We start from the raw sequence: 114,037 nt of genomic DNA, 5'->3' as shown, positions 1-114,037 counted from the left end.
ACGCTACCAAAGCTGGAAAGGCATGCGCGAGCGCACGGTGGAGCCTTTGGGCATGGTCATGAAAGCCGGTTCCTGGTATCTGGTCGCTCAAGTCGATGAACTTCCGCGTACCTACAGAATCTCGCGCATACAGGAAATTGTTGTACTGGATGAGCGCTTCCAGAGGCCAGGCCCATTTGACCTGGCAGCCTACTGGCGCAAATCGACAGAAAGGCTGGAGCGCGACATGCACAGGAATATGGCGACGCTGCGCCTCTCTCCTATGGGCGTGAAGTGGCGGGAGCATTTTTTGTCGCCGTATGCGTTTTCAGAAATGCAGTTATCCACTGAAACTGATGCAGAAGGCTGGTGCACAGCGACCATGCCAGTCGGGTCGCTGTTAATGGCTTGTGCCGATATCTTGCGCTTTGGAAACGAAGCAGAAGTGCTGGAGCCACCAGAGCTGCGCCAAAAAGTCATGGAAGCTATCACCGGCATGAAAACTATTTATAAGACCTAGGGTCTTTTGCATCAAAGCAAAAAAGTGCAGGACTGGCAAATGTGCGCAATTTACCAGTTATCTGGCTGTGTGCTTTTAAAGCTTCAGCGGCGATACTTATCTTCTTGCGGCAAATGCCTGCAAATCTGCAAGGGAGCCAGCGAAAACATCGGTATCAACCTGGCCATTGACGCCAGTCACGGTACCTGATTGTGAGTTTTGCCAGAAGGTCCAGCTGGCCCAGCCATTGGGCAGCCTGGGCTGGGATACGCCGTATTCTGCGATCCACAAGGGATATCTGGAGAATTGATTGTTCATGTATTCATCCCAGAACGACGTGTCCGTGTAGATCATGGGTGTACGCCCTAGTGCTTGTTCTACCGTATCGAGCCAGGTTTGCACGCCTGCTATCAATGCGGCGCTGCTGGCTCCACCTAATGTTTCCAGATCGATGACCGGGGGCAGGTCATAGTCTGACAGGGTACCTACCGTATGAATGAAATCGTTCGCCTGAGCGACTGGGTCGTCACTCCCTTGATAAAAATGATAAGCGCCACGCAGTATGCCTGCTGCCTGCATGCCGAACCAGTTATTTGCAAACTGCGGGTCTTGATAGCTAGTGCCTTCTGTTGCCTTGGCAAAGGCAAAGCCTGTTCCTGCGGCTGCTACTTCATACCAGTTGACTGTACCCTGATAGTGAGAAACGTCGATGCCGTGGACGATGGAATTGCTGGCCATATGATGCTCCGCAAAAAAAAGAGTAAGGGTTGTAGATGAAATAGCAAGTCACTACGATAACAGGATGTTGGCTGATTGTGTAAAAAACAAGGTCTTTGATATTTGAATAGTTGAGATATCCCACATCGTCAGATGCCACACTTGAACATACGATGAGTCTGTGGAACTATATGGCTGGCAAATAATTGCCGCCTATCATCAACTTGCTTAAGTGAAATAGCTCTACATGAATATACACCTCACCCTGATGCCAGTTCTTGCCCTGGTTGCTGGCATTTGCATCCTCATCAAGCCCAAACTCGTGAGCTTTATTGTGGCACTCTATCTCATTGCCGTTGGTGTCATCGGCATCCTTGGCCTGGGGCGTTTTGGTTTACATCTGTAGGTCCCCAAGAAGGGATGGACCTGCTCAAACATGGTTAATACTGTTGTTTGGGCGTCATATGCCATCATGCATGAGCTCAAAGACCATCGTAGCCATCCCGGCCTGATAGTCAGGTGCTACACTTTACATAGTCTGCAGCGCTGCGCACTAGGTCTGGCATGTTGAATGGGCGGGCACATCGTATGCTGTGGTAAAACAGGTGGGGGGTGAGCGTGAAGCAAAGATGTTTGCTGGCGTTGCTACTCGGCATATTGCTGCCGGTTTCTGCTCATGCCGAGACTTATCGCTGTGTGTCACTGGATTACCCTCCCTTGATTTATAAAGACTCTGATCATCAGGTGAAAGGCTTTGCCGTGGAGCTGGTCAGTGCCGTTTTCAAGAATCTTGGCCACAACTTGCAAGTGGAAATTTATCCATGGGCACGCTCCCTGGAAATGGTCAGGTCGGGGACTCGCGACTGCGTCTTCACCATCTTTCATTCGCATGAACGCGAGCAATTCCTGGACTTCAGCGGTGAATCCATCATTCCGCAGATGGTCTACTTTTATACAAAAAAAGATACTGGCGTCGTATTCAAAGGCGATTTTTCTAGCCTGGAAGGCATGCGTATAGGTACGGTGCGCAAGATCAGCTATGGCGCCAGATTTGAAGAAGCGCGGCCCAGGCTGCAAATCGATGAAGCCTATGAACTGGAGCAAAGCATGAAAAAATTACTGATAGGGAGAATAGACGTATTCCCCAGTAATTATTACTCCGCAGCCTATCTGCTGAAACTGCCCAGAAATAAGGAAATGGCTGAAAAAATCGTGCAAATACCCGTCGCCATTGATGTTGTGCCCAGCTACCTGGGATTTTCCAAAGTCAAGAAACTAGATGCATTACGGGGTGGTTTTGACCGGGAATTCAGGAACTTTGTTTCCTCTGGTCAGTACAGAGATTTGCTGGTCAAGTATGAACTGGAGAGCTCGCCAGAGCTGGTGCGGTTTTTACAGCAGAAACATTGAAGCGCTATCTGATGTGAAAGGTCCTGCAGGCATTCCCTGCCTTGCTCGTTTTGGTTTTCATTGGCAAATGACCTAGCGATACGCTTGTCGAAGCTTGATAGCCTGACTGCCGGGTACAAAAATAGGGAGACGCAGATGACAAACACATCAATTTATCCTATCGAAGGTGGGTGTGATTGCGGCCAACTACGCTACCGCATGCTAGTCGAACCACTGATTGTGCATTGCTGCCATTGTCGTTGGTGTCAGCGCGAAACCGGCACCGCCTTTGCACTGAATGCAATGATAGAAGCTGATTTTCTACAAAACCTGAGGGCAGAACCAGAAATGGTGATGGTGCCTTCAGAAAGTGGCAAGGGTCAGTTATTTGCCCGCTGCCCGGCATGCAGAGTTGCTATCTGGAGCAATTATGCAGGTGCTGGTCCCTTATTGTGCTTTGTACGGGTGGGTACGCTTGATCAGCCAGATTATTTACCGCCAGATATACACATCTATACAGAGTCAAAACAAGCCTGGGTCAATCTTGATGGAGGCGCACCAGCAATGCTGCAATATTATGACAGGGAGAAATATTGGTCAGCTAACAGCCTGGCAAGGCGTCAGACACTGTTGCCGCAAATCGAGGCTTATCAGGCCGGAAAAACTTAGGGGCTGGCCAGTCTGTTTGATGCGGGGACAGCAGATTTACGGGAGATTGAACATCTTGCAGAGCAGCCTGGTGTGCGTATTGTCGCAAGTGCCAGGCTGCATGATTATTTCTTTGTCTTGATCAGATGTGATTTCAGATCATGCACCAGGAGCAACGATAGAGTGGTTTGTTGAACAGGGCGCAAGAATTTTGGTCGCCATTCTGGCATTCTTCATACCAGGCAATGCAAGCATCGCATGGGATCAGGGCAGATGCACTGCCTGCGAAACCGAAAGAAATACCAACACCGACAAAAAATGTAAACAATGCTTTTTTCATTTTGCTCATTACTGACTCCTAAGGTTGTTTGAAAGTCAAATGTCGTGGTATTGAGAGTAATCTCAATTTGTTGATATTATTTAAACGATGTCATCAAGTCAATATGTATTTATTGAATATACTTATTTAATATTTATATTGACAATGTTTGCTAGCCCGGAATATTGTTCACTACTATTTTCGATGACATCTGGACTGTATTTCAGCCAGTATTTCAGCTCATACATTTGTCTGCTTGTTATTGAAATTCCTCATTAAAACTTGTTCGTGACACTCATGCTGCAAAGTAGTTGACCTATCGATGAAAGATGGAAAAATGCTAAAACAGAGAATGAAATCAATCGCCTCTTATGTTTTGATACTTGCTGCCGGTTTGGCAGTGGGCTTGGCTGCGGCGAATGTTCCACGCTGGCTGACGCCTGCTTATATCGAGGGCGACTACAGCAGGTATTTCCCTGACGCTAAAACGAAAGTTGTACTGTATGCAACGGCGACTTGCCCCTACTGCGCCAAGACTCAGGAATACCTGAAAGCAAAAAATATTGCTTACGTGAAAATGGACATTAACGAATCTGAAAAAGCCAGGCAAGAATTCAAGCAACTGAAGGGTGAAATGGTGCCCATGATTTTGGTCGGTAACCGTCAGATTCGTGGTTTCAACCCTGAGGTGCTGGATTCAGCTTTGGAAAAGATACATTGATGCTTTGAAGGGGATGAGCGCGGCGAGGTGGGCCTTGCCGCCCACCGCCTCGCTACATATACAAAAAGCCGTCAGCATTCATTCGCTAACTGGCTGTATCCTGAGCTCAGCTAACGCGCACCCAGTCCATGATCCAGTTGTTTTCCCAGGTTTTTCCTCCATCGCGGGAAGCAGCCTGTTGCCAGCGGCAAGTCGTGGCCGAGATATTGTCCCAGATGCCGCGTACCTTGATGGACTTGCCGTCTTCTTCTTCATCTGACTCAAATACGCCGACGCCATTCTCAAAGCCACCAATGACACCGGGCGGTGTAAGCACACCTGCGCGACCATTGACCCAAAAGTCTGACCATTGCTTGTTTTCCACATCCAGCATGCGCAAACCCATGCCGTTGAAGTTGCGTGCCGGTATGCGCAGTTCTTCTACACTGACGACGCCGCCAAGTATGCTCCAGCATGTGGCTTCGCCTTCAAATACATCCCATTCTTTGGTGACACGGTTTTTCAAACGCCTGTGACTGATTTTCCATGAGCCACTGAGAAAATCAAATTCACCAGGCTTGCCATTGTGCAGTTTCTTGTTCATGGTTTTTTTGCTTTCGGTTGCTGCTGCCTCATTGGCAGCTAATTGGCTGACGGCTATACCTGCTGCGGTTTGCAGCAAGATTCTTCTTTGTAGATCGTGGCTTGTTGCGCTCATGGCGTATCTCCTTGATTGAGCTTGTTCTGAAAAGCGTAGCCATGATAGGCTGCAATTCCTGACAAAGAATGTCAGGAATTATTCGGGAGTTGTTATTTATGCGTGCCAGCCGTTTGCTGTCCATCATGATCTTGTTGCAATTGCGCGGTAAGATCGCTGCCGAGGCACTGGCTGCTGAATTTGAAGTCTCGGTGCGCACTATCTACCGTGATATTGATGAGCTGAGTGCTGCCGGTATCCCGGTGCAAAGTGACCGTGGGCCGCATGGTGGCTTTCAATTGATGGCAGGTTATCGCAGCCAGTTTACCGGCCTGGAAAATGATGAAGCCGAAGCACTGTTCATGATAGGGCTGCCGGGGCCAGCGATTGCATTGGGGTTGGGCAATGCCGCAACAAGAGCCAGCCGCAAACTCATGGCCTCGTTGCCGCCCAGCTTGCGCGAAGGCTCGCGCCGTATCGCAGACTGTTTTCATCTGGATACCAATGACTGGTACCGCAATGAACAAAGCACCGTAGAGTTACCACGCATTGCCCGCGCCGTACTGGCGCAGCAGAGAATAAAGAGCAGGTATGAAAGCTGGTCAGGATTGCGGCAATGGCAAATGGAACCCCTGGGCCTGGTGCTCAAGGCAGGTGCCTGGTATCTTGTGGCAAATAGCCAGAGCCGCGCCAGCAGCCCTAAAAAAATCCGCATCTTCAAAGTTGTGCATATCACTGACATGCAAGTGCAGGATGAAAATTTTGACAGGCCTGATGACTTTGACTTGCCAGATTTCTGGAATGAAGCGACAGCAAGGTTTGAAGCGGAACTGAGATCAAACAATGCACATCTGCGTGTGTCAGCTACAGGCCTGGACAGGATAGCCAAGCTGGGGGCCTTTGCTGCGCAAGCGGTAGAGAATCAGCGTGATACTTCAATTACTCCAGAATCAGATGCGCTCTGGCAAACCATTAATTTGCCCATAGAAACCATAGAGCATGCGGCGCAAATGCTGTTGGGGATAGGACCGGAGCTGGAAGTTATCGAGCCGCTGGCATTGCGCCAGCGTTTGCGGGAATTAGCCTGTCAGTGCTATCAATTAAATGGTGATGCGGCTTGCAAGGAGTAACCGACAGAAGCAGGCTGTGGATATCAATGCCTGCTAGCTTGTATTAAATGAAATGGCAAACGTAATCCAGCGTCTCGATAGTTTCAATATCAAAAGTTGAATTGGCTGGTACATTGAATTGCTGGCCAGCTTCGTAGGTATTCCATTCAGTTTCGCCTTTAAGGCGGATGCGGCATTTGCCTGCATTCAGCTCCATGATCTCGGCAGCAGCAGTATTGAATACCAGGCTGGAGGGGAAGATCACGCCTATGGTTTTTTTGCTGCCATCGGCAAACAAAACCGTGTGGGATACGCATTTGCCATCGAAGTAGAGATTGGCTTTTTTAACGACGCTGACTTGATCAAATTGGGTAGACATGTAGGATAACTCCGAAAAAAAGACCCGCGCAAATGAATGGGCGGGTCGGGAATAGTTTTAGATATTCAGGTTTTGTTGAGGCTTTACTGACCGCGTTTTGCGCGGGCATTGGCAGCAATACGCATGCGCAATGCATTCAGTTTGATGAAGCCGCCAGCGTCTGCCTGGTTGTAGGCGCCGCCATCTTCATCAAAGGTAGCGATGTTCATGTCGAACAGCGAATCGGTTTTGGAATCGCGTGATACCGTGATGACATTGCCCTTGTACAGCTTCAGGCGTACCCAGCCATTGACTGTGTGCTGGGTATGGTCAATCAGGGTTTGCAGCGCGACGCGCTCTGGTGCCCACCAGTAGCCGTTATAAATCAGGCTGGCGTAACGTGGCATCAGGTCATCTTTCAGATGGGCGACTTCACGGTCCAGGGTGATGGATTCTATCGCACGGTGAGCGCGCAGCATGATGGTGCCGCCTGGCGTTTCATAGCAGCCGCGGGATTTCATGCCGACGTAACGGTTTTCCACCAGGTCCAGGCGGCCTATGCCGTGTTTGCCACCAAGGCGGTTCAGTTCTGTCAGCACGGTTGCTGGCGACATGCGCACACCGTTCAGGGCAACGATGTCACCGCGTTCAAATTCTACATCCAGGTATTCTGGCTGGTCTGGTGCAGCTTCAGGGCTAACAGTCCAGCGCCACATGGATTCTTCGGCTTCGGCACTTGGGTTTTCCAGATGGCGGCCTTCAAAACTGATGTGCAGCAGGTTGGCATCCATGGAGTAGGGCGCACCACCGTTTTTATGTTTCTGGTCGATTTCTATGCCTGCATCTTCAGCATATTTCATCAGTTTTTCGCGGGACAGCAAATCCCATTCACGCCATGGAGCAATGATCTTGATGCCTGGCATCAGTGCATAGGCACCCAGCTCGAAACGCACCTGATCATTACCCTTACCAGTCGCACCGTGGGAAATGGTGTCTGCACCAGTTTCCTTGGCGATTTCGATGAGGCGTTTGGCGATCAGTGGGCGGGCGATGGATGTACCCAGCAGGTATTCGCCTTCATACACCGTATTGGCACGGAACATAGGGAAGACGAAGTCGCGTACGAATTCTTCACGCACATCATCGATAAAAATATTTTCAGGCTTGATGCCAAACTTGATGGCTTTGGCACGTGCTGGTTCCAGCTCTTCGCCCTGGCCCAGATCGGCAGTGAAAGTGACGATTTCGCACTGATAATTATCTTGCAGCCATTTCAAAATGACAGAGGTATCCAGACCGCCAGAATAGGCGAGGACGACTTTTTTAGTATCGCTCATGATGTGCTTTCAAAATTAAACTAACTTTATGCTGAAGACCTAAAAGCTCACCACAGAGACACCGAGACACAGAGAAAAGCATGAGAAAAGCATCGTGCATTGATCTGTTTTTGGTGACTATGATTACCTTTAATTTGATCTTGCTACTTAATTACAAAATGATTAACGGGACATTGAGTCAAGGAGGTATCTTGTTGAATTAGCTTAAATCTCATGTCACAAGATTTTCTCTTGTTTTTCTCTGTGTCTCTGTGCCTCAGTGTTGAGAGGTCTTTTCCAAAAATTACCGTGGTCGAAACAATATCAGCGAATCTCGCCAACCACCAAATATTCCAGCAAGGCCTTTTGCACATGCAGGCGGTTTTCGGCTTCGTCCCAGACTACTGATTGCGGGCCATCGATCACACCGGCAGACACTTCCTCGCCGCGATGCGCGGGCAGGCAGTGCATGAACAGAGCATCGGGATGGGCGCGGGCCATTTTTGCTTCATCAACTATCCAGCCATCAAAGGCTTTCAGGCGGGCCTGGTTTTCATCTTCATAACCCATGCTGGTCCAGACATCGGTATTGACGAGGTCAACACCGGCGCAAGCGTCGGATGGGCTGTCAAATACTGTGTATTGCGACGGGTCTGCTGTCACCTGTGCCATATCCATGTCATAGCCTTTGGGCGTAGAGATATGCAGATGGAAATTGAATACCTGCGCTGCCTGCAGCCAGGAGTACAGCATATTATTGGCGTCACCTATCCATGCCACTTTTTTGCCAGTGATGGAACCACGGTGCTCGATATAGGTAAACACATCGGCCAGTACCTGGCAGGGGTGATGTTGATTCGTCAAGCCATTGATGACAGGCACGCGCGAATTCGCAGCAAAGCGTTCTATCATTTCCTGCTCAAAAGTGCGGATCATAATGATATCGCACATGCGCGACATGACCTGGCCAGCATCTTCAACCGGCTCGCCGCGGCCCAGCTGGCTGTCGCGGGTATTGAGGTAAATTGCAGCGCCGCCCAGTTGATGCATGCCCGCTTCAAATGACAGGCGGGTACGGGTGGAATTTTTCTCGAACACCATCACCAGGGTTCTATCCAGCAAAGGGTGGTAAGTTTGATAAGCCTTGAAACGCTGCTTGATGATGCGGGCACGCTGCATCACGTATTCAAACTCGGACAAGGTGAAATCTGAGAACTGCAGGAAATGTTTGATAGCCATAAATAAAACGGGCAGCATTTACATGCCGCCGCTTGTCATAACTGCTTAATTATAAGGGATTAATCAGGGCTGCCCATATTAAATTCCGGAAACGGGCAAGTTTGATCCATATTACTTGGAGCTTGCCTGAAAAATAAGCTGCTCAGCCGCTTAATCTTCAGCTTGCTCAAGCTTAGCACTAATTGCATGTTCCTGTGCCATTCTCCACGCGCGAGTAGTCAAATTACATGAAAACAAGCCTGGAATTTCCCTGCTTAAATTTATTGCTTTAGAAAATGTATTTGTGAACTTTCGTCAACTAGCTAGAATTTCAATCCGGTTTGTTTACACTAGATTTTATTGCTGTATTTGCATAAATATCTGTCCCTGGTTCTGAGCTTGGGATCACTACAAGTTAATTGTAAGCAAATGCAATGGAATGTAAATAAATGCAATATCCAGTTTCCAGAGTTCGTCCATAGGCTTGTCAAAAGACTGGCGTAAAAACGGCGAATATTTTTTAAATGAATATTTAAAAGAAAACATATTATGAGCGCACTATTAGCCGGACTGACCGTCCTGATTATTGGCGATAGCCATATGTCAACTCCAGATTACCTGATCACCACCCTGCATGACGATTTGATGAGCAAGGGTGCCGTGGTCTATTCCTTCGGTGCCTGCGGCGTTGCCGCTGGTGACTGGATGGTAAAAAGCCAGTCGCCTTGCGGTGGTGCGGCACGTATCAAGGATGGCCCGGTAGAAGTCAAAACAGGCCAGGATGCGATGACACGTCCATTCAATGAGCTGGTAAAAACCTACAAACCAAATCTGGTTGTCGTTGTCAATGGCGACACCATGGCCTCATATGCTGCACCTGAATTGCCTAAGACATGGATCTGGCAACAAGTGTCACGCCTGACCAAAGGTGTCAAGAACAATGCAGTTGGCTGCGTCTGGGTAGGCCCGGCATGGGGTACTGAAGGCGGCAAGTTCAATAAGACTTTTGCCCGCGCTAAAGAAATGTCGGGTTATTTGTCCGAGATCGTGGCTCCCTGTACTTACATAGACTCGCTGACCTTGTCCAAACCGGGTGAGTGGGCATCTTCTGATGGCCAACATTTTGACCTGGCGGGTTACAAAGCCTGGGGTGCGGCAATTGGCAATGCGATTTCTTCGCCTGCAGTTTTGCAAACCATCAAAAAATAAATACGGACTCTGATCACCCATGAAAAAGCTTATCTTCGCTTGCCTGGCCTCCACCTTGACACTGGCTGCACGCGCCGACAATCCCCTGTATGAAACCGGGCCGGCCCAGGATTCATCCTTTGTCAGGTTTCTCAATGCAAGTGAAGATAAAGCCAATGTCGTCAACGGCGCAGCCAAAGTGGCTTTGACAGCCCAGGGTGATGGCAGGATTTCGCGTTTTTATCCAGTCAAAGCCGGTGCCAAACTGGCTGCCAATGTGCAGGTAGGCAATGCAAAGGCGGCAGTGGAAGTGGTTGCCAAACCAGGTGAGTTCGTGACGATTGCCATCGTCAGCAATGGCACAGGAATAGAGACTGTGGTCGTCAAGGATACACCTACCGATTTCAATGCCAGCAAGGCTTCTGTTGCCTTGCTGAACCTGGATAAGTCTTGCAATGCTGCCGCTTTGAATGTGGCAGAAAAAAACACGGCCATACTGGAAGCTGTTAAGCCAGCCAGCCTGCAGCGTCGCCTGGTCAACCCCATCGGCCTGAAAACCCAGGCAGTTTGTGATGCCAAGGATGCAGGCAAAGTAGTAGACCTGGGCCAGTTGCAGCCAGGTGAACGTTATAGCGTGGTGATCATGCCTGGCAAAAAAGCACGCCAGACCTTCTTTGTACGCGACAGTACGTCCTGATCTGAATACGGGTTCTGGCTATGGTATTTGCGTCCCTGGAGTTTCTCACACTCTTTCTCCCCTTATTCTTTGCGCTTTATCTCGTCACGCCCCAGCGCTTTAGAAATCACACCCTGCTGGTGGGTAGCTGGCTGTTTTATGCCTGGTGGACGCCAAAATTCCTGTTGCTGATTATCGCCCTGACGGTGCTCGCATGGGGTGCAGCAATACTGATAGACAAGAGCCAGAGCGAGCAACGCAAAACCCGTTTGATGGTGATTGCCATCGTCCTCAATCTGTCTTCGCTGATCTGGTACAAATACACCAATATGCTGGTGTATTCACTCAATACCATTTTGACCGGCCGCGACATGCCCACCATACCGTGGGAAAACCTGATGCTGCCTATAGGCTTGTCATTCACCGTCTTGCATGCGATTTCCTATATCGTTGATGTGCGTCGCAAAACGGTGGATGCGCAGTACAGCATTATTTCTTTCAGTGCCTATATGGCGATGTTCCCGCATCTGATTGCTGGCCCGATAGTACGCTACAAGGTCATCGATACAGAATTGCGTGAGCGGGTTTTTTCCATCGATAAGTTTGCCGCTGGTGTTCGCCGCTTCATGGTCGGCTTTTCGATGAAGGTCTTGATTGCCGACACCCTGTCACCCATCGTGACCCTGGCATTCGGTCTGCACAACCCAACTTTGATCGATGCCTGGACAGGCTGTGCAGCCTATACCCTGCAACTGTATTTTGACTTTGCCGGTTACAGCGCCATGGCCATAGGTCTGGGCATGATGCTGGGTTTTGACTTCCAGGAAAATTTCAATAATCCCTATCTGGCGGTATCGATACAGGATTTCTGGCGGCGCTGGCATATGACACTGTCGTCGTGGCTGCGCGATTATCTCTACATCAGCCTGGGCGGTAACCGTGGTGGCCCGACCCGTACCTACATCAATCTTTTGCTAACCATGGCCATAGGCGGTCTCTGGCATGGTGGCGAAAACTGGAACTACCTGATCTGGGGCATTATCCAGGGCACGGCCCTGTGCTGCGACCGTGCATTTACGCAGCGTGGTTTGTCCATGCCCAATTATTTGTCGCGCACCCTGACCTTATTGGTGGTCATGCTGGCATGGACAGTATTCCGTGCCGAGAGCTTTGCAACCGCCACCGATATCTGGGCAGGCCAGTTTGGCATGCACGGCGTTGCCATGGGTGATGCCATTGCCCAGGCACTGCGCCCCAGCATCATCCTGACCTTTGTGCTGGGCCTGATTTGCGTCGTCTATCCCGCCACCAAAATTGGCAAGCAGGGCGGCCTGGGTTTCGCAGGCTGGAGCATGACCTGGCCAGTGCTGACTTTTGCTTATGCTGTCGTGGTTCTGGCCGGGCAAAAAGCGATTCCCTTTTTGTACTTCCAGTTTTAGGAGATCGTCATGAGCGAGTGTTTTACCTTTGATCCCAAAAAAGCTGGCTGGACACGCTTTATTCCTGTCGCTGCTTTTGGCGTCATCATGCTCGGTGGTTTTGCGGTTACCCAGACATCCTTGCGTGATGTGCCTGAAGAAAAATGGGAAGGCATAGGCAACCCCAGGCGCTTACTTGAAGGCGAAGCGACCAGGCAATTTTCTGCACAATTGAATGACCACTTTTTGTTAAGTAAATCATTCGCAAAAATTGAACGCGGCGTGACCTGGACAATCGCTGGTGATACCGGCGCATCAGTTCGCCAGGGTTGCCCGGACTGGTTGTTTTTGTCGGATGAATTGACGCCCTATGCGCAGGCCACAGAAAACGCTGCTGCCCGCGCAAAAATCATTAGCCAGACCGCCAGTGACTTGCAAAAAAGCGGTATCAGGCTGGTAGTCGCTGTTGTGCCTGACAAGACCCGCATAGAAGAAAGCCATCTGTGTGGCCTGCATCGCCCAGCAGCTTTTGCCAACCGCGTCAACGACTGGGTTGCCACGCTGGCCAATAATAAGGTGGAAGTGCTTAACTTTACGCCTACCCTGGCTGCCATGACAGGCGAACGTTATTACCGCAGTGACTCGCACTGGAATGAACGTGGTGCTGACCTTGCAGCAAAGACTCTGGCAGAGCGTTTGCAAACCTTGAAGCTGGTTGATAAGCCAGCAACACAGCCTGATCCCAAAGCCATACAAAGCAATACGACAGAACGTTCTGGTGACTTGATGCGGGTATCCAATCTGGAGGGCTTGCCTGCCTGGATGCGGCCTGCAACAGAAGTGACCCAGGTCAGCAAGGTTGCCCCGGTAGCGGTTGCCAGCGATGATTTGTTTGGTGACGCAGGTTTGCCAACCGTGGCTCTGGTTGGTACATCTTTCAGCCGCGCTGCAAATTTTGTTCCCTTCCTGAGCCAGCACCTTGGTGCACCTGTTGCCAACCTGGCCAAGGATGGCGGTGATTTTGACGGCGCTGCTTATGCCTATCTGAACAGTAAAGAATTCAAGACTCAGCCACCAAAAGTCGTGGTCTGGGAAGTGCCGGAGCGCATGCTGCAAAAAACGCTGACAGCTTCTGAGAAAAAATGGCTTGCGTCATTTGCTTCCAAAACTTGATGGCATAATAGATTGTCGAAATACGAATGGATAGTGCGCTTGCTGAACTTCGAGGGCCTTTAGGCTCTTACCCAGACAGGGACGAGTTTCAGATAGGCCGAATGCTGGTCTGGGTCTACTATCTTGAAAGCGACGACAGCGTATCGCGCATATTGCGCTTATCAAACGCCAATGCCATCCTTCCTGCACTTTTGGCAGAAAAAGCAAAAGTCGAGGTCATGGAAAGCAAGGTTGCTGGCAGTAATTTTTATTTACAGACTATAGGTATATCCATCAAACCCGATGGTAGTGCGGTATATGCATGCAGGCACGATGACGACGAAGATATCATTGGCATCTTCCGTACAGGTGATGGTAGGCTGACGCTTCTTTGATGTCTTATTGAAGTTGAAAGCATGAAACCCGAGATACAAACCAATAAAATCGTCGTTCTGTCAGGATCAGGTATCAGTGCCGAAAGCGGCATCCCAACTTTCCGGGATGCCAATGGCCTGTGGCATAACTACTCCTGGGAAGCCGTGGCTAGTCCCATTGGTTGGCGCGCACATCCCGAAGTCGTACTGGAATTTTATAATGAACGCAGACAGCAAGCTGCCCAAGCGCAGCCTAATGCAGCTCATCTTGCTCTCGCTGCGCTGGAATCTGCTTACGAAGTTGTCGTCATTACTCAAAACATTGATGATCTGCACGAGAGGGCTGGTTCTTCAAACGTCATCCACGTGCATGGGCAATTGAACCATGCGCGCGGCACGTCTGATGCACGCAGGCGTTATCGCATTGATGCTGCGCCCATACTGATGGGACAGTTGTGTGAAGATGGCACGCAACTCCGTCCAGACATAGTCTGGTTTGGAGAGGATGTAGAGTATATGGAAGAGTCACGGCAACATATTGCAACGGCGGCCAGGGTGCTGGTTGTAGGGACTTCATTGACTGTTTTTCCTGCCGCCTCACTGGTCAGGGCGGCGCGCGGCAGGGCAGAGAAAATACTGATTGCGCTGGATATGGACAAGCTGCCTTTCGGTTTCAAGTTCATGCGCGGCAAGGCAGGTGGCATCGTTCCTCATCTGTGTGATCGTTGGCTGGAAGAGGCTGCTGGAAGTAAGTCCGTTTAATTGCGCGCAGGGCTTGGGCCATATTAACGAACACAGAAAAAAATGGAGGCAAAAAGCCTCCGTTTTTTCTCTTGCTGGTTTTAATGCTTACCAGAGTGCAGCTTTGCAGTTCAGCTTGCTTTGGTCTACATTCGATATTTTCAGGAAATAAGATTGTGGGTCAAGCGCTCTGGCTTTGCAGGCCAGAGTTTGTTGCTTCTTCTGGTCTTTTTCCATTGCTGCCTGCATGCTGTACACCCACCCATAAAATGGAAAAACCATTTCATAGCTGCGCAGGAATTGTAGGGCTTCGGTTCTATATGCCTCATTTCCCGTCTTTTTGAACATCAGATAAGCTGCTGTCGCATATTGATAAGATGGGGGAATGCCCCTTTCTCTCATCTCAGATTTTCCTGATTCAGACAGTGCAAAGCGAGCTGCTTTCAGATATTGCAGTGATTCACGTGACTTGCCTTCCAGTGCAAATATCATGGATTTTGCGAGCACATGATCAAAGCTCTCATGCAGGTCGGCATTTCTTACGGTTTCCAGATTTGCATCTTTGCCGTCACTTGCTTGCCATGCAACCCAGGTAAAAAATGGCGAAACGAACTGAGCCTGTTTATTGGGATCATGCGGCGACAGATTGGCAATGGCAAATTCATAGGCTTCTTTTGTACCACTTTGTTCGAACGCACTTTTAATCAATTGTGCCGACACTGCAAACCTCTTATTTTTAAACTTGTTTGGCGCGGACGGCTCCAGCAAAAGTTTGATATCATCATTGCCAGGAACTCTGTCCGTGACTGCATGCATGTGCAAGTAGAGGTCATTGACATCCTGTAGATCAATCTGTACAGAGTCATATTTTTTTGACCTGAGCCAGTCGTTGACCTCGCTTAACTTCTTTCCTTCCATTCTTTGCGCTACATAGGCGGCAACCCATAACTGGAAAGTTTCCGCGGTTGCAGCACGCGGCTGGATAACCTGCCATCCCATATCAGGCTGATTTTCCATGAACAGGAAACTGGCCAGGTCACGCCTGGTAAAGTCAGAGTTATAACGGGCCAATGCCTGTATTGAGGATTGCATGGCTTCGCCAAGGCGGTGATCTATCAGCTTCAGCCTGGTTTGCGCATAAAACTCTGAAGCGCTACCAGTGCCCATGGCCAGGCTGCGTTGATAGAATTGTTTGGCAGCATCCAGCTCCCCTGAGAAAAAGAAATGATGGGCTGGTGCTGCCCAGTCGTGAGATTCTTTCAGGCGGCCATTGATTGCAGCGCTTTTTTGATAAGCGTTGATGATCTTGAACGCATCCTGCAAAGTCTTTCCTTCTTTTAAATGACGGAATGCTAATTCGACCCTGGAGTCCATATCACCAGGATATTCCTTGATCTTGCCAAGTAATTGCTCTTCAGACTGTGCCTTGAATAATGGAGAGCGAAGAGGAAACAAACTTTGTTTGATGACATCTGCTTTTGGTGCGGCCTGAATAGCTGCCATCATCATCGCTTGTTGCGGCGTTGGCACGCTGGGAGTGAGGAAACGGTCCGCCTTCAGGATTTTAATCAGTTGCGTTTCTTTGGCCCGGGCTTCCTGGATTTGTTTGTCATTGTCAATATTTTGACTACCACCTCCTATGTAATGGTCTGACAAAGAATTTGTGGCAAGCCAGTTATCATAGCGTTGCAGATTAACGATCACTTGCAGGTGGGGCTTAAGCATGGCTTGCCGGTGAGCCAGAAAATCTTCGGCACTGCCGTTAATTTTCATGGATTGCTGGGCTGCGTACTTGATCTGTTGAAGGTAAGGGTGGCTGGCAATATCTTCAGGAAATTGCGCAATTAGCATCAAGCCTTGCTCAGGTAAGCCGAGGAAGTTGACATATCTTGTTGCACTTTTGTAGTAAAACATCAGTTGCCAGTCTTGGTATAGCGCGATTTCTGCATTGCCAGGTGCCGTTGCCTGCCTGTTTTGAGTTTTAGACGGAGGGCATGATTCCGGCTTGGGCAAACCAGGGAAATAGGCCGCAATATCGCAAAACTGCACAGGCTTGGATGAGTTTTCATTGTTAATGCGCTCATTAATCAATAATTGCGTCAATGAAGGCAATTTTTCTAAGCCACGCACATTATTTGATTGACCGTTTCTTGGTTGACCGTTTGCCGTGAATAATAGTTTGGCGACTTGCGAGACAACCGGGTCCGTTGATGACAACTGCGAAGGTGTGATTTCATTGTTGCCAGTCAGGCTGAGTCCTAACTGTTGCAAGGCTAAAGTTCGTATGGCTTGCGCTGCAGGAGGGCTGGATGCCCCCATATCTGCCTTGGCATAAGCTCGGGCCAACCATGCGCGTTTTATCGGCGACATTGAGCGGCTGTATTCAAGAATTGGCGTTTTGATATTATCGTAGGCAGGTAATAGTGTGCCAACTGCCAGGGCATGGCAGGCTTGTTGCAAACGGTCTTTACCTGATGCTGGCAAAGAGAAATCCCAATTGCTATCTGCACAAATGTTGCTGTCGCTGCTGGCAGCAGTTGGCTCTCCGGCTTCATTTACACCTGCTTCTTTTAGCAAGGCAGGTAAAGACTTTTTAATGAAGTCCAGCGCTTGTTGCGGGTCTGTGGGTAATTCCAGGGTTTTATGTGCTTTGTTACTCTCATTCTGACTACGTATGACGAGCGTAACAAAACTTTGCCCCTTATCTTGTCCAAGATAAAGCATGATCAATTTCTGTTGCTGGTATTGCTTGAGCAATGCTTGCAGGGTCGCTTCATCAAAACTGCGCACGAAGGGACCATTGATATCTGCCAGATCGGTTTGCTGAATCGCGGCAATGCCACCAAGATTTAATATTTCATCGAGTTGAGCGCCTACTGCTGCACGGAATGAAGGTGCAAATCCCAGAGCCTGAGTTTGTACAGGCAGCACAATGTACTTTGTTGCCTGAGTGATGGCGTTTGCCGGAACCTTGATGGTGCGAAATTTTTCATCAGGATTCATGCCTATGGTGGACAACGCGGCGGTAAGTTTATCCGCCTTTGGCCAGGATTCCGCTTGCTTAATCGCCGGCACAGGAGTTGATGCTTCGGTGGGGGCAGGCTTACTGCATGACATGGATGATATGCAGAATAAGCTCAGAAGTGCTAAATTTTTAATTTGTGCGTAATTGTGCATTTGGATGTTTTCAGCAAAATAATGGCACGGAATATCCATGAAACATTACATTTTGTCAATCTAATTGGCTTGGATGTCTTTTTGGCAATGCTTTAATATAACCATTTTCTGACAAGTTCTGAGCCATATCGTTGGGCCAGCAGATCAAGACCAGCGTCTTCATCCTCATGTATTTCTGCCAGGCAGCGTATCATCAGCGCATCCAGATATTCTTCCACTGAAGTGAAGAAAGGGTTGAGCATGCTGCCATCATCATGATCAAAATAAAAGACATTGCCGCTTTCACGATCAAAGCAAAACATATTGCCGTTGCCCAGATAATCACCAAAGACTATCATGTCTTCAAACAGCTCCATGACTTGCTCATCTTCGTGTTCCAGCAAATCAACGACGCCTGGATAGGCTTCCAGCAAGGGCTGTATGGGGGTGTCGCCAGCAGGGCTGATGCTGCATAACTTTTCTGCCAGAGATAGCGCGCCAAATTCGCGGTGGTAAGCCTTCAATCCTGCTGGCAGCGTACAAGACAAACGCGCTTCCAGATCAAGCAGATCAGCTTCACTCACCGGAGCAAAGCGGGCCTGGCTGACATGCCCCTCCCATAGTGCCGCATAGGCGATGATGACGGCACGATACCAGTCTGATCGCGTATAAGTCGCGGATAATACTGGCCAATTCAAGCCTGGGCAGCCAGATGGCGGCCAGTCATCGGTGTTTACTTCGTCTTGCATAGTATTTTTATTCGCTATGGTCAGATGTGATGCAGGCATTTTGAAATGCCCTCATCGTGTTTCAATACCCTACGGTCTGCTTGGATTCATGCACCAGTTGTTCAAACATATCATGCCGCATGGTTGAGATTTCGCCATCCTTGACTGCTGCCAGAATTGCACAACCAGGTTCGGTGTGGTGGTGGCAATTATAGAATTTACATTTGCCCAGATGCGGCAAGAACTCTGGAAAGGCGCGTTCCAGCATACCTTCACTAAGGTGATGCAAACCAAATTCCTGGAAGCCTGGTGAGTCGATTACATAAGAGTTTGCATCCATGTGATATAGGCGGGTAAACGTCGTTGTGTGTTTGCCGGTATCCAGTGCAGCTGAAATTTCGCGGGTGGCGATTTCTGCGTCGGGGATCAGCAAATTGATCAGCGAAGACTTGCCCATGCCAGACTGGCCGATAAGGATAGTGCTTTGGCCCTGCATCAGATTATGCATAAGCTGGCGCGTGCCTTCTGGATCAGTCCTGACCGAGACTTCATGAACAGGATAGCCCAGCTTGGCATACAGGCCAACGCGTTCTCTTGCCTTGGGTAGAGAGGCAGTGACGTCCACTTTATTCAAAATCAGATGCGGTTTGATACCTGATGATTCCGCCGCCACCAGGGCCCGTGATACCAGGTCATCAGTGAAGCTGGGTTCAGTCGCAACCACGATCAGCAGTTGCGTCAGGTTGGCTGCCAGCATCTTGGATTTATACTGGTCAGAGCGATACAGCAAAGTCTTGCGTGTGGTGATGGCTTCGATGACACCCTGGTTTTTGGATGTCAACGCGTATTCAACAATGTCACCTACCGAAACATCGCTCTTTTTACCGCGGGTAACGCAATGCAGTTTGTGCTGCTCGCCATCAATCTCGGCCTGCACCAGGTAATGGCGGCCATGGGCGGCAATGACTAAAGCCTGTGAACGCGCCATCAGGAAAAACTCTGTTGAAAAATAGCGTCTATCTTGGCGGCACAGATAAAGTCATTCTCTGAGATGCCACCTTTGCCATCATTGACGGTATGCGTATCAAATCTGATGACGCAGCGGTTGTAAGTCACAACCAGCTCAGGATGGTGATCTTCTGCATGTATCACGTAAGCAATCGCATTAATGAAAGCCAGGGTTTCATAGTAATTCTTGAACTGGAAAGTCCTGACAATGCGCGGGCCATCCTGGGTCCATTCAGGCGTGGCAGCAAAGTAGGCGGGCAGGCTGGCGTCATCCAGGCCGGTTTCTGTGTGCTGGGATTTTTTCGCCAGCAAGTCTGTAAATTTGATCATGGTATCTCCGTTATTGTGCAGCCAGCAGGTGGTTGATACGCACCGATGCTGAAGGGTGTGAGTCATAAAACGCCGAATGCAGGGGATCAGGCGTCAGGGTAGATGAATTGTCGTCATACATTTTGACCAGGGCAGTGATGAGGTCATTGGCATTGGTATGTTTGGCGGCAAAAGCATCGGCTTCGAATTCATGTTTGCGTGAAGTGATACCACCCAAAGGTGAAAAAATAAAAGTAAACACGGGTAATGAGAGCATCAACAGGATAATCGCCATTGCATCATTGTTCGTCATCAGCAGAGGATCGACACCCAAGCCTGTGTAAAACCAAATCTGGCTTTTCAGGTAGGCAAGCAATGCCATGACAGGAATAAGCAGGATGGTTGCAACCAGCAAGGATTTAAAAATGTGTTTGAGTTTGAAATGACCAAATTCGTGCGCAAGCACTGCCTCTATTTCATTGGGTTGCAGTCGCTCCAGTAAGGTGTCATAAAAAACGACGCGTTTGGTTTTGCCAAACCCCGAGAAATAAGCATTGCCATGGCTGGAACGTATGGATCCGTCCATGACAAAAATACCTCTCAAAGGGAAATCCACACGCTTGCTCAGGTTTTCAATTTTTTCTTTAACGTCAGCATTTTCCAGGGGCCAAAATTTGTTGAACAGAGGTGCGATGACAGTCGGTGAAATTAACATCACAAATATGAAAAAAAACACTGTAACTACCCAGGCATATAGCCACCAAAATTCCCCGGCTTTTTCCATTAGGGTCAACACTGCCCAGAAGAGCGGTAGCACCAATGCCACGAACAGTCCGGTATTCTTGACCAGATCAATAACAAATAAGCGACGCGTCATTTTATTGAAGCCGAAGTCCTTCTCCAGCACGAAATGCCTGTAGTACTCAAAAGGTAAATCGAGGATAGAGGTGATGACGCAGTAAGCAGCAATCAGACTGAGTTGATACAGCATTCCATGTTCTGCAAGTTTGAATAACTCATTAGCAAGAAATTGGAGTCCACCGAAAAAAGTAAATCCTACCAAGATGCAGGCACTGCTTAACTGGTATATAAGATAAAATTTTTTCTTTGCTATTGTGTACGCTGCCGCCTTTTGATGTGAAGCCAAAGTGATTTTGGCTGCAAATTGCTCTGGTACCTGCTCCTTGTGCCGCAATACATGACGGATCTGCCTTGACCCTAGCCAAAACTCAACAAGCAGGCCGACTAGCAGCAAGGAAACGAATAAAACCGAAAAAACGGATGAAATCATGGGAAAATGTGACATTCGATAAGTAATAGCCAAGGAAGAATTATGTCACAAGCGACCGACATTCAAACAAACACTGCAAATCCTGCCACGCCAGCTCGTCCAAATGAAATGAACCTGATCTGGCTGGACATGGAAATGACAGGCCTGGACCCGGATACAGATCGTATCATTGAGGTGGCCGTGGTAGTAACGGATTCACAATTGAATGTACTGGCGGAGGGCCCTGTATTTGCAATTCATCAATCTGATGAAACCCTGGACAAGATGGATAACTGGAACAAGGGCACACATGGCCGCTCTGGCCTGATCGACAAGGTCAAAGCCTCGACTGTGACTGAAGCGGACGCTGAAACCGCACTGATCGCTTTCCTGAAGCCCTTTGTCCCTGCTGGTAAATCACCTATGTGCGGCAATACAATTTGCCAGGACCGTCGCTTCATGGCGCGTGGCATGCCCAAGCTGGAAGCTTTCTTCCATTACCGCAATCTCGATGTGTCTACATTGAAAGAGCTGTGCCGTCGCTGGAAGCCAGAGCTGGCATCTGGTTTCAAGAAACACCAGAAGCACACTGCGCTGGCAGATATTCTGGAGTCCATCGAAGAGTTGAAATACTATCGCGAGCATTTCATTAAAGAATAAGCTGTATTCATCAAACTTGTAGCAAATAAGCAAAAAGCCAGGCTAAAACCTGGCTTTTTGCTTATTTGATCAGCTTGGCTAACTTATTTTGCTAAGCAGAGTCAGAAAAGTATCAATCCTTCATAAGGTTTGATTTTCAAACTCTCCAGCCTGGACTGCCAATCACCGACATGCAATTCCAGCTTGTGTCCGTCCGGGTCTGATAAATATAGCGAATCACCTTCGCTCTTATTGATTTTCCAGAGCTGCAGTTCGCCAGCATCCACCTTTTGAACAAAGGCCTGAAAAGCATCCGGTGTTACTGAGAATGCGCTGTGGGTATATTCTGCGGGAAGGCTGGTACGGCACTCACTGTCGAGCGACAGGCAAATCCAGTCTTCGCCAGCCAGCAGGTAGGCACCGTTTTTCCAGCGTGCAAGTGGCTTCAGGCCTAAGACTTCCACATAAAAGCGAAAAGAACGTTCCAGATCAGAAACGGATAAGGTCAGGTGATTCAAGCCAGTGACCGCGGCCACCGGCTTGTTCAAATCAGACATGCTGATCGTTGAGCGGGATAGAGGGGATTAAACGCCCAGCAATTCCACTTCAAATATCAGGGTTGCGTTGCCAGGAATAACACCACCAGCACCGCGTGGGCCATAACCCAGGCTGGAAGGGATAGTCAGAATACGTGTGCCGCCTATCTTCATGCCTTGCACGCCTTCATCCCAGCCCTTGATGACGTGGCCAGCACCCAGAGGGAAAGAGAATGGGTCATTGCGGTCTTTGCTGGAATCAAATTTTTTGCCAGCGCTGCCATCAGGATTTTGCAACCAGCCTGTGTAATGCACGACAACGTGGTTACCAGCCTGTGCTTCTTCGCCTTCGCCAACAACTTTATCTTCGTATTGCAGACCGCTTACTGTTGTAATAGTGCTCATTGTTTTTCCTTGGTTTCGCGTTCTGAAACGCTAGTCATTTAAGATTGCAGCTTTGTAAAAGCAAGACTGGGTTATGAACGCAATCAAATGCCTTACATCGCCAGATATTATTTAATTTATTGCTTATCAGTAATTTCACTGTGTCAGTGGCATTTGCAAAGACAAAATGAAGGACCGTTTTTCCATGAATTTTGTCATACATAGAAAAAAGCTGGCGCAATTGTAGAGCAAAAAGAAAAGCACGGGGGACAGTAGAAGTGCGTTTCTTGTCCTGAAAGCAAGGTCACGAAGCTTGATTTTGGACAAATTAAGTGAAAAAGCTAAAAAACAATTGAAGGAAAGCTCTTTCCTTATTGTCATGCGCTGTAAAATGCCAGTTCGATTTATTTTTTTGCGGTCTTCTTTCATGCGTAGTCGTATTTTGTTGTCGTCTTTGGCGTTTGCTTTCCTTTCCGGTTTTTCAGCACATGCTGCCCAGGCCAATGTCGTTGTGGTATTGAACTCGCGCGATGCAACTGTGAGCCTGCTGGACCAGACCACCTATAAAGAAATCAGCACGTTTCCTGTAGGCAAGGAACCTCATCACCTGATGGCCACGCCAGACAATAAGTCACTGATCGTGGCAAATGCTGTTGGCAATGAGCTGGTGTTTCTTGATCCCAAGACTGGCCAGATACAAAGGCGTATCAAGGATATCGCCGACCCCTATCAAATCGGTTTTTCCCCTGACCAGAAGTGGTTTATTTCAAATTCATTGCGGCTTGACCGTGTCGATTTCTATAAATTCGACGGGCAAGACATGAAATTGGTACAGCGCGTACCCTTGGCCAAATTGCCAAGTCATATGGCTTTTGATGCGGCCAGCACTACCGTATTCATCACCCAGCAGGGTAGCGACCAGATAACTGCCATTGATCTGGCGACGCAAAAGATCAAATGGACCATCCCTGTCGGCAAGCTGCCGGCCGGTATATCCATGACACCAGATGATAAATATCTGTTGGTCGGCATCATGGGGAGCAATTATGTAGAAGTCATCGACTGGCGCACCCAAAAAACCGTCAAAAAAATCAAGGCGGGCGATGGTACGCATAATTTCCGTGCCCTGGGCGACAAGCGTCACACCTTTGTCTCCAACCGTACTTCCAATGAAATCAATATCCTGGATCAGCAAACACTGGAAATTGTTGGCAGTATTCCCGTTCCTGGCGGGCCAGATTGTATGGAAGTCAGCGAAGACGGCAAGACCCTGTGGGCCACCCTGCGCTGGATCAAGAAGGTTGCAGTCATCGATATCCCTTCCCGTAAAGTCATCAAGATGATACCGGTAGGCCGTTCTCCGCATGGTGTCTACTTTGCTAACCGTGCTGGCAATATGTAAATTGCGCCGCTCTTTGTATCTGGCATTGCTGGCCGTGCTGGCAATGCCAGCGTCAAATATGGCTGTGGCAGCCAGTTGCAAAGGCACTATCTACCTCACGTTTGATACTGGCAGCCAGTCACAGGCAGAACTGATTGCGACTACCTTGCGCCGCCATCAGATCAAGGCGACGTTTTTTCTGGCCAATGAAAAAACTGTCCAGACTGATTATTCCCTGGACATGAGCTGGGCGCCTTACTGGAAAAAACTGGCAGAAGACGGCCATGCTTTTGGCAGCCATACTTTTGATCATGTCTATGTCGTCGGTGATTTGCCTGACGGGCGCATTGCCGTTAAGCCGCAGTTTGGTGCACAGGCTGGCCAGACCTTGCAATGGACAGCGCAAGAGTATTGCCAGGAATTGCGCCGGGTTGATCAGCGTTTTTTTGCCATGACAGGCAAGAAGCTTGATCCATTTTGGCGTGCTCCGGGTGGCAAAACCACCCACAATCTGCTGAAAGCCGGGCAGGCTTGCGCTTACCAGCATGTGGGCTGGGCACCAGCGGGCTTCTCCGGTGATGAGCTTTCCAGCGAAAAATTCAGTAATCCCATGCTGCTCAAGCGTGCTCTGAATACCCTCAAGGATGGCGACATTTTCATGGCACATATGGGTATATGGTCACGCAAACAGGCCTGGGCACCAGAAAATCTGGAGCCACTGATTAGCGGCCTTGAGCAAAAATCCTTTTGTTTTGCTACTCTACGCGAACATCCCGCTTACCAAAATTTACATCAGCAGAAAAAATAATGACTATTTCCGATCTGTTCACAAATCTGCAAGCCTGGATTTTTGAAACGATAGTACAGCCCGCCATGTTTCATCTGGGACTGGGTGAATTTGTGGAAGATGCCTTCGAGGGTGTTGAATGGTTCATCCTTGGGGTTTTGCAATTGATCGTGCTATTCCTCATCTTGCGACCACTGGAAGCCTGGGTGCCTGTACATGAAATCAAAAACCGCTATGCGCGCTGGAATGATTTCATTTATACCGCATTGCACAGGCTGGGGGCTTTTTCCATCCTCGTGTTTTTTGTGCTTGATCCCTTGCTGGATCAACTGACGGCCATGCTGCATTTACAGGGTGTGAATCCCTTCAACCTGGAAAATATCTGGCCAGACATGTTGCAATATCCGGTCTTGCTATTCCTGGTGTATCTGGTTGTCCTGGACTTTTTTGATTACTGGTATCACCGCGCCGAACATCAGTTCAACTGGTGGTGGGCCTTGCATAGCCTGCACCACAGCCAGCGCGACATGAATTTGTGGAGTGATAACCGTAATCATTTGCTCGATGATTTTTTACGCGATATCTATATGGGCCTGATTGCCATCGTCATTGGTGTCGAGCCTGGGCAATACGTCATGCTGGTGATGGCGTCGCAAATGCTGCAGAGCCTGCAACACGCGAATGTACGCATACACTTTGGCCGCATCGGTGAATACCTGCTGGTGTCGCCACGCTATCACCGTACCCATCATGCCATAGGCATAGGCCATGAAACCCATGGCAAAGGTACTTTGGGCGGGCACAATTTTGCGGTGCTGTTCCCGGTCTGGGATGTGTTGTTTGGTACGGCGCTGTTTGCCAAGGAATTTGCCATGACCGGCATACGTGATCAATTGGCCGCGCCGGAAGGCAGCGCACGCAACTATGGCGAAGGATTCTGGTCGCAGCAATGGCTGGGTTTGAAGCGCATGTGTGGATTTGACAAGGAAAAACAAACATGAATCTGGCATCTGTAATACGTGCATGGGGCAGGGCCGTGGCTGCGCAAATGCACTACCGCATGTTGCTGTTGACGCTGCTGCCTTTCGTGCTTGCTTTCATTGTGTGTGGCGTGCTCATGTACCTGGGTTTGCAAGAGTCGATAGATTTTGTCCATGCCTGGCTGATGGAACATGATGGTTTTTCCAAAGAACACGGTATCCTGGCCAAGATTGGATTGCTTTCCCTGAAGATGATTATTGGCCCCTTTGTGGCCATGTGGGTGCTATTGCCCATCATGGTATTTACGTCCCTGCTGTGCATCGCCATGTTTGCCATGCCTGTCATCAATAAACATGTTGGAACAAGAGATTATCCTGAACTTGAGCAAAAGAATGGCGGTACCCTGCTGGGCAGCATCTGGCATTCCTTGTCATCTTTCGGTATTTTCATCGTCGTCTGGCTGGTGACTTTGCCACTTAACCTGATACCTTTTGTGAGCCTGGTCTTGCAGCCACTGCTATGGGGCTGGCTGACTTGCAGGGTCATGGTGTACGATGCCCTGGCACTACATGCCGATGAAGAGGAAAGAGCTAGCCTGGTGCAAGAGCATCGCTGGTCTTTGCTGTGCATAGGCATTATCGCTGGACTGTTTGGCGCAGCACCAGGCTTGCTGTGGCTGGGCGGTGCCATGTCCACCCTGTTTTTGCCTGTATTGGCGGGTGTGGCAATCTGGATTTATGTCCTGGTTTTTGTATTTACCGGTCTGTGGTTCCAGCATTATTGTCTTGAATCCCTGCAGCGCCATCGGTCAGCGCAGGCAGCTGTATAAAAGGAGAAATTGTGGCAATCGGTCTGATTATCGTTGGCGATGAAATTTTGTCCGGCAAGCGCGAAGACAAACATATGTCCAAAGTCATCGCCTTGTTGAAGGCGCGTGGCATGCAACTGGACTGGGTTGAATACATAGGCGACAACCGCGAGCGTATTACCTCTACCCTGATGCGCAGCTTTGCCAGCGGCGATGTGGTGTTTTCCACCGGGGGTATAGGTGCAACGCCAGATGACCATACACGCCAGTGTGCCGCCGCCGCGCTGGATTTGCCGATAGTCCTGCATCCCGAAGCCAAGCTCCTGATACAGGAGCGCATCATGGATATCGCCAAAGAAAAAGGTGAAGTCGCTGACCTGACTACGCCAGACCATCAGCATCGTTTGAAAATGGGCGAGTTCCCACTGGGGGCTGACATTATTCCCAACCCTTTCAACAAAATCGCCGGTTTCTCCATACGCAATCACTTTTTTGTCCCCGGTTTCCCTGTCATGGCCTGGCCTATGCTGGAATGGGTGCTGGATACGCATTTTTCTCATCTGTTTCATCAGCATGCGCAATTTGAACAGTCAGTGCTGGTGTATGAAATTGCTGAATCCATCGTTACACCTTTGATGGAACAACTGGAAGCAGATTTCCCGCTGATTAAAGTCTTCAGCTTGCCCAGTGTCGGCAGTGCAACTGAACGCAGACATATAGAACTGGGTGTCAAGGGTGATGAGCAGCAAGTGCCCCTTGCCTATGTAAAAATGCTGGAAGGCTTGCAGCAATTGAAAGCAGAATACATTCCTACACCTGTCAAGACCGCATGAAAATGCAAAAAATCAAATTCACCCTCTTCAATATACGTGATCTGCTGCTCGCATTTGGCCCGGTCACACTGATGGTGGTGATAGTTTGCGGCGTAGGGTACTGGCTGGTTGATCCGGCACCACCGCGCGTCATTGATATTTCCAGCGGACAGGAAAATGGTTCTTATGAGCGCTTTGCCAAACGCTATGCGCAAGAACTGCAAAAGAACCAGATCACCTTGCGCCAGCAAATTTCGCAAGGCTCGGAAGAAAACCTGAACCGTATCAGCGACCCTGATTCTGAAATTGAAGTCGGCTTTGTACGCAGTGGTTCTACCGATGAAGCACAGGCCCATGAACGCGGCCTGATTTCACTGGGCAGTCTGTTTTACGAACCTATCTGGGTGTTTTACCGCAGCCCGAAAGAATTGACGACGATCAGCCAGTTCAAGGGCAAAACTGTCAATGTAGGCCCTGACGGCAATGGTGTTGCCAAACTTTTCAGCCAGATTTTAAGTGTCAACAGCATGTCGGAAGAAGATGTGACGATACAAAAACTGGCAGATACCCCAGGGACGGTCGCCTTACTGGAAAACAAGGTCGATGTACTGATCTTCAGCTCAGCCAGTGATTCACCGCTGGTACAAATGTTATTGCAGACTCCCGGCATACGCCTGTTTGATTTTGTCCAGGCAGAAGCCTACACAAGGCGCTTCCCGTTCTTATCGCACGTCGTGCTGCCGCGTGGCATTGTCGATATAGGCAAGGATATTCCTGCCCATGATTATCATTTGATTGCGCCAACCGCGACCCTGGTCGCCCACGAATGCCTGCATCCTGCATTGATGGGTTTGTTGCTGCAAGCTGCCCACAGGATACATAGCGGGGCCGACTGGTTCAGCCGCCAGGGTGAATTTCCATCCGATAAATATACCGAAATACCAGTAGCGCATGAGGCCGAGAAATTTTATAAAAATGGCCCACCCGTATTGCAGCGTTACCTGAGTTTCTGGATAGCCAATTTCATAGAGCGCATGTGGGTGGTCATCGTCGCGCTTGGTGCCTTGTTCCTGCCACTGTCCAAGATCATCCCGCCCTTGTATGTCTGGCGCATACGCTCACGCATTTACCGCTGGTACGGCCAGTTGCGTATGGTAGAGCAGGCCATAGAAGATGTTGCGGTTGGCGACAGGCAAAGCGTTGCACAGGATCAGTTACGCAATCTGGATGAGATAGAAGAAAAGGTCAATCGCATTACCATCCCCCTGTCTTATGCTGAAGAGTTATATGGTCTGCGCAGCCATATCCATTTTGTACGTTCGCGGGTGCAGACCATGCTGAGTGCTGCTGTGGAGCAGGCCGCGTCATAATGGAATAGCATTTTTGCTGAAGTGCAGTGGGCTGAGAGCCCCATATTCCCATGAATATGCAGTCTGGTTAGCCTGATTTGCATTTCGTCGCAAACACAAAAGCCAGCAATTTCTATGAGATAGAATATTTTTTGTCATTCTACTTATTCTATCCATAGGAAAAACCATGCTGCGATATGCGATGCTGTTGATCTTTCTTGTCCCGGGTTTGGGTGTTGCAGCAGATGAAGAGCACTGGCTCATCCAGCTGGACAGGTGGGGAAACCGTTCTTATCAAAGCCTGATACTGACAACGCAGGGCAATCATATCAGCGGCAAGCTGGATGGCGATAACCTTGTTGGCACGCGCAATGCCACAGGCATGGTGTTTACCGTGACCGACGCAGACAAGGCAAGCTACGTATATACAGCTACAGTCGCAGCCACAAGCAGTGCAGACGGCATGCAGGGCACGGCAGATTTCCCAGATACAAATAATCCACAGGCGAGAGCCACACATACATTCACCGCACGCAAGCTACCTGATCGTCCTGCCGGACCTGCGCGACAATACGATTTCCAGCCCGCCGATTATTCCAATGAATTCAGCCCACACCGCTTGCCCGTATTAACTATCTGGCCTGGTGACACGGTCAAGACAAAGACCGTAGATTCTGGCGGCGTTGATGAGCATGGTGTTACCAAAGCCTTGTATGGCAATCCGCAAACCGGGCCATTTTTTATCAGCACGGCTGAACCGGGTGACACCCTGGTCATACATTTGAAGCGCTTGCGCCTGAACCGTGATTATGCAGACAGCCTCGACAGCATCGTCGGCAGGGCCATGGGACCAGCCTTGGCAGTAAAGGCAGAAAGTCTCGGCAAGCCCATACGCTGGAAACTGGACAGGCAACGCGGTTTGGCCAGCCCGGAAAACCCGACAGAAGGCTTGCGCATGTTAAGCCTGCCAGTCCGGCCTATGCTGGGTGGGCTGGCGGTTGCGCCTGGCAATGGTTCGCCACCAATCTCTACCGGCGACACGGGGCGCTTCGGCGGCAATATGGATTTTAATGAAGTGGTCGAAGGCAATACCGTTTACCTGGCTGTGCAACAACCCGGTGCTTTGCTCTACCTGGGGGATGCACATGCCTTGCAGGGTGATGGCGAAACTTCGCAATATGCACTGGAAACATCGATGGATGTGGAATTTACCGTGGATGTCATTAAAGGAAAAGCGGTCACTACACCGCGGGTAGAGTCCCCAACGCAAATCATGGTGCTGGGGCAGGCAGGTTCACTGGACGATGCCCTGCGGGTTGCGACCAATGGCATGGTGCAATGGCTGCAACAGGATTACGGGCTTAGTTTATCTGAATGCGCGCAGATATTTGGTAGCGCAATTCATTTTACGATTCCCAACCTGGCAGGGCGCAGTGTGGGTGTAGCTGCAAAGCTGGATAAGACTGTGCTGGCTAATTTGCGTCGACGCTGAGACGTGTGCTTTGTTGAATACCTCTTCTGCTGACATTCATCAGCAGAAGAGGTCTGGTATTTTTACTTTACTGTTTCTTCCGATGATAGCCAGGTGTCCAGCAATGGCCACAAACCCTGGTTATCGCGCTTGAAGAATCCGAAATGGCCTATGCTCTTCAGGCCATGTTCAACTGGCCGGATTTCTCTATGTAATTTTTCAGCACGAGGAAAATGATCAAGTAAATCCCTCACAGTACCCGGTGGAGAAAACCCGTGGTCATCGGCAAAGGAGAGGGAGAAAATCTTGCCGCTATAATTTGTATAGCCAGCGGTATCGATGCCCTTGTCTGAAAACAGATAGTCGTCGGCCAGGCTCCAGTTGCGCCAATCCCATGCTACGCCTCTGGGCAAGTCATGTCCTACACCAGCCTTGCCAGGGAAATAACCCAGACCATGCAAGAACAAAGGCGTGAGCAAGTGCCAGGCGAATAACATGCGTGGCCATTGTCCCCTTGGGTAAAGGCGCCAGTTGCAGGTGCCTGAAGCGAGCAGGATCAGCCGCGGTACATGTTGCAGGGCAGGGGCCAGGGCTGCCAGGTGCCCGCCTGAACTATGTCCCAGTACGGTCACTTGTTCCCAAGGCACGGCGAGGGTGCTGACCGTAGAGCGCAGGACGGCATCCATATCCAACTGGCCCCAGTCACGCATGCGTGCTGTCTCCTGCTTTGCGTGGCCCGATTGCGATGCGCCTATGCCGCGGGCATCCCAGGTCAATACGTCATAGCCATTGTGGGACAGGTGTAGTGCCAGGTGACGATAAAAACCTTGCGGAACACCGGTGGCTGAGTTGATCACAATAACACCGCGGCGCTTTGTTGCCTGGTCTGTCGCCTGGTGCGGGAACAGGGTATTGGCAAGTTGTCTGCCATCTGCACAAATGATATTCATCATGGGTAAGCGAGCCTGGTTCTGATAGAGAATTGCATGCATTGAGTAGACGCCTAAAACGTCTGCAAACCATGGTAATCTATGGACTTAACTCCACAGTCAAGCACTATGCGTATTTCTGAACTGGAACAATTATCCGGGCTTAGCCGCGACACCATACGCTACTATGAGCGCATAGGTTTGCTCGCATCGCCACCACGTTCCGACAATGGTTATCGCAGCTATGAAGCCCATACTGTGGACATCCTGAAATTCATCAAGATGGCGCAGCAAATAGGTTTTTCACTGGATCAAATGCGAGAGGCCTTGCCTCATTTAAGCCAGCCACCAGAGCGATGTGAAGAGTTGTTGACTGCCATGCTGGAAAAACGGCAAGAGATCATCCAGCGTATTGCCGATGAAAAGGCCAGGCTGGCATTGCTGGATAAACTGATGCAAAAATTTCTGGGCGAGCAGAGTCAGACTGCATATATGGACGAGAAAAAATGCCAGTTACAGCAGAATGCAGATCAAGATGTATCTGCACTCTGTAAACTGATGCATGCTTCAAAATTATGCTGATTGCTGGCAGCGCTGGTTCCAGTGTTTTTCCCAGCGCCGCCCATCCATTTAATACCAACTCAGATCATGCTATCGAAGCGGTAGCGGACCCTGTGCCTGCATTTGCCATGTGCTGGTCTATCACTGCGCGCAAGTTTGTATCGGTAATCGTCAATACATCAAAGACATGCAAGGCCTTCAATGCGGGCAAGGCTTCTATGATCATGTCTTGCGCCTGCTGGCGCTGCTCGCTGCTGCTTGCAGGGTTGCTGAAACTCATGGCATTGGATAAAAACGCGGCGATGGTACCTTTCCTGATTTGCATGCCACCAAAGTTTGCGCTGTTGATATTGTCTGGGAGTACGTCTTCTGCTTTCATGATTTTTCCTTGTCCATTCGTGAATAAAGTTGATGCGGTGTGGAAGCTGTATCTTGATCCTCATGCACAAAAAACGCTTGCGATATAATGCCAGCATGTATCGCATTGAGGCCAAACCACTTCCTTTGATTTCTCCCGCACGCGCCAATGAGAGTAATGGCGCGCTGGTGTATGCCGTTATTGCCAGCGGGGAGGTTAGGCAGACGCCCGAACATAGCCATGAGCGCGGTCAGATCGTGGCGGCGACTTCAGGCGTGCTGGTGATTGCTACCGGGCACCAGCATCTCATCGTCCCTGCGGGTTATGCCATCTGGCTGCCGCCCCATCATGTCCATGCCATGCGCAGCAGTCATGTATTTACCGGGTGGAGTGCTTATGTCGCTTCTTGTGATGACTTGCCTGTGCAAGCGCAGATTTTGCAGGTATCCGGTTTATTGCGCGAAGCGGTATTGCGGGCCGCGAGCTGGCCAGAGCCTGATCATTTGCACCCGGCGCAAGAACGGGTGCTGGCCGTCATCGTCGATGAAATTGCCGGTTTGCCGCGACAGGAATTCATATTGTCCATGCCGGCAGACCGTCGCCTTTTGAAAATCGCCACAGCCCTGCTTGAAACGCCAGGCGATACACGCTCCATGCAAGACTGGGCAAGCTGGGCTGGCATAGCACCACGTACCTTGACACGTCACTTTGCGCAGGAAACCGGCATGAATTTTTCTGACTGGCGTCAGCGAGCGAGGCTCATGCATGCCCTGGAATTACTCGCAGGTGGAACGCCTGTGACCAATATTGCGCTTGAGCTTGGCTACGATAGCCTGAGCGCCTTCATCGCCATGTTCAAGCGTCATTTTGGTATGCCGCCCAGCCAGTTTGCAGGCAGGGATTAAGGCGTATCATTGCAGAGCCAGAGAAAGGGAATAGATCATGCTTATCAAGCACGAATTTGAAGTCAGGGCCAGCGCCAAATATTTGTTTGATCTGACCCAGGATTACACGCTCAGGGCAGAATGGGATACCCTGACCACAGAAGCCTATCTGCTTAACGATGCCAAAGAGGCAGCGCTGGGAGTGCAGGCGCGCTGTATAGGTGGCAATGGGCTGGCGATGGACATAGAATATATGTCGTATAAACCTAATGAGGTAGCCGCCGTTACCATGGTCAGCGGCCCCTATATCTTTGATCATTTTGCTGGCGGCTGGCAGTTCAAAGCTTTGTCTGATGAACTCACGCGAGTGCGTTTTTCTTATAATATCACTGCCAAGCCAAGATGGCTGTCATGGATTTTGACACCCATACTGTGCTTCAAATTCAAGCGTGAAACAGAAAAACGCATTGTCGCCCTGACAGCCTACGCTGAACGGCAATTTCCTGCCGTTCAAGCCAGCTTGAATGCCATTTAATGCACTCAGGTCGAATATCAGGTTGAGTATTGGCGGCTTAGCGCAGGTGCTTTGCTTTTGGATGTTGTATGTGTACTGTGATGTTTGGGCTGAGGATAGGTAATCAGGAAAGTCTGCCTTTTATCACCCATCAGTGCGCGTAACTCCTTGATACTGAGGTCGCTGATCTCGTGCATGCTGATCATCAGCGATGCGCCTATGGGCAAACGCAAGTGGCGGATTTTGCTAATCACAGGTGGGGCCACATCCAGCATCTTTGCCAGGGCTGCATCATTTTTTAAGCGCAAGCGCCTGATCAGGGTATCAAACAGGCGATTGGGATCATACTTGACTTTATCCGACTGTGGATTGAGTAGGTCGCTCATTATTCATCCTTTACGTTTCTTAAGTTCATGAAGCAAGTGCAGTAAGCTTAATAAACAGAAGAAACTTTGTATGTGCGCGAACTCACATAAGGAATGAATGGTAATGGATAGCAAGGAATCACAATGTCTCGTGAGCGGCCTGCTTAGTTCTGCTTACTCCTGCTTATTCTGCTTTTGCAGGGCATCAGCCAGCAAGCGCAAGGCTTTTCTGACCACCTCATTGTCCAGCACCAGCAAATTGTCACCCACATACCATTCAAACATGCATTGCTCTGGCAATGCCGTATGCACGGCATTATTGAATAGCCATATCCCGTGTTCCTGCGCGATACGATTACGGATGGCGATTGCGGTTTCCCGTGTAACAGGCAAATACAGGTGCAACATATTGCATTGAGGCGTTGCCGGATTGGTTTTGAATTGTGGGTAGGCACGCAATTCTTCATACAGCCATTGCGTACGCGCAAAACAGGCGGGCATCGCGGCCAGCCTTTCATCAAGCTGCATGGCGGCTGCCACGACATAGGGACTGCGGCGAAATACACTGCCGCCTTGCCTGTGCATCCAGACTCTGGCTTTGGCAATGAATTCTGCACTGCCCAGTAACATGGCACCACCCAGCCCGCCTATACCTTTGTAAAAGGATACATAGGCCGTATCAAAGCCCGCAGCTACTTCGGCCAGGCTGCGGCCGTAACCTGCGGCAGCTTCCCACAGACGTGCGCCATCCATGTGCAGATGGATATCCTGTTCCCGGCAATAGGTTTTTATGTCATTCAATTCTTCCCACGCTGGCAATTGCCCACCTATTTCACGCATGGGCAATTCATACTGGGCGGCGGCGATTTTTTCTGGTTGAGCCTGCAAGTCCTTCTTTGTCCATGGGCGATGTGGATTGCCAATTTGCAGGGCCTGGAAATGTTGCAGCAATTGATAATTGCTTCCCTCGTGGATGAGGATATGCGAGCTGGCATGCAGGGCGACCAGTGAGCTGCCTCTTTCTTCACAGGCCAGGCGCAATGCCGTGACCTGGGTCAGGGTGCCAGTGATGCAAAACAGTCCCGCTTCCATGCCGAGCAGGGCTGCGACTTTTTTCTCGAAGCCTTGCACCAGTTCACCTTCGCCATAGGTGTCATGCTTTACCTGATGCTCTTCGCACCAGCCTGCCATGCGCGCAAAGCTTTCTGCCGGGCTTAAGGTGCGATGTCCCGGTAAAGTGACGGTACAACTCAGGCGCAATGTGCTTATTTCAGCATCGGTCACAATATTCTCCTGCAATATATTTGGAATGCAAAAAATGTTTCGGCTAAGCATCAGTATGCCATGCCGATTTGCTGACTTGTACGCTAAAATCCCAGAATACATTTACTTTCAACTGGTCTAGCGCATGTCATCACATACCAACTATCCTGCTGACTTCATTACACCCTATGAAGCTGGCAATCAAAACCAGACTACCACCTGGGAAGCCTGCATACAGTTTTATCAGAATCTTGCTACGCAATTTCCTGGTATTTTGCAGTTTAGCCAGATCGGCGTGTCCGACAATGGCAAGCCCATCCATGCAGGCATAGTAACGGCAGATGGCGTGTTTGACCGGGCCCGTATCAAACAGGAACAGCGCCCCATCTTTTTTAATAATAATGGCATACACCCAGGCGAGCCAGAAGGCATTGATGCCTGCATGGCCCTGGTACGCGATTTTTGCTTCCAGCCTGAACGTCTGGCTGCATTGGGTAAGACAGTCTTCCTGTTCATTCCTGTCTACAATGTCGATGGCTGTCTCAATCGCCAGAATACCTCGCGTGTGAACCAGGATGGGCCTGAGCAATTCGGTTTCCGGGGTAATAGCCTGCATCTGGACCTGAATCGTGACTTCATCAAATGCGATAGCGAAAATGCCCAGGTCTTCAATCGCTTTTTCAGCGAATGGAGCCCGGATGTCATGGTCGATACCCATACCTCAAACGGTGCGGATTATCACTACACCATGACCCTGATACAAACCCAGGCCGACAAGCTGGGTTATGGCCTTGGGCCATTCCTGCGCAATACCATGTTGCCGGCAATTTATGCAGAAATGCAGACGCGCGGCTGGCCGACTTGCCCCTATGTGAATCCAGTCAAGGACAGCCCTGACCACGGCATAGAAGATTTTCTCGAAACACCGCGTTTTTCTACCGGTTATGCAGCACTGCATCACACCATAGGTTTCATGCCAGAAACCCATATGCTGAAACCTTTCGCCGATCGTTATGACTCCATGCGTGCCCTGGTGGAGACAGTATTGGCATTCACGGTGGCGCATGGAGCACAAATCCAGTCCTTGCGCGCCGAGGCACGTCTGGCTGTCAGCCAGGCACAACAAGTCGCTGTTCACTGGGCAGCAGATCATGACCAGCCTTCGAGCTTCCTGTTCAAGGGATATCAGGCGGTATATAGCCCCAGCGTGCTGGGCAATTACACCCGTCTGTCATATGACCGCAGCCAGCCATGGGAAAAACCTATCGCCTACTACGACCATTTTGTCGCCGATATCAGCGTAGCCAGGCCCAAAGCCTACCTGATACCACAAGCCTGGCGTGCAGTGATAGAGCGCCTGCAATGGAATGGCGTGCAAATGCACAGGCTGGACAGCGACACCAGCTTGCAGGCCCAGGTCTATGGCATACAGTCTGTACAGTCCCGCCCACATGCCTATGAAGGCCATATGTTCCACGACGACGTGCAATTGCAACAGTTTGAAGAGAGTATTGTTGCCCATGCTGGTGATTATCTGGTATCACTGGATCAGCCAGATGCACGCTATATCGTCGAGACGCTGGAACCGCAAGGGCATGACAGCTTCTTCCGCTGGGGCTTCTTTAATAGCGCCCTGGAAAAGAAAGAAGCTTATTCAGATTATGTATTTGAAGACACTGCTACTGAGATACTGAACACCGAACCAGAAGTGAAGCAGGCTTTCGAGCAATGGAAGCAGGCAAATCCAGAGTTGTTGAGCAATCAGCAGGCTGTGCTGGACTTCATTTTCAAGCATTGTGCCAAGTACAAAGAACCAGAATGGCGACGCTATCCGGTGTTGCGCATAATGCATTGATATTTTGAAAATTGTTACAAGTTTTTACAGAAACATAATAGAATCTTCCGTGGTATTACCTGTAGTTTCATTCACGGAAGTTTATTGAAAGGTTAAAAGTCATGTCTAAATTGCTTGAGTATTTGAATACACTGGATAAAGATGCGGCTGCGCGTGAGGCGCATGCTAAAGACCCAAACGGAGCGATGCAAAGTTTTGGTTTGAATGATGATGAACAGACAGCCTTATTGTCACGTGATAAGCAAACTGTTGCAGATTCTTTGGGGATTTCAGCCGAAGAATTGCCTGCTATTGATTCTGTTGAGTCTCCATACTAGTCACAATTATTGTAATTGATGATGAGCTTCCGGCATTTAAGAATAGTAGTTTCGGTTGTGCTATTGATTGCCGGAAGCATTGTATCCTCCTATGCACAAGAAAAAAGCACATTAACTATTGATGAGTTGCTTGTACAGGCTGGAAAAGAAATAAAATTTTCTCCAGAAAAAACTACAGATACACTTTCTAAGTTGCAAGCATTCCAATCTCAATTTAATGAAGAGCAACGGGACAGGTTTTACGTGCTTGGAGCTTCTGCTTTTGGATTCAAGGGGCGACATAAAGAAAGGGTGGAGTTAGTTCGCTCCATCATTGATAAAGTCACTAACCCCGATAATAAAGTCCGGCTTTTATATCAATTATCTTCAGGGTATACCCATCTTGGAGAGTATGAGCATGCTTTGGTCGCAATGAATGAAAGTATTTTGTTGTTACCAAAGTTGAAAAGTCAATTTGCGAAAATGGATACATTGCAGGCTGCAATTACCCTGCTTAATTCTTTGCGCGCATTTGATGAGTCCTTAGCTTATGCGGAGAGACTTGTTGAAGTTGGAAATGAAGATGAAAAAACTAGCGTAAAGTGTGTTGGTGTTGCCGATCAGGTTGAAATCAATTTATTGCGTGGTGAAAGACAGCGGGCAAGAGCTATATTGCCTGAAGCTATACGCATATGTGATGAAAGAGGCAGCATGGTAATTTCGCAGATATTGCGCGCATTGGCTGCAATCGATTTAATAGACTCTGGCAACTATCTTCAGGGAAAAGGAGCCGGAATACCATTGCTCAAAGAATTTCTCGAAGTGAATAAAGGTTCTGACTATAGAACTCAGCTCGAAGAAGCCTTGGCAAGGGCCTTTTTAAATACAGGTAACTTAGAGCAAGCAGAGCACTATGGTGTGCTTTCTTACCAGCACGCAAAGTCAGGTAATGCTGTTCACTTGATGGAAAAAACAGCAGAAACAATGGCGAGCATCAAACGAGCGCAGGGGCAGTACCCAAGTTCTCTTGAATATTATGAGGCAGCTCTGGTATTAAAGAATCGCGTTTTAGATGATCAGTTGCATAAAAATTTGGCATTTCAGCGCGTCAAATTCGATACGCAAGATAAAGCAAATCAAATGAGTTTGCTTGAACAAAAGAACAAAATTCTGGCAGTTGAACGTGAGCTGGAAAAAAAGAATAATCAAAATCTTTGGTTGTTTATTTCTTTGGTAGTAGTCATTTTGGTCGTATTAAGTTTATGGCTCATTAAAACCTTGCAACAGAAAAATCAATTCCGCCAGTTTTCACAAACAGATGGCCTGACTCAGGCTGCCAATCGTATGCATTTCATTAGCTTTGCCAATGACGCATTTAAAATGCGCACTGGCAGTGTCAGTGTCATTTTGTTTGATATGGATTTGTTTAAGAATATTAATGATACTCATGGCCACGCAACGGGTGACTGGGTTTTGAAAGCCGTTAGCGAAACTGTCAAAACACATTTACGTAAAGTGGATTTGTTTGGACGCCTTGGAGGCGAAGAGTTTGGTATCTGCATGCCTGATTCAAGCCAGGCCTCAGCCTTGCAACTTGCTGAGCGCTGCCGTATGGCAATTGCCATGATAGATACCGAACCCAGCGGTCATATGTTCTCCTTGTCTGCCAGTTTTGGTGTCGCCACGGTAGATGGAAATGGCCTTAGCAATTTTGATGAAACCCTGGAAGCTGCTGACAAAGCACTGTATAGATCCAAGGCGGAAGGGCGCAACTGTGTGAATGTTTTCAGACAGGCATCCTGATATTTAATGATTATTAAAAATATATTTTACCTTGCTTTAAAATTAAGAATAAAATCATCAACGGTATTGCCCCCGATGTTTTAAAAGCCAAGGAGAAAAGTATGTCCAAGCTATTAGATTATCTGAATGCCCTAGACACAAATGCCATGCTTATTCAGGCACACAAATCTGATCCATTGAAAACCAGCCGTGAATTTGGTTTGTCTCACGACGAGCAACAAGCCTTGGTTCTTCAGGATAAACAAAAAATAGCAGCGTTTCTTGATATTCCATTTCGCGATTTTGATGCAATTGACTCACTTGTTGGGCACTTTGATGCGGATGGCAATCAAAAGTCTGCGAATGTCGATGAAGCAGAACTTGTTGACTAACTTGTTATTTTACCAAGCCAATTAATTATTTCTGAGCCAGGCCGTAGCTTCGCGACCAGGCTCAGTTTGGCAAAATTACAGTATTTCCAATACCTACATCTAAAAATCTATGACAAATCAAAAACAAGGTTCACTGGTCTGTGTCGGCACAGGTATGCGTATGGCCGGGCAATTGACGCCGATTGCGCAAAGCTATATGGAATCTTTCGATATCGTCATTGCGGCGGTGCCCAATATTTTTACGCGCAAATGGTTGCAAGGTGTTGCCAGGGAATATGTCTGCCTGAATGACCACTATGAAGACACCAAGGTCGATGGTAAAACCCGGCGCGATACCTACCGGCGTATGGCCGACACCATTTTGAAAGAGGTTCGCGCAGGCAAGAAAGTCTGCGCTGCCTTCTACGGCCACCCAGGCATCTTCGCCTGCATCTCGCACATGGCGATTGCCGAGGCGCGTGAAGAGGGTTATGACGCGCATATGGAACCAGGTATTTCTGCGCTTGATTGTCTGGTCGCTGACCTGGGTATAGATCCTGGCAGCCACGGCATGCAATCCATGGAATCTACCCAGTTCATGATCTATAAACGGACTCTGGACCCGACTGCCTTGCTGGTGCTGTGGCAAGTAGGCATCGCTGGGGACTTGACCTTGAAGCGCTTCGATACAGAATCAGCGCATCTGCAAATACTGGTGAACAAGCTGGCACAGTATTATCCGCTGGATCATGAAGTCATTTTGTATGAAGCTGCCACAGATCCACTGGAAAAAACACGTATAGATAAGCTGCCTCTGGGGGATTTGCCTAAGATGTCTTACAAGCAAATCACGACACTGGTAATACCACCAGCGCAAACCCTGGAAAAAGATCAGGCGATTATTGATGAACTCAATGCTCTTGCAGCTTTGAGGGCACAAGTCCCGCAGGCAGCCTGATCGAAATTGCTGGCTGTCATTCATTCCGGGCAGTCCTGGATATAGCTGAGCCTGTCCGATAACGATAAGCCTTTTATAGCTAACGCTGATTGCGTTAGCTATGAGAGGCTTTTTTATTGGCCGTCTGTAATGCAGATTGCCTGCTAAAGCCTGCATACCACTTTTAAAAGTGCGTAAAAGAGTCCAGGTGTTTAATTTACAAGTATATTTATCAGGTCTGCCAGGTTACAAATATCTGCTTTCAATTTGATTTACACTTATTTAGAATTGGTCGCGTGAGACAAAATGGTTTGTCAACATGTTGGGGGATACTGATGAAAAAAATGATGAAAAACACTTTGTTGGGACTGGCTTTGGCTGGTAGCTTGTCGGTGGCCTTTGCTGAAGGCGTGGACACTTCTGTTGATGGTATTTTTAATGCTTTGACGACAACAAGCAATTTGCAGGCAACTGTAGATGGCCTGGTTGCCAGTGGTGCTAATCCACAATCCATCGTTTCTGTGGCTGCTGCTGCAGGCATTCCGCTGGATACTGTCAAGGATTTGCAAGTGTGCGTCAATTCTTCAGCACCAGATGCGACTGTATTGAGCGCTTCCTGCATGAGACAGCGCAGCCTGGTAACTGCCTATGCTGCAGGTGTGAATGACCCTATGAAATATTTGCCAGCAACTGCTGCAGGCAAGCGTCAGAACAAAGACGTCAGCAAAACCAACTGATACGTCCGGTTTTGAAAAAAGGCAGGCATGTTGATCATGTCTGCCTTTTGTCATTCTGGCCTGACCGTCTGGCCGGGACTGAACTGCGATGTGTGTCATGTGTGCCGTGTGTCTGCCTTGTTCAAGCCTTTTTCCTGAGCGGGGCCAGCAATTCACCAAGATCATTGTGATCGATCTCATACATCAATTCCAGCAGGCGACCTATTTCACCTTTGGGAAATCCTTCCCGCGCAAACCAACCCAGATAATTGCCAGGCAAGTCGGCGATAACAGTGTCTTTATATTTGCCATAAGGCATTTTAAAACTCAATAGTCTTTGCAGGTCATCGGCTTGCATGCGCTTAATCCTCTGTTTTTTTAGCGGATTCAGTTGGCGGTGCTGTACTTGTTGCAGCCTGGCTGGCAGTAGCCGGGAGTGTGGGAGCAGGTGGCGCTGTGGCTGCCTTCTTTTCTTCTTCCACTTCCTGCACATAGGGTACGCTGTCCAGATAGCGGTCTACCAGCTCAAAAAATTGCTCATAAAACTGGCCAGTGGGAATGGTTTCGCTGGCAACCTTGACCAGTGCATCATCTGTAGAGCCAAATGGCAGGGATACCGAGCCTATGGCGCTGACGCCTATGCTGGCAGAGGTATTGCTTTTCTTTAGTGAATAACGGTCACGTACGGCATTGGCAAAGACGGTGGTGCTATTGCTGCCCTTGCTGTCCGCCACGCAAACGACATTGAATTCAATTTCTGCATGTACATCCGCTTCAGGCTGGTATTTCCTGCGGCCTTTGAGTACCGAAGGCTTCCAGTCGCTGATGACATAGCCCTGGCTCAGCAGTGCGCGGCGCGCAGCTTCGCAGGCACTTTTTTCAGTACCGGGAAAGCTGCGGGTAAATACGCCAGTGGCACCGAATTCTTCATGCTGCAGCCCCGCATGTTTGGAGCTGGTGGTGCAGGCGCTTAACAAGGCAAGAGCGAGTGTGAGTGGTACTAATAATTTGCGGTGAATCATCTTTATTTCAATTAATTGCTAGTCGAGGCTAGTATCTGAGGATACGGGCGCTTAAGCCAGCGCTTCCTTGGCTGCCTCTTCGGGTGTTAATCCATCAAAAAACAGATCGGTGAACCATTCTATCTGTTCCTCTATATGATCTTGTGCCTGGTTGACGGTAGCGCCGCCAGCGACCAGGAAGCCTTCTACTTCGGTACACCAGGCGATCAACGCCTCGGTTTCCGGGTCCAGTTCATTCTTTTTTGCCATGATATTTCTTTCTTGCCTAATTGAGCGTAGCCTCTATTTTAACTTGCCAGCACCCGGAAGGTGTTACGACAGCATTAAATACCAATTGGCCAGTGCTATATTGTTAAGATATAACGCGGTAAGAGCTAGTTTGGGTGACAGAGACGTGAAATTTAAAGAACTAAAATATTTTTACGTCTCATCAAGATCATCATTGCAGCACTGGTGTTCATCACCTCGGTGCACAGTGATATTGCTTCGATGGGCGGGTGCACTTGAAGTGCTATGGCCTGTTTCATCAGTGCATCACTGATTTCACTGAGAACAGGTTCTCTGTTCTCAAATATTGTTGAACCTGGCAGTTCACTGGCGATGAATCTACCTGGACGTGAATGCGATTGTTGAGCTGGCGGCTTCGTTACTGAACTTCAGGAACTCTTGAAGCATGTTTTTCCCCAGAGCTTCGCCTGTGGCGACTATCGTACAGAGACTGTATAGCTACGACGTGACGCTATACAGCTTCAGTTTCAACTAGAACTCATTTCATAAATAGGGGGGAGTGCGAACAAGGCGATTTGGGATGCAGTGCAAGGCGCGGCGCTGCTAAGGCTCCTGCCTTAGCGAAGGAGGGGGGCATTACGCGCAGCAATGCGCCCAAATCGTCAGTTCATTAAGGGTTTGTCTCATAACGCGTAATAGACTGGGTGAATTTGTTATCAATAACACCGCTATCGACTGCCATGTTCACACTAACAGCCGCAGTTATGAGACAAACGCATCTCATGGATATTTATGAAATGAGTTCTAACTATTGCAGATGCGCAGTCATGCGATTACGTTTTGCAAATCCTTGTTATGGTTTGACAATACTCAACTCTCATTCAAGTCTTTACTCGCCATGTTTTCATTTAAAGCGCATCGCCTTCAACAAAAGTAGTGCCGCACTTTCTGCATTTTGATCAGGTGCCGGTGGTCCCCAGCCTTTTTCTCTTGGCATCACCATGGGGGCATAACTTGTGCCAATGATATGGTAGGTCGTCTTACCATTGACAAAGATATAGTTTGAAGACACGTGGTGAGGCTTGTTTTGGACCGACACTTGATGGAAATAATGCAGAAAATTGCCCAGAGATTTGTTGTGTTGCAGTGTCGATAAAATAATGTCTTTATGCGTGTCAAGTGCACTCTTGATCGTTTTTAATAAGTCCGCGCTGTCGCCATCCACCGGTGGTGGCAAGGTGATTACTTCATAGGTGAACGGGAACATGCGTCCATTTGACACAATTTTCACTCCCTGCACTACGTTCGCTTCAGGAGAAAATTCAGAAATTTCCAGAGCCTGGGGATCCAGCGCTTCGATCTCGCTCAGATCAAGGCTGTAGGGCTTATCTTTAAAAATCGCTGCAGTGTCAGTTGCTGCTGACGCTGCTGGCGCAAGCAAAACCATCAGCAGTAATATCACGACACGGGGTAAAGCTTGAAGTCTCTGCACCTTCATTGATCAGCCTTGTTAAAAAGTTATAGCGACAGTCTATGCGAAATTGACATTTTAATAATGATAAAACTAAACAACAATGAATGCAAGTAGTTGGGCTTGGCAAGCAATTACAAGAGCGACTTTGGCCGCGAATGTCCGATAAAACACGGATCAACCATACCACCAGATGCTCGAGGCTAATGTTGCTACTGGAAAATTGAAGCAGACTAAAAAGAATATCTCTCGCCCCTGTGCGCTGAAGGGGCTTGAATCTAAAAACTCCCGGCAAATTGATAGCGCTTACCCGGATGCCACATGGTTACGCTGGTGGCGATCATGTCGCGGGAGCGGGTGGTTCTGTGCAGGACCAGACAGGCCTCTTTGGCGGATATATGCAGCATCTCGGCTATCTGTTTTGGGGGCAGCGCGGCTTCTATGCTGTAATCAACGCCTTGCAAGGGAGCCACCGCCACCAGATATTCATTCGGCGTCATGACGCTGAAGTCTTGTTGCAGGTATTCTGGTGTCACGCTGGAGTTAACCCAGCGGTCTTCTACCTGTATCGCCACTTCGTTTTCAAAGTGGACGATGACGGAGTGGAATAAAGTATGGCCCGCCTTGACCTGGAATTCTGCCGCCAGTTGTTCGGTCGCGACTTCTGCTTTCAGCTCATGCAATTCGCTGCGATGGGCATGGCCGCGGGAACGGATTTCTTCAGCGATGCTTTTGATTGCCACCAAGGTTGCCTGGTATTTTTGTTGTGCCACATAAGTGCCAGAACCCTGTATGCGCGTCAGTATTTGCTCACTGGTGAGCTCGCGCACCGCGCGGTTGACGGTCATGCGTGAGACACCAAACTGGCTGGCCAGTGTGGTTTCGGCAGGAATGGCATCGCCTTCTTTCCATTTGCCTGACTGGATTTCCTGGAGTAGGGTATCTTTGATGACTTGAAACGCTGGGGTATCTGGCTTGCTGGGTTTCACAGGATGGGTGGCATGGTAGTGATGGGTGTTTGCATTTTCTCATAGCATGGCAGTGATAGCGAATATATTGGCCTGCACCGTCACTTACTGTCACTTAATGTCACTTCTTGCGTGGCAATGCAGAAAATTTTCCGGCAATATCCAGCTCACGAAAACGCATGAGAATGAAATCAACAAACAGCCTGGTCTTGGCAGGCATCAGTTTGCTGCTGGCGTAGTAGAGGGAAATTGGGCCGATATCCGCATACCAGTCTGGCAGCAGGCGTATCAATGTGCCGCTTTCCAAATAGGGCAGGGCGTGTAACCTTGGTACCATGGCCACACCCAAATCCAGCAGGGAAGCACGGCACATGGCCTCCGGGTCATCCATGATGATGCGTGTCTTCAGTTCCATATGCGCTTCTTCACCCGCAGTATTGCGTAGCGTCCAGGAGCGCAGCCTGCCACTTTGTGGCGAGCGGCGCATGATGCCATCCAGATGAGTCAGGTCTGCAGGTTTTGCAGGCATATTGTGAGCTGCGATATAGGCAGGTGAGGCAACTGGTATGACATGAGCACGCCCGATTTCTCTTGCGATAACGCCAGGTACTAGCTCTATGCCGCCACCGATGGCAACATCAAATCCTTCTGCGATGATATCTACGCTGCGGTTATCAAAATGCAGGTCGGGTATGACATCAGGGTAGGTGTTAATAAAATCATTCACCGCAGGCAAAACATAATCTCGTCCAAAGGCCAGTGCCAGGCTGATCTTTAATACGCCAGCGGGTTTGCCTGCAACGTTTTCTACATTCGCCAGTGCCGCCTGTATGCTGTCCAGCCCACCCTTGATCTGCGCCAGGAATACTTCTCCCGCCTCCGTCAGCATCAGGCTGCGCGTGCTGCGCTGGAATAAACGTATTCCCAGGCGCGACTCCAGTTTTGCGACATTTTTGCTGACCGCCGCTGGCGTCAGCCCCAGATTGCGCGCTGCCTGTGAAAAACTGCCTGCTTCTGCACTGCGCACAAAGGATTCGATGCTGGAAAGAGTTTCCATGATGACCTTTCTATTTTCAACCTTTAGTTGAAAGTAATGTAATCGATTATGGACTACTTGTAATCATTTAAAAAGCACAAAATAGCTACATCCAATCACGGATTAAAGAAATTAAACCGAATCAAACTTAAGCAAGCCAACTAAACAGGAGAACGACATGACACAAGCACTCAACACACAAGCAAACACATCCAAAGCAAACCTGGCTGGTAAAACAGCCTTGGTCACTGGCGGTTCACGCGGTATAGGCGCAGCCATTGCACGCAAACTGGCAACAGATGGCGCAGCAGTTGCCATCACTTATTCCAGCAGCGCACAGCAGGCAGAACAACTGGTTGCAGATATACGTTCAACTGGCGGCAAGGCGCTGGCTATCCGTGCTGATGCGCAAGATGCAGATGCCGTCAAACAGGCAGTGGCAAAAACGGTCGCAGAATTTGGCGGCCTCGATATCCTGGTCAACAATGCGGGAGCACTGGTTGCCGGTGGCATTGCAGATATCAGCATGGAAGATTATCAGCGCCTGATTGCTGTCAACGTGACAGGCGTGTTTGTCGCCTCGCAAGAAGCACAGCGTCACATGAAAGAAGGAGGTCGCATCATTAACATAGGCAGCGTCAACAGTGATTATGTGCCTGTACCTGGCCTGTCACTGTATGCTTTGACCAAAGGCGCGGTAGCCTCTTTCACCCGTGGCCTGGCACGCGACCTGGGCGCACGTGGCATCACCGTCAATAATGTGCAGCCCGGCCCGGTTGATACAGAAATGAATCCAGCCAACGGTGCTTTTGCTGACACCATGCGCAGCTACATGGCGACAGGTAAATATGGCACAGGCACACAAATCGCCAGCCTGGTTGCATACCTGGCGAGTGAAGATGCGGCATTTATTACTGGTGCAAATCTCAAGGCAGACGGTGGCTTTGATGCCTGATATCTGATGTTTGATATTGTGAGGCGAAGAGTGGAGCGGTTTCTGGCGATGGATTAAGGATGCGAATTGCTTCAGTCCATTACAAGGGCAGTATCCATGCTTCCCAGCCAGTATCTGGTTTTCCGTCAAAGCGTCGATAAAATTGCCTGGCGTTTTCATTGCCAGGCAATACATCCCATTTTAATCTGCCGCAACCATGCTGCCTGGCATCGGCTATCAGGGTTTCCATCAGTGCCTTACCGATGCCAAGCTGGCGCGCTGGTGCGGTAACATATAATTCTTTAAGCCGCCAATCCGGACGCAGGTCGTAGGTGAACGCAACTTCAACAAGAACAGCATAGGCCAGTAATGCACCTGCTGGTGTCGCCGCCACATAAGCCCTGAATTGTGGTCGTTCAGTATCCAGTCCACGTGCCAGCAAATCCTCGACGGTGACGCAAAATTCAGTCAGGTAATCTTCAAAGGCAGCCAGTTCACGCATCAGTTGCAGCAAGCCCGCAGCATCAGTAGCCAGGGCAGGGCGTACGTTGAATATCGCTGCTTCTGTCCCTGTACTCATGCCAGTTCAGTGACTTCTGTTGTCAGGCTGAAACCTTCATCCAGCCAGCCGGTAATGCCTCCCACCATGATTTTCACAGGGTGTCCCAATTGGGCCAGCTTGATGGCAGCTCGTGCCGCACCATTGCAATGCTGGCCAGCACAATAAGTCACAAACAAGGTGTCTGCCGGATAGCTGGCCAGTTTGGAGGCGATGATCTTGCCTCTGAGCAGGTTGATAGCACCGGGCACATGGCCCTTGGCATAAGACTCAGGGCTGCGCACGTCCAGCAAGACAAAATCTGCCATGCCTTCAGACATTGCATGGTGGGTGTCCCAGCAATCTGTCTCAAAACGCAGGCTGTCTGCAAAATGAGCGATGGCTTCCTGGCTGCTGGCTGCGGCGACTTCAGTAACGACGGACATGGTTTTTGCCTTTCATGGTGTGGTTGAACGTGTAGCTATTGTCGGCTGCTTCGCTTTAGGTGGGGAGTGGCGTTAACGGCATTGTCCGGTAATATCACGCCAAAATGACTGGTGACTAAAATTTTTGCACTTTCCCTTTATTATTCGCTTGCAAAAGTTGTATATACAACTTAAACTTTCTCTCAATGATTCAGCTTTGTCCGGTTTTATGTATTTTTGTTTGCTTGGCCGGATTCTTTAATTTGGGCGGTATATCTGCGATTTTGCCGCTATCCTGTATTCACTGACTGATGGAGAGAGACTATGAACAACGATCCACGCTGGGATGCCAGCCGCGAAATCCACGCACCACGCGGCGCAGAAAAAACCTGCAAGACCTGGGTAGCCGAAGCGGCCTACCGTATGATCCAGAATAATCTTGACCCTGCGGTGGCAGAAAACCCCAAGCATCTGGTGGTCTACGGCGGCATAGGCCGCGCAGCCCGCAACTGGGAATGCTATGACCAGATCCTGGCATCGCTAAAAGAACTCAATGAAGATGAAACCCTGCTGATACAGTCCGGCAAACCGGTAGGCGTGTTCAAGACGCACGAAGATGCACCCCGTGTACTGATCGCCAATTCCAACCTGGTACCAAAATGGGCCAACTGGGAACATTTCAATGAACTAGACCGTAAGGGCCTGTTCATGTATGGTCAGATGACTGCCGGTAGCTGGATATATATTGGTACGCAGGGCATAGTCCAGGGCACGTATGAAACCTTTGCCGAGGCAGGCCGCCAGCATTTCAATGGTGACTGGGGTGGCCGCTGGATATTGACAGCTGGTCTCGGTGGCATGGGTGGTGCGCAACCTTTGGCGGCCAGCTTTGCAGGTGCAGTATCTCTCAACATCGAATGCCAGCAATCAAGCATAGACTTCCGCCTGCGTACCCGTTATGTCGACAAGCAAGCTAAAGATCTCGATGATGCACTGGCACTTATCAAACATCATTGCGATCGTAAAGAAGCAGTGTCGATTGCCTTGCTCGGCAATGCCGCCGAAATATTGCCAGAACTGGTCAAACGTGCAAAAGCAGGTGGCATGAAACCTGATCTGGTAACAGATCAAACTTCTGCCCATGACCTCATCAATGGTTACCTGCCTATAGGCTGGACCGTGGCTGAATGGAAGGCTGCGCAACAAGACGCTACGCAACATGCGAAACTGACTGCCGACGCTTCACAAGCCTGCGCTGTACATGTACAAGCCATGTTGGATTTCCACGCCATGGGTATACCGACAGTTGATTACGGCAATAATATCCGTCAGGTGGCTTTTGACACCGGCGTCAAGAATGCCTTTGACTTCCCTGGCTTTGTACCTGCATATATCCGCCCGCTGTTCTGCGATGGTAAAGGCCCATTCCGTTGGGTAGCTCTTTCGGGTGACCCGGAAGATATCCGTAAAACTGATGCCAAGATCAAGGAATTGTTCCCTGAAAATAAAGGCGTACACAAATGGCTGGATATGGCGAGCGAGCGCATCGCCTTCCAGGGTTTGCCAGCGCGTATTTGCTGGCTGGGTCTGGGTGAGCGTCATATCGCTGGTCTGGCCTTCAATGAAATGGTCAAGAATGGTGAATTGAAAGCACCTATCGTCATAGGCCGTGACCATCTGGACACAGGCTCAGTCGCCAGCCCCAACCGCGAAACCGAAGGCATGCGCGATGGTACGGATGCAGTCTCCGACTGGCCTTTGCTGAATGCTTTGCTCAATACCGCTGGCGGCGCCAGCTGGGTATCGCTGCATCATGGCGGTGGCGTAGGCATGGGTTACTCTCAACATTCTGGCATGGTCATCGTTGCTGATGGTACTGAAGCTGCGGCGAAACGCCTGGCACGTGTACTGGTCAATGACTGTGGTTCTGGCGTTATGCGCCATGCGGATGCAGGCTATGAGCAGGCTGTTGCTTGTGCTGAGCGTGAGGGCTTGAATTTGCCTATGATTAAAGGTGGTAAGTAAGCATAAGTGATTGGGGTAATTCCGTAGGTTGGGCCGGGCCTCGCTAGGCTACGGTTTACCAACCCAACACTCAGCTCTTAAAGAACGTATTTTATCGAAGGCCCAGTGTTGGGCTGATGAGGCGTAGCCCAACCTACAAAAGCTAACTGCGCAAACGACGACATTTAAAGTATTCAGGAAAAACACATGAGTAATCATTTTGAAATTCAACCCGGCCAATTCACGCTGAGCGATTTGCGCTCTATCTGGATCAAGGCGCAGCCCTTGAAGCTGGCAGAATCTGCCTATGCGGCCATCAATGCATCATCCGCCACCATCGATAAAATCGTTGCCAAGGGTGATGCTGCTTATGGCATCAATACTGGTTTCGGCAAACTGGCCAAGACCCGTATCCCTGACGACCAGCTGGAACTCTTGCAGCGCAATCTCATCCTTTCGCATTCCGTCGGCTCTGGTGAATTCATTTCTGATGAAGTCGTGCGTCTGATTTTGGCGATGAAGATCGCCAGCCTGGCGCGTGGTGTCTCTGGCATACGTGCTTCTGTGATTGACAGCATGATCGCCATGTATAACGCAGGCATCATGCCGACTATCCCGGTCAAGGGTTCGGTCGGCGCATCTGGCGACTTGGCACCTTTGTCGCATATGACACTGGCTATGCTGGGTGAGGGCGATGCACGGGTGAATGGCAAGCTGGTGCCAGCCAAAGAAGCATTGGCTGCTGCTGGTATCAAGCCTGTCGTTCTGGCTGCGAAGGAAGGCCTGGCACTCATCAACGGTACGCAAGTATCCACTGCACTGGCCTTGAATGGCCTGTTCCTGGCCGAGCGCTTGCTGGAAGCTGGCACTATTACCGGTTCCTTGTCAGTCGATGCTGCCAAGGGCAGTGATGCACCATTTGATGCGCGCATCCATAGCAGCCGTGGTCAGCCCGGCCAGATTGCGACAGCGCAGATTTATCGCAGCCTGCTGGAAGGCAGTGAAATTCGTCAGTCCCATCTTGTCAATGATGAGCGCGTGCAAGATCCATATTGCCTGCGTTGCCAGCCGCAAGTCATGGGTGCCTGCCTCGACATCATCAATAATGCAGCACGCACTTTGCTGATAGAAGCGAATGCGGTGACGGACAACCCGCTGGTGTTCGTGGAAACCGGCGAAGTCATTTCTGGTGGTAACTTCCATGCAGAGCCCGTAGCTTTTGCGGCAGATACCCTGGCGCTGGCGATAGCAGAAATTGGTTCCATCTCTGAACGCCGCATCGCCTTGCTGATCGATTCATCGATTTCTGGCCTGCCACCTTTCCTGGTGCCTTCCTCTGGTTTGAATTCTGGTTTCATGATCGCCCATGTGACTGCAGCGGCACTGGCTTCTGAAAACAAGTCACATGCTCATCCATCCAGTGTGGACAGTATCCCGACTTCTGCGAATCAGGAAGACCATGTCAGCATGGCGACCTACGGTGCACGCCGTTTGCATGAAATGGCCCACAACACGGCGACCATCGTTGGCATAGAATTGCTGGCTGCGGCGCAGGGCGTGGACTTCCATGCGCCTTTGCAAACATCAGCGATGCTGAAGCAAGTCCACACGCTTTTGCGCGAAAAAGTGGCTTTCTATGATAAAGACAGGTTCTTTGCTCCTGATATAGAAGCAGCAAAAGCGCTGGTCGTTGAAGGCCATTTGAGCGCGCAATGCCAGCAGTTGTACCAAAATCTGTATTTGGCCTGATTCTGCTTGAAGCTTAACAGTTTGTATTAGGCAGCTTGTATTAAGCAGTTTGTATTAAGATAGTGGCTCTCTCATCTGGGAGGGCCATTTTTGTATTTTGTTGAAAGCTTTTGATTACCATGCGTAAGTGGACAAGACTCGATTATCAAACCATGCCATGGAAAAATGGCGGCGGCAGTACGACTGAGCTGGCGATATTTCCTACAGATGCCAGCCTTGATCATTTCGTCTGGCGTTTGAGTACGGCAGAAGTCAGCAGCAATGGCCCGTTTTCGCATTTCGCCCAGATAGACAGAACGCTGGCGATTTTATCTGGTGAAGGCCTGATACTGCATAGCGATAGCGAGCAGGTTCATGGCCAAAGTGTTTTCCTCAAGCAGGATAGCCTGCCGCATCAGTTCAAGGGTGAAACGCCTATCAATGCCGAACTCTTGCATGGCACTGTGCTGGACCTGAATATGATGACGCGGCGCGATGTCTGTACCCATCACATGCAAAGGCTGGAAGCTGGCAAGCATTTCATCGAAGCCAATGATGCCCAGCAGCTTTTGCTGTTTTGCGCCAAAGGCAGTGCCAGTCTGGCCACTGGTGAGACTTTGCAAGATTATGATTGCTGCCTGTTTGAAGAAGAGCATGAGCATCAGGGCATACGCCTGAATCTGCATGCTGACGAGGGCGCTGTACTGTATCTGATACGCATACAATTTTTGAGCATGGGTGACAGTTGATGACTACTACAGCTTTATCCTGGGATAGCTTGTGGACCAATGTCCACCTCGCATGCATGACAGATGGTTATGGCGAAATCGGGGATGCAGCCATCGCGGTCAAAGATGGCAAGATCGCATGGCTGGGCAGGCAAAGTGAATTGCCTGCCGGGTATGTCGCCGCCAAAACCCATGATGGCAAGGGCTGCTGGCTGACGCCCGGCCTCATCGATTGCCATACCCACCTGGTGTATGCCGGTAACCGCAGCAATGAATTTGAAGCGCGCCTGAACGGTGTCGCCTATGAAGAAATCGCCAGGCAAGGCGGTGGTATCAATGCCACTGTGCGTGCCACCCGTGCAGCGTCTGAGGATGAATTGCTGGCGGCTACGCTGCCACGCCTGCATGCGATGTTGGCCGAAGGTGTTACTACGCTGGAGATCAAGTCCGGCTATGGCCTGGACATGGAAACCGAGGCCCGCATATTGCGCGTGGCACGACGCATAGGGCGTGAATTTCCAGTACGTGTCAAAACTACGTTTTTGGGCGCACATGCTTTGCCGCCCGAATATGCAGGCAGGGCTGATGATTACATCAAACTGGTTTGCGAGCAGATGTTGCCAGCTTTGGTGGCTGAAGGTCTGGTCGATGCCGTCGATGTATTCTGTGAAAAAATAGGTTTCACGCCAGCGCAAACAGAACTGGTGTTCCAGGCTGCGCAAGCACATGGCTTGCCAGTCAAACTGCATGCAGAACAATTATCTGATCAGGGCGGTGCCGCATTGACGGCGAAATATCAGGGTTTGTCTGCCGATCATCTGGAATATTTATCGGATGAGGGTATAGCAGCGATGGCAGCCAGTGGAACGGTGGCCGTGCTCTTGCCGGGTGCGTTTTACTTTTTGCGCGAAACCAAATACCCGCCATTGGCTGCCATGCGTGCGGCTGGCGTGCCGATTGCGCTGGCAACTGACTGCAATCCTGGTACTTCGCCCATGACTTCACTGTTGCTGACCATGAATATGGCTTGCACCCTGTTCCGTATGACACCGCTGGAAGCACTGCAGGGTATTACCTGCCATGCAGCGCAAGCCCTGGGCTTGAGTGAAGAAACGGGCAGTCTGGCAATAGGCAAGGCGGCTGATTTTGCGCTGTGGGATATCGCCAGACCGGCAGACCTGGCGTATCACATCGCGGGTAACCCCTCGCAAGCCAAAGTGTTTGCAGGTAAGTTGCTAGCCTGATGATGTCTGAATTTCTTTTCTGATTGACATTTTTTAACCCCGCTTAGACGGGGTTTTCTTTTGATCGCTGTCGTTGAAGACTATAATCTTATACAGCCATACACAACGCACCAGAACCTACCATGACGACAATAAAACAAAAAATCACCAATGCAAACCAACGCTGGCACCTGGGGCGCTGGGCTGCAGGACTGGTTGGCCTGGTGTTATTGCTGGCCGCCCTGAGCTGGGCTTTTTTGCCGGGTGTCGTCAAACGCATCGCTGCCGAGCAAGTGCAGCAGCAGATAGGGCGCAAGCTGGATATGGCCGATATCCGCTTCTCCCCCTTCAAACTGGCGTTGACGATAGAAGGTTTGACCCTGTATGAGGCTGACCAGCGCACACCGGCAGTCAAGGTCAGGGAGTTGGTACTGAATCTGTCGCTGGCATCGGCGTTTCGTCAGGCCCTGATCGTTGATGAAGTCAGACTTACGGAGCCTTACGTGCATATTATCCGTACTCCGGGGGAGGGCTATGGCCGCTACAACTACAGCGATATCCTGGAAAAAATTGCCGCCATGCCCAAGAGCGAATCAACGACACGCTTTTCGCTGGCGAATCTGCAGCTTGCCGGTGGACGCATAGAGATAGATGACAAGGTCGTCAATGAACAGTTCAAGATAGAGGCACTGCAAATTGGTGTGCCCTTTGTGTCCAATTTTCCTAATCAGGTTGAGAGTTTTGTAGAACCCTTGTTGTCGGCCAAGGTCAATGGTTCAAACTTTGTACTCAAGGGCAGGGCCAGGCCATTTACGAATAGCCTGGATACTTCACTGGCAATCGATCTCGACAAGCTGGACCTGACACAATATCTGCCCTATGTACCTGTGGCCTTGCCAGTGAAAGTTCAGAATGCAAAATTGTCGACCAAACTGGATTTGATTTTTAGCCGCAAGAATGCCCATGCCGAACTATTGTTGGCGGGCGACGTCAATCTGGATGATTTGCATGTCAACGATAAGTCAGATGCACCCTTGCTGAAGCTGGGCAGCCTGCACGCGCAAATCAAGCAAGTCAACGTCATGACAGCCGCAGCCAGCATCAGCAAGCTGGAACTGACATCACCAGAAATTTGGCTGGATATCAATCAGCAGGGGCAATTGAACTGGGCTAGCCTGACCACTCCACCTGCGCCCGCTACCTCGTCCAAAGTTGGCAAAACGAATACCAAGAGTAAAGAAGTGCCCGTAACTGCCAGCACCGCTTCTGTCGCATCTTCCACGTCCGTGAGCGCTGCAAAACCGGCCGCTGCCTTGCAGCAATTGGCTGAACTGCAGCTGTCTAAAGGGATTTTGCATTTCCGTGATGCCAAACATGCCAACCCTGCGCAGACTGTCAACCTCAAAGATATCAGTTTGAACGCACGTGGTTTGTCATCGGCAGCAGATGCCAAAGCGGCAGTATTCAAGTTCGCACTCAGTGGTGAAAACGATGAGAGCCTGAAACTGGAAGGGGAGATGCAGCCACTGAATGGCACGGTCAAGGCGCAACTGGCTTTAAGCGCCTGGTCACTGGCTACTTACCAGCCTTTGTTGAGCAATTATCTGCTCGCCAGTGTCAGTGGTAAGTTTGATGTGAATGCGCAATTGCAAGTGCAAAAAGGCCTGGTGCAAGTTGATGATCTGGGTATGAAACTGAGTCAGTTCGCCATCAAACCCAAGTCTGCTGATGATGGCAGTTTCAACCTGAAAGCATTGACTGTCGATAAACTGACCCTGAACATGGAGAGCAGGCAAGTCAATATAGGCAGCGTGCTGTTTGATGGCCTGGTCACTGATGTGCGGCGTGATGAAAAAGCGGTATTGAACCTGAATAAGTGGCTGAAATCCAGTGCAAATGCCAATGTTGGAACAAGCGCTACTGTACCTGCGGTAGTAGATAATGTACCTGCCAGTTCGGCAAGTGCTGTCGCTACCACAGACTGGAAAGTCAAACTTTCCAGTCTGGACTTCAAGGACAGTGCCGTCAGCTTCAATGATAAATCCATGTCGCCAGAAGTAAAACTGAGGCTGGATGCCTTTAATTTGCATGCAGAAAAACTCAGCAGCGATATGTCGCAGCCAGTGAGAATGACTTTGCAGACAAATATCGGGAAAAAGTCTAAGCTCAGTCTCGATGCAACGGCAAATCCACAGTTGAAAAATATCATGGTGAATCTGGACGGGCAGGCTTTGCCAGTGTCTGCCTTGTTCCCTTATGTATCGCCCTATGTCAATGCTGCGCTGACACGTGGACGGGCTGACATCAAGGGTAAGTTAAGCTTGATTAATGCGCTGGACAATAACAGGCAAATCAATTACGAAGGCATGCTGGCGCTGAATGATTTCCATCTGCTGGAAAATGGTGCTGAAGAAGATTTCCTGGAATGGAAAAACATTGCTATGGAAGGTATCAGCGCGCAGATTGGTGGCGAAAAGCAATTGGTCACTTTGAAAAAACTGGTGCTGAATGATTTTTATGCACGCGCCATTCTGTCATCGAAGGGTAAGCTGAATATACAAACCATACTCAGCACCAAGAAAGCAGATGCAGAAGAGGCTGAAGCATCAGTTGCTGCGCCAACGCCAGTAGCCCAGGCCGATGATGCAGCAGCCAAACCGGTCATCAGCAAAACAGCAACGACAACGATCGTGACCGTGCCTTTACCGGCAAAAGTGGAAAAAACCAATCCCGTAGTGATACGGGTTGCCCAGACTACACTGAGTGGCGGTAATATCAATTTTACGGACAATTTCGTCAAGCCAAATTACACAGCCAATCTGACGGGTGTCGCCGGCACGATAGGTGCGATAGCTTCCGATAATCCACAAGCCGCTACCATAGAATTGACAGGCAAGGTCGATGATGATGCACCGCTGGTGATATCGGGCACATTGAATCCCTTGTCCAACCCCATCTTTATGGATGTGAAGGCCAGTGCAAATGGCCTGGAACTGACTCGGCTAACGCCCTATGCAGCCAAGTATGCAGGCTACATCATAGAAAAGGGCAAGCTGTCCATGCAAGTGTCGTATCGCATAGAAAACCAGCAATTGCAGGCCGAGAATGATGTGCGTCTTGATCAACTGACTTTTGGTGAGAGAGTCGATAGCCCGACTGCCACCAAATTGCCCGTTATGCTGGCCGTTGCCCTGCTGCGTGATAATCAGGGCCGTATTTCCATCAATTTGCCAATTACGGGATCATTGTCTGACCCGCAATTTTCAGTCGGCGGGATTATTTTCAAGGTATTCATGAATGTGATTACCAAGGCCGTGACTTCACCATTTGCCTTGTTGGGGTCCATGTTTGGTGGTGGGGAAGAGCTGGCTTATACAGAATTTTTGCCAGGTCAGACTGCGCTGACCCCTGCCACCACGGCCAAACTGGATAGCCTGGCGAAAGCTCTCAAGAATCGTGCTGGTCTCAAACTCGACATCATAGGCCGTGTAGAACCAGTCAGTGATGCTGATGGCATACGTCAGCTATTGCTGATGCAAAAAATGCGCGAGTTGAAATGGAAAGAAGTGCATCAAAAAGACCGCAATATTAAAAAAGACGATATCAGCATCAGTGATGCTGAAAGAGCCAAATATGTGGAAGACGTGTATCAGGCAGAAAAATTTATCAAGCCACGCAATGCCATAGGCCTGGCGAAAACCTTGCCCACGGCAGAAGCAGAAAAAATGATACTCGCCAATACGCAGGTAACGCCAGATGCCTTGCGCAGCCTGGCGCAAAAGCGCGCAGATGCGGTGCGTGATTACCTTGAAGATGTCGCAGGTATAGAAAGAGACAGATTATTCCTGATCGCCCCCAGACTCAGTTCTGATGGTATCAAGGATAAGGGTAGTCCTAACCGAGTGGATTTCTCGCTGAAATAAGATGGAGAAAAGTGAGTTGATCCCGTACTGTAAAGAGGTTGAGTGGTGATGGGGTTGCAGTAAGGCTCCGTCAGCTATCACCGCTGCAAGTTCCTTACTGCACTATACTATTGCACTAAACGCTTGTACCGCCCATCCTTTTTCCAGGCTGGCATCGCAGTATCGTTGGCAACTGCATAGCCCAGATTCAAGGTAAATTGCGCCTGCTGTAACATGCCGCTTAAATCCCATGCTGGGTTATAGCGATCACGCGGGGTATGGTAGTCTTTTTTAAATGCTTTCATTTGTGCTGCTTCCTGTTCTGCATCGTGATCGAAGGCAAATGAACCATCACCAGAAAACACGGCAGAACCGACATTAAATGCTGGAATGCCCGCCCGCACAAAATTGAAATGATCGGCGCGAAAGAAGGCCCCGCCTAAATCGGGAACGGGTGGTGCAATGCGCAAGCCCATTTTTTTGGCAACGGACGTGGCAGTATTAAACAGGCTGCTGTGCTCACTGCCTGCTACACCCATGTCCTGGGTTTTACCGACAAAATTCATGCTGTCCAGGTTGAGATCAGCCGCAGTTTTTGCCAGTGGCCATAAGGGGTGTTGAACGTAAAATGCGCTGCCTAGCAAGCCCTGTTCTTCTGCCGCAGGCCATAAAAAAATCTGTGTACGTTTCGCAGGGTGCGTCACCGCAGCTTGCGCCATGGCCAGCAATGCTGCCGCACCGGAAGCATTATCCACCGCGCCATTCCAGATTTGTGCGGGTTTGCCGGGTTCTTGCACTATGCCCAGATGATCCCAGTGCGCGGAATACAGCACTGCCTGCTCTTTCAGTTTTGCGTCTTTGCCTGGGACCATGCCAATGACATTTTGCTGTTCCACTTTACGCACGCTACTACGCAATGTCACATGAGCCCTGGCATCGATTGCGACTGGCTTGAATTCACGGGTTTCGGCTTGCGCACGCAGTGCATCCAGGTCCTTTCCTGCTGCTGCGAACAGGGCTTTGGCAGTATCTTCCTGCAGCCAGCCTTCCAGTGCGTTGCCGTTATTGCCGCTGTTACCATCCTTGTCAAGACTAAAGCGTTCATGGCTGAAAGATGTTTGTGGCACGTTCCAGGCGTAACTGGCTGAAGGTGTAGTATGTATCAATAAGACACCCGCAGCACCTTGCCGTGCAGCTTCTTCATACTTGTAGGTCCAGCGGCCATGATAGGTGAGTGCTTTTCCTGCAAAACGATTTGGTTCTGCTGCGGTTGGCTGGGGATCATTGACCATCATGATCAGCAATTTGCCTTTCAGATCGACACCTTTGAAATCATCCCAGCGCTCTTCTGGTGCGCGCACTCCATAGCCGACAAATACCAGCGGAGCATTAAAGTCATTGTCGGCTTTGCCGTTGGAAGAGCCATACACAATCTCAGCTCCCATGGCAGGTGAGAGGGTAGTTTTGTTAGTCTCAAAACGGAGTTGACTGCTGGCCAGGGTCTGGCTACCCACCAGTGTTACCGTTTGCCGGTAGCCATTTGTGCCAGGTAGTGGCACCAGACCCATGGCCGCCGCTTGCGTTTCCAGGTAGCGCACTGCGAGATCGCCACCGCGTTGCCCGGTACCGCGTCCTTCCAGCAAGTCGTCAGATAAAAAATCCAGATGCGCGCGCAAGGGCGCTTCTTTTACTTGCTGCGCCTGTACCGGATGATGGGCAAGTGCAAAATGTAAAGCTAAGCTGGATATGGCGGTCAAGGTGAGACGCATCAGTACTCCTGTGAATTCTATAAATTGATTTGCGCCAGATCATATTACAAAACAGGTGTTTTTTAGATATCCACGGCCCATGGAGCTGGAAAAGAGTCATTACTGTCGCAACTCCAAACAGGCCGGCTCTCGCTGGATGCCATTGTGTTAATGAACTATGTCTGGTCAACACCCTGAAAACATTGTTGCTCTTCATTATTTTTTTTGCTTTGCAACAATGAAAATGTTGATTGCTTGACGGATAAGCAATTATTTTAAAAAAATACATTTCCTATAGAAACAAAAAGTGGATTCAGGTCCTGACTTGTTGTCGGGGGCTCTGTGAATGGTGATTATTCTGATAATGAACAGGATTTATTGTTGTTTTGCGAGTAATCTTGATTTATCCTGAAGCAATCCGTTTTATCTATCGCAATAAGGAGTAGCAATGACTTCTGTAACGCTCGCCAGCATTTTGTATGTTGAAGACGATGCTGATATACAAACCGTGGCTCAAATTGCTTTGGAAGTTGTCGGTGGTTTCAGTTTGAAGACTTGTAGTTCAGGGGCGCAGGCTATTGCTGAAGTCAGCGCTGGCTTTGTTCCTGATCTTTTGCTTCTGGATGTCATGATGCCAAATATGGATGGCCCGACTACCCTGGCTGAATTGCGCAAATTGCCTATCACAAAAACAACACCCGTTATCTTCATGACTGCCAAGGTGCAGTCGTCTGAAATGGAATTTTATAAATCGCTGGGCGCCATAGGCGTGATTGCAAAACCGTTTGATCCTATGGAACTATCAATTCAGGTGCGGGGCTTATGGCAGGAGAAAGCCTAAATGTCTGACAAAAATGATAGCCTGCAAGAAAAATTGCGCGCTCTCGAGGCTATTTTTTTACAGAAACTGCCTTCCAAATTTGACGAGATCACGCAAACCTTGCAAAAGGTAGTCGAACAACCTGACGACAAAGAGTCCATGGTTGTACTGCACCGGCACCTGCATACCATGGCAGGTTCCGCGGGTACCTTTGGCTTTGCCGAAATCGGGGCACAGGCCCGCGTATTTGAATCTACCCTCAAGCCACATCTGGAAGGCAAGGCCTGGGAAGCCGAAGAGTTAAAGTCCTATGCCGACGAGGTCAATCGCTATTTTGAATATGCTTTAAAACACGACAACGTACCAGTCAATGGCGTTGCCGAAAGCGTGCAGGAAGAAGAGCGTGATGTCAGTGACCCGCATCTGATTTATCTGGTGGATGAAGATGAAGCGCAAAACCAGGAAATCACGGTACAACTTGAGCATTTTGGTTACGAAATAGTCCGTATTAACCACCTAGGCGCCCTGGCCAAGGCTGTCGCCACCCGCAGGCCGCATGTCATCGTCATAGAACTGAGTTTCCCTGAAGGCAAGGTTGCTGGTGCTGAAGAAATTTCACGCATCAAGCAGATAGAGCGTTTCCGTATTCCTACTGTCTTTGTCTCGCGCTCCAGCAGTTTTGATTCTCGCTTGCTGGCTGTGCGTGCCAGCGGTGATGGTTACTTCACCAAGCCGGTTGATGTCGTCGCCCTGACGGAACGCATAGAATCCCTGTTGCAACTCGATGAAAACAAGGGCTATCGCGTGCTCATCATCGACGACGATGCTGTCACCTCGAAGTTTTATGGGGCGATTTTGCGCGACGCTGGCATGAATGTCTACCTGCTCAATGATCCTACCCAGATATTGACGGTGATGACAGACTTCCGGCCTGAATTGCTGCTCATGGATATCTATATGCCAGTGTGCAGTGGGGTGGAATTGTCACGCCTGATCAGGCAAGATAATTCCTATGTCGATGTACCCATCGTATTCTTGTCCAGCGAAGCTGACCTCAGCAAGCAACTCGATGCCGTCAGGGCAGGGGCAGATGATTTCATCACCAAGCCGGTGGCACCTGAATATCTGAAATCATCGATCGCTTCCAGGGCTGAACGTTATCGTTCTTTGCGCGCTCTCATCATGCGTGATGGTTTGACTGGTTTGTTTAATCACACTGCCATCAAAGAGCAACTGGCATCCGAGATATCGCAAGCTGGCCGTACCGGTTCACCACTGGCATTGGCCATGATAGACCTGGATAATTTTAAATATATCAATGATACCTATGGTCATCCTGCTGGTGACCAGGTCTTGCGTACATTGGCAAGGCTTTTACGCCAGCGCTTGCGCCGCAGCGACATTGTGGGTCGTTATGGTGGTGAAGAGTTTGCAGTGATCTTCCCGGATACGACGGCGACAACAGCCCGCCGCGTGCTTGATCAGGTCAGGCTGGCATTTACCAAGATACAGCAGCACTGCGAGGGCGGACACTTTTCCGTCAGTTTTTCGGGTGGCGTGGCTGATCTTGAGTCCACGCTGGATGCCGATGAATTGTTTGATATAGCCGACGCAGCTATGTATGTGTCGAAGCAGCAAGGGCGAAACCGCATCAGCCTGGCTTGACGTTGGTAGGCACAATAAACAGGCTACTGAGCGATAAGCTACAGTAACCTGTTTTGCTTTTGACGAGCGAAGAGACCTCGCTGTTTCCAATACTTACATATTCAAAAAGCAAGCTGGTGCTGAGTTCGGTGTACACTGACCTATCTTCATTGTTGTTCAGGTCGATTAGTGTTACCAAAATTTCTTCTCGGCAATCCTACTCTGGGTGCCATGTTGATGCTCTACCTGCTTCTGGCTTTCGCAAGTGTTGGCGTAGGCAGGCATAGTTCGCCCGAAAGCCAGTTGCGCAAGCAGGTCAATGCCTGGTGGTTTCTTTTTCCTGTCGTCAGCCTGAGTTTGTTTTTATATCCAGTGGGTCCGCTCTTGATGGCCTTGCTGATCGTCGTGCTGGCCGTGCGTGAATTGTCTCTGCACTATACTGGCCCTCGATGGCGCTTTTTCCTGCCTTGCCTGATATTGCTGGCGCTGCAGATTTCTTTGCAGTATATCGACAACTTTGATACCAGCCTGATCTTGCCCGCCTTATTGTGCCTGCAAGCCTTGCAGTTTTTCATCTGGCGGCAGCGTAATCAGTTACTTCTCATGCTGTTCCTGCTGCTCTGCTATGGCCTGAGCTTCATGCTGGAGTTGCTGACACTGCCATTTTCAAACGAAGTCAGGATGGCCTGGTTTTTTTACCTGTTTGTCGTCACCGCCCTCAACGATATTGCCCAGTTTGTCAGTGGCAAAATTTTTGGCAGGCAAACCATAGCACCTACCATCAGCCCCAATAAAACCGTGCAGGGTTTGATGGGAGGTGTGGTGATTTCCATGCTGGTTTCACTTGGCCTGGGCATGTACTTGCATCTGGCCAGCCCCACTTACTTGTTGTTGATGGGCGTCTTGCTGTCACTCGGTGGTTTTGCCGGTGACCTGATATTTTCAGCTGCAAAACGCTATTTGAAAATCAAGGATTTTTCTGAATTGATACCAGGACATGGCGGCATACTCGACAGGGTGGATAGCCTGGTCCTGACCGCACCCTTGCTGTATCTGGGTCTCCTGTTCTGAAAAATGAATATTTAATAAAGGATTATGCATGACAACCGAATTGCAAACAAAATGGCTGTGCAGTGAATCTGGCTTTGACAGCCATGACAGTACCCGTTTGTTTTATCGTATCTGGCAACCTTTGGCAGTCCCTGCAGGTCAGGCGCAAAAAGCCTTGATCTTTCTGCACCGTGGTCATGAGCATTCTGGCCGTATAGGCCCGCTGGTAGAGCAATTTGGTTTTACCCAGGACTGGGCGTTTGCCTGGGATGCACGCGGCCATGGCAATTCGCCGGGGGAGCGTGGTGATGCACCTGATTTCCAAACCATGGTGCGTGATTTTGACAGCTTCATCAATCATATCCAGCATAGTTATGGCATAGCCAAAGAAAACATGCTCATTGTGGCAAACAGTGTGGGTGCCGTGATTGCCGCAACCTGGCTGCATGACTATGCGCCGCGCGTGCGTGGTGTGGTCATGGCTGCAGCGGCATTTGATATCAATCTGTATGTGCCATTGGCCAAGCCAGCCCTGCGTTTTGCCACCTGCTTCAAGCCGGACTTGTTTGTCACCAGCTATATACGTTCATCCATGCTCACGCATTCTGCTGAACAGGCCAAGGCCTATGATGCCGACCCGCTGATCACCAAGAATATTTCTGCCCGGGTCTTGCTGGACCTGGCTGATACTGCCAAGCGCGTGGTCGAGGATGCGCAGGCGATAGATGCGCCAGTGCTGATGCTGGTGGCTGACAAGGATTATGTCGTCAAACAGGCTCCGCAAAAACAATTCTTTGAAACTATCTCTTCCACACTGAAACGCTATGTCCTCATAGAAAATTGCCACCACGCGATTTTTTATGAGAGCGAAAGCCAGGCGCAGCAAGCCATACAGGCAGCGAAGGATTTCATCAATGAATGCTATACGAAAGACTTGCTGCCTTTGTCGCACTACTTCAAGGCCGATACCTTGAGCCAGAGTGCGCGCCAGTACCAGGCATTGCAGCAGGGTAAATTGGGTGGTGCTTTGGAAAACGCCTTTTACGGCATGCAAAAATTCATGCTCAGTCATCTGGGTAAGCTCAGTAATGGCATGCGCATAGGTCTGGAGCATGGCTTTGATTCTGGTGCCTCGCTCGATTACGTCTACCGCAACCAGGCCGGTGGCCGTTTGCTGATCGGTGGCATGATAGACCGCGGCTATATCGATGCCATAGGCTGGCGCGGCATACGCCAGCGCAAGGCGCAGATGCAGCAGACCCTGTCTGACCTGATACAGCAATACCCGGCTGGCCAACCTGTGCGCATACTTGATATTGCTGCTGGTGGCGGCCGCTATGTGCTGGAAACCATCAAACGTTTCCAGAATCGCGATATAGAAATCAGTCTGCGTGATTTTGACCAGGCTAATCTGGATCAGGCCAAATTGCTGGCTGAACGCTTGCAATTAAAAAACAAGATCAGCTATCAGTGCCGCGACGCCTTTGCCGCAACCAGTTACCCGGCAGAAGAAGACGCTTATGACATCGTCATCGTCTCTGGCTTGTATGAGCTGTTCAGTGATAATGTACTGGTATTGGCGTCCTTGCGTGGCATACAGCAGCAACTGAAAATTGGCGGGCATCTGGTTTACACCGGCCAGCCATGGCACCCACAATTATTGATGATAGCCAAAACACTGAATAGTCATCGCGGCCAGTCATGGCAAATGCGTCCACGTCCGCAGGCCGAAATGGATGCCCTGGTTGCCAGTATAGGTTGCAAAAAGATTGCAACCCAGCTTGGCATCGCTGGGATATTTACGGTGTCGGTGGCGCAGCGTGATGCGGCAGTGCCCGTTTTATCCGATTGAACAAAGTCCAGAATAAAAGCAGCAGGACGATGGTCAACACGGCATTTAACCATATCGCTGGTAGCTGAAATGCTACCAGCAGGGCCAGCAAACCAAAGGCAAAAGCACGGTCGCTTTTGCCCATGGGGCCATCAAAGCGGCGTTTTGAGCCTGCCAGCAAGGCAGCTACGCCAGCAAATTCCGTCAGCAAAGCCAGCATGGCTACCGCAATCAGCAAGGGTACTTGTATCCCCGTTACCAGGGCAAAGGGCAAGACCAAAGCGGCATCTGAAACCTGGTCGCCAACTTCATTGAGAATCGCTCCAAAGGCAGTTTTTTGCTGGGTAAAGTTGGCCAGCATGCCATCTATTGCATTCAGCGCCATGCGCACAAACATGAAAACCGGCAGGCCCAGCCACAAGCCTTTACTTTGCGGGGAACAGGCCAGTGCAATGCCGTAAGAGATGGATAAAAACATCGCCAGCAAAGTTACCTGATTCGGCGTGATATGTCTTTTCGCCAGGCCAGCCAGCAAGGGTTGCAGCAATTGCTGGAAGCGCGGCTTCAATTGGTAAATGGAAAAGCTCATGGCTTATTGTTCATTCCTTGTGACATATACAGTTTGGCCAGCAATATACATCGGCTATAACCCATGGCGCAATGCAGATACACTGTTTTGCCAGCAGTGATTTCTTCGCGCAGACGCTGCAAAATCTCGTCCATTGCTGCGTTTGTTGGTGTTGCCAGGTCCAGCAAGGGGTAATGCCAGTAGTCATGCTTACGCAAAGCCGGGGTTTCGCTGAGTTCATTGGCGAGATCTATGATGCTGCAATTTGGCGGCAATTGCCTTGCCTCTCTGGCACTCAGGCGGCGGCCTACCAGTAATTGTTCAGTCAGCTTGATAATCACAGGCTTGCGTCGTTCTCGCCAGACGACGGCATACCAGGTTAACTGGTAGCCAATCAGGTAGGGCGCATACATAAGCCAGATCCACCATGGATGCTGTCCCTTGTGCTTGTGCAGGAAATACCGGTCACGACGATAGTAAGCCAGACTGACCAGCAGCAGGCTGCATGCAATATACAGGGTGAACAGATTGTGACTGGCGATGACACCTGTGATCAGAAACAGACTGGCAAATATCAGGTAATAGAATGCAACCTGTGGTTCAGTCTTTTTTGGCGTGACTAGCAGTATGCAAAAACCTGCCAGCAAAAGACCTGCCAGTACATCCAGCAGATGATGCTGATAGGTGAACAGGGTAGAAATGGCAGTCAGCAATAACCAGGCCGCCAGGGCTATGCGCAAGGGGGCGGGGCGCACGTGTTCCCGCAATGCAGTCCAGAATAAGACGCAGTAAGTGACATGCAATGATGGTAATTGATTATATGGTTTATCCATCATGGCCAGATAATCATATAAATATGCGCACCAGGCAGAAGAGATGGCGGGTCTGGGCCAGCTGAATTGCAGGGGGTATAGCACAAAGACGAAGGCTGCTAAGACCGTCGCCAATAGCAGGCGCTGGCTGAGCAGGCGTAATTGATCCTGGCTGCTGACCATGAAGAAGGCCAGGCAAAAAAACAGACCAGAACTCAGGTAAGGCAGGATCATCCATTGTAAAAATGGGATGCCAGCCTCAAATGGCAAGACAGCATGACGCTTGACGCCCAAATGCTGTGCCAGCGCATTGGCGGTCAGATAACACAGGGCAAACGTCAGGGTATTCAGCAACAAATGACGCAAGCGGTGTTGCACAGTTGCAGGAGAGGACGGCATTTAAGATGCGTATGGTCTTAACAGTGTGATATTTTAGCAGGATGAATCAAGTTAAAAAATATAAACGCTGCATGGTATTTGCAGGCGGTGGGTTTCGTTTTGGTATTTATCTGGGAATGTACGCAGCAGCCTGTGAGGCTGGCCGTGCGCCAGATGTACTGCTGGCCAGTTGCGGTGGCTCTATTGCGGCCAGCATTATTTCTGGTTTGCCCGACGATGCACAGCGCAAGGCCTGGCTCAGTTCAGAAGACATGTATCACTACTGGAGTGGCCTGCAATCCTCGCCCAGGGCAGGCATAGTCCGCACCCTGGCCCTGGCTGCCAAGCGTGGTTTTTCACGCGGCTCTGCAGCGACCATACCCGATCTGTTCAATGAATACCTGTTTGAAATCCCGTCAGAACTGCCTTTGCCCAAGGTAGCAGCCAGCGAACAATCAGTCGCGACTGCCATCATAGGCGGCAAACTGCTGTTTAATGAAAATGAGGTTGGCCAGTTGCGTGGCCAGCGCAAATTATTTGCTGAAACCGTGTTTTGTGATCCCAAAGCCGCAGCATTGCTGGATGGTATGGCTTCACCGCTGGCAGATGCACGCTGGGGCGAGCATGCCATTTCAGAAGAATTATTATGCGATGTGCAAACGTCAACCAGCCTGGCGGCACGCATTTCCATCACTGACATGTTTTACTTCCGTTGCCACGCTCATGCCAATGGCCATTATTTTGGCGGCGTACTGGACTTGTTTCCTATAGAAGTGGCCAGACGCCTGGCCGATGAAGTGATGATGGAATTTAAGCAAAGCTTTGATCAGGCTTTTTCCATCCCTGCCTGGCGCACAGTATTGGGCCTGGATGGCAATGCCCGCCTGCGTTATGTGAATGGCCAGCCTGTTGATGTGCGCATCGATACGTCAGACGTGGCGACACTGCTCAACAAAGAAGCCGTACAAAAGAAACTCGATTGGCGGCGTAACCGCATCACTTTGCAAATGCCAAAAAATTACGCCACCTATGTCGCCTATATGGAAGCTCAATGGCAATATGGCTATGCACGTGGCATGGAAGCCTTTACCCGTGAAGCTGCCTATGACGAAACCATGATACGCAGCAGTGATAAATATAGCCGGGGCATGGCCTGAGCATGAATATCATGGTGATAGGCGGAACCAGCGGCATAGGCCTGGCACTGGCGCGCCACTATTTGCAGCGCGGCGACAGGGTGGCAGTCTGTGGTCGCGACCTGCAACGCCTGCCTGCTGATTTTCACAATGCAATCAGCTACCAGGTCGATATCGCAGACCGAACCAGCTTGTCGCAAGCCATCAATGACTTTGCCGCGCAAGGCCTGGACATGCTGATCGTCACCGCTGGTATTTATTTCAATACCCGTAGCCACTTGCTGGATGAGGCTGCGACTTTGCATATGCTGCGTACCAATGTCAGCGGTTTGAGCCATGCGTTTGAACTCGCGGCTGAGAAAATGCTAAGGCAAAAGTCGGGACAACTCGTGGCTATTTCATCGGTTGCAGGTTTGCTGCATGATTATCCAGGCGCATCCGTGTATAGCGCGACCAAGCGCAATGTATTGAGCTTGTGCGATACCTACCGCATTGCGCTCCAGCCATTTTCAATTGCTGTAACAGCGATAGTGCCTGGCTATATTGATACCGCCAAGCTGCGTGCCCTGAATGAGGGCGATGCCAGTCACAAGCCTTTTATCATGTCTGAGCAGAAGGCAGTGGCTCTGATTGTGGATGCGATTACTGCGCGACGCGACAGAGTTGTGTTTCCCTGGCAGATGAAGTGGCTCATCGCAGTCTTGAATCTGTTGCCGAGGTGGGTGTTGAAGTTGAGGAAATAGGACATCTTTACAGAGGCCTTTCAGGTCAAATGCAGCAGTCTTAGTGGTTTCACTCATCCATATTTTAAGCAGGAGTCTAGTGGCGTTCATCGCATTCTGTACACGGCCATTTATCTCATACGCTTAGCCAGGTTAATCCTAGTGCTGCGCCCCAATCCTTTTGCGCAAAGATCTCGCCCAGCAAGGCGAGATTCCTTTTTCATAAAGACCTAGTGCACATAAGAATTGCGAAAATCAAAAGTAGCATCAACTTGAATCTCAAAAGTCTTTATAATTTGGCACATGATTTTTTGTGGATACCGCACTCCATACGACATATGCAAATTGAGAGAAGAGATGGGTAAAGAAAACATTGATGTCAAAATGATCGAATGCCGTATTTCAGGGGTGAGCTTATTGCATGCAATTTGCCTGGCATTCTTGATGTACAGTGCAGCAGGCATGTCGACTGCAAGTGAAAAAGATGCGCAGCCTGTAAGCAGTGCAAGACTTGATGAGACGAAGATTCAGGGTTTACGTGAGAAAGCCATCAAGGGCGATGTAGATGCTCAATATCAAATGGGTCTGATGTATGCAACAGGCAAGGGCGTTTCTCAAAACTATGATGAGGCATTGAGATGGTTTCGCCCAGCAGCTCAGAGTGGCTTTGCAAAGGCCGAGACATCCATGGGATTCATGTACGCCAATGGATTTGCTGTTACGAAGAGTGACACCCAGTCACTGTATTGGTATGAAAAAGCTGCGAATCATGGCGACCCTGTCGCACAAAATAATTTAGCAATGTTGTATGACCAGGGGATAGGAAATCAAGCACATTCCAGAGACGTCAACAAGGCATTGAAGTGGTACCGGAAAGCAGCAGAGCAAGGTCTAGTCACTGCTCAGGCACGTCTGGGCTTCATTTACATGATAGGTGACGATATTGCCAAGAATGGCGATGAGGCATTTACCTGGATGAGCAAGGCAGCCAGACAAGGGCATCTGGAATCGATGGCCAATCTGGGTTATTTATATGAGCAAGGTTTTGGCGTAAAACAAAATTATGCTGAAGCATTGAAATGGTATCAGGCAGCTGCCAATGCGGGCTCTCCTATGGGGGAATTCAATATCGCTCACTTATACCAGGAAGGTCTGGGTGTAGCAAAAGACAGTGCTTTGGCCCTGAACTGGTATAGAAAAGCAGCCGATCATGGCATGGCGGAAGCGTGGATGCGCTTGGCGAGTGCTAGCCGTCGTGGTGAGGGGACGGTAAAAAATCAAGCTGAAGCAATCAGGCTGTACCGGATTGCAGCCGATATGGGCAGCGTCAACGCGCAACATGATCTTGGTCTAGTCTACATGAATGGCGATGGCGTCCCACAAGATGACATAGAAGCGGAAAAGAGGTTTGAACAGGCGGCTGATCAAGGTGATGTCGAAACACAGTTTCTGCTTTTTAAGTTTTATCTTGACAGGTATGACAAGAATGGAAGCCTTGGGGCAGAGTCTTTCTTTAAAAAATCCACCAACTCAATCAAAGCTTATAAGTGGCTTTTGATCGCAAAGTCCAATTCGATGAAGGATTGCAAGGTTTGCAAAACTGCTGACAGTTATTTGCAAATAGCTGATTTAGCCATGACAGCAAAAGATGTCAAGCAAGCAAGGGACTATGTAGTCGAGTGGAAGACAAGATTTTCTAAAAGGCCACGAAAAGAAATATTGCCGCTCTAGTCAAGTTGTCAGTGTATTTGGTGGTATGCCTGCTTTTATCGACAACTTTAAAAAAGTAAATCGTCCAGGACCCTTAGGTCATGGACGATTTTCAATATCACATTCAACGAATACTACAGGTCAAGCGCAAACAGCCATTACTCTTTTGCCGTGATCTTCTGCAAACCACTAGCCTTGATCTTCGCTTCCAGTGCCTTGCCTTTGCGCGCACGCTTGCCGATATGGATGCCCAGACCTGTTGCACTGAGATTGACTTCCTGAGGTTTGCCGCCACGACCTATGCCAAGCACGCGCACGCCTCGCTGGCTTATCGCCTGGGCTGACACGAGGCTTTCCTTGTCTTCCAGTTCCATCAAAATCACGCCACGGCCACCGCTGGAGAGTTGCTTGATTTCAGCCAGACCAAAGACCAGCAAGCGGCCTTTTTCTGACAGGCAGGCAATCGCGCTGGCGTCGTCAGTGACTACGGCTGGCGGCAAAGGCTGGTCTGCTTCTTCCAGTGTCATGAAAGCTTTACCGGCTTTCATGCGGCCTACCATGTCGCCGATTTTTGCAGTAAAGCCATAGCCAGCAGTCGATGACAACAGCAGGCTGATGTCGGCACTGCCAGCAAAGTAATGCAAAATCTTGCTGCCAGCGGCCAGGTCTATCAGGGTAGTGATAGGTACGCCATCACCACGGGCACCCGGCAGGGCAGAGACGGCGACGGAATATACGCGACCATTCGAGCCAAATACCAGTAGTTGGTCTACCGTGCGGCATTCAAAGGTGCCGTACAGGCTGTCGCCCGCCTTGAAGCTGAACTGGCCATTGTCATGACCATGACCGGTACGTGCACGTACCCAGCCTTTTTCCGAGATGACGACGGTGACCGGTTCATCGATGACTTTTTGTTCTATCGATGCTTTGGCAGCTTCTTCGATAACCGTACGACGGGCATCGCCAAATTGTTTGGCATCGGCTTCGATTTCCTTGATGAGCATGCGTTTCATCGAAGAAGGATTTTCCAGCAGATCATGCAGGCCGGCTTTTTCTTTGCGCAATTCATCCAGTTGCTGCTGTATCTTGATGGCTTCCAGACGCGCCAACTGACGCAAGCGAATTTCGAGAATATCTTCCGCCTGGATATCTGACAGCTTGAAGGCCGCAATCAGCGCAGGCTTGGGATCGTCAGATTCACGGATGATGCGTATGACTTCATCAATATTCAACAGTACCGCTTCACGGCCTTCCAGGATATGGATGCGGTCATCCACTTTTTTGAGGCGGAACTGGGTACGGCGAGTGACGGTGGTAAAGCGGAAGGCTATCCATTCGCTGAGAATATCGAGCAAACCTTTCTGACGTGGACGGCCATCGCCGCCTATCATCACCAGATTGATCGATGCAGATGTTTCCAGTGAAGTATGGGCGAGCAGCATTTGCATGAACTCGGCCTGATCCTGATTCTTGGATTTAGGTTCCAGTACCAGTCGTACCGGTGCATCCTTGCCGGATTCGTCACGCACGGTGTCAAGCACTGACAGAATGACCTGTTTCAGTGCCACCTGTTCTGGAGACAGCGTCTTTTTGCCCAGCTTGATTTTTGGGTTGGTCAGCTCATCAATCTCTTCCAGCACCTTTTGTGAGGACGTGCCAGGCGGTAATTCTGTGACGACGGCTTGCCACTGGCCACGTGCCATTTCTTCTATCTTCCAGCGTGCACGCACCTTCATGCTGCCACGGCCAGTCGCATACATATCGGCGATGGTGGAGGCTGGCGTAATGATTTGCCCACCACCCGGGAAATCGGGGCCGGGGATGTATTCCATCAACTCGGCATGTTTCATGGCCGGGTTGCGTATCAGGGCAACTGCGGCTTTTGCAACTTCAGTCAGGTTATGCGAAGGGATTTCTGTCGCGAGGCCAACTGCAATACCAGATGCACCATTCAGCAAGACGAAAGGCAGGCGGCTAGGCAGCAATTTTGGTTCTTCAGTAGTGCCATCATAGTTAGGCTGGAAATCGACCGTACCCTGGTCGATTTCATCCATGAGCAATCTGGAGATCGGTGTCAGCCGTGCTTCGGTATATCGCATCGCCGCAGCGCCGTCACCATCGCGTGAGCCGAAGTTACCCTGGCCATCAATCAGCGGGTAGCGCAGTGAGAAATCCTGCGCCATGCGCACCAGCGCATCATAAACAGACTGGTCGCCATGCGGATGCAGCTTACCCAGTACATCACCAACGACGGCGGCAGATTTACGCGGCTTGGCAGCAGAGTTCAGGCCCAGCTCATTCATCGCATACAAAATGCGGCGCTGCACCGGTTTTTGACCATCGCATACATCGGGCAGGGCACGGCCTTTGACGACCGAGATGGCGTAATCGAGGTAGGCGCGTTCCGCAAAGGTCGCCAGGGTCAGGGTTTCACCATCGCCTGGTGGCGGTGGAGTTTGATCAAATAAATTCGCTTGTTCGCTCATGGTTCTATTCGTATTTTTTGTATTCTTTTGTGGTCTGTAAGGTCAGATATTTATATATCAGCTTCAACAGCATTCCCATGCTCTTCTATCCAGGCACGGCGGGCGGCGGCTTCGCCTTTGCCCATCAGCATATTGAAACGGCCTTCAGAAAAGACCTGATCAAACTCACCCAGAGAAACTGGCAGCAGGCGGCGTGTATCCGGGTTCATGGTGGTTTCCCATAACTGGCTGGCATTCATTTCACCCAGACCCTTGAAGCGGGAAATTGCCCAGGCGCCATCCTTGACACCGTCCTTACGCAATTTGTCTTCGATGGCGATAAGTTCCCCTTGATCCAGTGCGTAGATTTTCTGTGCCGGCTTCTTGCCGCGTGCAGGTGCATCGACGCGGAACAGTGGCGGACGCGCCACGCAGATATGGCCGCGTGCAATCAGTTGCGGGAAGTGACGGAAGAACAGCGTCAGCAGCAAGACCTGGATGTGGGAGCCATCAACGTCAGCATCAGAGAGTATGCAAATTTTGCCGTAGCGCAGATTGGTGAAATCAACGATCTCATTCACACCATGTGGATCGACACCGATGGCAACGGCGATATCATGGATCTCGTTATTGGCGAACAGACGGTCGCGCTCAGATTCCCATGAGTTCAGCACCTTGCCGCGCAATGGCAAAATCGCCTGGAATTCCTTGTCACGGCCCATCTTGGCAGAGCCACCGGCAGAGTCACCCTCGACCAGGAAGATTTCATTGCGGGCAATATCATTCGATTCGCAATCGGTCAGCTTGCCTGGCAAGACGGCCACGCCTGAAGATTTTTTCTTTTCCACTTTCTGGGCAGAGCGCAGGCGCGATTGCGCTTGCTTGATGACCAGTTCAGCCAGTTTCTTGCCGTATTCCACGTGGGAATTCAGCCACAGTTCCAGCGGTGGCTTGGTAAAAGAAGATACCAGGCGCACTGCATCGCGTGAATTCAGCCTTTCCTTGATCTGGCCCTGGAACTGTGGGTCCAGTACCTTGGCGGACAAAACGAAGGATACGCGGGCAAATACGTCTTCCGGCAGAAGCTTGACACCCTTGGGCAGCAGGGAATGCATCTCGGCGAAACTCTTCACCGCACCAAACAAGCCTTCGCGCAAGCCGGATTCATGCGTACCACCAGCGGGCGTAGGGATGAGGTTGACATAGGATTCGCGGACAACATTGCCTTCCTCTGTCCATGCCACTACCCAGGATGCACCTTCGCCTTCGGCAAAGCCGTCACTGTCGGAATTGGCAAATTGCTCGCCTTCAAACAAAGGGATCAGTGGCTCACCATGGGAAGACTGCGCCAGTGCTTCGGTCAAATAACCGCGCAAGCCCTGGTCATATTGCCAGGTCTGGCTCTCGCCAGTTTTGGCATTGGTCAGCGTGACTTTAACGCCCGGCAGCAAGACTGCCTTGGAGCGTAACAGGCGTTGCAATTCACCTTGCGGGATGTTGGCGCTGTCAAAATACTTGGCATCTGGCCAGATAGTGACACGCGTACCGCTCTTTTTGTCTCCGCGCGCCAGCGGTTGGCTGCGCAGCGGTTCTATCACATCGCCGTTCGCAAAAGTCAGGTTGTGCAGGCCGGCTTCGCGCCAGACTGTGATTTCCAGACGCTTGGACAAGGCGTTGGTGACCGATACGCCCACACCATGCAAGCCGCCGGAGAAGGCATATGCACCGCCAGAACCTTTGTCGAATTTGCCGCCAGCATGCAGGCGGGTGAAGACGATTTCCACGGTAGGCACGCCTTCTTCAGGGTGCAAACCAACTGGAATGCCGCGGCCATCATCTTCTACACTGATACTGGTATCAGCATTGATGGTCACCAGGATATTTTTACAATGTCCGCCCAGCGCTTCATCCGAGGCATTGTCGATGACCTCTTGTATGATATGCAGGGGGTTTTCGGTGCGTGTATACATCCCCGGTCTTTGTTTGACCGGCTCCAGGCCTTTGAGTACTCGGATGGATGATTCGCTATAGTCTGACGGAGAAGTATTTTTTTTAGTGGCCATGCGAATGAAAATCTGTTGTTTTGGTTAATTTTTTGATGATGTTTTGCAATTTTTTTGCGAGGCTGGCAGAATTAAGCTGTATTCTTGCAGCGTTTTTGCAGCTATTGTAGCTGCAATGATCGAAGCTGCAATGTGTAAGATGGAAAAACGATGCCAACAAAAACTCCAACGATCGCGATCCGACTGCTTGGATTTTCTCCAAAAGAGGAAGAAACCTTCTCAACCGTTCTTGCCGTTCTCCGCGAGAAGGGTTATCGCTATCTGGTTTTAAAAACTGGTAGTTTACAAGATCCTGACATTCATATTGTCAACGCAGAAGATTTAAAAGCACTGGCTACCCTGTCCGACCTCAATCTGGGCGGAGCACAGCCTGTATTGCTCATTGGCAAGACTGAAGTCAATTTGCATTATCAGTCCATGCCACGCCCTATACGCTGGCGCAAGCTGTTCGACGTTCTCGATGAACTGATAGACCGCCGCCAGCTTTTGCTGACCACCCTAAGTGCCTTTGGCGAAGTGGCTGTGCCTGAGCGCCGCCGCCGCGAACGTCTTGATCTTGACCTGACCGATCCCGCCGAATATCAAAAGATGCGCAGGCCCAGTGTGCCCAGGGGCGGCATCATGATCGTCGACAAGGACATACGTTTTCGCGAGTATGTCGCCATGATCATGGATAAATATGGCATCACCGTGACACTGGCAACAGATGAGCGCAGCGCCTTGATGCTGGATAAAAATAATCGTCACGCCATGACGATGATTAATTCTTCTACGCCAGATATTGACCCTTACCGCCTGTGTGCCGAGTTAAAAAAGCAGAATACAGACCGCAGGACGACTGTAATCTTTCTGGTGGATAAGAGCTTTAATTATAAGGTTGCAAATGCGCAACAGGCAGGCTGTGAAGGCTTTTTGACCAAGCCTTTGTCGAGGAAGCAGGTTTTGTCAACGATACAGAAGTTTTTGCAGTTGCGCTGAACGTAGCGCAGTACCCATCTCGTCCTCAGCTTAATCGCATCTCCACGACCCGATAAAAGAAAACTTTGCCAGTGTAGCCTGGCAAAGTTTGTTTTCTGGTCTGCTGTTACTTACTTAATAGCCTCATTCCCCGCTCCAGACCCTCTATCGTTACCGGAAACATGCGGTTACTCATAATCTGCTTGATGACAGAGATAGACTGACGGTATTGCCACAGGCCTTCCGGTTCAGGATTCAGCCAGATGTATTTCGGGAAGGCCGACGTAAACCGCTGCAGCCAGGTCGCCCCGGCTTCTTCATTGTTGTATTCAACAGAGCCGCCAGCCTGCAGGATTTCATAGGGACTCATGGTGGCGTCGCCAACGAAAATGACCTTGGTGTCGGGCGTGTATTTGCGCAAGACATCCCAGGTCGGGAATTTTTCTGCATGGCGACGGCGGTTGTTTTTCCACAGGTAGTCATAGACGCAATTGTGGAAATAAAAGAACTCCATATTCTTGAATTCTGTCTTGGCGGCAGAGAATAATTCTTCAGTCTGGGCGATGTGGTCATCCATGGTGCCACCTACGTCCAGCAACATGAGTACTTTGATATTGTTCTTGCGCTCAGGCTGCATCTTGATGTCGAGGTAACCAGCATTGTTGGCAGTGGCCTTGATGGTGGCGTCCAGTGCCAGTTCTTCTTCTGCACCCTGACGGGCGAATTTACGCAGGCGGCGCAGGGCAACCTTGATATTGCGGGTGCCGAGTTCGCGTTCAGCATCATAATCGCGAAAGGCGCGCGCTTCCCACACCTTGACGGCACTGCGACCACCACCTTTGCCGCCTATGCGTATGCCTTCAGGATTGGTGCCGCCATTACCAAAGGCAGATGTACCACCAGTGCCTATCCACTTGTTGCCACCTTCATGTCGCTCTTTTTGTTCTTTGAGCAATTCCTGTAGCCTGTCCATCAGCTTGTCATAGCCAAATTTTTCGATGGCGGCTTTTTGCTCATCCGTCAGTTCGCGTTCCATGCGCTTTGTGAGCCAGTCCAGGGGGATGTCGGGGCGTTTTTCAAAGATAGTGTCTATACCCTTGAAGTACAGACCAAAGGCTTTGTCGAACTTGTCATAATGCGCCTCATCCTTGACCATGATGGTGCGCGAGAGGAAATAAAAATCGTCGAGTGACATGCTGACCAGACCTTTTTCCATGGCTTCCAGCAGCATCAGAAATTCCTTGATGGATACCGGAATCTTGGCGTCTTTCAGGGTAAAGAAAAAATCGATCAGCACTTGTCATTCTCCATTCGCTTACTAGTATTGCGCTTCTTATATTACGCTTCGTATTTGGTTTGCATGTATTGCAAGTTCTTTTTGACACCTGCCCATTCAGAATTCAGGATGCTGTATACAACCGTATCACGGATGCGGCCATCAGGCAAAATCATGTGGTTGCGCAAAACCGCATCGCGCTTGGCGCCCAGTCGTTCTATTGCCGCCTGTGAACGACGGTTGAACCAGTCAGTGCGGAATTCAACAGCGATGCAGCCAAACTCTTCAAAGGCATGGCCCAGCAACAGCAGCTTGCATTCGGTATTCACCGGGCTGCGCTGCACCCGCTGCGCATACCAGGTATAGCCTATCTCCAGGCGCTTGTTATTGATATCCATATTACAGTATCTGGTGGCACCGACTATCTGGCCAGTCGCATTTTCACGAACGACAAAGGGCACGGCTTTTTGCTGTTGTTGCATCTCCAGGGCGATATTCAGCCAGTTTTGAGTATTATCAGGGGGGGGGACTGAGGTAAAAAACAGTTTCCATAACTCGCCATCGGCTGCGGCATTCTGGATATCAGCCAGGTGATGCTGTTCCAGCGCTTCCAGAGTGACATGTTTTCCCTTTAAGGTCATCGGCTTGCAGTGCATATTCATCCTTTTTGCGGTAGTGTCGGCAGAGAAATGGCATTGATAGTAAAATCATGCTTCGCTTAGTTTTGCATCCCCACCACCAGTCGCATAGATACAGTCGTGCAGATTTTGAGCATGACAGTTGCGCAAATTTCGCTGGAACAGCAGAAATATGCATGCCTGTTGCAAGAATCGACAGGAATGCTTGCTATCAAAAATAAATCCGGTTATACTGCAAAGCTGTATAGAATTTTTGCGGCGTGGCATTTAAATCAAATGTTTTGACCTCGTCGCTTTGACCACGTTTAGGAAATCTCATGGCAAATACCGCACAAGCACGCAAACGTGCTCGTCAAGCAGTTAAACAAAATGCACACAACTCCAGCCAGCGCTCCACGCTGCGCACAGCAATCAAAGCTGTTCGTAAAGCAATCGAAGCTGGTGACAAAGCTGCTGCAGCAACAATTTTCCAAAGCTCCGTATCGGTTATCGACCGTATCGCTGACAAGAAAATCATTCACAAAAACAAGGCAGCTCGCCATAAGAGCCGTCTGGCATCTGCTTTGAAAGCACTGGCTTAATTCAAGCCTGCTTCTAAAGCTGTAAGTCAGTGCTACGGCACTGACGCCTGAAGTGAAAAAAAGCCGCAATTTATTGCGGCTTTTGCCTTTTTCGGAGCAGATTGTTGATTTGGGCTTTTGATGCCTGTTCTATAACTGTCGTTCAAAATTCCTGATACAAAATTTCAGGCGCAAAAAAAAGGCAGGGGGTAAGCCTGCCTTGCTTCTGAGCTGCTAGCGACAGATTTACATGGATGCAGAAGCGGATGCAGATGCAGCTTTAGCTTTTTTAGCTTTCTTCGCTTTTTTTGCTGGCTTGGAGGCAGCAGTGGATGCTGCAGCGGAGGCTGAAGGAGCGGGTGCCTGGGCGAAAGCAGCAGAAGCAAACAGACCTGCAACCAGAGCGGCGATCAATTTTTTCATTTTCGTGTCCTTCATAAAGTATCGGTTAAGAATGATTCACTTGAATCAAGGCAAACAACGCTACCGGTGAATTGGGCGTTGACAAGAATTCTAATTAATTTATAAGGATTATGGATTTTTTTCTGAATTTCTGTGCAAACATTGTTTAAATTTTAACTTCCTGCCATTCGCCGGGTAACATGGGATGGGTTTCCAGTGAAAAACCACCTATGCTGGTCCTGATCAGGCGCAGTGTAGGCAAGCCTGCCGCTGCCGTCATGCGCCTGACCTGGCGATTTTTCCCTTCAGATAAAATCAGGCATAGCCAGCTGGTTGGTATGTTTGCCCGTTCGCGTACTGGCGGGTTGCGTGGCCACAGCCATTCTGGTGGATGTATATGCTTGACGATGCAGGGCTGGGTAATAAAATCACCCAGGTCCATGGGCTGGCGCAGTTTCTCCAATGCTTCCTTGGTGGGTGTGCCTTCGACTTGCACCAGATAAGTCTTGGCTTGCTTGTGTTCAGGGTGGCTGATGCGGTTTTGTAATTGTCCGTCATCAGTCAGTAATATCAGTCCTTCACTATCTGCATCCAGCCTGCCAGCCGGATAGATGTGCGGGATCTTGATATAGTCAGCCAGGGTAGGGCGGCTGGGGTGTGCCGAAAACTGGCACATCACATTAAATGGTTTGTTGAGTAAAATCAGTTTCATGGCAATATGGTAACCGTAAAATGCAATGATGGAATCTGCCGCATTGCATTCTCAGTCAGGTAGTACAAGTTAGGTAGAATATAGCGCGCATACAAAAGAATGGCAGATGGGATATGAGTAATGGTTTTCTGCATTATCACGATGTCTCTGGCCAGGATGAGCAAGATTGCCATGAACTTGCCATTTTGTATTTTCAAATAGCGCAGTACGTGAAAACCGAAGCATCCGTGAGGCCAGCAAGCTGACAAACTGATGGCATACGGTAAAATAGTAGTGCATAATACGAAAAGATGGTCTTGTGTCTTATAGAAGAGTGATTGCTCTATAAAATATAAATACGCAAGGCAGATGATGAGAAAAGCGTGACCCGCTTGATCGCCCAACCACGGAGAAAACGATGTATCAACATATTCAAGTACCTGCTGAAGGTAAACAAATTACCGTCAATGCTGACTTTTCATTGAATGTTCCTGACAATCCTATCATCCCTTTTATCGAAGGCGATGGTACTGGTGTTGATATCAGCCCGGTCATGATCAAGGTCGTTGATGCGGCTGTAGCTAAAGCCTACGCAGGCAAGCGCAAAATCAGCTGGATGGAAATCTATGCAGGTGAAAAATCCACTAAAGTATACGGTCCTGATGTCTGGTTGCCAGAAGAAACACTGAAAGTCTTGAAAGACTACGTTGTTTCCATCAAAGGCCCATTGACTACGCCAGTTGGCGGCGGCATCCGTTCCCTGAACGTGGCCCTGCGTCAAGAGCTGGACCTGTATGTCTGCCTGCGCCCAGTGCGTTATTTCAAAGGCGTGCCATCCCCAGTGCGTGAGCCAGAAAAAACAGACATGGTCATCTTCCGTGAAAACTCTGAAGATATCTATGCTGGTATCGAATTCGCTGAAGGCTCTGACCAGGTTAAAAAACTGATCAAGTTCCTGACAGAAGAAATGGGCGTCAAGAAAATCCGTTTCCCAGAAACTTCAGGTATCGGCGTCAAGCCAGTATCCCGCGAAGGTACAGAACGTCTGGTACGCAAAGCGATCCAGTACGCTATCGACAATGACAAGCCATCTGTGACTATCGTCCACAAAGGCAACATCATGAAGTACACCGAAGGTGGTTTCCGTGACTGGGCATATGCTCTGGCACAAAAAGAATTCGGTGCTGAACTGATCGACGGCGGCCCATGGTGCAAATTCAAGAATCCAAAAACAGGTAAAGAAATCACTGTTAAGGATTCCATCGCTGATGCATTCTTGCAGCAAATCCTGTTGCGCCCGGCAGAGTACAGCGTTATCGCTACACTGAACCTGAACGGCGACTATATCTCTGACGCGCTGGCAGCTCAGGTTGGTGGTATCGGTATTGCTCCAGGCGCGAACCTGTCTGACTCTATCGCCATGTTTGAAGCAACTCATGGTACAGCACCCAAGTATGCCGGTAAAGACTATGTGAACCCAGGTTCCCTGATCTTGTCCGCAGAAATGATGTTGCGTCACATGGGCTGGCTGGAAGCAGCTGATCTGTTGATCAGCGCGACAGAAAAAGCCATCACTGCCAAGAAAGTCACTTATGATTTCGCACGTCTGATGGAAGGCGCAACACAAGTGTCTTGCTCCGGTTTCGGCGACGTCATGATAGAAAATATGTAATCAGAATCTTGACTTCTGGCTGGAATAAATTCCAGACAGGTGAGCGAAGATATCGAAAAGCCCCTTGTGTTAAGCAAGGGGCTTTTTCTTTTACGGTTCCATCCATGTTTTGCTGGAGAAGTTGGTTTTTTTGAGGCATTTCATCGCCACAGTTTTTAACAAAGCGATATTTGCTTCTGATAGAATCAAGGCGAAAAACAAATCTCGAAGTTGATTTTCAAGGTAAGCACAGCTTGTTGGATCTTTGCTTCGGGGCTCATAGGTGATCGATCTGGTCCTTGTTCTCCTGGCTTATGACGGCACAATGCTATTCACTTTTCTTGATGATGGATTTCAAGCAAATGAACCGTGCATTGCATACTTATGACGCCATCTACCTCCTCATCCATGTTGAAGCTGTTCAAACTGATCAGGCTGCATCAAAAATCCAGTAGCAGTTTCAGTTTCCTTCTCTTTGCATTCCTGTTGAACATGCTGCATGTTGGTGCTGTGCATGCCTTGCAAGCTGAAAGTCTGGCGAGTGGGAAACCATTGGATTCCCAGCGATTTGAAAAAAATCTGACCCGGGGAGAGCCTGTGCCTGCATGGGTGGATCAGGATAATGGGCCTCAAGCTGCAGACGCTACTGGCGCACCACTGGTGGTACGTTTGTCCGATGTACAGATTTTCGTGGACAAGCAGGCTGGTACCTATGTGCATCGCATGATGCAGGCAAATGAAGCCTCCATGTTGACCCAGGTGGGCCGGATAGAAATCCCGTTTCATCCTGAGTACCAGAAAGTGGGCTTGCATAGTATCCGGGTGATACGGGGCAGCCAGGTATTTGATAAGACTGGTACCGCTGATATTCGTTACTTGCAAATGGAAAGTGATCTTGATTCGGGCATTTTTACCGGGTCAGTCACGGCTTCTGTTGTTATAGAAGATATACGGGTAGGTGATGTCGTTGATGTTGCCTATACCACCACAGGTCAGAATCCTGTTTTTGATGGCAATTTTTTTTCGACCCTGGTATGGGATAACAGTTATACCATCTTACGCAAGCGCATACGCCTGAGTACGCCTGTCAACAGGCCGATAAAATACCGTATTCTTGGTCAGGGCAGTGGTAGCATCCAGACCAGGGAAGAGCAGGCTGGTGGCAGGAAGATCATTACTTTGTCTGCGGAACAGGTCAAGGCCATAGAGTTCGAGCCCTATGTGCCGCGCGATATTTTCCAGTTCAGATTCATACAGTTCTCGGAGTTCACGCAATGGCAACAAGTGAACCAATGGGCACAAGCTTTATTCGATGTGAATGCTAGCAGCCCTGAGCTTGATAAGGTAGTTGCCAGTTTGCGCGGCGCGGCCAATTCAGATGAAACCGTTCAACGTGCACTGGCTTATGTACAGAGCGAGATACGTTATCTGTCAATTTCCATAGGTGAAAATTCTCATAAGCCTTTCCCGCCGGATGTAGTGCTGACACGTCGTTACGGTGATTGCAAGGACAAGTCTTTGCTGCTGGTGACTATCTTGCGCAAGCTGGGCATAGAAGCAGCACCAGTATTGATTTCTGCATCCAATCCCAAAATGCCAGGAAAAATGCTGCCTTCACCGACGACATTTGATCATGCCATTGTACGGGTCAAGGTCAACGGAAAAATCTATTACCTTGATCCTACCAGAGCTGCCCAGTATGGCCCCTTGGTCAATATGGGACAGGTACATGCAGGTGCTGAAGTGCTGGTGATTCAAAAGGATACTTACGAACTCGCTACTATTCCTCGTAATGAAGAGGGTACAACTACCATCAATGGCCGCCTGGAAAAAATACAACTGAATAAATTCGATGGTGTGGCCGAGTTTCAGCTTACCCATCAATATTCTGGTGTTGAAGCCGAACAGATACGTTCTTATCTGGCGCGTCAAACCAGGGAGCAGTTGAAAAATGCCTATATAGCCTCGGTGCTGAGGCGTTACCCCCAGGCAGAATTAAAATCCGGGCCTGTCGTTACTGATAATCGTCAGGCCAATACCGTCAATATCGAATTGAAATTCCAGATACCCGGGCTATTTGTCAAAAATTCTCTGGGATGGCAGATGCGTTATCAGGCGTCCAATATGCGTGAACGCTTTTATGTTCCAGAGAATCCAAAACGCAAGCATGCCTTGACGGTACCAATCCAAGTCCCTTTGATACGCTATGAATTGGAAGTCAGGCTGCCCGATGAAGTAAATGCGAATTACACGCCGTCCATCGCCAAGATTGAGAATCCGGCATTTTTCGCCAATGAGACCTTGACGTTCAAACAAAACGTCTACAAAGCACTTGTCGAATTGCATGGCGTGAAGGACAGAGTGGCATCGCAAGACGTTGTTGAATTTATGGCCGATACCAGGAAAGTAGGCAACATGCTGGAAGGGGCCGTTCAAATTCGCAAAACGGATTTGCGCGAAACTGCCCGCGACCAGCCCGAATTGCCTTTGAAACAGAAAATCAGGGAACAACTCGAAGAAGAAATACGCAGTAAATCAAGTCTGATTAATGAAGCAAGGGCAAATGGCAATAACCTGACCCTTGCTCTCTGTGAACGTGCTGTGGCTTACGCACGCACAGGCCGCAAATCTGATGCCAATGCAGATTTACTTGCAGTAAAAAAGGACATGCCTGATACCCAGGAATATTTACGCTGCCGCTCGAATGCCTATTTTGCGATGGGTGATTTCAAGAATAGTGATGCTGACAGTGCGCGTTTGCTGTCTCAGGGGCAAGGTGAAAGCAAGTTATTTATGCTGCGTGGCATGTCATTGTATGGCCTTGGCAAGTGGCGGGAAGCTGCAGACAGTTTTTCTCTTGCAGCAGAACAAAGCAATGCCAGTCAGGCCAGGTTGCGTGCCAGTATCATGCGTCAACTGGCGCTAAGGCGTCAGAATGCGCAAGCCAGTTTGCCTGTGAGCATGGATAACAATGATGACTGGCTGAGTGTCATGCTGGCTGCGAGCAGTGCTGCAGGGAAAACCGAAGAACAGGTTTTGCAGCAGGTGCACAAACGCCTCGGAGACGAGCTTGATGCAGATCTGGCAGAGGCTTATTTTTACATTGCTCAATTGAATATCATCAATGGGAACAAGATCAAAGCGATGGTGTATCTGCAGCGATCAATGGAAAAAGGTATTTTGACTGCGCCGTATCGACCTCTGGCTGAGTATGAACTTGAGCGTTTGAAAAAAAGTAAATAGAACTACAGCATAAATACAAATATAAACACAACACAAACACAAAACTATAAATTGAATGAGGGAAGAATAATGATGTCGCTGTATCGCTTGTTGACGGTATTGATTTTATCAGGCATGACTTTGATAGCCAGTGCTGCGGGAATACCAATCAGTAATCCTGCCAGGGTTGAAGACGTGCAGGAAATTTTGCGCATCTTTGCATTCGACCAAAAAATAAAAACTGCTATTCGCCGTGAGGTAGAAAATTCTAACAACACCAAACCTGAAACCTATCTGGATCCGGAAATTTATCTGCGTCCTTTTACTGTTGAGGCTATCAATCTTCGCATGTCTGTTGTTGTCAGTAAGTATATATCCAATGATTATGCGCAAAAATTGTTGAAAGACTTGTCTAAACCCATAGGGAAAATTTCCACTCGCATTGATCGTGAGGAAATGAATCGTGGATCAGACGTCGCCAAAAGTGAATTCATGAAACTCAGTCCTGCAGATCGGAAGGCAGTCAATGATTTTCGTTCTTCTGCCAATTACCTGAGTTTCCTTAACGCGCTCAAGAACAGTACGGACGAGCGTAAGGAAATGGTGGGGCAATGGGCAAAAGAGGAGATGCAGGGCAGGGCAAATCTGGCACGTAAAGTGATTGCTGAAATGACGGCACAGTATTTGAAAGCTGAACAGGAAGATAAGATGGAAAGCCTCAATCCATCTGACCGTATCCCCTTGACTGGCCTGCGTTATTTTGATCAGGAAGCACGACTGACCTACGAATATTTGCGTGCCAATATCAAGCAAAGCAAGAAGTATTCAGAAGAAATCAAATCCCTGGATCTTGCCAAGGTATTGAAAGCGGAAAGCCTGACCACGCGCCAGGGGCTCGAAAACAGTAATCTGACTGTTTTGTCGGCAGAGAATATATTCAGTAATAATACTAAGCACTTTGAAAGCTTGCGTACGGCATATGGTGAGGCAAGTCAGCGCATTGTTATGCCGCAGCAGCAAAGAGAGGAAATCATTGCTGGCAATAAGAGTTCTACTGAAAGAATATTTGATTTGCAGATACGGCATGATGAACAGCTGCGTATATTTCTGGAGCTGGTGAAGCAGGTGTTGAGCTTGTGTGAAAATCGTTTTGGCAAGATCAAATTCGTAGACAATACCTTGCACTTTGAGACGGATGCGGACTTGAAACAATACAATGACTTAATCAAACGCATCAATGTAACGGTACAGGCAATAAAAGATCTTGAAAAAGAAGATTTGGAATATCGTACGCAGGCGCTGGAAACATTCAAGAAAAAATAAAGAAAAAATAAAATAAGAGCCGGTGCAGCGATGAGCTGGACCGGCTTTTTGTTAAATGCTACCTTGGATTTCTATTCATCGATGGCAAAAGTCGCATGAAGTCTTATGTAGCCGCATTATTGAGTGCATAGCGTATCAAATCAGCCTGGCCTTCAATATTCAATTTGCGCTTGATATTAAGCCTATGGGTCTCTACCGTTCTGACACTGAGCCCCAGCTCCCTGGCGATATGTTTATTGGATTTGCCTGTTGCTATGCAGTTCAGGATGGATTTTTCCCTTTGTGTCAGCACCTGGCTGCTGTCGCTGTTTGCTGCTTGCTTCTTCAGGCCGGAGCTGAAATAGGTGCCGCCAGCCATGACAGTGTCTATTGCTTCTATGATTTCGACTGCCGGTGCATCCTTGAGCACATAGGCGCGCGCGCCAGCTTGCACCGATTGATTTACGTATTCTGTCTTTTCATGCATGGATAGCATGATGACGGCGATATGCGGATATTCTGCCTTGAAACGGGCAGTCAGACTGATGCCATTGCCTGTGCCGAGGTTGATATCCATCAGGATGAGGTTCACAGGCTTGCTGGCAGCGATGGACAGAGCTTCCTCTGCTGTCCCTGCTTCACCTGCGATGGTGATGCTGGCGATGGTCTCCAGCCGCGCCCTGAGCCCGTCCCTGACCAGGGGGTGATCGTCAACCAGTAGCAGATGCACTTGTGTTGCTTGCGTTGCTTGTATTTCAGGTGCAGCATGCACTTCCGCCGCTGGCTGGACCGGTATGTTCTCGGTCATTTTTTCTCTCCATTCGATAAGCTTGCGGTCACGGTGGTGCCGCTGGTATCGGATTGTAATTCCAAACGGCCGTTAATCGCAGCCAGTCGTTCGCGCATATTGCTCAGGCCTATTCCACGATGCGGGTGGTTTGCCACGCCCTTGATATCAAAGCCGCGCCCATCATCGCTGATGATGAGCCTGATGCCTTCGGCATCGCTCAGTAATTGCACATTGACATGGCTGACTTGCTGGGCATGCTTGTGTATGTTGGTCAGGGCTTCCTGAGCAACCCTGAACAGGACAGTGTTGCTGATTTCATCCAGGGCATGAAATTCACCGGCGGCATGAAAGCTGACGGGCAAGTTGCTGGCATGCTCAAATTCATCTGCCAGATGTTCAAAGGCTGCGACCAGACCCAGATCATCCAGCAGGGCAGGGCGCAGGTTATGCGAGATGCGCCGGACTTCGCTGAGCGCCTCATTGAGCTGGTCGGTGGCGCGGGCAAATGACAGCTTTGCCGCTTCTGGCCCGGCACTTGCCTGATGCAGCTTGACCTGGCCCGATTCTATTTGTAGCTTGACTGACACCAGTAGCTGGCTAAGACCATCATGCAAATCACGTGACAGGCGGGCGCGCTCATCTTCCTGGGAGCTGACGACACTTTGGGCCAGCACTTTGAGTTTGGCTTCTGCCAGACGCGATTCACTGATATTCAGGGCCAGACCTGAGAGGGCAATCAGCAAGGCGCTGATAATGGCGATGCCCGCAATCCATGACATGGTACTTTGTATGTTTTTTGCCACTTGAATGTCAATTTTGTTCAAGGCGTCGTCTACGTCGTCAAGATAAATGCCTGTGCCCAGCATCCAACCCCATTGCTCCAGCATGACGACATAGCCCAGTTTAGGCATGAGTTTTTGTGTCGAGGGTTTAACCCACATATAGCGTATGGCCCCACCACCGGCTTTGGCCTTGTTGATCAGATTCTGGATGGTGAAATTGCCTTGTGGATCAGTCATACCCCACAAGTCTTTGCCAACCAGGTCGGTCTGGCGAGGATGCATGAGGTTTTTGCCTTGCAGATCGTAGATGTAGAAATAACCATCGTCACCAAAGTCCAGTGCAGCCAGTATTTTTTTGGCTTCTTCTTGCGTGGCCTGGCCTTGCTGCTTGCTGTTATATAAATGCGCAATTGCAGCGGTGCCCAGGGTGACATAATGCTTGAGTTCAGCCTCTTTGCTGGAAATGTAGGCTTGTTCTACGGTACTTCTTTGTTGTTTGGCCAAAAAGGTGGCTTGATAAAATACCGCCGCGGCGATACCGGCGAAGGCCAGCAGCAAGGGGGCAATCGCCAGAAAAATGATTTTGTGCCTGAGTTTCATTAAGAAAAAGTAAGCCTGCGTTTTGACCAGGCATCTACTGTAGCCTTGAAGCCGGTTTAAGCAAAATGGAAAATCTGTTGTGCGGAAATGAAAATGAATGAAAACGAATGAAAACGAATGAAAAAAAACCCCGCAATTGCGGGGTTTTTTAAAAAACCAGAATCAATGAAGAATCAAGGATTAAGGATTTTGGATGTTGGAAGCTTGCTTGCCTTTAGGGCCTTGCGTGACTTCGAACGAAACTTTTTGACCTTCTTTCAGGGTCTTGAAGCCGTTCATCTGGATTGCGGAAAAGTGGGCGAACAAATCCTCACCACCGTCATCCGGAGTGATAAAGCCGAAACCTTTGGAATCATTGAACCACTTGACGGTACCTGTTGCCATAATGCATCTTTCAAATAAAAACTAATCACACGAGCCGTAAAAGCAAGAAACCTAGCACTATGCTACCTCCCCCTTGACTTGCTCACTTCATATTGACGATTTACTACTTTATTTGTCAATAAATATCATTCTTGGCGGAAAAAAAGCTAAAGTCAAGAAACTTCTGGTTACAAATGAAGTAGTTTTGCAGTACTGTTGTATTTTTACTTAATGACAAGAAAATCAGGCTATATTTGATATGCAGAAATAGTTTTGCTATTGAAACTTGATCTAAAGGAATTGATCACCATCTGCGAACAAAGCAGAAAGCGCGTAACATTGACCAGGGAGAGAATTAAGCCGTTTTTATTCGCTTATTATTTGTCTCTGAAATGAATCAACGTACTAGAATATACGTATGGGAAACAAGCAAGAAAACGGTACGATACTGGAACGTCAGGCGCAGAAGTTAAAGCCGCCTTCCATGTATCAGGTAATTTTACTCAACGACGACTACACTCCTATGGAGTTTGTGGTGGCGATCGTTCAGGAATATTTTAATAAGGATCGTGAGACTGCCATGCAGATCATGCTCAAGGTACACAGGGATGGCAAAGGGATATGTGGCGTCTATTCCAAAGATATTGCGCTGACCAAAGTGGAACTCGTTTTAACGCACGCTCGTAAGGCAGGACACCCCCTGCAATGTGTGATGGAGGAAGTATGATTGCGCAAGAACTGGAAGTTAGTTTGCACATGGCCTTTGTCGAGGCCAGGCAGGCTCGTTATGAATTCATCACGGTGGAGCATCTCTTGCTCGCCTTGCTGGATAACCCTTCTGCTGCGGAGGTCTTGAGGGCCTGCGCAGTCAATATTGAGGATTTGCGCAAAACCCTGGGTAATTTCATTACTGATAATACCCCCACCGTACCTGGCACCAATGAGGTTGATACCCAGCCTACACTGGGCTTCCAGCGCGTGATACAGCGCGCCATCATGCATGTGCAGTCAGCATCGAATGGCAAGAAGGAAGTGACTGGTGCGAATGTGCTGGTCGCCATCTTCGGTGAAAAAGATTCTCATGCTGTGTATTATTTACATCAGCAGGGTGTGACGCGTCTTGACGTGGTCAACTTCATTTCACATGGTGTGCGTAAAGACAGCCATAACGAAGTACCTAAGTCACCTGAAGGCTCTGAGGAGAACCAGGCTGAAGCACAAGCCAAGGAAAATCCGCTGGATCAGTTCACCCAGAACCTGAACAAGGCTGCTGCGGAAGGCAAGATAGATCCGCTGATCGGTCGCGACAATGAAGTTGAGCGCGTGATCCAGATCCTGTGCCGTCGCCGCAAAAATAATCCTTTGCTGGTGGGTGAAGCTGGCGTTGGTAAAACAGCCATTGCCGAGGGCCTGGCATGGCGCATCACGCAAAGTGATGTACCCGATATTTTGCAAAATGCTGTGGTCTATTCTCTTGATATGGGTGCCTTGCTGGCCGGTACCAAATACCGTGGCGACTTTGAGTTGCGTCTTAAGGGTGTGCTCAAGCAGTTGAAAGACACGCCTAACGGTATTTTGTTCATTGATGAAATCCACACCATCATCGGCGCTGGTTCAGCATCTGGTGGCACGCTGGATGCGTCCAACCTCTTGAAACCAGCCTTGTCCAGCGGACAGCTGAAGTGCATAGGTGCGACCACTTACACAGAGTACCGTGGCGTCTTTGAAAAAGACCATGCGCTGGCACGTCGCTTCCAGAAGATCGATGTCAATGAACCAACGGTAGAGCAAACTGTGCAGATTTTGCGCGGCTTGAAATCCAAGTTTGAAGAGCATCATAACGTCAAGTATTCAGCCTCGGCGCTGACGACTGCAGCAGAATTGTCTGCACGCTTTATCAATGACCGTCATTTGCCCGACAAGGCAATTGATGTCATCGACGAGGCTGGTGCTGCCCAACGTATTTTGCCCAAGTCCAAGCAAAAGAAAACCATAGGCAAGGCAGATATCGAAGACATCATTTCGAAAATTGCCCGTATTCCGCCGCAGACCGTCAATCAGGATGACCGCAGCAAGCTGCAAACCATAGAACGCGACCTGAAAAATGTCGTGTTTGGTCAGGAGCCTGCCATTGAAGCACTGGCATCATCGATCAAGATGGCGCGTGCTGGCCTGGGCAAGACAGACAAGCCTATTGGTTCTTTCCTGTTCTCCGGCCCTACCGGTGTGGGCAAGACCGAGGTTGCCAAGCAATTGGCATTCACCCTGGGTATAGAGCTGATACGCTTTGACATGTCGGAATACATGGAGCGCCATGCCGTCAGCCGTCTGATCGGTGCGCCTCCTGGTTATGTGGGTTTTGACCAGGGTGGTTTGCTGACTGAAGCCATCACCAAAAAGCCGCACGCAGTATTGCTGCTGGATGAAATAGAAAAAGCGCATCCTGATGTTTTCAACATCTTGTTGCAGGTGATGGACCATGGCACGTTAACAGATAACAACGGTCGCAAGGCAGATTTCCGCAATGTCATTATTATCATGACGACAAATGCGGGCGCTGAAAGTTTGCAAAAACGTTCTATCGGTTTCAACGACAGCAAAGAAGCTGGCGATGAAATGGCCGATATCAAACGTATGTTTACGCCTGAGTTCCGTAACCGTCTGGATGCCATTATCAGCTTCCGCGCACTCGACGAAGAGATTATCTTGCGTGTCGTCGACAAGTTCCTCATGCAGCTCGAAGAGCAATTGCATGAGAAAAAAGTCGAAGCCACATTTACCGAAAATTTACGCAAATTCCTCGGCAAGAAAGGCTTTGATCCTTTGATGGGCGCACGACCTATGGCGCGCTTGATACAGGATATGATACGTAAAGCCTTGGCGGATGAGCTCTTATTCGGTAAGCTGGTGACAGGCGGACGTGTGATTGTCGACCTTGATGACAAAGACCAGGTCAAACTGGAATTTTCTGAAGGCGATGCCAGTCCACCAGAGGCATCACAAGAGGTGGTCGAAGTAGAATAATTCCACCCTTGTCTGCCCCGGCTACGGCCGGGGTATTTCATTGAAGGTTGTATGTTTTTTGCGTGATGGAGACAAGTATGGCAGGCCTGACACTTCCCACATATGTACTTGAATATACAACCAAGACCATAGACGCAGTTCTATCCCAGGCAGCCCTGGAAGGAAATGAAGTCGAGGTTGATGTCTATGAACGCAGCGATGTCAGCAAGAAGCATGTCGCACTGGGTAAGCGCCTGAAGGGCGACAATGATATGTTCCGCGTCTCGGTAGGTTCTCATGACGACGACTGGAACTACACCATCTTGCGCGAATCAGCAGGACGCAGCCGCAAACTGAAAAAGTAGTTGTACAAATAAAAAGCCCGGATCAGATTAATTGAACCGGGCTTTTGCTTTTTCAGCCTGCGCTGGTTTCTATGATGGGCGAGCTGGTGATGGTTTTATGCACAGGGCATTTTGCTGCGATGGCGATCAGCCTGGCTCGCTGCTCTTCTGTTAAGCCTGCACCGTGCAGGATTACTTCTTTCTTGAAGATATCCTGTACACCCTCTTTGTGATGCGTCAGCCTGACTTCTACTTTGTCCAGTGGCCATTGATGCTGGTTTGCATACCAGCGCACGGTCATGGCCGTGCATTCACCAAGTGCTGCGGTCAATAAATCATAGGGAGCAGGGCCGAGATCGCCACCACCAGCATCCAGTGGCTCGTCACCCTTGATCAGATGCCCGGAGACATTGATGTTGACAGCAAAGGCGTTTTCGCCTGTTTCTGCGACATGGGCCGAAATGGTTTTATCTGACATCTTGTTTTCCCTATTCTGGTAATGGAATGAATTCGTCGTCGCCCGGGACTTTTGCAAAGCGCCCGGCTTTCCAGTCTGCTTTTGCCTGTTCAATGCGCGCTTCTGATGTGGAAACAAAATTCCAGAAAATATGGCGCTGTTCAGGCAATGTTGCACCACCCAGTAACACCAGGTGGGCATCGCTGCTTGCTGTAATGGTCACATCTGCGCCTTCAGCAAAGACAGGCATGGTACGCTCTTCTATGGCTTCATCTGCTATTCGTACGTTACCCGAGATCAGGTACAAGGCACGTTCAGCATATTCTGCTGGTACTTGCAATTGCGTACCTGCTGGCATTTTTGCTTCCACATAAAACAGCGGGCTAAAAATTTTGACGGGTGCAGTATGGCCGTAGGCAGAGCCGGCAATCAGCTTCAGTACCACATCATTGATGGCAAATGCTGGCAAACTATCTGCTGCATGATGATGAAATTCCGGCTCCACTTCCTCAAACTCTTTGGGCAAAGCCACCCAGCTTTGCAAACCATGCACAGTGCGGGTTTGCGATCTTTGCTCAGGACTATTGCGCTCAGAGTGGGTGATACCGCGACCGGCAGTCATCCAGTTGACATCGCCAGCCAGTATCTCTTGCTCTGAACCCAGGCTGTCACGATGAAACATGCTGCCTTCAAAAAGATAGGTAACAGTTGCCAGGCCTATGTGCGGGTGCGGCCTTACATCCATGCCTTGCCTGGCTTCAAACCGGGCGGGCCCCATATGGTCGAGAAAGATGAAGGGGCCAACCAGATGGAGCTTGGCAAATGGCAGGATGCGCCCGACAGTAAACCCTCCAAGGTCTTTGCTGCGCGCGGGTATGGTCAGGCTGATGACGCTCATGTTGTTTATTCCTTTTCAAAAGCGTTTGTTGATGACATTGGTAACATTGGTGACGCCAGATAACGGTGTCACTGGCGATAGTAATAAATAAGTAATCAGTTTTTACTGCCAGAAATTAATATCCCAGTCAGCTTCAAAATACCTTCCAGGCACTGTATATATGCCGTAAAAATGCGAATTTCAACTATTATATTTGATATAATTTTTTGAGGTGGCATGCACATCAGTCTTCACCTTGACCTGGCAAATATGTCATTCACCTTTTATTTGGAAACAAGCAAACATGCAGGTATCAGTAAAGGATAATTTGGGGCTATTTTCTGGTCAGGTCAATGTTCTGATGGTGATACGAAGATTGTCACTGCGTGTGCTGGCCTGGATAATTGGTGGTGCGTGCCTCAGTGCTTGTATCAGCGCCTGTTCATTCGTTAAATTGAATGAAGAAACCAAGGTCTTTTATTCATCGACGGTGCTGGTTGGCTCGATATCCAGTGATATGACATGGGATAAACCCGTTGTCGTTGCGGCCTATACCAAACACCAGGGGAAGCTGGAAATCGCCCACTACACGGTACTGCATGAACCTGGCGCTTATGAATTAATTGTTCCCAAGGGCGAGTATGCAGTATTTGCCTTTGGTGATGCCAATGGCAACCTCATGCTGGATGAAGGTGAACCTGTTGGACTATATGCATCCACCTCGATCGTGGCGTCAGGAACTGGTGTCGTCGCTGAACTCAACTTCCTTATTTCCAATGCTGCGCAAACTGCCATTCCGACAGGCACTGTAGTAGCCACACCGGCAAGCGGAAGCAAATTGCATAGTACCCAGATAGGGGCGATTGCGGAGCTTGATGATGCGGTATTTTCGTCCTATGCTGGCCGGGGCGCTTACTGGGCGCCAGTGGATTTTTTTAAAAAAACTGGCGGCAATATTTATTTCCTTGAAAAATACGATCCGGCCAAAATCCCTGTCCTTTTCGTCCATGGTGTTGGTGGTTCTCCGCAGGACTGGAAATATTTTTTTGAGCATCTGGACAGAAGCAAATACCAGCCCTGGTTTTTTTATTACCCCTCTGGTGCTTCTCTGGATTCCATGGCTTATCTGCTGTACTGGAAAATGGTCAACCTGCAAAGGCGCTATCATTTCGATAAAATTTATTTTACTGCGCATAGCATGGGTGGTCTGGTTGTGCGCTCTTTCCTCAGCAATTATGGTGCGCAATTTCCGACAGCCAAACTGTTCGTTTCATTGTCGACCCCATGGGGGGGCGATACCATGGCAGACAAGGGCGTACGCTATTCGCCGGTTGTCGTGCCTTCGTGGAATGATATGCAAGCCAGTGGCCGTTTTGTGCAAACACTGTTCCAGAAACCTTTGCCGCCGGGCTTGGACTACTATCTGTTTTTTGGTCATGGCGGCAGTTACAGCCTGCTGCGCTCAGCCAATACTGACGGCAGCATCACTCTGGCCAGCGAGCTGCGTGCCGACGCACAGGCAGATGCCCGCATGGTCAAGGGCTTCAATGAAAGCCATGTCAGCATACTGTCGTCACCAGAGGTTTTCCGCCAATATGCTGCCGTACTTGCTTCTGCAGATCAAAAGAATGCTGTAGCTACACTCACTGATAATGGCAATGTACAGGTGGCCTTCACTTATGAAATGCAAGACAAGCTCCCTAAAACCGACCCCTTGTTGCTGTTGACGCCCGTCGGTACGGGGGCTGCTCGCGAGCAAATAATTCTGCCTGTGAGCGCAGGTGATAGTGGCAGAGAATTCGGACCCTTCCCTGTAGGGGAGTATGAAGCAACAGTGTTTGCGTATGGCTTTAAAACAGTTCCGGCAAAAATCCCTGCCGTGATTGCATCCGGCAAAAAGCCAGCATTGACATTTTCGCTGGTGCCACAAGGCGTGCTGTCAGGCTATATAGGGGCCGATATCAAGGCTGGAGACAATCCCGCTGGAAGTTATCGCCAGCCTCACCAGCACATCCGCATAGTATCCATTACCCTCAAGGGTGAAAATGAAAACCGTATACTGACACCGGAGTATGGTGGAAAAGACCGCGGTGCCGAAGCCTACATGGCTGGCCAGGATTATAGTTATCAGTCATCCTTTTCTTTCGTTGGCCTGAAATCAGGGCGTTACGAACTGCTGGTTGAGGCTGAGGGCTATCAGCCATACCGGCAAAGCTATCTGATCGTCCCGGGCCAATACGATTACCTGAAACCCATAGATTTAACGCCCTTAAAAAAATAAGTGCAGTTGCATATCCGCCTTTTTAACGATTTTCTTACCGGGAACACACCATGAAATTACTCGCCTTCGCTGCCAGCAGCAGCAAAAAATCCATCAATAAACAACTGGTTACCTATGCCGCTCATCTGGTTGCCGGGGCTGAAGTTGAAGTGCTGGATTTGAATGATTATGAATTGCCGCTGTTTAGCGTAGACAAAGAAGCAGACCTGGGCAAGCCCGCGCTGGCCCTGGCATTTCTGGACAAGATCGCCGCCAGCGATGCCATCCTGATTTCTTTCGCCGAACACAATGGCTCTTACAGCGCCGCCTATAAGAACCTGTTTGACTGGTGCTCACGCGCCAATGGCAAGGTTTTCCAGGGCAAGCCTATGGTCATGATCTCGACTTCTCCTGGTGCCCGCGGTGGAGCCAGCGTACTGGCCGCCGCGACCACATCCGCACCATTCTTTGGTGGGCAATTGAAAGCCAGCCTGTCTGTACCGACTTTTTATGAGAATTTTGATGTGGAGAGGCAGGAACTGAAGAACGAAGAACTGAAAGCTAAATTGGTGGCGGCACTGGCGAACTTTGCCTGATTGATTCCTGAACATGTTTGAGCAGGTCTACCGCCATACTACAAAAATAATTGCCGCCATCTATCTGGTGATGGCGGCATTACTATTGTGGGCTGGCACGCAGCCAGACGGATATCTGATCAATGTGCGCCACATTATCGAGCCGCAGCCATATCCAGTCTCACCAGTGTTGATTGCATTATTAATGCTGGTCGTGCCCTATGCGATGTTTGCATGGGCATTGCGTTCGCATTCATGGACACGTGTCTGGAAATTGCTGCTTTGCTTTATTGCAGATGTCACTCTTATAGTACTCACTGGCATAACGATGATGCATGCACCACCTTACCATGCGTATTTTTTGTTGGCTGTTTTATTGCTGACATTATTGGTTTTGCTGACGTTGCTATTATTTACTTCGCTGGGCTCATACAATAAGTGGGTGGGCAATACAGGAATTTAATGTTTGCCCGTACTCCCAAAGCCGCCTTCACCGCGCTCACTCTGCCCAAATTCATCAACGATATTGAAGCCCACCTGTAACACCGGCACGATAATCAGTTGCGCCAGCCTGTCCATAGGTTGCAGGGTAAATTCCGCCTGACCACGGTTCCAGGTTGATACCATCAATTGGCCCTGATAGTCAGAGTCGATCAGACCAACCAGGTTACCCAGAACAATACCATTTTTATGGCCCATGCCACTGCGTGGCAAGATCATGGCGGCGTAGCCAGGGTCGGCGATGTGGATGGCCAGGCCGGTAGGGATCAGCACTGTCTGGCCCGGTTGTATTGTGATGGCGTCATCTATACAGGCGCGCAGGTCCAGGCCCGCGCTGCCGGGTGTGCCATATGATGGCAGGAAGTCCTTCATGCGGTTGTCGAGGATTTTCAGGTCTATGTTTTTCATGATATCGAACAAATAAATAATGCTCAAAGAGACCAGGCTCTTTGAGCATGAATGGAAGATTTACATCAGGCTGGTGCGCAGGGCGATTTCTGCCACCAGTTGTGCCGCCAGGGTTTGCTTGTCGGCAGCGGGTAGATTGGTGTGACCATGGTCATCAAACAGCACCAGTTCATTTTCGTCCTTGCCAAAGGTTTGATGCCCTATATTGCCAACCAGTAGCGGAATATTTTTCTTTTGGCGCTTGGCTGAACCATATTGCAGCAGGTTTTCTGATTCGGCAGCAAAGCCTACGCAATACGGCGCATTTGGCATGGCCGCTACGCTGGCGAGTATGTCGGGGTTAGGGGCAAACTGTAATTGCGGCGTGTCGTTGGCACCAGTCTTCTTGAGCTTTTGCGCGCTGACATTGGCTACCTTCCAGTCAGCGACGGCAGCTACCGCAACAAATATATCCTGTTTTTGCTGCTTCAATTGCGCCATCACGGCATCGTGCATTTGCTGCGCGGTTTGCACATTGATGCGGCGTACACCGTAAGGGGTATCAAGTGCGGTCGGGCCAGAAACCAGGGTGACGATGGCACCCGCTTCCCAGGCCGCATGAGCAATTGCATAACCCATCTTGCCTGAAGACAGGTTGGTAATGCCACGTACAGGGTCTATCGGTTCAAAGGTGGGGCCAGCGGTGATCAGCACATGTTTGCCCGCCAGGGTCTTGGCCTGGAAGGCTGCAGTGATTTCTGCCAGCAATTGATCTGCTTCCAGCATGCGTCCCATGCCGGTTTCACCACATGCCTGGTCGCCAGCAGCTGGTCCCATGATCTGTATGCCATCGGCCAGAATCTGTTGCACATTGCGCTGGGTAGCCGGATTTTGCCACATCTCCACATTCATGGCAGGTGCTATCAGCAAAGGTACACTGGCTGGACGGGCTATGCACAAAGTGGACAGCAAATCATTGCAGGCACCATGTGCCAGCTTGAAGATAAAATCTGTGCTGCACGGAGCGATGACGATCGCATCAGCGTCCCGAGTCAAGTCTATATGCGGCATATTATTATGTATGCGCGCATCCCACTGGTCGGTGTAGACGGTATTGCCAGACAGGGCTTGCATGGTGACCGGCGTGATGAAATGGGTGGCCGACTCTGTCATGACCACTTGTACATTGGCTCCGGCCTTACCCAGTGCCCGTGTCAGTTCTGCAATCTTGTAGCAGGCCACGCCACCAGTCAGGCCAAGAACGATCTTTTTACCAGCCAGTCGCAGACTCATGGTGCTATTCCTTATTTTTTGACACGACGTAATTCATCGAGGATGAATAATGCCGCGCCCAGACAAATTGCGCTGTCGGCGATGTTGAAAGCCGGGAAGTGATAAATTTCCTTGTAATGAAAATCCAGGAAATCTATGACATGACCATACATCACCCTGTCGATGACATTGCCAAGAGCGCCGCCCATAATCAGGGACAAGGCAGTGCAGAACAGTTTTTGACCTGCGTGGCGTACCAGGAGATAAGTAATATAAGCCGCTGCGATCAGGCCTATGGCAGTAAAGAAATAACGCTGCCAGCCAGTTTCTGCCGCCAGGAAGCTGAAAGCTGCGCCCTTGTTATACACCAGGGTCAGATTGAAAAATGAAGTGATGCCCAGGGTCTCGCCATAAGTAAAGGCTTTGCTGATGGTGATCTTGCTGACCTGGTCCAGCAAAATGACGATGGCGGCAAAACCCAGCCAGAGTACCGTGGCTGAACTGGATGCCGAAGAGCCAGATGAACTGCCAGAGGCATTGCTACGTTTTTTGGTTGCCATGGATGGAGAAATGTTATTGAGACGGGACGAGTTAAGCTTAAAAGTAAGACTCAAAAGTGAGGCTCATTACAGAGCCTCACTGGATCAAAATCAGGCAAAGCGACGTGCTTCGCCACTACCAAACAGATTACTTACGCAGCGGCCGCACAAACTTGTGTGCTCAGCATTGCTGCCCACATCCGCGCGATAATGCCAGCAACGCTCGCATTTCTCGTATTTGGATGGCGTGACAACTACCGCTTCTTCTGCTTCGCTGGCAACTTGTTCCACAGCGGCTGCTGAAGTGATCAGAGTGAATCTCAGGTCATCAGCAAAGCTGTTCAATACATCGAATTTGCTACCGCTGGCCTTGATCGTCACTTCCGCCTGCAGGGATGAACCTATGCCACCTGCAACACGTACTTCTTCCAACTGCTTGGTTACACCCGTGCGAACGGCACGCAGGGCGGCATACTTGGCCAGCAAGGTCTCTGCACCTGCGATTTCTGGCAAGCTGTAATAAGTTTGCGTGAAGATGGTTTCGTCACCGTCTTTGTAGACATCAGGGGTCGCAAAGAATTGCCATGCTTCTTCAGCCGTGAAAGACAGTACCGGTGCCATCAGACGCAACAGCGACTGCGTGATATGCCAGATCGCAGTTTGTGCGGAACGACGTGCATGCGAAGTCGTGCCGCTGGTGTACAGGCGGTCTTTCAGGATGTCGAGGTAGAAACCACCGAGGTCTTCAGAGCAATATGACTGCAATTTGCTGACCACAGGATGGAATTCAAAAGCCTCAAAATGCGCCAGGATATCTTTTTGCAGTGCTGCCATATTAGCGATGGCGTAACGGTCTATTTCCAGCAATTCATTGATCGCGACTGCATCCTTGGCGGCATCAAAATCAGATGTGTTCGCCATTACAAAGCGCAGGGTATTGCGTATGCGGCGATATGCCTCTGTCACGCGCTTGAGGATTTCATCCGAGATAGACAATTCGCCGGAGTAATCTGTTGATGCCACCCACAAACGCAGTATGTCAGCACCGAGGGTATCAAATACCTTTTGAGGGGCGACTACATTGCCCTTGGATTTGGACATTTTTTCACCGTTGCCATCAACCACAAACCCATGCGTGAGCAAGGCTTTGTATGGTGCGCAACCATTGAGCATACTCGATGTCAGGAGGGACGAGTGGAACCAGCCACGATGCTGGTCGGAGCCTTCGAGGTACAAATCCGCCGGAAAGGCAGATTGCTCTTTGTGTGAGTAGCGCAAGACAGTTTGATGAGTTGTTCCAGAGTCAAACCATACGTCCAGCGTATCGCGGTTTTTGACATACATGGCTGCTTCGTCGCCAAGCAAATCAGCAACTTCGATTTTTTGCCAGGCTTCTATGCCTTCTTTTTCTATTCGCAGGGCGATTTGTTCCAGCAGCTCTGGCGTACGTGGATGCAATTGGCCAGTTTCCTTATGCAGGAAGAAGGCCATAGGCACACCCCATTGACGCTGACGTGACAAGGTCCAGTCAGGACGGTTGGCGATCATGCCATGCAAACGTGCCTTGCCCCATGCAGGGAAGAAGGCAGTTTCATCGATAGCTTTCAATGCTGTCTGGCGCAAGCTGTCGCCGCCCGCTTTAGGCGTATTGTCCATGCTGGCAAACCACTGAGAAGTGGCGCGATAGATGATAGGTGTCTTATGACGCCAGCAATGCATATAGCTATGCTCGAACATCTTGAATGAGAACAGAGTGCCTGCTTCACGCAGTTTGTCGCAGATAGGTTTGGATGCTTCCCATATCGTCATGCCAGCAAAGAAAGGCAGGCTGGATGCAAACTTGCCATCACCCATGACTGGGGCGATGATGTCATCATCCTTCATGCCATGCGCCTTGCATGACTGGAAATCTTCAATGCCGTAAGCAGGCGCAGAGTGAACCACACCGGTACCGGTTTCTGTACTGACGTATTCACCCAGGTAGACTGGAGAAAAACGATCATAGCCCGCATCCAGTGCTGACAAGGGATGTTTGAATTTGATTTCTGACAAATCCGCACCCAGGCAAGTGGCGATGACTTCGCCTGTCAGGCCGTAATTGGTGAGGCTGGCTTCAACCAGGTCTTTTGCCAGGATCAGCAGGATATCTTCACCTTCGCGCTGGGTCTTGACCAGGGCGTAAGTGATCTCTGGATGCATGTTCAGCGCCTGGTTGGACGGGATGGTCCATGGCGTTGTGGTCCAGATGACGCAATAGCCTTTGTCCAGCGGCAGCTTGTCCAGCTTGAAGGCTGCTGCCAGTTTTTCTGGTTCAGCAAACGGGAAGCCAACGTCGATGGACGGGTCACGCTTGTTTTCATATTCAACTTCGGCTTCTGCCAGGGCAGAACCGCAGTCAAAACACCAGTTGACTGGTTTCAGGCCGCGATAGACATAGCCTTTTTCCAGCAATTTGCCGAGCGCTCTTAATTCTTCGGCTTCATTGCCAAAGGCCATGGTTTTGTAGGGATTATCCCATTCACCCAGCACACCCAGGCGGATGAAGTCAGCTTTTTGTTTTTCTATCTGCTCATTCGCGTACACGCGTGCCTTGGCATGCACTTCGGCCACTGGCAGGTTTTTGCCAAACAGTTTTTCTACCTGGATTTCGATAGGCATACCATGGCAATCCCAGCCAGGTACATACGGTGCATCAAAGCCTGCCATGGTGCGCGCCTTGATGATCATGTCTTTCAGAACCTTGTTGACAGCATGGCCGATATGGATATCACCATTGGCATACGGTGGGCCATCATGCAGGATGAATTTCGGGCGACCGGCAGATGCTTTGCGCACACGTTCATAGATTTTCTTGTCTTGCCATTCCTTGACCCACTTGGGTTCGCGCTTGGCCAGATCGCCGCGCATGGGGAAAGCTGTTTCGGTCATATTGACCGGGTATTTACTGGCAGTTTTTGCCGCTTTGTTTTCAGACATAATGAGTTTTCTATTTTTAAAATCGGGATGAAGTCACAACAAACTACAACGAAATAAAACGATGTGTGAGCTTCAAATTCGGTCAGTGGCTGAGCGGGCAGGGCGACGGCTGTCGGCGAAGTAGGCACGTGCCTGTTCAGCGTCCTTGTTGATGGCCGCTGTCAGGGTTGGCAAGTCTATGTATTTCTCTTCGTCACGCAGCTTTTTCAAAAACTCTATCTGCACGACTTTGCCATAAGCATGGCCGCTGTAATCGAATACATGGGTTTCCAGCAGCACACGGCCACTGTCATCGACAGTAGGACGTACACCAAGGCTGGCAACTGCCGGTAAAGGCTGGTCTGACAGGCCGTGCACCTGCACGATGAATATGCCGTTAAGGGCAGGACGGTGATGAGCAATACGCAGGTTCAGCGTAGGAAAACCTATGGTGCGCCCCAGCTTTTGACCGTGCACAACATGGCCTGAAATACGGTAAGGATGACCCAGCAAGGCTTCTGCCTCATCAAAATCACCATTCGCCAGTGCCAGGCGCACTGCAGATGAGGATATGCGCACACCCTTGTTTTGTACCGAGGGCAGGGTTTCAACGGTAAAACCATGGCGTAAGCCTGCTTCGGTCAGGGTGGCGACATCACCAGCGCGTTTTGCACCAAAGCGAAAATCTTCACCGACCATGACCCATTTGACATGCAGGCCATCGACCAGCACTTTTTCTATGAAGTCTTGCGGTGACAATGCAGCAAAGTGAGCATTGAAATGTTCAACGATAACGCGGTCAACACCAGCAGCCTCGAGCGAAGCCATGTTGTCGCGCAAATTGGCGATACGGGTAGGTGCCTTGGACAGATCACCCAGCATCTGGGCAAAGAATGCACGTGGATGTGGTTCAAATGTCATGACGGCAGCTTCTATGCCCAGACGTGTGGCGGCATCCCGCAAGCGGGCAAGCAAAGTCTGATGACCAAGATGCACGCCATCAAAATTGCCTATCGCCAGTGCACAGGGGGCACGGGAGGCTGCATTTGGAAGTCCGCGAAATACCTTCATTGTTTCCAGAAAACTGCTGCAAAGCCTTGGATTATAAATGCTTTCGTCTGGCTATAGACCTGATCTGAGGTGGAAATGCAAATTTCACAAGGGATTAATTCGTGAAATCCTCACATTTCTCAGCATTTGGCATATGAATCAATGATGATGTGACCACAAAACATCATTGGAGCTCAGATAAGACTGAACAGCTTCCTTGTTGCCAGTCGCATGTTTCATGATCTCGCCGCAATTGCAAATGCCTTGATAGGGTTGAATGTGTGAGCAGGCAGAGACTTTTTGCAAGAAAACCTGGACGGATTTGCTGCAATTTTTGCATTTAAAGGTCAGGATGCGGGCGGGTTTGTTGATCATGATGCTAATTTTCTAAACGATTAATCAATTCTGGTGGTCAGTGACTTGGCGGCTACTGACCACAACTACAAATGCTATTTTAATTTCAAACGCCATAATGAAGTAACTTCTTTGACGCGGGCTGCGTGCAAGGGATCGTTTTCATCGGTGGATTTTGGGTGGCGCGGTTTGATATCCATCTTGCCAGCTATCGTCAGGCCGCCTGCGTCTATCCAGCCTTGCAACTCTGCCGCAGTACGCAGGCCCAGGTGTTCGGCAAAGTCTGACATGATGAGCCATGCTTCGCCTTGTGGCTCCAGATGTTCTGCCACGCCAGTCAGAAAACCGCGCAGCATGCGGCTATCAGGGTCATAGACGGCATATTCTATTGGTGAATTGGGGCGTGCCGGCAACCATGGCGGGTTACAGACTATCAGGGGCGCGCGTCCAGGCGGGAACAGGTCTGCCTGTACTAATTCAATGTGGGAGGACAAGCCCAGCCTGTCTATGTTTTCACGGGCGCAGGCGAGGGCGCGCTGGTCCTGGTCGGTAGCGACGATTTTCTTGACGCCACGCTTCGCCAGCAAGGCAGACAGCACACCAGTACCCACACCAATGTCAAAAGCCAGTGTGGTCGATGGCAGCGAGGCTTTTGCCAGCAAATCTATGTATTCACCGCGTACAGGAGAAAACACGCCATAGTAAGGGTGGATTTTTGCACCCAGAGCGGCAATCTCTACGCCATTCTTGCGCCATTCATGCGCACCTATCAGACCCAGCAATTCACGCAGGGAGGCCACAAAGGCGGTGCTGGGTTCACCATAGACTTCCTTGCAGGCTTGCGTTACATCTGGTGCACGGCGCAAGGTGATGCGGTAATCAGCTTCAAAGGGGATCAAGACCATGGCTAGCACGCGCGCTCTTTGCGATTGTGCCTGGCGGCGCAGATTGAAGGCTTCTTTGGCGGATTCAGGCACCTTGTTCTTTTTTGTGGCCCTGGCTGGCTTTTTATCGATGCGACGCGCCAAAGCCTGCAATAACTGTTTGGCATTATGATAATCACCACGCCATAGCAGGGCCGTGCCTTCGCAGGCCAGCTTGTAGGCGGTTTCCACATTCATGCGGTCATCGGCAATTTGCACTCGCTTGGGCGCTGGTGCACCACTCTCGGAATGCCAGCGGCATGAGCGGGCTTCGTCGTTTTCTGTCCATTGCAATTGCAGAGCGGGGTTGGGGGTGTTCATGTTTTTCTTTTGTGGTAAGAACAGGGCTGTGACCCTTGCCAAGGCTGGAGTGTAACAAATAAAAGCCCAGCCTTGAGCTTTAAGGTCAGATATGCATGATTCCGACAGCAATTCATTGCGTGATTTCTCTGCCACTCTCTTTAGCAGCCATTAAACAAAAATACATGTGCCCATGCTTATCTTGTGTTAACCTCATGCCTCTTAATATATTAAGTCTGCGAGACATCTACCATGCCTATCCGCCTTCGCCCTGCCTTTTCTGCTCGTCCTGTTCTGATTACCACCTTACTCTCTTCATTGATGCTGGCTGCACCTGTCACTATGTCTGCAACTGCTGGCCCAGTGGTAGCAAGTAAAAAAGCCGACCTGGGTTTTGCGCAGATCAAAACTTCGTTCCTGAACGCTTTGTGGCAACAAGACCCGGACATGGCGATGGCTGCAGGCCGCTATCAGGATGCCAACAAGTTGATCTTGCCCAGCCAGGCAACCCGTGATGCTTATGTTGCATTTGCCGATAACTGGCTGGCGCAATTAGCCAAGGTCGATGCAGAAGCTTTATCTGCCAAGGAGCAGACAGATCTGGCTTTGATACGCAATTACCTGAATGCTGCGCGCTGGTACCTGACACAATTCCGTGAATTTGAATGGAACCCAAGCCAGCACAATATCGCGGGCAGTTTTGACGCCATTCTTAATACTGATTTCGCGCCAAAGGCAAAACGGGTACAGGTAGCAATACAGCGCCTGCAAGCAGTACCTGCCTACTATGCTGCAGCCAAAGCCAGTATCAAGAACCCCACAGTCGAGCATACCCGTCTGGCAATCAAGCAAAGTGCCGGTGCCACCTCGGTATTGCTTGAACTGGAAAAGGCAGCGGCAAAAGAAAAGCTGAATGAGAAAGACAAACAGGCGTTGCAAGATGGTTTGAAAAACGCACGTGTAGCCGTCACTGATTATGTGCAGTTTCTTGAAACTCTCGAAAAAAATCTTGATCCTGCCACTGCCCGTTCGTTCCGTATAGGCAAGGATTTGTATGAAGGTAAATTTACTGCTGATATCCAGTCTTCGCTGACAGCAGAGCAAACTTACCAGCGCGCCTTGAAAGCCAGGGACGAAGCACACAATAATATGGAAAAACTGGCTGACCAACTCTGGGAAAAAACCATGGGTGGGCAAGCCAAACCTGTTGATCGCGTCAAGAAAATTGCCATGGTCATCGACAAACTGTCTGAGAAACATGTGGCGGCAAAAGACTTGTATCCTGAAATCCGCAGGCAATTGCCACAACTGGAAAAATGGATACGCGAACATGATCTGGTCAGCCTGGATTTGAAGAAGCCCCTGGTCGTCCGTGAAACGCCAGAATACCAGCGCGGCGTCACCGTTGCTTCGATAGAAGCACCAGGCATCTTCAGGCCAAATGACAAGACTTATTACAACGTCACCCCATTCGATGGGCAGCCTGCAGAGCAAATTGAAAGCACCTTGCGTGAGTACAATCACTGGGTTTTACAGATATTGAATATCCATGAAGCCATTCCTGGTCATTACACCCAGCTACAACATGCGAATAAATCACCCTCAGTGATCAAGACCCTGTTTGGCAATGGTGCCATGATAGAAGGCTGGGCCGTCTATAGCGAACGTATGATGCTTGAGTCTGGCTATGGCGATAACACGCCAGAGATGTGGCTCATGTATTACAAATGGAACCTGCGTGCCGTTTGCAATACCATCCTTGATTATCAAGTGCATGTACTGGGTATGACAGAAGCAGAAGCCAAAGACTTTTTGACGAACCAGGCTTTTCAGACCAAGGCAGAGTCCGATGGAAAATGGCTGCGCGTGCAATATACCTCGGTTCAGTTGACCAGTTATTTCAGCGGCTATAGCGAGATACTGGAATTCCGCGAGCAGCTCAAAAAACAGCAGGGCGACAAGTTCAAGCTCAAGCAATTCCATGAGCAATTCCTGAGTTATGGCAGCGCACCTGTGGGGATGATCAAGAAATTGATGCTCAAGGATACTGGTAAGTAAAATCGATTTATTCATATTGAAGAACTCTATCCATGCGCCCCGGCATTTATAAAGTCAGTCAAATAGGTCAGGGCTTTCTTGCAGTGATGGCCAAGCCTGTAGCGGGCGAATGGATAGAGGATGAGTTTCGCGGCATCGCGCAATTCGGCATACACAGGCTGGTCTCTTTGCTGGAGAACCACGAAATCCGTGAGCTGGGTTTGCAGACGGCGCCTGATTTATGCTTAAAGAATCAGATTGACTTCATACAGTTTCCTGTCAAGGACAGGGGGCTGCCATTGTCCTTTTCTGTCACGCAGAAACTGGTGACGCAACTGCATAGTGATATTTTCAATGGCAAAAATACTGCCATCCATTGCCGTGCCGGAATAGGGCGCACAGGCCTGCTTGCTTCAGCAGTCTTGCTCAGGAATGGGCTCGATGCCGCCGCCGCCCTGGCGCTGGTAAGTAAAGCACGAGGTGTCACTGTTCCCGATACTGAAGAACAGATAGACTGGTTGATGCGGCATCAGTCCGCATTGCGTGCCTGAGTCCAGTAATTTACTGTCGTTCCTCTAAAATATTTCTCCAAGGAAATTTAAATTTCCTGCTGGAAAAATATCCCCCATTCTGTTTTGGTGCGCTCATAAAAACTGTGGTGCAAACACATACAAAATGCACCAAACAAATAAGCAAGAGTGGTTTTTTCACAAATTTGTTAAAAAAAGTCAACCGACGGTAACAAAACTGACATAGGCGGATGTTAATCTAGTAATCGTTTGCGCAAACGATTGCTTAGTTCAACTGTCGTTAAATCTCGTTTCTGGAAAGCTGCAGACAGCATGGTGGTAAGAAGAATAGGTAGAGATGTACAAGAATGGCTGCTTACAGATATCTGAACAAGGCTGGAATAAAAGAAGCGAGAAAACGCAGTGTGTCCTGCCGGGAACACTGACGCGAGCAGGATTTTTCTCTGTTTTAAGAATTTCAACTGAATGAGGATGTGTGTGGGACAGCCACACACAAAAATCAATAATCATCAGGGGAATTTTTTATGCAAGGTTTACAACAAGCCAGTAAATTAAAAGCGCTGGCATGGCAGCTCAGTCTTATTTGTTCAGTCAGTTTCGCGGGCATACAAACTGCCCAGGCATCCATCCCGGATCATCATGAGTTTGAGGCCAGTCTGCATGTGCCATACAGAGCCGACGCCAAAGCAGGTGCCGAATCCCGTTATTTTACGATGGAATTCGAATACCCCTATGTGACGAAAGAGCAGACCATCACCTGGCGCCTGGAGCTGCTGGGCAGTGATGGTAAAGTCGTTGATCGCTGGTATGGTACTGAAAAGCTGTTCAAGAAAACTGTCACCGCGCAAATGTTCTGGAGTGGCCGCGGCCCGACTGGTGCTGCACTGAAAGACGGCGTCTATCAGGTAAGGCTTACCGCCAAGGCAACGGACACGTCCGCTATTCAAGCGGCTCCTGCCAGCACCGTTGCCTCCACTGTTGAGCGCGCATTGGCAGTCCACGACACTGAAATCATTACACAAAGCTGGCCTTTGCAAGTCGGTAACCTGCCTACTCCAAAAATGCCAAGCTTTGCTGCTTTGCCGACAAAAGCCAGCAAAGCGCTTCTTACTTCATCCACTGCTACAGCTAAAACCGTAGCAGGCGCAGCTCCGCCACCAGCACCCGCAACTGGCTCACTGCCTTACACCATTTATTACGGTAACCTGCATAGCCAAACCAACCACAGTGATGGCGGTGGCGAACTGACTTCATGTACCGGGGCACAAAATCCACAGTCTGCCGCTTATGGCCCAACGGATGCATATCAATACGCCTTGAACAAGGGACTGGATTTCCTGATGACGTCTGAACATAACCATATGTACGATGGTTCTGACAGCACCAATGCATCAGCCAATCCAGCAACTGCTAAAAACCTGTTTCAATCTGGCCTGGCTGCAGCGAGTAGCTTTAATTCTGGCCATGCAGGTTTCCTGGCAATTTATGGTCTGGAATGGGGTGTCATCAACAACGGTGGCCACATGAATATTTTCAACTCCAGTGACCTGCTGGGTTGGGAATACAATAGCAGCAATCAATTGATCGCTGATACGCTGACTGCCAAGAATGATTATGCTGGCTTGTACACCTTGATGCGCCAGCGCGGGTGGATAGGGCAATTCAATCACCCATCGAGCAGCGGACAATTCCTCGTCAATGGTACTGCACTCGGCTATACCGCAGATGGTGACCAGGCCATGGTCGCTTGCGAAGTCTTGAATACTTCTGCTTTTTCGACCAATACCACAGAGACAGAAACCAGCCGCAGCACTTATGAAGGGGCCTGTAACAAGGCACTGGAAGCCGGTTTCCACGTTGCATTCACCACAGACCAGGATAATCACTGTGCCAACTGGGGTGCGTCTTATACCAATCGCACCGGTATCTTGCTGGCAAACGGCGCTGCTCTGAATAGTGCAAACTTCGTCGATGCCATGAAGGCACGCCGCATCTTTGCCACCATGGACAAAACTTCGCAAATCATCCTGACTGCGAATGGTCATATCATGGGCGAGCGTTTCACCAATAGTGGTCCATTGACCCTGGTCAGCAATTTCGCCAGCACCAGTGGCCGCACTGTTTCTACCGTGGTGATCTATGAAGGCGTGCCAGGCCGTAATGGCACAGTCACGCAATTGTCCAGCACTGCAACGACAACGATTACTCCGGCAGTGGGTGAGCATTTTTACTATGCAAAGATCACGCAGGATGACGGTAAAATCCTGTGGTCTGCGCCGATTTGGGTGACACAATCAAATAGCACGGACAGCACACCACCGACAGTCAGCGCAGGCGAATCTGGTACTAGTGGCAACATCACCTTGTCTGCCAGTGCGACAGATAATGTCGGTGTCAGCAAAGTGGAGTTCTATGTGGATGGTGCACTCAAAGGCACTGCCACCAGCACGCCTTATAGTGTGACGCTGAACTCCACGACCCTGACTAACGCCAGCCACAGCCTGGTCGCCAAAGCCTATGATGCGGCCAATAATGTTGGCACGTCATCGACAGTGAGCTTCACTATCAATAACCCTGTCAGTGATACGACTCCACCCACTGTATCGGCCAGTGAAAGCGGCACGAGCGGCAATATTACTTTGTCGGCTACGGCGACAGATAATGTTGGTGTCAGCAAGGTAGAGTTTTATGTTGACGGTGCACTGAAGGCGACCAGCACAAGCTCACCATATTCAACGACACTGAATTCAACTACTTTGTCGAACGGTACGCATAGCCTGGTTGCCAAAGCCTATGATGCCGCCAATAATATTGGTACTTCTTCTACCGTGAGTTTTACTGTCAATAACAGTACCTCCACGCAGTTGATTAGCAACGGCGGCTTTGAAAGTGGTGCCAGTTCATGGACTGCCAGCTCAGGAGTTATCAGCACTGGTGGTTCTGAGGCATCACGTACAGGCAGCTATAAAGCCTGGCTCAATGGCTATGGCAGCGCCCATACTGATACCCTGTATCAGCAAGTGACTATCCCTGCCGCGGCTACTTCTGCCAGCCTGAGTTTCTGGCTGAAAGTCAGTTCCGACGAGACCACCACGACCCAGGCTTACGATACCCTGAAACTGCAAATTCAAAACAGCAGCGGTACGGTGCTGGCAACATTGGCGACTTACTCGAACCTGAACAAGGGTACGACTTATGTCAACAAGACCTTTGATCTGAGCAGCTATAAAGGCCAGACCATACGCGTGTACTTTGTGGGTGTGGAGGGGAGTGTGACAGCGACATCTTTCCTGATCGATGATATCTCTGTCATTGCACAGTAAAGATTTCTGAATAAACCTTTCAGATAAAAAGAAAAACCCGCCAAGGCTGCAACCTGGCGGGTTTTTTTGATGGCTGCCACATATTCATACCTGGCGTAATATATGGCATTGTCCAGAACTGACAGGGTCAAATATGAAAATCAGGTTTTATCACGCACCAGATGCAAACTGCTGCGAACGTTTGTTGTGGATACTCGACTACAAACAAGTTGAGTACGAGCGCATTGATGTCGGGCTCGGCGATGTTGGAGAACAGGTTCGGTTACTGAGCCCCTTTGCCCGCGTACCTTTGATGGAAGTAGATGGCGTCGCCTTGAGCGAATCCATGGCTATGGCCGAGTTTATTGAAGAGATCGCGCCTGATCCACCTCTGCAATACGAAGCAGCCTTTGCCCGTGCCCAGGTGCGTGAAATTTGCGAGGCAGTTAACTCATCCATACACCCGCAACAAAACAGCAGTACGGTGAGATTTTTTCATCCTGACTGGAACAAGGATCAGATGCGTCCGGTAAGAGCAAAGTGGCTGTTGATGAATCTGCAAAAACTGCAGCCGCGTTTATGGCAGAGCAGTCAGTTTGCCGTTGGCACAAAATTTACGCAGGCAGATATTTTTGTCAGCATCATTTATCGCAAGGCGCTGGACCTTGGTGTGTCAATCGCTGATTTGCCAGCCTACGAACACTACTGGGAATTTTTGATGAGCCATGAATCCATCAGACGCAGTTGCCCTGTTGCTGCATAAGTCAGCATCAGCAAGCGCATGGCAAAATCCAAATTAAGACGATTAAAGATAGGCGACAACAACTTTCTCTGGACTGTAAAAGCTTTATATCTGCCACGCACCGACGTGACTGCTGACTATCCGGTACAAGTGAAATTCACCGCCTTTCTTGAATCATATAAAACGACGGCCCTGCATATCCATTTCAAAACCAGCTCGACGGTGGCGGGAAACTGGCTGACATCTGGAATTGGAGAAGTCAATTTACATCTGCCCAGTTTTGCGCGTTTGCTGATTGTTGGCGGTATGGAGCAAGGCTGGCAAGCTCGATATCAGACGCTAAATATAGAAAATGGCTTGCCGATATTGAGACGTGCGGGATATAACATCAAGGATGAATGAAAGCAAGAGTCAACAGGATTGCCTGTGCTAGACTAAATGCTATTTACTTTTTAGTAAAACATTTTGAAATGTGCCCACCATGCTATTGACGCCACGGCTGCAAATTCTCTTCCTCATCAACGCCACTGTTTTGATTACCCATCAGATTGATGCAGCTTACTGGCATGAGTGGGAGTTATTCCATCTTCCGGGAGGAAATCAGGTCAACTTGCTACTGAATTTGCCCATTATTGCCCTGGTCTTATATGCGCAAGGCCGGGTGGCAATAAATACGAAAGCCTCTGTTTTTTACTATAAGCTCATCGCATTCCTGGGTTTTCTCACGGTGACGATTCATGGCGCTTTCTTTATTGCGGGGAATGGAGCATTCGTGCAACCCATGTCTGTCGCCTTGTTGATTGCAACGAGCGTGCTATCTGGGATGCAGTTTTTTTTGCTTCGTCGCGAAACTGCCTGAAAGAGCTAAGCTTAGCCAGACGCATCACTTTGATAATTTTGTACGCTAAGTGCAGAAAATATTTCAATAATGAACTCATTCGAACGCGCATTGACGTCACTGGAAGGGCTGTCCATAGGCGATGCTTTTGGTCAGTGTTTTTTTCAAACAGAAAATCAGTTGCTGTTTGCCGAGGGCAGGCAATTGCCTGGTGCCCCCTGGTACTTTACCGACGACACCGAGATGACATTGTCCATCGTGCGTGTATTGCGTAATCACGGTGAAATTGATCAGGACATACTCGCAAAAAGTTTTGCGAAACACTATAGCTATGACCGTGCCTATGGTCCATCCATGCACAGAGTCCTGGCTCGCATCGACGCCGGGGAGCCTTGGCAGGACGTGGTTGCCAGTGCGTTTGAGGGGCAAGGCTCTTATGGCAATGGTGCCGCCATGCGTGCTGCGCCACTTGGGGCATACTTTGCAGATGACCTGTCATTGCTGATGAAGCAAGCCAGTTTGTCTGCCGAAGTAACACATGCTCATCCAGAGGGAATAGCCGGAGCGGTTGCAGTTGCGCTGGGTGCAGCCCAGGCTTGCCTTTACAGAGATGCCGGGATAAGACCCACGCATGCAGAATTTCTGGGCAAAATTATTGACTGTTTGCCGCAAACCGAGGTACGTTCGAAACTGGTTCGTGCACAATCCATGGCTAAGGCCGGGTCTATGGATTTTCCAGTTTCTGTTTTGGGTAATGGCAATCATATGTCGGCTCAGGATACCGTGCCGCTGGCCTTGTGGTGCTGTGCCCAGGCGCTGGAAGATTTTGAAAAAGCAATGTGGCTGACCGTCAGCGCTGGTGGTGACCGCGATACCTTGTGCGCGATAGTAGGCGGTGTCGTCGCCTCGTATGTTGGTGAAGAAGGTATTCCTGATAACTGGAAAGCGTGTCGCGAAGCTTTGCCCGCCTGGTATCTTGAGGACGCAAATGACAAAGAAAATTTTTTGGGATGACCCCTATCAAACCAGGCTGCTGACGCAAGTCAGCAAGATAGATGGCAATGATATCTGTCTTGCATCAACGATTTTCTTTGCGTTTTCTGGTGGGCAGGAGAGCGATGCTGGCAGTATAGCCGGCCATGCTGTTCTGGCCGCACGCAAGGATGGGCAGGAACTGATCTATACATTGGCCGATGCGCATGACTTGCAACTGGGACAGGACGTGGAAGTCTGCATAGACTGGGAGAGACGGTATCGTCTCATGCGCCTGCATTTTGCTGCCGAGCTGGTACTGGAATTGTTTTATAAATCACTGCCTGGCATAGGCAAGGCTGGGGCCCACATCGCGCAGGACAAGGCGCGTATAGATTTTGTCTGGAGCGAGAGCATTGCTCCTTTACTGCCTGCATATGCAGAACAAGCGCAGGCCATCATCGCTGCCGATCTCGACATCAATTGTGCCTTTGACGATGAGGCCACGGAAAGACGTTATTGGGAAATTGCCGGATTTTTACGTGTGCCCTGTGGCGGTACTCACGTCAGGCGCACGGGTGAGTTAGGACAGATCAGGTTAAAACGTAATAATATAGGGCGGGGTAAGGAGAGGGTGGAGATTTATCTTGCACCATGAAAAACAGCGACAGCAAAAATGCATGTCGCTGCTTATTTATCCTTATTTATCCTTACCGGGCTGCTAAGACTTACTTGCCAAACAAGGATGAAAACTGCTGAAGCACCGCGGCCGGATCGATGTTGCCAGCCTCTGGCACCTGTCCATGTGGTGTCAGGTGATCGATGATGCCAGGCAAGAATTCAGCCAGTTGGCTGGCTGCACCTTCGTGAGATATGCCTGCTGCACTTGCCAGTTGTTGCAATTGCCCGCCACCCAGGGCTTGCTGGATTTGTGCGGCAGAGATAGGCATGTTTTGTCCGGTACCTACCCAGGATTGCACGATGTCTGCCAAACCTGCCTGATGGAAAGCACTGATCAGTGCTTGCAAACCGCCTACGCCACCTGGTTGTCTGTCACCCAGCATGTTGACTGCCGCTTGCATCAGTGAGGCGTTGCCACCGCTGTTCTGGCTCACGCTGCCAAGCATGCTTAATGCGCTATCGAATAAACTCATGATATTTCCTTCAGAATTGGTAAGGTGCTGCAAGTGTATGGCTGAGTATCGGCGAGAATTGTGAACTCTGTATGAAATTTGACAATGTTTTACGGCGACAGTAAATTTCTTTGCGTGTCATTCAAAGGGCTTACATGCCACCCCAGGCTGCGTTCAAGATGGTAATTGCTGCCAGGCCTGCTGTTTCTGTACGCAAGATGCGCGGCCCTATGGACAAGGGCAGTACGCCATGCTTGATGGCGAGGGATTCTTCTTCGTCAGAATAGCCACCTTCAGGCCCTACCATGAGGCTGACTGCCTGTGCAGGATGGTGGCGTGACCAGTCGGCCAGAGACTGGTCTGCCCGTGGTGTCAGCAATATTCTTTGATGCAAGTCTTGCTGGCCCAGCCACTGGTTGAAGTTCATGACAGGTGCCAGATGGGCAAGCCGGTTGCGGCCACACTGTTCGGCAGCTGCAACGATAATGCCTTGCCAGTGCGCCTGTTTTTTCTCAGCCCGCTCTGCAGATAAGCGGACCACGCAACGCTGTGCAGCCAGAGGCTGTATGGCACTGACGCCCAGTTCCATGGCCTTTTCTATGATCCAGTCCATCTTCGAGGCTTCAGGCAGGGCTTGCACGAGATTGAGTGAATAAGGCAATTCACATTCTTCCGGCAAAAATACTTTCACTTCAGCCTGGACATTTTTTTTCGCTACCTGAGTAAGTGTGGCGACATAACTGCCCCCTTCGCCATTGAAGATATTGATGTGGTCACCCACATTCTGGCGCAACACAAATACGTGGTGCGCAACTTCGTCCGGCAAGTCGATAGTGGACCCTATGCTTAAGGGAAGTGGGCAGTAAAAACGTGGCATGCAATTCTCTGGGTTGAATCGGGTAAAAAATCAGTAGGTCATGCAAGCGGCATTGATCATGCCCAGGCCAAGACTTAATGCGCCAAGGAAAATGCCGGAAGCGATTTTATTTGCCGGTATGTCAGACACGATGCCCGGTATCAGCAAACGTGCAATACCAAATGCCAGCAATTGTATAACCAGGGCGACCAGTCCCCAGAAGCTCATATCAATCACACTGACACTATTGGCAATGGCAGATGCCAGGGCGGTGCAATATCCGAGTAGCGCACCAGACAGGCTCGCGGCTGCTGCGATATTGCCTTCACGTATCAAGGCAATTTCACGATAAGGCGTGATGCGTATATAAATGACGATAAACAGGGCCAGTAAGACAAAGGCCGCTGCGATATGGCTGAAGAAGGCGAGTAGTCCGTGTGCCAGTAGTTGTTCGCTCATGGGTAATCCTATTCTACAAAATAATGGGGAATGAA

At 49.7% G+C, this 114,037-nt stretch carries 112 protein-coding genes (2 of these 112 only partly in view); 62 read left to right on the top strand and 50 right to left on the bottom strand.

The features are described 5' to 3' along the window. A protein-coding gene (locus tag DFR42_RS23330; protein WP_110257450.1) for a helix-turn-helix transcriptional regulator crosses the window boundary here: on the top strand, positions 1-499 show its 3' portion. Its footprint begins 467 nt before the window's first position; only the last 499 of its 966 coding nucleotides appear in the window; its start codon lies beyond the left edge, outside the window; it ends in the stop codon at positions 497-499. Positions 500-595: 96 nt separating this feature from the next. Here DFR42_RS23330 and DFR42_RS23325 read toward each other — a convergent pair whose 3' ends face one another. Continuing rightward, positions 596-1,216 (bottom strand): glycoside hydrolase family 25 protein, encoded by a 621-nt coding sequence (locus DFR42_RS23325; protein WP_110257449.1) that lies wholly within the window; start codon positions 1,214-1,216, stop codon positions 596-598. A gap of 226 nt (positions 1,217-1,442) precedes the next feature. Here DFR42_RS23325 and DFR42_RS23320 point away from each other — a divergent pair, with 226 nt between their 5' ends. From DFR42_RS23320 to DFR42_RS23310, 3 genes are all read left to right on the top strand, one after another. Next, on the top strand, positions 1,443-1,601 hold the full coding sequence (locus DFR42_RS23320; RefSeq protein WP_110257448.1) for a DUF3096 domain-containing protein: 159 nt from the start codon (positions 1,443-1,445) through the stop codon (positions 1,599-1,601). Between the two features lie 212 nt (positions 1,602-1,813). Continuing rightward, on the top strand, positions 1,814-2,605 hold the full coding sequence (locus tag DFR42_RS23315) for a substrate-binding periplasmic protein (RefSeq protein WP_170133651.1): 792 nt from the start codon (positions 1,814-1,816) through the stop codon (positions 2,603-2,605). Positions 2,606-2,740: 135 nt separating this feature from the next. Continuing rightward, a complete protein-coding gene (locus DFR42_RS23310; RefSeq protein WP_110257446.1) occupies positions 2,741-3,253 on the top strand; it encodes a GFA family protein in 513 nt (170 codons plus the stop codon). Positions 3,254-3,386: 133 nt separating this feature from the next. Here the strand turns inward: DFR42_RS23310 and DFR42_RS23305 are convergent, their stop codons facing one another. Continuing rightward, positions 3,387-3,581, bottom strand: a complete 195-nt coding sequence (locus DFR42_RS23305) for a hypothetical protein (protein WP_110257445.1) — start codon at positions 3,579-3,581, stop codon at positions 3,387-3,389. Positions 3,582-3,873: 292 nt separating this feature from the next. Here DFR42_RS23305 and DFR42_RS23300 point away from each other — a divergent pair, with 292 nt between their 5' ends. Then, positions 3,874-4,272, top strand: a complete 399-nt coding sequence (locus DFR42_RS23300; protein WP_110257444.1) for a glutaredoxin family protein — start codon at positions 3,874-3,876, stop codon at positions 4,270-4,272. 106 nt (positions 4,273-4,378) lie between these two features. On the opposite strand, the gene DFR42_RS23295 is transcribed toward DFR42_RS23300, so the two are convergent. Continuing rightward, on the bottom strand, positions 4,379-4,969 hold the full coding sequence (locus DFR42_RS23295) for a hypothetical protein (RefSeq protein WP_110257443.1): 591 nt from the start codon (positions 4,967-4,969) through the stop codon (positions 4,379-4,381). A 98-nt stretch (positions 4,970-5,067) separates the two neighbouring features. Between DFR42_RS23295 and DFR42_RS23290 the strand changes: the two genes are divergently transcribed. Next, the gene (locus tag DFR42_RS23290) at positions 5,068-6,078 is read left to right on the top strand and encodes a helix-turn-helix transcriptional regulator (protein WP_110257442.1); all 1,011 of its coding nucleotides are present in this window, start codon (positions 5,068-5,070) and stop codon (positions 6,076-6,078) included. A gap of 43 nt (positions 6,079-6,121) precedes the next feature. Here the strand turns inward: DFR42_RS23290 and ppnP are convergent, their stop codons facing one another. The 3 genes from ppnP to argF form a co-directional block, all read right to left on the bottom strand. Beyond that, the gene (gene ppnP / locus DFR42_RS23285) at positions 6,122-6,436 is read right to left on the bottom strand and encodes a pyrimidine/purine nucleoside phosphorylase (RefSeq protein ID WP_110257441.1); all 315 of its coding nucleotides are present in this window, start codon (positions 6,434-6,436) and stop codon (positions 6,122-6,124) included. Between the two features lie 83 nt (positions 6,437-6,519). Continuing rightward, a complete protein-coding gene (locus DFR42_RS23280) occupies positions 6,520-7,752 on the bottom strand; it encodes an argininosuccinate synthase (RefSeq protein ID WP_110257440.1) in 1,233 nt (410 codons plus the stop codon). 303 nt (positions 7,753-8,055) lie between these two features. Continuing rightward, positions 8,056-8,970 carry an ornithine carbamoyltransferase gene (argF, locus tag DFR42_RS23275; protein ID WP_110257485.1) on the bottom strand — a complete coding sequence of 305 codons (915 nt, stop codon included), beginning with the start codon at positions 8,968-8,970 and terminating at the stop codon, positions 8,056-8,058. A gap of 528 nt (positions 8,971-9,498) precedes the next feature. Here argF and DFR42_RS23270 point away from each other — a divergent pair. From DFR42_RS23270 to DFR42_RS23245, 6 genes are read left to right on the top strand one after another with little or no spacing between them, the layout of a single operon-like run. Then, positions 9,499-10,158: an SGNH/GDSL hydrolase family protein gene (locus DFR42_RS23270; RefSeq protein ID WP_110257439.1), complete on the top strand. Its 660-nt coding sequence runs from the start codon at positions 9,499-9,501 to the stop codon at positions 10,156-10,158. A 19-nt stretch (positions 10,159-10,177) separates the two neighbouring features. Next, positions 10,178-10,834, top strand: coding sequence for an alginate O-acetyltransferase AlgF (locus DFR42_RS23265; protein WP_110257438.1), 657 nt, complete (start codon positions 10,178-10,180; stop codon positions 10,832-10,834). A gap of 20 nt (positions 10,835-10,854) precedes the next feature. Continuing rightward, complete coding sequence (locus tag DFR42_RS23260; RefSeq protein ID WP_110257437.1) at positions 10,855-12,252, top strand: MBOAT family O-acyltransferase; 1,398 nt, start codon at positions 10,855-10,857, stop codon at positions 12,250-12,252. A gap of 9 nt (positions 12,253-12,261) precedes the next feature. Beyond that, entirely contained in the window at positions 12,262-13,404 is a 1,143-nt protein-coding gene (locus DFR42_RS23255; RefSeq protein ID WP_110257436.1) for an alginate O-acetyltransferase AlgX-related protein, read from the top strand. A 26-nt stretch (positions 13,405-13,430) separates the two neighbouring features. Beyond that, positions 13,431-13,778 carry a hypothetical protein gene (locus DFR42_RS23250; protein ID WP_146218952.1) on the top strand — a complete coding sequence of 116 codons (348 nt, stop codon included), beginning with the start codon at positions 13,431-13,433 and terminating at the stop codon, positions 13,776-13,778. A 21-nt stretch (positions 13,779-13,799) separates the two neighbouring features. Then, the gene (locus DFR42_RS23245) at positions 13,800-14,519 is read left to right on the top strand and encodes a Sir2 family NAD-dependent protein deacetylase (protein WP_110257434.1); all 720 of its coding nucleotides are present in this window, start codon (positions 13,800-13,802) and stop codon (positions 14,517-14,519) included. Between the two features lie 87 nt (positions 14,520-14,606). On the opposite strand, the gene DFR42_RS23240 is transcribed toward DFR42_RS23245, so the two are convergent. The 5 genes from DFR42_RS23240 to DFR42_RS23220 all read right to left on the bottom strand — a co-directional run bounded on the left by DFR42_RS23240 (position 14,607) and on the right by DFR42_RS23220 (position 20,990). Then, positions 14,607-17,615 carry a hypothetical protein gene (locus DFR42_RS23240; RefSeq protein WP_146218951.1) on the bottom strand — a complete coding sequence of 1,003 codons (3,009 nt, stop codon included), beginning with the start codon at positions 17,613-17,615 and terminating at the stop codon, positions 14,607-14,609. Positions 17,616-17,767: 152 nt separating this feature from the next. Beyond that, a complete protein-coding gene (locus DFR42_RS23235; RefSeq protein WP_110257484.1) occupies positions 17,768-18,403 on the bottom strand; it encodes an SMI1/KNR4 family protein in 636 nt (211 codons plus the stop codon). A 61-nt stretch (positions 18,404-18,464) separates the two neighbouring features. Continuing rightward, complete coding sequence (gene rsgA / locus DFR42_RS23230) at positions 18,465-19,370, bottom strand: ribosome small subunit-dependent GTPase A (protein WP_110257432.1); 906 nt, start codon at positions 19,368-19,370, stop codon at positions 18,465-18,467. Then, positions 19,370-19,720: a 4a-hydroxytetrahydrobiopterin dehydratase gene (locus tag DFR42_RS23225; RefSeq protein WP_110257431.1), complete on the bottom strand. Its 351-nt coding sequence runs from the start codon at positions 19,718-19,720 to the stop codon at positions 19,370-19,372. The genes rsgA and DFR42_RS23225 overlap by 1 nt, the downstream gene beginning before the upstream one ends. Positions 19,721-19,730: 10 nt before the next feature. After that, entirely contained in the window at positions 19,731-20,990 is a 1,260-nt protein-coding gene (locus DFR42_RS23220) for a M48 family metallopeptidase (protein WP_110257430.1), read from the bottom strand. Between the two features lie 42 nt (positions 20,991-21,032). Here DFR42_RS23220 and orn point away from each other — a divergent pair, with 42 nt between their 5' ends. Next, positions 21,033-21,629, top strand: coding sequence for an oligoribonuclease (gene orn / locus DFR42_RS23215; protein ID WP_110257429.1), 597 nt, complete (start codon positions 21,033-21,035; stop codon positions 21,627-21,629). A gap of 101 nt (positions 21,630-21,730) precedes the next feature. Here the strand turns inward: orn and DFR42_RS23210 are convergent, their stop codons facing one another. Together DFR42_RS23210 and DFR42_RS23205 are read right to left on the bottom strand one after the other, a co-directional pair. Beyond that, positions 21,731-22,165 carry a VOC family protein gene (locus DFR42_RS23210; protein ID WP_110257428.1) on the bottom strand — a complete coding sequence of 145 codons (435 nt, stop codon included), beginning with the start codon at positions 22,163-22,165 and terminating at the stop codon, positions 21,731-21,733. A 27-nt stretch (positions 22,166-22,192) separates the two neighbouring features. Further along, positions 22,193-22,549: an FKBP-type peptidyl-prolyl cis-trans isomerase gene (locus DFR42_RS23205; RefSeq protein ID WP_110257427.1), complete on the bottom strand. Its 357-nt coding sequence runs from the start codon at positions 22,547-22,549 to the stop codon at positions 22,193-22,195. A gap of 406 nt (positions 22,550-22,955) precedes the next feature. Here DFR42_RS23205 and DFR42_RS23195 point away from each other — a divergent pair, with 406 nt between their 5' ends. From DFR42_RS23195 to DFR42_RS23165, 7 genes are all read left to right on the top strand, one after another. Beyond that, positions 22,956-23,930 (top strand): YVTN family beta-propeller repeat protein, encoded by a 975-nt coding sequence (locus DFR42_RS23195; protein WP_110257425.1) that lies wholly within the window; start codon positions 22,956-22,958, stop codon positions 23,928-23,930. 43 nt (positions 23,931-23,973) lie between these two features. Continuing rightward, the gene (locus DFR42_RS23190) at positions 23,974-24,717 is read left to right on the top strand and encodes a polysaccharide deacetylase family protein (protein ID WP_245937058.1); all 744 of its coding nucleotides are present in this window, start codon (positions 23,974-23,976) and stop codon (positions 24,715-24,717) included. Beyond that, positions 24,717-25,697: a sterol desaturase family protein gene (locus DFR42_RS23185; protein WP_110257423.1), complete on the top strand. Its 981-nt coding sequence runs from the start codon at positions 24,717-24,719 to the stop codon at positions 25,695-25,697. The genes DFR42_RS23190 and DFR42_RS23185 overlap by 1 nt, the downstream gene beginning before the upstream one ends. Beyond that, on the top strand, positions 25,694-26,506 hold the full coding sequence (locus DFR42_RS23180) for an EI24 domain-containing protein (protein WP_342766864.1): 813 nt from the start codon (positions 25,694-25,696) through the stop codon (positions 26,504-26,506). Before DFR42_RS23185 ends, DFR42_RS23180 begins: the two co-directional genes overlap by 4 nt. 11 nt (positions 26,507-26,517) lie before the next feature. Then, a complete protein-coding gene (locus DFR42_RS23175; RefSeq protein WP_110257422.1) occupies positions 26,518-27,318 on the top strand; it encodes a competence/damage-inducible protein A in 801 nt (266 codons plus the stop codon). Beyond that, positions 27,315-28,667 carry a TAXI family TRAP transporter solute-binding subunit gene (locus tag DFR42_RS23170; protein ID WP_342766863.1) on the top strand — a complete coding sequence of 451 codons (1,353 nt, stop codon included), beginning with the start codon at positions 27,315-27,317 and terminating at the stop codon, positions 28,665-28,667. Before DFR42_RS23175 ends, DFR42_RS23170 begins: the two co-directional genes overlap by 4 nt. A gap of 166 nt (positions 28,668-28,833) precedes the next feature. Then, on the top strand, positions 28,834-30,138 hold the full coding sequence (locus tag DFR42_RS23165) for an acetamidase/formamidase family protein (RefSeq protein WP_110257421.1): 1,305 nt from the start codon (positions 28,834-28,836) through the stop codon (positions 30,136-30,138). Between the two features lie 62 nt (positions 30,139-30,200). Here the strand turns inward: DFR42_RS23165 and DFR42_RS23160 are convergent, their stop codons facing one another. Then, entirely contained in the window at positions 30,201-31,070 is an 870-nt protein-coding gene (locus DFR42_RS23160; RefSeq protein ID WP_170133650.1) for an alpha/beta hydrolase family protein, read from the bottom strand. 105 nt (positions 31,071-31,175) lie between these two features. Between DFR42_RS23160 and DFR42_RS23155 the strand changes: the two genes are divergently transcribed. Beyond that, a complete protein-coding gene (locus DFR42_RS23155; RefSeq protein WP_170133649.1) occupies positions 31,176-31,628 on the top strand; it encodes a MerR family transcriptional regulator in 453 nt (150 codons plus the stop codon). Positions 31,629-31,692: 64 nt separating this feature from the next. Here DFR42_RS23155 and DFR42_RS23150 read toward each other — a convergent pair whose 3' ends face one another. Next, positions 31,693-31,986 (bottom strand): hypothetical protein, encoded by a 294-nt coding sequence (locus DFR42_RS23150; protein ID WP_110257418.1) that lies wholly within the window; start codon positions 31,984-31,986, stop codon positions 31,693-31,695. A gap of 95 nt (positions 31,987-32,081) precedes the next feature. On the opposite strand from DFR42_RS23150, the gene DFR42_RS23145 reads away from it, so the two are divergent. After that, complete coding sequence (locus tag DFR42_RS23145) at positions 32,082-32,870, top strand: helix-turn-helix domain-containing protein (protein WP_110257481.1); 789 nt, start codon at positions 32,082-32,084, stop codon at positions 32,868-32,870. A 37-nt stretch (positions 32,871-32,907) separates the two neighbouring features. Further along, positions 32,908-33,384, top strand: coding sequence for an SRPBCC family protein (locus DFR42_RS23140; RefSeq protein WP_110257417.1), 477 nt, complete (start codon positions 32,908-32,910; stop codon positions 33,382-33,384). A 17-nt stretch (positions 33,385-33,401) separates the two neighbouring features. Here DFR42_RS23140 and DFR42_RS23135 read toward each other — a convergent pair whose 3' ends face one another. Further along, on the bottom strand, positions 33,402-33,749 hold the full coding sequence (locus tag DFR42_RS23135) for a hypothetical protein (protein ID WP_245937055.1): 348 nt from the start codon (positions 33,747-33,749) through the stop codon (positions 33,402-33,404). A 153-nt stretch (positions 33,750-33,902) separates the two neighbouring features. Continuing rightward, positions 33,903-35,012 carry a threonine aldolase family protein gene (locus DFR42_RS23130; RefSeq protein ID WP_245937054.1) on the bottom strand — a complete coding sequence of 370 codons (1,110 nt, stop codon included), beginning with the start codon at positions 35,010-35,012 and terminating at the stop codon, positions 33,903-33,905. Between the two features lie 124 nt (positions 35,013-35,136). On the opposite strand from DFR42_RS23130, the gene DFR42_RS23125 reads away from it, so the two are divergent. The 6 genes from DFR42_RS23125 (at position 35,137) to DFR42_RS23100 (ending at position 40,969) form a co-directional block, all read left to right on the top strand. Next, complete coding sequence (locus DFR42_RS23125) at positions 35,137-36,846, top strand: M14 family zinc carboxypeptidase (protein ID WP_110257416.1); 1,710 nt, start codon at positions 35,137-35,139, stop codon at positions 36,844-36,846. 101 nt (positions 36,847-36,947) lie between these two features. Beyond that, positions 36,948-37,163, top strand: a complete 216-nt coding sequence (locus DFR42_RS23120; protein WP_110257415.1) for a hypothetical protein — start codon at positions 36,948-36,950, stop codon at positions 37,161-37,163. A gap of 18 nt (positions 37,164-37,181) precedes the next feature. Continuing rightward, positions 37,182-38,945, top strand: a complete 1,764-nt coding sequence (locus DFR42_RS23115) for a tetratricopeptide repeat-containing diguanylate cyclase (RefSeq protein WP_110257414.1) — start codon at positions 37,182-37,184, stop codon at positions 38,943-38,945. A 101-nt stretch (positions 38,946-39,046) separates the two neighbouring features. Further along, complete coding sequence (locus DFR42_RS23110) at positions 39,047-39,316, top strand: hypothetical protein (RefSeq protein ID WP_110257413.1); 270 nt, start codon at positions 39,047-39,049, stop codon at positions 39,314-39,316. A gap of 109 nt (positions 39,317-39,425) precedes the next feature. Next, positions 39,426-40,253, top strand: coding sequence for an SAM-dependent methyltransferase (locus DFR42_RS23105; protein ID WP_110257412.1), 828 nt, complete (start codon positions 39,426-39,428; stop codon positions 40,251-40,253). Positions 40,254-40,579: 326 nt separating this feature from the next. Continuing rightward, positions 40,580-40,969: a hypothetical protein gene (locus DFR42_RS23100; RefSeq protein WP_110257411.1), complete on the top strand. Its 390-nt coding sequence runs from the start codon at positions 40,580-40,582 to the stop codon at positions 40,967-40,969. A gap of 121 nt (positions 40,970-41,090) precedes the next feature. Here DFR42_RS23100 and DFR42_RS23095 read toward each other — a convergent pair whose 3' ends face one another. The 6 genes from DFR42_RS23095 to DFR42_RS23070 all read right to left on the bottom strand — a co-directional run bounded on the left by DFR42_RS23095 (position 41,091) and on the right by DFR42_RS23070 (position 45,694). Continuing rightward, the gene (locus DFR42_RS23095; RefSeq protein ID WP_110257410.1) at positions 41,091-41,306 is read right to left on the bottom strand and encodes a DUF3820 family protein; all 216 of its coding nucleotides are present in this window, start codon (positions 41,304-41,306) and stop codon (positions 41,091-41,093) included. Between the two features lie 4 nt (positions 41,307-41,310). After that, positions 41,311-41,970, bottom strand: coding sequence for a DUF2242 domain-containing protein (locus tag DFR42_RS23090; protein WP_110257409.1), 660 nt, complete (start codon positions 41,968-41,970; stop codon positions 41,311-41,313). 51 nt (positions 41,971-42,021) lie between these two features. Continuing rightward, entirely contained in the window at positions 42,022-42,219 is a 198-nt protein-coding gene (locus DFR42_RS23085; protein WP_211324398.1) for a hypothetical protein, read from the bottom strand. Between the two features lie 883 nt (positions 42,220-43,102). Beyond that, a complete protein-coding gene (locus tag DFR42_RS23080) occupies positions 43,103-43,696 on the bottom strand; it encodes a hypothetical protein (protein ID WP_146218949.1) in 594 nt (197 codons plus the stop codon). Positions 43,697-43,947: 251 nt separating this feature from the next. Beyond that, positions 43,948-44,658 (bottom strand): histidine utilization transcriptional repressor HutC, encoded by a 711-nt coding sequence (gene hutC, locus DFR42_RS23075; RefSeq protein ID WP_110257406.1) that lies wholly within the window; start codon positions 44,656-44,658, stop codon positions 43,948-43,950. 100 nt (positions 44,659-44,758) lie between these two features. Then, positions 44,759-45,694: a LysR family transcriptional regulator gene (locus DFR42_RS23070; protein WP_110257405.1), complete on the bottom strand. Its 936-nt coding sequence runs from the start codon at positions 45,692-45,694 to the stop codon at positions 44,759-44,761. Between the two features lie 157 nt (positions 45,695-45,851). Between DFR42_RS23070 and DFR42_RS23065 the strand changes: the two genes are divergently transcribed. Further along, the gene (locus DFR42_RS23065) at positions 45,852-46,628 is read left to right on the top strand and encodes a 3-oxoacyl-ACP reductase family protein (protein WP_110257404.1); all 777 of its coding nucleotides are present in this window, start codon (positions 45,852-45,854) and stop codon (positions 46,626-46,628) included. 79 nt (positions 46,629-46,707) lie between these two features. Here the strand turns inward: DFR42_RS23065 and DFR42_RS23060 are convergent, their stop codons facing one another. Together DFR42_RS23060 and DFR42_RS23055 are read right to left on the bottom strand one after the other, a co-directional pair. Continuing rightward, complete coding sequence (locus DFR42_RS23060) at positions 46,708-47,187, bottom strand: GNAT family N-acetyltransferase (RefSeq protein WP_110257403.1); 480 nt, start codon at positions 47,185-47,187, stop codon at positions 46,708-46,710. Beyond that, the gene (locus tag DFR42_RS23055) at positions 47,184-47,591 is read right to left on the bottom strand and encodes a rhodanese-like domain-containing protein (RefSeq protein ID WP_110257402.1); all 408 of its coding nucleotides are present in this window, start codon (positions 47,589-47,591) and stop codon (positions 47,184-47,186) included. The genes DFR42_RS23060 and DFR42_RS23055 overlap by 4 nt, the downstream gene beginning before the upstream one ends. Before the next feature lie 303 nt (positions 47,592-47,894). Here DFR42_RS23055 and hutU point away from each other — a divergent pair, with 303 nt between their 5' ends. The 5 genes from hutU to DFR42_RS23030 all read left to right on the top strand — a co-directional run bounded on the left by hutU (position 47,895) and on the right by DFR42_RS23030 (position 57,176). Next, positions 47,895-49,595, top strand: coding sequence for a urocanate hydratase (hutU, locus tag DFR42_RS23050; RefSeq protein WP_110257401.1), 1,701 nt, complete (start codon positions 47,895-47,897; stop codon positions 49,593-49,595). Between the two features lie 186 nt (positions 49,596-49,781). Beyond that, positions 49,782-51,323, top strand: a complete 1,542-nt coding sequence (gene hutH, locus DFR42_RS23045) for a histidine ammonia-lyase (protein ID WP_110257400.1) — start codon at positions 49,782-49,784, stop codon at positions 51,321-51,323. A 119-nt stretch (positions 51,324-51,442) separates the two neighbouring features. Beyond that, positions 51,443-52,051 carry a HutD/Ves family protein gene (locus DFR42_RS23040; RefSeq protein WP_110257399.1) on the top strand — a complete coding sequence of 203 codons (609 nt, stop codon included), beginning with the start codon at positions 51,443-51,445 and terminating at the stop codon, positions 52,049-52,051. Next, positions 52,051-53,274 (top strand): imidazolonepropionase, encoded by a 1,224-nt coding sequence (hutI, locus tag DFR42_RS23035; RefSeq protein WP_110257398.1) that lies wholly within the window; start codon positions 52,051-52,053, stop codon positions 53,272-53,274. Before DFR42_RS23040 ends, hutI begins: the two co-directional genes overlap by 1 nt. Before the next feature lie 122 nt (positions 53,275-53,396). Next, positions 53,397-57,176 carry a DUF748 domain-containing protein gene (locus DFR42_RS23030; protein WP_110257397.1) on the top strand — a complete coding sequence of 1,260 codons (3,780 nt, stop codon included), beginning with the start codon at positions 53,397-53,399 and terminating at the stop codon, positions 57,174-57,176. Positions 57,177-57,283: 107 nt separating this feature from the next. Here DFR42_RS23030 and DFR42_RS23025 read toward each other — a convergent pair whose 3' ends face one another. Next, a complete protein-coding gene (locus tag DFR42_RS23025) occupies positions 57,284-58,924 on the bottom strand; it encodes a M28 family peptidase (protein WP_110257396.1) in 1,641 nt (546 codons plus the stop codon). A 427-nt stretch (positions 58,925-59,351) separates the two neighbouring features. Between DFR42_RS23025 and DFR42_RS23020 the strand changes: the two genes are divergently transcribed. The 4 genes from DFR42_RS23020 (at position 59,352) to DFR42_RS23005 (ending at position 64,269) form a co-directional block, all read left to right on the top strand. Next, complete coding sequence (locus DFR42_RS23020; protein WP_110257395.1) at positions 59,352-59,744, top strand: response regulator; 393 nt, start codon at positions 59,352-59,354, stop codon at positions 59,742-59,744. After that, positions 59,745-61,388, top strand: a complete 1,644-nt coding sequence (locus tag DFR42_RS23015) for a diguanylate cyclase (RefSeq protein WP_110257394.1) — start codon at positions 59,745-59,747, stop codon at positions 61,386-61,388. Between the two features lie 168 nt (positions 61,389-61,556). Continuing rightward, positions 61,557-62,438 (top strand): phosphatidate cytidylyltransferase, encoded by an 882-nt coding sequence (locus tag DFR42_RS23010; protein WP_146218948.1) that lies wholly within the window; start codon positions 61,557-61,559, stop codon positions 62,436-62,438. Positions 62,439-62,466: 28 nt separating this feature from the next. After that, the gene (locus DFR42_RS23005; protein ID WP_110257392.1) at positions 62,467-64,269 is read left to right on the top strand and encodes a bifunctional alpha/beta hydrolase/class I SAM-dependent methyltransferase; all 1,803 of its coding nucleotides are present in this window, start codon (positions 62,467-62,469) and stop codon (positions 64,267-64,269) included. Here the strand turns inward: DFR42_RS23005 and DFR42_RS23000 are convergent. Both DFR42_RS23000 and DFR42_RS22995 read right to left on the bottom strand, forming a co-directional pair. Beyond that, positions 64,217-64,837, bottom strand: a complete 621-nt coding sequence (locus DFR42_RS23000) for a CDP-alcohol phosphatidyltransferase family protein (RefSeq protein ID WP_110257391.1) — start codon at positions 64,835-64,837, stop codon at positions 64,217-64,219. The two genes, DFR42_RS23005 and DFR42_RS23000, sit on opposite strands and share 53 nt — an antisense overlap. Beyond that, positions 64,834-66,027: a phosphatase PAP2 family protein gene (locus tag DFR42_RS22995; RefSeq protein ID WP_110257390.1), complete on the bottom strand. Its 1,194-nt coding sequence runs from the start codon at positions 66,025-66,027 to the stop codon at positions 64,834-64,836. Before DFR42_RS22995 ends, DFR42_RS23000 begins: the two co-directional genes overlap by 4 nt. Before the next feature lie 41 nt (positions 66,028-66,068). Here DFR42_RS22995 and DFR42_RS22990 point away from each other — a divergent pair, with 41 nt between their 5' ends. From DFR42_RS22990 to DFR42_RS22980, 3 genes are all read left to right on the top strand, one after another. Next, on the top strand, positions 66,069-67,163 hold the full coding sequence (locus tag DFR42_RS22990; RefSeq protein WP_110257389.1) for a patatin-like phospholipase domain-containing protein: 1,095 nt from the start codon (positions 66,069-66,071) through the stop codon (positions 67,161-67,163). 2 nt (positions 67,164-67,165) lie between these two features. Beyond that, on the top strand, positions 67,166-67,885 hold the full coding sequence (locus DFR42_RS22985) for an SDR family NAD(P)-dependent oxidoreductase (protein WP_110257388.1): 720 nt from the start codon (positions 67,166-67,168) through the stop codon (positions 67,883-67,885). 336 nt (positions 67,886-68,221) lie between these two features. Beyond that, positions 68,222-69,595, top strand: coding sequence for a tetratricopeptide repeat protein (locus DFR42_RS22980; RefSeq protein ID WP_170133648.1), 1,374 nt, complete (start codon positions 68,222-68,224; stop codon positions 69,593-69,595). A 137-nt stretch (positions 69,596-69,732) separates the two neighbouring features. On the opposite strand, the gene parC is transcribed toward DFR42_RS22980, so the two are convergent. Further along, positions 69,733-72,060, bottom strand: coding sequence for a DNA topoisomerase IV subunit A (parC, locus tag DFR42_RS22975; RefSeq protein WP_110257386.1), 2,328 nt, complete (start codon positions 72,058-72,060; stop codon positions 69,733-69,735). A 50-nt stretch (positions 72,061-72,110) separates the two neighbouring features. Further along, on the bottom strand, positions 72,111-74,102 hold the full coding sequence (locus DFR42_RS22970) for a DNA topoisomerase IV subunit B (RefSeq protein WP_110257385.1): 1,992 nt from the start codon (positions 74,100-74,102) through the stop codon (positions 72,111-72,113). Between the two features lie 150 nt (positions 74,103-74,252). On the opposite strand from DFR42_RS22970, the gene DFR42_RS22965 reads away from it, so the two are divergent. Then, positions 74,253-75,080: a response regulator gene (locus DFR42_RS22965; RefSeq protein WP_110257384.1), complete on the top strand. Its 828-nt coding sequence runs from the start codon at positions 74,253-74,255 to the stop codon at positions 75,078-75,080. Positions 75,081-75,186: 106 nt separating this feature from the next. On the opposite strand, the gene DFR42_RS22960 is transcribed toward DFR42_RS22965, so the two are convergent. Both DFR42_RS22960 and DFR42_RS22955 read right to left on the bottom strand, forming a co-directional pair. Then, positions 75,187-76,356 (bottom strand): vWA domain-containing protein, encoded by a 1,170-nt coding sequence (locus DFR42_RS22960; protein WP_110257383.1) that lies wholly within the window; start codon positions 76,354-76,356, stop codon positions 75,187-75,189. Positions 76,357-76,397: 41 nt separating this feature from the next. Then, on the bottom strand, positions 76,398-76,997 hold the full coding sequence (locus tag DFR42_RS22955; protein WP_110257382.1) for a GNAT family N-acetyltransferase: 600 nt from the start codon (positions 76,995-76,997) through the stop codon (positions 76,398-76,400). A 111-nt stretch (positions 76,998-77,108) separates the two neighbouring features. On the opposite strand from DFR42_RS22955, the gene DFR42_RS29320 reads away from it, so the two are divergent. Both DFR42_RS29320 and rpsT read left to right on the top strand, forming a co-directional pair. Next, on the top strand, positions 77,109-77,258 hold the full coding sequence (locus DFR42_RS29320; protein WP_170133647.1) for a hypothetical protein: 150 nt from the start codon (positions 77,109-77,111) through the stop codon (positions 77,256-77,258). A gap of 32 nt (positions 77,259-77,290) precedes the next feature. Further along, a complete protein-coding gene (rpsT, locus tag DFR42_RS22950; protein WP_110257381.1) occupies positions 77,291-77,554 on the top strand; it encodes a 30S ribosomal protein S20 in 264 nt (87 codons plus the stop codon). A gap of 225 nt (positions 77,555-77,779) precedes the next feature. Here the strand turns inward: rpsT and DFR42_RS29315 are convergent, their stop codons facing one another. Next, entirely contained in the window at positions 77,780-77,956 is a 177-nt protein-coding gene (locus tag DFR42_RS29315; RefSeq protein ID WP_170133646.1) for a hypothetical protein, read from the bottom strand. Between the two features lie 145 nt (positions 77,957-78,101). Further along, positions 78,102-78,647, bottom strand: coding sequence for a pseudouridine synthase (locus DFR42_RS22945; RefSeq protein ID WP_110257380.1), 546 nt, complete (start codon positions 78,645-78,647; stop codon positions 78,102-78,104). Positions 78,648-79,044: 397 nt separating this feature from the next. On the opposite strand from DFR42_RS22945, the gene icd reads away from it, so the two are divergent. From icd to DFR42_RS22925, 3 genes are all read left to right on the top strand, one after another. After that, positions 79,045-80,298 carry an NADP-dependent isocitrate dehydrogenase gene (gene icd, locus DFR42_RS22935; protein WP_110257378.1) on the top strand — a complete coding sequence of 418 codons (1,254 nt, stop codon included), beginning with the start codon at positions 79,045-79,047 and terminating at the stop codon, positions 80,296-80,298. A 363-nt stretch (positions 80,299-80,661) separates the two neighbouring features. Next, on the top strand, positions 80,662-83,520 hold the full coding sequence (locus DFR42_RS22930; RefSeq protein ID WP_110257377.1) for a DUF3857 domain-containing transglutaminase family protein: 2,859 nt from the start codon (positions 80,662-80,664) through the stop codon (positions 83,518-83,520). 51 nt (positions 83,521-83,571) lie between these two features. Beyond that, a complete protein-coding gene (locus DFR42_RS22925) occupies positions 83,572-84,822 on the top strand; it encodes a hypothetical protein (protein WP_170133645.1) in 1,251 nt (416 codons plus the stop codon). 103 nt (positions 84,823-84,925) lie between these two features. Here DFR42_RS22925 and DFR42_RS22920 read toward each other — a convergent pair whose 3' ends face one another. The 3 genes from DFR42_RS22920 to DFR42_RS22910 all read right to left on the bottom strand — a co-directional run bounded on the left by DFR42_RS22920 (position 84,926) and on the right by DFR42_RS22910 (position 87,357). Continuing rightward, positions 84,926-85,609, bottom strand: a complete 684-nt coding sequence (locus DFR42_RS22920) for a response regulator transcription factor (protein ID WP_110257375.1) — start codon at positions 85,607-85,609, stop codon at positions 84,926-84,928. Then, positions 85,606-86,973, bottom strand: coding sequence for a cache domain-containing protein (locus DFR42_RS22915; protein WP_110257374.1), 1,368 nt, complete (start codon positions 86,971-86,973; stop codon positions 85,606-85,608). Before DFR42_RS22915 ends, DFR42_RS22920 begins: the two co-directional genes overlap by 4 nt. Positions 86,974-87,153: 180 nt before the next feature. Then, on the bottom strand, positions 87,154-87,357 hold the full coding sequence (locus tag DFR42_RS22910) for a cold-shock protein (RefSeq protein ID WP_110257373.1): 204 nt from the start codon (positions 87,355-87,357) through the stop codon (positions 87,154-87,156). A 397-nt stretch (positions 87,358-87,754) separates the two neighbouring features. Here DFR42_RS22910 and clpS point away from each other — a divergent pair, with 397 nt between their 5' ends. From clpS to DFR42_RS22895, 3 genes are all read left to right on the top strand, one after another. Further along, entirely contained in the window at positions 87,755-88,063 is a 309-nt protein-coding gene (gene clpS, locus DFR42_RS22905; RefSeq protein WP_110257372.1) for an ATP-dependent Clp protease adapter ClpS, read from the top strand. Further along, positions 88,060-90,360 carry an ATP-dependent Clp protease ATP-binding subunit ClpA gene (clpA, locus tag DFR42_RS22900; RefSeq protein WP_110257371.1) on the top strand — a complete coding sequence of 767 codons (2,301 nt, stop codon included), beginning with the start codon at positions 88,060-88,062 and terminating at the stop codon, positions 90,358-90,360. Before clpS ends, clpA begins: the two co-directional genes overlap by 4 nt. 77 nt (positions 90,361-90,437) lie before the next feature. Next, positions 90,438-90,704: a hypothetical protein gene (locus DFR42_RS22895; protein ID WP_110257370.1), complete on the top strand. Its 267-nt coding sequence runs from the start codon at positions 90,438-90,440 to the stop codon at positions 90,702-90,704. Positions 90,705-90,756: 52 nt separating this feature from the next. Here DFR42_RS22895 and DFR42_RS22890 read toward each other — a convergent pair whose 3' ends face one another. Both DFR42_RS22890 and DFR42_RS22885 read right to left on the bottom strand, forming a co-directional pair. Then, complete coding sequence (locus DFR42_RS22890) at positions 90,757-91,161, bottom strand: OsmC family protein (RefSeq protein WP_110257369.1); 405 nt, start codon at positions 91,159-91,161, stop codon at positions 90,757-90,759. 10 nt (positions 91,162-91,171) lie between these two features. Further along, positions 91,172-92,038 (bottom strand): pirin family protein, encoded by an 867-nt coding sequence (locus DFR42_RS22885; RefSeq protein ID WP_110257368.1) that lies wholly within the window; start codon positions 92,036-92,038, stop codon positions 91,172-91,174. Between the two features lie 283 nt (positions 92,039-92,321). On the opposite strand from DFR42_RS22885, the gene DFR42_RS22880 reads away from it, so the two are divergent. Genes DFR42_RS22880 through DFR42_RS22870 form a run of 3 tightly spaced genes read left to right on the top strand, consistent with a single transcriptional unit; the run spans position 92,322 to position 95,315 of the window. Beyond that, complete coding sequence (locus tag DFR42_RS22880; protein WP_110257367.1) at positions 92,322-94,298, top strand: lipase family alpha/beta hydrolase; 1,977 nt, start codon at positions 92,322-92,324, stop codon at positions 94,296-94,298. 50 nt (positions 94,299-94,348) lie between these two features. Beyond that, complete coding sequence (locus DFR42_RS22875; protein ID WP_110257366.1) at positions 94,349-94,873, top strand: NADPH-dependent FMN reductase; 525 nt, start codon at positions 94,349-94,351, stop codon at positions 94,871-94,873. Positions 94,874-94,886: 13 nt separating this feature from the next. Continuing rightward, positions 94,887-95,315 (top strand): hypothetical protein, encoded by a 429-nt coding sequence (locus tag DFR42_RS22870; protein ID WP_110257365.1) that lies wholly within the window; start codon positions 94,887-94,889, stop codon positions 95,313-95,315. Here DFR42_RS22870 and dut read toward each other — a convergent pair. The 7 genes from dut to DFR42_RS22835 form a co-directional block, all read right to left on the bottom strand. Continuing rightward, positions 95,312-95,761, bottom strand: a complete 450-nt coding sequence (gene dut, locus DFR42_RS22865) for a dUTP diphosphatase (RefSeq protein WP_110257364.1) — start codon at positions 95,759-95,761, stop codon at positions 95,312-95,314. The two genes, DFR42_RS22870 and dut, sit on opposite strands and share 4 nt — an antisense overlap. Before the next feature lie 60 nt (positions 95,762-95,821). Further along, positions 95,822-97,027 (bottom strand): bifunctional phosphopantothenoylcysteine decarboxylase/phosphopantothenate--cysteine ligase CoaBC, encoded by a 1,206-nt coding sequence (coaBC, locus tag DFR42_RS22860; protein ID WP_110257479.1) that lies wholly within the window; start codon positions 97,025-97,027, stop codon positions 95,822-95,824. A 17-nt stretch (positions 97,028-97,044) separates the two neighbouring features. Further along, positions 97,045-97,572 (bottom strand): signal peptidase II, encoded by a 528-nt coding sequence (lspA, locus tag DFR42_RS22855; RefSeq protein ID WP_110257363.1) that lies wholly within the window; start codon positions 97,570-97,572, stop codon positions 97,045-97,047. Between the two features lie 90 nt (positions 97,573-97,662). Next, positions 97,663-100,527, bottom strand: coding sequence for an isoleucine--tRNA ligase (ileS, locus tag DFR42_RS22850; RefSeq protein WP_110257362.1), 2,865 nt, complete (start codon positions 100,525-100,527; stop codon positions 97,663-97,665). A 72-nt stretch (positions 100,528-100,599) separates the two neighbouring features. After that, a complete protein-coding gene (locus DFR42_RS22845; protein WP_110257361.1) occupies positions 100,600-101,577 on the bottom strand; it encodes a bifunctional riboflavin kinase/FAD synthetase in 978 nt (325 codons plus the stop codon). 138 nt (positions 101,578-101,715) lie between these two features. Next, a complete protein-coding gene (locus tag DFR42_RS22840; RefSeq protein ID WP_110257360.1) occupies positions 101,716-101,931 on the bottom strand; it encodes a hypothetical protein in 216 nt (71 codons plus the stop codon). Positions 101,932-102,005: 74 nt separating this feature from the next. Next, positions 102,006-103,154, bottom strand: a complete 1,149-nt coding sequence (locus tag DFR42_RS22835) for a methyltransferase (protein WP_110257478.1) — start codon at positions 103,152-103,154, stop codon at positions 102,006-102,008. Positions 103,155-103,385: 231 nt separating this feature from the next. Here DFR42_RS22835 and DFR42_RS22830 point away from each other — a divergent pair, with 231 nt between their 5' ends. The 8 genes from DFR42_RS22830 to DFR42_RS22795 all read left to right on the top strand — a co-directional run bounded on the left by DFR42_RS22830 (position 103,386) and on the right by DFR42_RS22795 (position 112,212). Then, positions 103,386-105,191 (top strand): DUF885 domain-containing protein, encoded by a 1,806-nt coding sequence (locus DFR42_RS22830; RefSeq protein WP_110257359.1) that lies wholly within the window; start codon positions 103,386-103,388, stop codon positions 105,189-105,191. Between the two features lie 32 nt (positions 105,192-105,223). Continuing rightward, complete coding sequence (locus DFR42_RS22825) at positions 105,224-105,721, top strand: phosphatase domain-containing putative toxin (RefSeq protein ID WP_110257358.1); 498 nt, start codon at positions 105,224-105,226, stop codon at positions 105,719-105,721. A gap of 503 nt (positions 105,722-106,224) precedes the next feature. Continuing rightward, positions 106,225-109,023 carry an Ig-like domain-containing protein gene (locus DFR42_RS29310; RefSeq protein WP_170133644.1) on the top strand — a complete coding sequence of 933 codons (2,799 nt, stop codon included), beginning with the start codon at positions 106,225-106,227 and terminating at the stop codon, positions 109,021-109,023. Positions 109,024-109,156: 133 nt separating this feature from the next. After that, positions 109,157-109,765, top strand: a complete 609-nt coding sequence (locus DFR42_RS22815; RefSeq protein ID WP_110257357.1) for a glutathione S-transferase family protein — start codon at positions 109,157-109,159, stop codon at positions 109,763-109,765. A gap of 18 nt (positions 109,766-109,783) precedes the next feature. Next, positions 109,784-110,146, top strand: a complete 363-nt coding sequence (locus tag DFR42_RS22810; RefSeq protein ID WP_110257356.1) for a hypothetical protein — start codon at positions 109,784-109,786, stop codon at positions 110,144-110,146. Between the two features lie 79 nt (positions 110,147-110,225). Then, positions 110,226-110,603, top strand: a complete 378-nt coding sequence (locus DFR42_RS22805) for a DUF6713 family protein (RefSeq protein ID WP_110257355.1) — start codon at positions 110,226-110,228, stop codon at positions 110,601-110,603. A 69-nt stretch (positions 110,604-110,672) separates the two neighbouring features. Beyond that, positions 110,673-111,596: an ADP-ribosylglycohydrolase family protein gene (locus tag DFR42_RS22800; protein WP_110257354.1), complete on the top strand. Its 924-nt coding sequence runs from the start codon at positions 110,673-110,675 to the stop codon at positions 111,594-111,596. After that, on the top strand, positions 111,571-112,212 hold the full coding sequence (locus DFR42_RS22795; RefSeq protein ID WP_110257353.1) for an alanyl-tRNA editing protein: 642 nt from the start codon (positions 111,571-111,573) through the stop codon (positions 112,210-112,212). Before DFR42_RS22800 ends, DFR42_RS22795 begins: the two co-directional genes overlap by 26 nt. Before the next feature lie 70 nt (positions 112,213-112,282). Here DFR42_RS22795 and DFR42_RS22790 read toward each other — a convergent pair whose 3' ends face one another. The 4 genes from DFR42_RS22790 to DFR42_RS22775 all read right to left on the bottom strand — a co-directional run. Continuing rightward, on the bottom strand, positions 112,283-112,708 hold the full coding sequence (locus DFR42_RS22790; protein ID WP_211324397.1) for a YidB family protein: 426 nt from the start codon (positions 112,706-112,708) through the stop codon (positions 112,283-112,285). Between the two features lie 130 nt (positions 112,709-112,838). Continuing rightward, a complete protein-coding gene (locus tag DFR42_RS22785; RefSeq protein ID WP_110257351.1) occupies positions 112,839-113,564 on the bottom strand; it encodes a 16S rRNA (uracil(1498)-N(3))-methyltransferase in 726 nt (241 codons plus the stop codon). 30 nt (positions 113,565-113,594) lie between these two features. Then, entirely contained in the window at positions 113,595-114,002 is a 408-nt protein-coding gene (locus DFR42_RS22780) for a DUF350 domain-containing protein (RefSeq protein WP_110257350.1), read from the bottom strand. Positions 114,003-114,010: 8 nt separating this feature from the next. After that, positions 114,011-114,037: the final stretch of a glutathionylspermidine synthase family protein gene (locus DFR42_RS22775; protein ID WP_110257349.1), read on the bottom strand. It continues 1,107 nt past the right edge of the window; the window shows 27 of its 1,134 coding nt (coding positions 1,108-1,134); its start codon lies beyond the right edge, outside the window; its stop codon occupies positions 114,011-114,013.

The organism is Undibacterium pigrum, from assembly GCF_003201815.1.
In the GTDB taxonomy this organism is placed as follows: Bacteria; Pseudomonadota; Gammaproteobacteria; order Burkholderiales; family Burkholderiaceae_D; genus Undibacterium; species Undibacterium pigrum.
The sequence above is the reverse complement of the archived record's forward strand: the minus strand, read 5'-3'. Positions and strand labels throughout refer to the sequence as shown.

What these genes read in the sequence shown, in the direction of transcription:
- DFR42_RS23325 (WP_110257449.1), bottom strand. Translation starts at nt 1,216, where the DNA reads ATGGCCAGCAATTCCATCGTCCACGGCATCGACGTTTCTCACTATCAG.
- DFR42_RS23320 (WP_110257448.1), top strand. Translation starts at nt 1,443, where the DNA reads ATGAATATACACCTCACCCTGATGCCAGTTCTTGCCCTGGTTGCTGGC.
- DFR42_RS23310 (WP_110257446.1), top strand. Translation starts at nt 2,741, where the DNA reads ATGACAAACACATCAATTTATCCTATCGAAGGTGGGTGTGATTGCGGC.
- DFR42_RS23305 (WP_110257445.1), bottom strand. Translation starts at nt 3,581, where the DNA reads ATGAGCAAAATGAAAAAAGCATTGTTTACATTTTTTGTCGGTGTTGGT.
- DFR42_RS23300 (WP_110257444.1), top strand. Translation starts at nt 3,874, where the DNA reads ATGAAAGATGGAAAAATGCTAAAACAGAGAATGAAATCAATCGCCTCT.
- DFR42_RS23295 (WP_110257443.1), bottom strand. Translation starts at nt 4,969, where the DNA reads ATGAGCGCAACAAGCCACGATCTACAAAGAAGAATCTTGCTGCAAACC.
- DFR42_RS23290 (WP_110257442.1), top strand. Translation starts at nt 5,068, where the DNA reads ATGCGTGCCAGCCGTTTGCTGTCCATCATGATCTTGTTGCAATTGCGC.
- ppnP (WP_110257441.1), bottom strand. Translation starts at nt 6,436, where the DNA reads ATGTCTACCCAATTTGATCAAGTCAGCGTCGTTAAAAAAGCCAATCTC.
- DFR42_RS23280 (WP_110257440.1), bottom strand. Translation starts at nt 7,752, where the DNA reads ATGAGCGATACTAAAAAAGTCGTCCTCGCCTATTCTGGCGGTCTGGAT.
- argF (WP_110257485.1), bottom strand. Translation starts at nt 8,970, where the DNA reads ATGGCTATCAAACATTTCCTGCAGTTCTCAGATTTCACCTTGTCCGAG.
- DFR42_RS23270 (WP_110257439.1), top strand. Translation starts at nt 9,499, where the DNA reads ATGAGCGCACTATTAGCCGGACTGACCGTCCTGATTATTGGCGATAGC.
- DFR42_RS23265 (WP_110257438.1), top strand. Translation starts at nt 10,178, where the DNA reads ATGAAAAAGCTTATCTTCGCTTGCCTGGCCTCCACCTTGACACTGGCT.
- DFR42_RS23260 (WP_110257437.1), top strand. Translation starts at nt 10,855, where the DNA reads ATGGTATTTGCGTCCCTGGAGTTTCTCACACTCTTTCTCCCCTTATTC.
- DFR42_RS23255 (WP_110257436.1), top strand. Translation starts at nt 12,262, where the DNA reads ATGAGCGAGTGTTTTACCTTTGATCCCAAAAAAGCTGGCTGGACACGC.
- DFR42_RS23250 (WP_146218952.1), top strand. Translation starts at nt 13,431, where the DNA reads ATGGATAGTGCGCTTGCTGAACTTCGAGGGCCTTTAGGCTCTTACCCA.
- DFR42_RS23245 (WP_110257434.1), top strand. Translation starts at nt 13,800, where the DNA reads ATGAAACCCGAGATACAAACCAATAAAATCGTCGTTCTGTCAGGATCA.
- DFR42_RS23240 (WP_146218951.1), bottom strand. Translation starts at nt 17,615, where the DNA reads ATGTCATGCAGTAAGCCTGCCCCCACCGAAGCATCAACTCCTGTGCCG.
- DFR42_RS23235 (WP_110257484.1), bottom strand. Translation starts at nt 18,403, where the DNA reads ATGCAAGACGAAGTAAACACCGATGACTGGCCGCCATCTGGCTGCCCA.
- rsgA (WP_110257432.1), bottom strand. Translation starts at nt 19,370, where the DNA reads ATGGCGCGTTCACAGGCTTTAGTCATTGCCGCCCATGGCCGCCATTAC.
- DFR42_RS23225 (WP_110257431.1), bottom strand. Translation starts at nt 19,720, where the DNA reads ATGATCAAATTTACAGACTTGCTGGCGAAAAAATCCCAGCACACAGAA.
- DFR42_RS23220 (WP_110257430.1), bottom strand. Translation starts at nt 20,990, where the DNA reads ATGATTTCATCCGTTTTTTCGGTTTTATTCGTTTCCTTGCTGCTAGTC.
- orn (WP_110257429.1), top strand. Translation starts at nt 21,033, where the DNA reads ATGTCACAAGCGACCGACATTCAAACAAACACTGCAAATCCTGCCACG.
- DFR42_RS23210 (WP_110257428.1), bottom strand. Translation starts at nt 22,165, where the DNA reads ATGTCTGATTTGAACAAGCCGGTGGCCGCGGTCACTGGCTTGAATCAC.
- DFR42_RS23205 (WP_110257427.1), bottom strand. Translation starts at nt 22,549, where the DNA reads ATGAGCACTATTACAACAGTAAGCGGTCTGCAATACGAAGATAAAGTT.
- DFR42_RS23195 (WP_110257425.1), top strand. Translation starts at nt 22,956, where the DNA reads ATGCGTAGTCGTATTTTGTTGTCGTCTTTGGCGTTTGCTTTCCTTTCC.
- DFR42_RS23190 (WP_245937058.1), top strand. Translation starts at nt 23,974, where the DNA reads ATGCCAGCGTCAAATATGGCTGTGGCAGCCAGTTGCAAAGGCACTATC.
- DFR42_RS23185 (WP_110257423.1), top strand. Translation starts at nt 24,717, where the DNA reads ATGACTATTTCCGATCTGTTCACAAATCTGCAAGCCTGGATTTTTGAA.
- DFR42_RS23180 (WP_342766864.1), top strand. Translation starts at nt 25,694, where the DNA reads ATGAATCTGGCATCTGTAATACGTGCATGGGGCAGGGCCGTGGCTGCG.
- DFR42_RS23170 (WP_342766863.1), top strand. Translation starts at nt 27,315, where the DNA reads ATGAAAATGCAAAAAATCAAATTCACCCTCTTCAATATACGTGATCTG.
- DFR42_RS23165 (WP_110257421.1), top strand. Translation starts at nt 28,834, where the DNA reads ATGCTGCGATATGCGATGCTGTTGATCTTTCTTGTCCCGGGTTTGGGT.
- DFR42_RS23160 (WP_170133650.1), bottom strand. Translation starts at nt 31,070, where the DNA reads ATGATGAATATCATTTGTGCAGATGGCAGACAACTTGCCAATACCCTG.
- DFR42_RS23155 (WP_170133649.1), top strand. Translation starts at nt 31,176, where the DNA reads ATGCGTATTTCTGAACTGGAACAATTATCCGGGCTTAGCCGCGACACC.
- DFR42_RS23150 (WP_110257418.1), bottom strand. Translation starts at nt 31,986, where the DNA reads ATGAAAGCAGAAGACGTACTCCCAGACAATATCAACAGCGCAAACTTT.
- DFR42_RS23145 (WP_110257481.1), top strand. Translation starts at nt 32,082, where the DNA reads ATGTATCGCATTGAGGCCAAACCACTTCCTTTGATTTCTCCCGCACGC.
- DFR42_RS23140 (WP_110257417.1), top strand. Translation starts at nt 32,908, where the DNA reads ATGCTTATCAAGCACGAATTTGAAGTCAGGGCCAGCGCCAAATATTTG.
- DFR42_RS23135 (WP_245937055.1), bottom strand. Translation starts at nt 33,749, where the DNA reads ATGAGCGACCTACTCAATCCACAGTCGGATAAAGTCAAGTATGATCCC.
- DFR42_RS23125 (WP_110257416.1), top strand. Translation starts at nt 35,137, where the DNA reads ATGTCATCACATACCAACTATCCTGCTGACTTCATTACACCCTATGAA.
- DFR42_RS23120 (WP_110257415.1), top strand. Translation starts at nt 36,948, where the DNA reads ATGTCTAAATTGCTTGAGTATTTGAATACACTGGATAAAGATGCGGCT.
- DFR42_RS23115 (WP_110257414.1), top strand. Translation starts at nt 37,182, where the DNA reads ATGATGAGCTTCCGGCATTTAAGAATAGTAGTTTCGGTTGTGCTATTG.
- DFR42_RS23110 (WP_110257413.1), top strand. Translation starts at nt 39,047, where the DNA reads ATGTCCAAGCTATTAGATTATCTGAATGCCCTAGACACAAATGCCATG.
- DFR42_RS23105 (WP_110257412.1), top strand. Translation starts at nt 39,426, where the DNA reads ATGACAAATCAAAAACAAGGTTCACTGGTCTGTGTCGGCACAGGTATG.
- DFR42_RS23100 (WP_110257411.1), top strand. Translation starts at nt 40,580, where the DNA reads ATGAAAAACACTTTGTTGGGACTGGCTTTGGCTGGTAGCTTGTCGGTG.
- DFR42_RS23095 (WP_110257410.1), bottom strand. Translation starts at nt 41,306, where the DNA reads ATGCAAGCCGATGACCTGCAAAGACTATTGAGTTTTAAAATGCCTTAT.
- DFR42_RS23090 (WP_110257409.1), bottom strand. Translation starts at nt 41,970, where the DNA reads ATGATTCACCGCAAATTATTAGTACCACTCACACTCGCTCTTGCCTTG.
- DFR42_RS23085 (WP_211324398.1), bottom strand. Translation starts at nt 42,219, where the DNA reads ATGGCAAAAAAGAATGAACTGGACCCGGAAACCGAGGCGTTGATCGCC.
- DFR42_RS23080 (WP_146218949.1), bottom strand. Translation starts at nt 43,696, where the DNA reads ATGAAGGTGCAGAGACTTCAAGCTTTACCCCGTGTCGTGATATTACTG.
- DFR42_RS23070 (WP_110257405.1), bottom strand. Translation starts at nt 45,694, where the DNA reads ATGGAAACTCTTTCCAGCATCGAATCCTTTGTGCGCAGTGCAGAAGCA.
- DFR42_RS23065 (WP_110257404.1), top strand. Translation starts at nt 45,852, where the DNA reads ATGACACAAGCACTCAACACACAAGCAAACACATCCAAAGCAAACCTG.
- DFR42_RS23060 (WP_110257403.1), bottom strand. Translation starts at nt 47,187, where the DNA reads ATGAGTACAGGGACAGAAGCAGCGATATTCAACGTACGCCCTGCCCTG.
- DFR42_RS23055 (WP_110257402.1), bottom strand. Translation starts at nt 47,591, where the DNA reads ATGTCCGTCGTTACTGAAGTCGCCGCAGCCAGCAGCCAGGAAGCCATC.
- hutU (WP_110257401.1), top strand. Translation starts at nt 47,895, where the DNA reads ATGAACAACGATCCACGCTGGGATGCCAGCCGCGAAATCCACGCACCA.
- hutH (WP_110257400.1), top strand. Translation starts at nt 49,782, where the DNA reads ATGAGTAATCATTTTGAAATTCAACCCGGCCAATTCACGCTGAGCGAT.
- DFR42_RS23040 (WP_110257399.1), top strand. Translation starts at nt 51,443, where the DNA reads ATGCGTAAGTGGACAAGACTCGATTATCAAACCATGCCATGGAAAAAT.
- hutI (WP_110257398.1), top strand. Translation starts at nt 52,051, where the DNA reads ATGACTACTACAGCTTTATCCTGGGATAGCTTGTGGACCAATGTCCAC.
- DFR42_RS23030 (WP_110257397.1), top strand. Translation starts at nt 53,397, where the DNA reads ATGACGACAATAAAACAAAAAATCACCAATGCAAACCAACGCTGGCAC.
- DFR42_RS23025 (WP_110257396.1), bottom strand. Translation starts at nt 58,924, where the DNA reads ATGCGTCTCACCTTGACCGCCATATCCAGCTTAGCTTTACATTTTGCA.
- DFR42_RS23020 (WP_110257395.1), top strand. Translation starts at nt 59,352, where the DNA reads ATGACTTCTGTAACGCTCGCCAGCATTTTGTATGTTGAAGACGATGCT.
- DFR42_RS23015 (WP_110257394.1), top strand. Translation starts at nt 59,745, where the DNA reads ATGTCTGACAAAAATGATAGCCTGCAAGAAAAATTGCGCGCTCTCGAG.
- DFR42_RS23005 (WP_110257392.1), top strand. Translation starts at nt 62,467, where the DNA reads ATGACAACCGAATTGCAAACAAAATGGCTGTGCAGTGAATCTGGCTTT.
- DFR42_RS23000 (WP_110257391.1), bottom strand. Translation starts at nt 64,837, where the DNA reads ATGAGCTTTTCCATTTACCAATTGAAGCCGCGCTTCCAGCAATTGCTG.
- DFR42_RS22995 (WP_110257390.1), bottom strand. Translation starts at nt 66,027, where the DNA reads ATGCCGTCCTCTCCTGCAACTGTGCAACACCGCTTGCGTCATTTGTTG.
- DFR42_RS22990 (WP_110257389.1), top strand. Translation starts at nt 66,069, where the DNA reads ATGAATCAAGTTAAAAAATATAAACGCTGCATGGTATTTGCAGGCGGT.
- DFR42_RS22985 (WP_110257388.1), top strand. Translation starts at nt 67,166, where the DNA reads ATGAATATCATGGTGATAGGCGGAACCAGCGGCATAGGCCTGGCACTG.
- DFR42_RS22980 (WP_170133648.1), top strand. Translation starts at nt 68,222, where the DNA reads ATGGGTAAAGAAAACATTGATGTCAAAATGATCGAATGCCGTATTTCA.
- parC (WP_110257386.1), bottom strand. Translation starts at nt 72,060, where the DNA reads ATGAGCGAACAAGCGAATTTATTTGATCAAACTCCACCGCCACCAGGC.
- DFR42_RS22970 (WP_110257385.1), bottom strand. Translation starts at nt 74,102, where the DNA reads ATGGCCACTAAAAAAAATACTTCTCCGTCAGACTATAGCGAATCATCC.
- DFR42_RS22965 (WP_110257384.1), top strand. Translation starts at nt 74,253, where the DNA reads ATGCCAACAAAAACTCCAACGATCGCGATCCGACTGCTTGGATTTTCT.
- DFR42_RS22955 (WP_110257382.1), bottom strand. Translation starts at nt 76,997, where the DNA reads ATGAATATGCACTGCAAGCCGATGACCTTAAAGGGAAAACATGTCACT.
- DFR42_RS29320 (WP_170133647.1), top strand. Translation starts at nt 77,109, where the DNA reads ATGACAGTTGCGCAAATTTCGCTGGAACAGCAGAAATATGCATGCCTG.
- rpsT (WP_110257381.1), top strand. Translation starts at nt 77,291, where the DNA reads ATGGCAAATACCGCACAAGCACGCAAACGTGCTCGTCAAGCAGTTAAA.
- DFR42_RS29315 (WP_170133646.1), bottom strand. Translation starts at nt 77,956, where the DNA reads ATGAAAAAATTGATCGCCGCTCTGGTTGCAGGTCTGTTTGCTTCTGCT.
- DFR42_RS22945 (WP_110257380.1), bottom strand. Translation starts at nt 78,647, where the DNA reads ATGAAACTGATTTTACTCAACAAACCATTTAATGTGATGTGCCAGTTT.
- icd (WP_110257378.1), top strand. Translation starts at nt 79,045, where the DNA reads ATGTATCAACATATTCAAGTACCTGCTGAAGGTAAACAAATTACCGTC.
- DFR42_RS22930 (WP_110257377.1), top strand. Translation starts at nt 80,662, where the DNA reads ATGACGCCATCTACCTCCTCATCCATGTTGAAGCTGTTCAAACTGATC.
- DFR42_RS22920 (WP_110257375.1), bottom strand. Translation starts at nt 85,609, where the DNA reads ATGACCGAGAACATACCGGTCCAGCCAGCGGCGGAAGTGCATGCTGCA.
- DFR42_RS22915 (WP_110257374.1), bottom strand. Translation starts at nt 86,973, where the DNA reads ATGAAACTCAGGCACAAAATCATTTTTCTGGCGATTGCCCCCTTGCTG.
- DFR42_RS22910 (WP_110257373.1), bottom strand. Translation starts at nt 87,357, where the DNA reads ATGGCAACAGGTACCGTCAAGTGGTTCAATGATTCCAAAGGTTTCGGC.
- clpS (WP_110257372.1), top strand. Translation starts at nt 87,755, where the DNA reads ATGGGAAACAAGCAAGAAAACGGTACGATACTGGAACGTCAGGCGCAG.
- clpA (WP_110257371.1), top strand. Translation starts at nt 88,060, where the DNA reads ATGATTGCGCAAGAACTGGAAGTTAGTTTGCACATGGCCTTTGTCGAG.
- DFR42_RS22895 (WP_110257370.1), top strand. Translation starts at nt 90,438, where the DNA reads ATGGCAGGCCTGACACTTCCCACATATGTACTTGAATATACAACCAAG.
- DFR42_RS22890 (WP_110257369.1), bottom strand. Translation starts at nt 91,161, where the DNA reads ATGTCAGATAAAACCATTTCGGCCCATGTCGCAGAAACAGGCGAAAAC.
- DFR42_RS22885 (WP_110257368.1), bottom strand. Translation starts at nt 92,038, where the DNA reads ATGAGCGTCATCAGCCTGACCATACCCGCGCGCAGCAAAGACCTTGGA.
- DFR42_RS22880 (WP_110257367.1), top strand. Translation starts at nt 92,322, where the DNA reads ATGCAGGTATCAGTAAAGGATAATTTGGGGCTATTTTCTGGTCAGGTC.
- DFR42_RS22875 (WP_110257366.1), top strand. Translation starts at nt 94,349, where the DNA reads ATGAAATTACTCGCCTTCGCTGCCAGCAGCAGCAAAAAATCCATCAAT.
- DFR42_RS22870 (WP_110257365.1), top strand. Translation starts at nt 94,887, where the DNA reads ATGTTTGAGCAGGTCTACCGCCATACTACAAAAATAATTGCCGCCATC.
- dut (WP_110257364.1), bottom strand. Translation starts at nt 95,761, where the DNA reads ATGAAAAACATAGACCTGAAAATCCTCGACAACCGCATGAAGGACTTC.
- lspA (WP_110257363.1), bottom strand. Translation starts at nt 97,572, where the DNA reads ATGGCAACCAAAAAACGTAGCAATGCCTCTGGCAGTTCATCTGGCTCT.
- ileS (WP_110257362.1), bottom strand. Translation starts at nt 100,527, where the DNA reads ATGTCTGAAAACAAAGCGGCAAAAACTGCCAGTAAATACCCGGTCAAT.
- DFR42_RS22845 (WP_110257361.1), bottom strand. Translation starts at nt 101,577, where the DNA reads ATGAAGGTATTTCGCGGACTTCCAAATGCAGCCTCCCGTGCCCCCTGT.
- DFR42_RS22840 (WP_110257360.1), bottom strand. Translation starts at nt 101,931, where the DNA reads ATGATCAACAAACCCGCCCGCATCCTGACCTTTAAATGCAAAAATTGC.
- DFR42_RS22835 (WP_110257478.1), bottom strand. Translation starts at nt 103,154, where the DNA reads ATGAACACCCCCAACCCCGCTCTGCAATTGCAATGGACAGAAAACGAC.
- DFR42_RS22830 (WP_110257359.1), top strand. Translation starts at nt 103,386, where the DNA reads ATGCCTATCCGCCTTCGCCCTGCCTTTTCTGCTCGTCCTGTTCTGATT.
- DFR42_RS22825 (WP_110257358.1), top strand. Translation starts at nt 105,224, where the DNA reads ATGCGCCCCGGCATTTATAAAGTCAGTCAAATAGGTCAGGGCTTTCTT.
- DFR42_RS29310 (WP_170133644.1), top strand. Translation starts at nt 106,225, where the DNA reads ATGCAAGGTTTACAACAAGCCAGTAAATTAAAAGCGCTGGCATGGCAG.
- DFR42_RS22815 (WP_110257357.1), top strand. Translation starts at nt 109,157, where the DNA reads ATGAAAATCAGGTTTTATCACGCACCAGATGCAAACTGCTGCGAACGT.
- DFR42_RS22810 (WP_110257356.1), top strand. Translation starts at nt 109,784, where the DNA reads ATGGCAAAATCCAAATTAAGACGATTAAAGATAGGCGACAACAACTTT.
- DFR42_RS22805 (WP_110257355.1), top strand. Translation starts at nt 110,226, where the DNA reads ATGCTATTGACGCCACGGCTGCAAATTCTCTTCCTCATCAACGCCACT.
- DFR42_RS22800 (WP_110257354.1), top strand. Translation starts at nt 110,673, where the DNA reads ATGAACTCATTCGAACGCGCATTGACGTCACTGGAAGGGCTGTCCATA.
- DFR42_RS22795 (WP_110257353.1), top strand. Translation starts at nt 111,571, where the DNA reads ATGACAAAGAAAATTTTTTGGGATGACCCCTATCAAACCAGGCTGCTG.
- DFR42_RS22790 (WP_211324397.1), bottom strand. Translation starts at nt 112,708, where the DNA reads ATGAGTTTATTCGATAGCGCATTAAGCATGCTTGGCAGCGTGAGCCAG.
- DFR42_RS22785 (WP_110257351.1), bottom strand. Translation starts at nt 113,564, where the DNA reads ATGCCACGTTTTTACTGCCCACTTCCCTTAAGCATAGGGTCCACTATC.
- DFR42_RS22780 (WP_110257350.1), bottom strand. Translation starts at nt 114,002, where the DNA reads ATGAGCGAACAACTACTGGCACACGGACTACTCGCCTTCTTCAGCCAT.